Origin of the sequence: Rothia sp. HMSC036D11 (assembly GCF_001814205.1) — a bacterium.
Lineage (GTDB): Bacteria > Actinomycetota > Actinomycetes > Actinomycetales > Micrococcaceae > Rothia > Rothia dentocariosa.
On the sequence record NZ_KV815315.1, the window covers coordinates 137,860 to 236,387 of the forward strand.

83 protein-coding genes and 1 tRNA gene (1 of these 84 running past the window's edge) are annotated in these 98,528 nt (G+C 50.5%); 58 read left to right on the forward strand and 26 right to left on the reverse strand.

Annotation, left to right across the window (positions count from 1 at the left end):
• From carB to HMPREF2958_RS08825, 9 genes are all read left to right on the forward strand, one after another.
• Window positions 1-889, forward strand: partial view of a carbamoyl-phosphate synthase large subunit gene (carB, locus tag HMPREF2958_RS08785; protein WP_070697701.1) — the 3' end only. Its footprint begins 2,435 nt before the window's first position; the window shows 889 of its 3,324 coding nt (coding positions 2,436-3,324); the start codon falls outside the window, past its left edge; its stop codon occupies window positions 887-889.
• On the forward strand, window positions 886-1,743 hold the full coding sequence (gene pyrF / locus HMPREF2958_RS08790; RefSeq protein ID WP_070697703.1) for an orotidine-5'-phosphate decarboxylase: 858 nt from the start codon (window positions 886-888) through the stop codon (window positions 1,741-1,743). The genes carB and pyrF overlap by 4 nt, the downstream gene beginning before the upstream one ends.
• A gap of 178 nt (window positions 1,744-1,921) precedes the next feature.
• Window positions 1,922-2,269, forward strand: a complete 348-nt coding sequence (gene mihF, locus HMPREF2958_RS08795) for an integration host factor, actinobacterial type (protein ID WP_013399113.1) — start codon at window positions 1,922-1,924, stop codon at window positions 2,267-2,269.
• 54 nt (window positions 2,270-2,323) lie between these two features.
• Window positions 2,324-2,896, forward strand: coding sequence for a guanylate kinase (gene gmk / locus HMPREF2958_RS08800; RefSeq protein WP_070697704.1), 573 nt, complete (start codon window positions 2,324-2,326; stop codon window positions 2,894-2,896).
• A gap of 153 nt (window positions 2,897-3,049) precedes the next feature.
• Window positions 3,050-3,502, forward strand: a complete 453-nt coding sequence (gene rpoZ, locus HMPREF2958_RS08805) for a DNA-directed RNA polymerase subunit omega (RefSeq protein ID WP_004004717.1) — start codon at window positions 3,050-3,052, stop codon at window positions 3,500-3,502.
• A 19-nt stretch (window positions 3,503-3,521) separates the two neighbouring features.
• Window positions 3,522-4,850: a bifunctional phosphopantothenoylcysteine decarboxylase/phosphopantothenate synthase gene (locus tag HMPREF2958_RS08810; protein ID WP_070697706.1), complete on the forward strand. Its 1,329-nt coding sequence runs from the start codon at window positions 3,522-3,524 to the stop codon at window positions 4,848-4,850.
• 148 nt (window positions 4,851-4,998) lie between these two features.
• Window positions 4,999-6,204, forward strand: coding sequence for a methionine adenosyltransferase (gene metK / locus HMPREF2958_RS08815; protein WP_048754032.1), 1,206 nt, complete (start codon window positions 4,999-5,001; stop codon window positions 6,202-6,204).
• 17 nt (window positions 6,205-6,221) lie between these two features.
• The gene (locus tag HMPREF2958_RS08820) at window positions 6,222-8,666 is read left to right on the forward strand and encodes a primosomal protein N' (RefSeq protein ID WP_070697844.1); all 2,445 of its coding nucleotides are present in this window, start codon (window positions 6,222-6,224) and stop codon (window positions 8,664-8,666) included.
• Window positions 8,667-8,707: 41 nt separating this feature from the next.
• Window positions 8,708-9,808 carry a hypothetical protein gene (locus tag HMPREF2958_RS08825; protein ID WP_070697708.1) on the forward strand — a complete coding sequence of 367 codons (1,101 nt, stop codon included), beginning with the start codon at window positions 8,708-8,710 and terminating at the stop codon, window positions 9,806-9,808.
• A gap of 45 nt (window positions 9,809-9,853) precedes the next feature.
• Here the strand turns inward: HMPREF2958_RS08825 and HMPREF2958_RS08830 are convergent, their stop codons facing one another.
• Complete coding sequence (locus tag HMPREF2958_RS08830; protein ID WP_070697710.1) at window positions 9,854-10,999, reverse strand: glycosyltransferase family 4 protein; 1,146 nt, start codon at window positions 10,997-10,999, stop codon at window positions 9,854-9,856.
• Window positions 11,000-11,015: 16 nt separating this feature from the next.
• Window positions 11,016-11,987 carry an alpha/beta fold hydrolase gene (locus HMPREF2958_RS08835; protein WP_070697712.1) on the reverse strand — a complete coding sequence of 324 codons (972 nt, stop codon included), beginning with the start codon at window positions 11,985-11,987 and terminating at the stop codon, window positions 11,016-11,018.
• Between the two features lie 364 nt (window positions 11,988-12,351).
• On the opposite strand from HMPREF2958_RS08835, the gene leuS reads away from it, so the two are divergent.
• The 9 genes from leuS (at window position 12,352) to hemW (ending at window position 24,704) form a co-directional block, all read left to right on the forward strand.
• Entirely contained in the window at window positions 12,352-14,847 is a 2,496-nt protein-coding gene (leuS, locus tag HMPREF2958_RS08840) for a leucine--tRNA ligase (RefSeq protein ID WP_070697714.1), read from the forward strand.
• A gap of 137 nt (window positions 14,848-14,984) precedes the next feature.
• Window positions 14,985-15,932, forward strand: coding sequence for a DegV family protein (locus HMPREF2958_RS08845; protein WP_070697716.1), 948 nt, complete (start codon window positions 14,985-14,987; stop codon window positions 15,930-15,932).
• A gap of 177 nt (window positions 15,933-16,109) precedes the next feature.
• The gene (locus HMPREF2958_RS08850) at window positions 16,110-17,351 is read left to right on the forward strand and encodes a ComEA family DNA-binding protein (RefSeq protein ID WP_070697718.1); all 1,242 of its coding nucleotides are present in this window, start codon (window positions 16,110-16,112) and stop codon (window positions 17,349-17,351) included.
• Between the two features lie 39 nt (window positions 17,352-17,390).
• On the forward strand, window positions 17,391-19,166 hold the full coding sequence (locus tag HMPREF2958_RS08855) for a ComEC/Rec2 family competence protein (RefSeq protein ID WP_246828099.1): 1,776 nt from the start codon (window positions 17,391-17,393) through the stop codon (window positions 19,164-19,166).
• Window positions 19,114-20,142, forward strand: coding sequence for a DNA polymerase III subunit delta (gene holA, locus HMPREF2958_RS08860; protein WP_070697720.1), 1,029 nt, complete (start codon window positions 19,114-19,116; stop codon window positions 20,140-20,142). The genes HMPREF2958_RS08855 and holA overlap by 53 nt, the downstream gene beginning before the upstream one ends.
• Before the next feature lie 57 nt (window positions 20,143-20,199).
• Window positions 20,200-20,805 (forward strand): type II toxin-antitoxin system PemK/MazF family toxin, encoded by a 606-nt coding sequence (locus tag HMPREF2958_RS08865; RefSeq protein WP_083313733.1) that lies wholly within the window; start codon window positions 20,200-20,202, stop codon window positions 20,803-20,805.
• Between the two features lie 215 nt (window positions 20,806-21,020).
• Window positions 21,021-21,284 (forward strand): 30S ribosomal protein S20, encoded by a 264-nt coding sequence (gene rpsT / locus HMPREF2958_RS08870; protein WP_004004703.1) that lies wholly within the window; start codon window positions 21,021-21,023, stop codon window positions 21,282-21,284.
• Window positions 21,285-21,462: 178 nt separating this feature from the next.
• Window positions 21,463-23,322, forward strand: a complete 1,860-nt coding sequence (gene lepA / locus HMPREF2958_RS08875) for a translation elongation factor 4 (RefSeq protein WP_041321792.1) — start codon at window positions 21,463-21,465, stop codon at window positions 23,320-23,322.
• Window positions 23,323-23,432: 110 nt separating this feature from the next.
• On the forward strand, window positions 23,433-24,704 hold the full coding sequence (gene hemW, locus HMPREF2958_RS08880) for a radical SAM family heme chaperone HemW (RefSeq protein ID WP_070697721.1): 1,272 nt from the start codon (window positions 23,433-23,435) through the stop codon (window positions 24,702-24,704).
• 313 nt (window positions 24,705-25,017) lie between these two features.
• Here hemW and HMPREF2958_RS08885 read toward each other — a convergent pair whose 3' ends face one another.
• Both HMPREF2958_RS08885 and HMPREF2958_RS08890 read right to left on the reverse strand, forming a co-directional pair.
• Window positions 25,018-25,425 (reverse strand): DUF4870 domain-containing protein, encoded by a 408-nt coding sequence (locus tag HMPREF2958_RS08885; RefSeq protein ID WP_004004700.1) that lies wholly within the window; start codon window positions 25,423-25,425, stop codon window positions 25,018-25,020.
• Window positions 25,426-25,651: 226 nt separating this feature from the next.
• On the reverse strand, window positions 25,652-26,503 hold the full coding sequence (locus HMPREF2958_RS08890) for a DUF3097 family protein (RefSeq protein WP_246828100.1): 852 nt from the start codon (window positions 26,501-26,503) through the stop codon (window positions 25,652-25,654).
• Between the two features lie 230 nt (window positions 26,504-26,733).
• On the opposite strand from HMPREF2958_RS08890, the gene hrcA reads away from it, so the two are divergent.
• From hrcA to HMPREF2958_RS09010, 24 genes are all read left to right on the forward strand, one after another.
• On the forward strand, window positions 26,734-27,834 hold the full coding sequence (gene hrcA / locus HMPREF2958_RS08895; RefSeq protein ID WP_070697725.1) for a heat-inducible transcriptional repressor HrcA: 1,101 nt from the start codon (window positions 26,734-26,736) through the stop codon (window positions 27,832-27,834).
• 97 nt (window positions 27,835-27,931) lie between these two features.
• The gene (dnaJ, locus tag HMPREF2958_RS08900; protein ID WP_004004697.1) at window positions 27,932-29,068 is read left to right on the forward strand and encodes a molecular chaperone DnaJ; all 1,137 of its coding nucleotides are present in this window, start codon (window positions 27,932-27,934) and stop codon (window positions 29,066-29,068) included.
• An 84-nt stretch (window positions 29,069-29,152) separates the two neighbouring features.
• Window positions 29,153-29,920: a 16S rRNA (uracil(1498)-N(3))-methyltransferase gene (locus HMPREF2958_RS08905; protein WP_004004696.1), complete on the forward strand. Its 768-nt coding sequence runs from the start codon at window positions 29,153-29,155 to the stop codon at window positions 29,918-29,920.
• A gap of 46 nt (window positions 29,921-29,966) precedes the next feature.
• The gene (locus HMPREF2958_RS08910; RefSeq protein ID WP_004004695.1) at window positions 29,967-31,082 is read left to right on the forward strand and encodes a PhoH family protein; all 1,116 of its coding nucleotides are present in this window, start codon (window positions 29,967-29,969) and stop codon (window positions 31,080-31,082) included.
• Window positions 31,082-31,603: an rRNA maturation RNase YbeY gene (gene ybeY / locus HMPREF2958_RS08915; protein ID WP_070697727.1), complete on the forward strand. Its 522-nt coding sequence runs from the start codon at window positions 31,082-31,084 to the stop codon at window positions 31,601-31,603. The genes HMPREF2958_RS08910 and ybeY overlap by 1 nt, the downstream gene beginning before the upstream one ends.
• A gap of 8 nt (window positions 31,604-31,611) precedes the next feature.
• Window positions 31,612-32,979 carry a hemolysin family protein gene (locus HMPREF2958_RS08920; RefSeq protein ID WP_070697729.1) on the forward strand — a complete coding sequence of 456 codons (1,368 nt, stop codon included), beginning with the start codon at window positions 31,612-31,614 and terminating at the stop codon, window positions 32,977-32,979.
• A gap of 38 nt (window positions 32,980-33,017) precedes the next feature.
• Complete coding sequence (locus HMPREF2958_RS08925; RefSeq protein WP_070697731.1) at window positions 33,018-34,136, forward strand: GTPase Era; 1,119 nt, start codon at window positions 33,018-33,020, stop codon at window positions 34,134-34,136.
• Between the two features lie 30 nt (window positions 34,137-34,166).
• The gene (locus tag HMPREF2958_RS08930; RefSeq protein ID WP_070697734.1) at window positions 34,167-35,597 is read left to right on the forward strand and encodes an LCP family protein; all 1,431 of its coding nucleotides are present in this window, start codon (window positions 34,167-34,169) and stop codon (window positions 35,595-35,597) included.
• A 344-nt stretch (window positions 35,598-35,941) separates the two neighbouring features.
• Window positions 35,942-37,699, forward strand: coding sequence for a 2-isopropylmalate synthase (gene leuA / locus HMPREF2958_RS08935; protein WP_070697736.1), 1,758 nt, complete (start codon window positions 35,942-35,944; stop codon window positions 37,697-37,699).
• Between the two features lie 136 nt (window positions 37,700-37,835).
• Window positions 37,836-38,669 carry an undecaprenyl-diphosphate phosphatase gene (locus tag HMPREF2958_RS08940; RefSeq protein WP_172884759.1) on the forward strand — a complete coding sequence of 278 codons (834 nt, stop codon included), beginning with the start codon at window positions 37,836-37,838 and terminating at the stop codon, window positions 38,667-38,669.
• Window positions 38,670-38,764: 95 nt separating this feature from the next.
• Window positions 38,765-40,081 carry a cysteine--1-D-myo-inosityl 2-amino-2-deoxy-alpha-D-glucopyranoside ligase gene (gene mshC, locus HMPREF2958_RS08945; RefSeq protein WP_070697738.1) on the forward strand — a complete coding sequence of 439 codons (1,317 nt, stop codon included), beginning with the start codon at window positions 38,765-38,767 and terminating at the stop codon, window positions 40,079-40,081.
• A 123-nt stretch (window positions 40,082-40,204) separates the two neighbouring features.
• Complete coding sequence (locus HMPREF2958_RS08950) at window positions 40,205-41,260, forward strand: tRNA (adenine-N1)-methyltransferase (RefSeq protein ID WP_070697740.1); 1,056 nt, start codon at window positions 40,205-40,207, stop codon at window positions 41,258-41,260.
• 274 nt (window positions 41,261-41,534) lie between these two features.
• On the forward strand, window positions 41,535-43,193 hold the full coding sequence (arc, locus tag HMPREF2958_RS08955; RefSeq protein ID WP_141755808.1) for a proteasome ATPase: 1,659 nt from the start codon (window positions 41,535-41,537) through the stop codon (window positions 43,191-43,193).
• Window positions 43,194-43,214: 21 nt separating this feature from the next.
• A complete protein-coding gene (gene dop, locus HMPREF2958_RS08960) occupies window positions 43,215-44,933 on the forward strand; it encodes a depupylase/deamidase Dop (RefSeq protein ID WP_070697742.1) in 1,719 nt (572 codons plus the stop codon).
• A gap of 8 nt (window positions 44,934-44,941) precedes the next feature.
• Window positions 44,942-45,142, forward strand: a complete 201-nt coding sequence (locus HMPREF2958_RS08965) for a ubiquitin-like protein Pup (protein ID WP_070697744.1) — start codon at window positions 44,942-44,944, stop codon at window positions 45,140-45,142.
• A gap of 40 nt (window positions 45,143-45,182) precedes the next feature.
• Window positions 45,183-46,643 (forward strand): Pup--protein ligase, encoded by a 1,461-nt coding sequence (pafA, locus tag HMPREF2958_RS08970; RefSeq protein ID WP_070697746.1) that lies wholly within the window; start codon window positions 45,183-45,185, stop codon window positions 46,641-46,643.
• A gap of 204 nt (window positions 46,644-46,847) precedes the next feature.
• A complete protein-coding gene (locus HMPREF2958_RS08975) occupies window positions 46,848-47,966 on the forward strand; it encodes an FKBP-type peptidyl-prolyl cis-trans isomerase (RefSeq protein WP_070697747.1) in 1,119 nt (372 codons plus the stop codon).
• Window positions 47,967-48,042: 76 nt separating this feature from the next.
• Complete coding sequence (locus HMPREF2958_RS08980) at window positions 48,043-48,438, forward strand: FKBP-type peptidyl-prolyl cis-trans isomerase (protein WP_013399079.1); 396 nt, start codon at window positions 48,043-48,045, stop codon at window positions 48,436-48,438.
• Window positions 48,439-48,536: 98 nt separating this feature from the next.
• On the forward strand, window positions 48,537-50,633 hold the full coding sequence (locus tag HMPREF2958_RS08985) for a WYL domain-containing transcriptional regulator (protein WP_070697749.1): 2,097 nt from the start codon (window positions 48,537-48,539) through the stop codon (window positions 50,631-50,633).
• A 423-nt stretch (window positions 50,634-51,056) separates the two neighbouring features.
• Window positions 51,057-51,293, forward strand: coding sequence for a Sec-independent protein translocase subunit TatA (gene tatA, locus HMPREF2958_RS08990; RefSeq protein WP_004004679.1), 237 nt, complete (start codon window positions 51,057-51,059; stop codon window positions 51,291-51,293).
• A gap of 131 nt (window positions 51,294-51,424) precedes the next feature.
• Complete coding sequence (locus HMPREF2958_RS08995) at window positions 51,425-52,309, forward strand: twin-arginine translocase subunit TatC (RefSeq protein ID WP_048752158.1); 885 nt, start codon at window positions 51,425-51,427, stop codon at window positions 52,307-52,309.
• Window positions 52,310-52,370: 61 nt separating this feature from the next.
• A complete protein-coding gene (locus HMPREF2958_RS09000; protein WP_070697751.1) occupies window positions 52,371-55,292 on the forward strand; it encodes a DEAD/DEAH box helicase in 2,922 nt (973 codons plus the stop codon).
• Window positions 55,293-55,308: 16 nt separating this feature from the next.
• On the forward strand, window positions 55,309-56,412 hold the full coding sequence (locus HMPREF2958_RS09005; RefSeq protein WP_070697753.1) for an amidohydrolase: 1,104 nt from the start codon (window positions 55,309-55,311) through the stop codon (window positions 56,410-56,412).
• A 138-nt stretch (window positions 56,413-56,550) separates the two neighbouring features.
• Window positions 56,551-57,285 carry a polyprenol monophosphomannose synthase gene (locus HMPREF2958_RS09010; RefSeq protein WP_070697755.1) on the forward strand — a complete coding sequence of 245 codons (735 nt, stop codon included), beginning with the start codon at window positions 56,551-56,553 and terminating at the stop codon, window positions 57,283-57,285.
• 64 nt (window positions 57,286-57,349) lie between these two features.
• Here HMPREF2958_RS09010 and HMPREF2958_RS09015 read toward each other — a convergent pair whose 3' ends face one another.
• The gene (locus tag HMPREF2958_RS09015) at window positions 57,350-58,063 is read right to left on the reverse strand and encodes a TetR/AcrR family transcriptional regulator (protein ID WP_083313734.1); all 714 of its coding nucleotides are present in this window, start codon (window positions 58,061-58,063) and stop codon (window positions 57,350-57,352) included.
• Between the two features lie 185 nt (window positions 58,064-58,248).
• Between HMPREF2958_RS09015 and HMPREF2958_RS09020 the strand changes: the two genes are divergently transcribed.
• From HMPREF2958_RS09020 to HMPREF2958_RS09045, 6 genes are all read left to right on the forward strand, one after another.
• On the forward strand, window positions 58,249-59,691 hold the full coding sequence (locus tag HMPREF2958_RS09020) for a flavin monoamine oxidase family protein (RefSeq protein WP_070697758.1): 1,443 nt from the start codon (window positions 58,249-58,251) through the stop codon (window positions 59,689-59,691).
• 95 nt (window positions 59,692-59,786) lie between these two features.
• Window positions 59,787-60,680, forward strand: coding sequence for a universal stress protein (locus HMPREF2958_RS09025; RefSeq protein ID WP_238382326.1), 894 nt, complete (start codon window positions 59,787-59,789; stop codon window positions 60,678-60,680).
• A 56-nt stretch (window positions 60,681-60,736) separates the two neighbouring features.
• Window positions 60,737-62,209 (forward strand): NAD-dependent succinate-semialdehyde dehydrogenase, encoded by a 1,473-nt coding sequence (locus HMPREF2958_RS09030; RefSeq protein ID WP_070697766.1) that lies wholly within the window; start codon window positions 60,737-60,739, stop codon window positions 62,207-62,209.
• 133 nt (window positions 62,210-62,342) lie between these two features.
• A complete protein-coding gene (locus HMPREF2958_RS09035) occupies window positions 62,343-63,770 on the forward strand; it encodes a gamma-aminobutyraldehyde dehydrogenase (RefSeq protein WP_070697768.1) in 1,428 nt (475 codons plus the stop codon).
• A gap of 147 nt (window positions 63,771-63,917) precedes the next feature.
• A complete protein-coding gene (gene gabT / locus HMPREF2958_RS09040; protein ID WP_070697769.1) occupies window positions 63,918-65,288 on the forward strand; it encodes a 4-aminobutyrate--2-oxoglutarate transaminase in 1,371 nt (456 codons plus the stop codon).
• Window positions 65,289-65,529: 241 nt separating this feature from the next.
• Complete coding sequence (locus HMPREF2958_RS09045; protein WP_070697770.1) at window positions 65,530-67,116, forward strand: APC family permease; 1,587 nt, start codon at window positions 65,530-65,532, stop codon at window positions 67,114-67,116.
• 75 nt (window positions 67,117-67,191) lie between these two features.
• Here the strand turns inward: HMPREF2958_RS09045 and HMPREF2958_RS09050 are convergent, their stop codons facing one another.
• The 4 genes from HMPREF2958_RS09050 to trpD form a co-directional block, all read right to left on the reverse strand.
• Window positions 67,192-67,530, reverse strand: a complete 339-nt coding sequence (locus HMPREF2958_RS09050; protein WP_004004666.1) for an RNA polymerase-binding protein RbpA — start codon at window positions 67,528-67,530, stop codon at window positions 67,192-67,194.
• A gap of 166 nt (window positions 67,531-67,696) precedes the next feature.
• Entirely contained in the window at window positions 67,697-68,689 is a 993-nt protein-coding gene (locus HMPREF2958_RS09055) for an SPFH domain-containing protein (RefSeq protein WP_070697771.1), read from the reverse strand.
• A 65-nt stretch (window positions 68,690-68,754) separates the two neighbouring features.
• Complete coding sequence (locus HMPREF2958_RS09060) at window positions 68,755-69,240, reverse strand: NfeD family protein (protein WP_070523910.1); 486 nt, start codon at window positions 69,238-69,240, stop codon at window positions 68,755-68,757.
• Window positions 69,241-69,552: 312 nt separating this feature from the next.
• Entirely contained in the window at window positions 69,553-70,644 is a 1,092-nt protein-coding gene (gene trpD, locus HMPREF2958_RS09065; protein WP_204873970.1) for an anthranilate phosphoribosyltransferase, read from the reverse strand.
• A 232-nt stretch (window positions 70,645-70,876) separates the two neighbouring features.
• Between trpD and HMPREF2958_RS09070 the strand changes: the two genes are divergently transcribed.
• The 4 genes from HMPREF2958_RS09070 to HMPREF2958_RS09085 all read left to right on the forward strand — a co-directional run bounded on the left by HMPREF2958_RS09070 (window position 70,877) and on the right by HMPREF2958_RS09085 (window position 75,190).
• Window positions 70,877-71,515 carry an aa3-type cytochrome oxidase subunit III gene (locus tag HMPREF2958_RS09070; protein WP_004004662.1) on the forward strand — a complete coding sequence of 213 codons (639 nt, stop codon included), beginning with the start codon at window positions 70,877-70,879 and terminating at the stop codon, window positions 71,513-71,515.
• Between the two features lie 62 nt (window positions 71,516-71,577).
• Entirely contained in the window at window positions 71,578-72,372 is a 795-nt protein-coding gene (locus HMPREF2958_RS09075) for a cytochrome bc1 complex diheme cytochrome c subunit (RefSeq protein ID WP_070450227.1), read from the forward strand.
• Window positions 72,373-72,415: 43 nt separating this feature from the next.
• Complete coding sequence (locus HMPREF2958_RS09080; RefSeq protein WP_070697772.1) at window positions 72,416-73,522, forward strand: cytochrome bc1 complex Rieske iron-sulfur subunit; 1,107 nt, start codon at window positions 72,416-72,418, stop codon at window positions 73,520-73,522.
• A gap of 3 nt (window positions 73,523-73,525) precedes the next feature.
• On the forward strand, window positions 73,526-75,190 hold the full coding sequence (locus tag HMPREF2958_RS09085) for a cytochrome bc1 complex cytochrome b subunit (RefSeq protein WP_004004659.1): 1,665 nt from the start codon (window positions 73,526-73,528) through the stop codon (window positions 75,188-75,190).
• Between the two features lie 731 nt (window positions 75,191-75,921).
• Here HMPREF2958_RS09085 and HMPREF2958_RS09090 read toward each other — a convergent pair.
• The 5 genes from HMPREF2958_RS09090 to HMPREF2958_RS09110 all read right to left on the reverse strand — a co-directional run bounded on the left by HMPREF2958_RS09090 (window position 75,922) and on the right by HMPREF2958_RS09110 (window position 81,098).
• Window positions 75,922-76,323: a cytochrome c oxidase subunit 4 gene (locus tag HMPREF2958_RS09090; protein ID WP_004004658.1), complete on the reverse strand. Its 402-nt coding sequence runs from the start codon at window positions 76,321-76,323 to the stop codon at window positions 75,922-75,924.
• 3 nt (window positions 76,324-76,326) lie between these two features.
• Complete coding sequence (gene ctaD, locus HMPREF2958_RS09095; protein ID WP_004004657.1) at window positions 76,327-78,030, reverse strand: aa3-type cytochrome oxidase subunit I; 1,704 nt, start codon at window positions 78,028-78,030, stop codon at window positions 76,327-76,329.
• 15 nt (window positions 78,031-78,045) lie between these two features.
• Window positions 78,046-78,933, reverse strand: a complete 888-nt coding sequence (coxB, locus tag HMPREF2958_RS09100) for an aa3-type cytochrome oxidase subunit II (protein WP_013399060.1) — start codon at window positions 78,931-78,933, stop codon at window positions 78,046-78,048.
• A gap of 218 nt (window positions 78,934-79,151) precedes the next feature.
• The gene (locus HMPREF2958_RS09105; protein WP_004004655.1) at window positions 79,152-79,505 is read right to left on the reverse strand and encodes a HesB/IscA family protein; all 354 of its coding nucleotides are present in this window, start codon (window positions 79,503-79,505) and stop codon (window positions 79,152-79,154) included.
• 186 nt (window positions 79,506-79,691) lie between these two features.
• The gene (locus HMPREF2958_RS09110; RefSeq protein ID WP_070697773.1) at window positions 79,692-81,098 is read right to left on the reverse strand and encodes a dipeptidase; all 1,407 of its coding nucleotides are present in this window, start codon (window positions 81,096-81,098) and stop codon (window positions 79,692-79,694) included.
• A 96-nt stretch (window positions 81,099-81,194) separates the two neighbouring features.
• On the opposite strand from HMPREF2958_RS09110, the gene HMPREF2958_RS09115 reads away from it, so the two are divergent.
• Window positions 81,195-81,818, forward strand: coding sequence for a DUF3043 domain-containing protein (locus HMPREF2958_RS09115; protein WP_070697774.1), 624 nt, complete (start codon window positions 81,195-81,197; stop codon window positions 81,816-81,818).
• Window positions 81,819-81,884: 66 nt separating this feature from the next.
• On the opposite strand, the gene HMPREF2958_RS09120 is transcribed toward HMPREF2958_RS09115, so the two are convergent.
• The 5 genes from HMPREF2958_RS09120 to HMPREF2958_RS09140 all read right to left on the reverse strand — a co-directional run bounded on the left by HMPREF2958_RS09120 (window position 81,885) and on the right by HMPREF2958_RS09140 (window position 86,051).
• Window positions 81,885-82,976 (reverse strand): quinone-dependent dihydroorotate dehydrogenase, encoded by a 1,092-nt coding sequence (locus tag HMPREF2958_RS09120; protein WP_013399057.1) that lies wholly within the window; start codon window positions 82,974-82,976, stop codon window positions 81,885-81,887.
• Window positions 82,977-82,999: 23 nt separating this feature from the next.
• Complete coding sequence (locus tag HMPREF2958_RS09125; protein ID WP_070697775.1) at window positions 83,000-83,782, reverse strand: isoprenyl transferase; 783 nt, start codon at window positions 83,780-83,782, stop codon at window positions 83,000-83,002.
• Window positions 83,783-83,842: 60 nt separating this feature from the next.
• Window positions 83,843-84,610: a DNA repair protein RecO gene (recO, locus tag HMPREF2958_RS09130; protein ID WP_070523895.1), complete on the reverse strand. Its 768-nt coding sequence runs from the start codon at window positions 84,608-84,610 to the stop codon at window positions 83,843-83,845.
• Window positions 84,611-84,694: 84 nt separating this feature from the next.
• Window positions 84,695-84,970: a hypothetical protein gene (locus HMPREF2958_RS09135; protein WP_070697776.1), complete on the reverse strand. Its 276-nt coding sequence runs from the start codon at window positions 84,968-84,970 to the stop codon at window positions 84,695-84,697.
• Between the two features lie 121 nt (window positions 84,971-85,091).
• Window positions 85,092-86,051 (reverse strand): L-lactate dehydrogenase, encoded by a 960-nt coding sequence (locus tag HMPREF2958_RS09140; protein WP_070697777.1) that lies wholly within the window; start codon window positions 86,049-86,051, stop codon window positions 85,092-85,094.
• 587 nt (window positions 86,052-86,638) lie between these two features.
• On the opposite strand from HMPREF2958_RS09140, the gene HMPREF2958_RS09145 reads away from it, so the two are divergent.
• Window positions 86,639-87,721 (forward strand): 2,3-butanediol dehydrogenase, encoded by a 1,083-nt coding sequence (locus HMPREF2958_RS09145; RefSeq protein WP_070697778.1) that lies wholly within the window; start codon window positions 86,639-86,641, stop codon window positions 87,719-87,721.
• 135 nt (window positions 87,722-87,856) lie between these two features.
• Here HMPREF2958_RS09145 and HMPREF2958_RS09150 read toward each other — a convergent pair.
• Window positions 87,857-87,942: transfer RNA gene (locus HMPREF2958_RS09150), tRNA-Leu, on the reverse strand.
• Between the two features lie 203 nt (window positions 87,943-88,145).
• Here HMPREF2958_RS09150 and pepN point away from each other — a divergent pair.
• Together pepN and HMPREF2958_RS09160 are read left to right on the forward strand one after the other, a co-directional pair.
• A complete protein-coding gene (gene pepN / locus HMPREF2958_RS09155) occupies window positions 88,146-90,818 on the forward strand; it encodes an aminopeptidase N (protein WP_070697779.1) in 2,673 nt (890 codons plus the stop codon).
• Between the two features lie 218 nt (window positions 90,819-91,036).
• On the forward strand, window positions 91,037-92,266 hold the full coding sequence (locus HMPREF2958_RS09160) for an HIRAN domain-containing protein (protein ID WP_070450205.1): 1,230 nt from the start codon (window positions 91,037-91,039) through the stop codon (window positions 92,264-92,266).
• 102 nt (window positions 92,267-92,368) lie between these two features.
• On the opposite strand, the gene HMPREF2958_RS09165 is transcribed toward HMPREF2958_RS09160, so the two are convergent.
• From HMPREF2958_RS09165 to HMPREF2958_RS09190, 6 genes are all read right to left on the reverse strand, one after another.
• Window positions 92,369-93,502, reverse strand: a complete 1,134-nt coding sequence (locus tag HMPREF2958_RS09165) for an LCP family protein (RefSeq protein WP_070697780.1) — start codon at window positions 93,500-93,502, stop codon at window positions 92,369-92,371.
• Between the two features lie 161 nt (window positions 93,503-93,663).
• Window positions 93,664-93,921 (reverse strand): type B 50S ribosomal protein L31, encoded by a 258-nt coding sequence (locus HMPREF2958_RS09170; protein ID WP_004004643.1) that lies wholly within the window; start codon window positions 93,919-93,921, stop codon window positions 93,664-93,666.
• Window positions 93,922-94,087: 166 nt separating this feature from the next.
• Window positions 94,088-94,960 carry a TrmH family RNA methyltransferase gene (locus tag HMPREF2958_RS09175; RefSeq protein ID WP_083313735.1) on the reverse strand — a complete coding sequence of 291 codons (873 nt, stop codon included), beginning with the start codon at window positions 94,958-94,960 and terminating at the stop codon, window positions 94,088-94,090.
• Between the two features lie 65 nt (window positions 94,961-95,025).
• On the reverse strand, window positions 95,026-95,811 hold the full coding sequence (locus HMPREF2958_RS09180; protein WP_070697781.1) for an ABC transporter ATP-binding protein: 786 nt from the start codon (window positions 95,809-95,811) through the stop codon (window positions 95,026-95,028).
• An 86-nt stretch (window positions 95,812-95,897) separates the two neighbouring features.
• A complete protein-coding gene (locus HMPREF2958_RS09185) occupies window positions 95,898-96,641 on the reverse strand; it encodes an SDR family oxidoreductase (protein ID WP_070697782.1) in 744 nt (247 codons plus the stop codon).
• 66 nt (window positions 96,642-96,707) lie between these two features.
• Window positions 96,708-97,424 carry a beta-ketoacyl-ACP reductase gene (locus tag HMPREF2958_RS09190; protein ID WP_070697783.1) on the reverse strand — a complete coding sequence of 239 codons (717 nt, stop codon included), beginning with the start codon at window positions 97,422-97,424 and terminating at the stop codon, window positions 96,708-96,710.
• 208 nt (window positions 97,425-97,632) lie between these two features.
• Here HMPREF2958_RS09190 and HMPREF2958_RS09195 point away from each other — a divergent pair, with 208 nt between their 5' ends.
• Both HMPREF2958_RS09195 and HMPREF2958_RS11190 read left to right on the forward strand, forming a co-directional pair.
• Window positions 97,633-98,121: a DUF3099 domain-containing protein gene (locus tag HMPREF2958_RS09195; RefSeq protein ID WP_070697784.1), complete on the forward strand. Its 489-nt coding sequence runs from the start codon at window positions 97,633-97,635 to the stop codon at window positions 98,119-98,121.
• 59 nt (window positions 98,122-98,180) lie between these two features.
• Window positions 98,181-98,414, forward strand: a complete 234-nt coding sequence (locus tag HMPREF2958_RS11190) for an acetone carboxylase (RefSeq protein WP_083313736.1) — start codon at window positions 98,181-98,183, stop codon at window positions 98,412-98,414.
• Window positions 98,415-98,528 lie beyond the last annotated feature (114 nt).

Genomic DNA, 98,528 nt, shown 5'->3' on the forward strand with positions numbered 1-98,528 from the left:
AGCAACCGAGGCTATTGCGCGTGGTACCGGGGTGCGGGGTCTGATTAATATTCAATTTGCTTACGTCTCCGAGAATCTGTTCGTGATTGAAGCGAACCCACGCGCGTCTCGCACCGTACCGTTTGTCTCGAAGGCAACCGGCGTGCAGCTAGCAAAGGCTGCCGTGATGATCGGTTTGGGGAAAACCATTGCTGAACTGAAGGCAGAGGGATACTTGCCTAAGAACATGGATGGTGCATCCCTGCCGCAGAATACTGCAATTGCAGTTAAAGCAGCGGTTCTTCCGTTTAGCCGCTTCCGCACTCCTGAAGGTGTGGTGGTTGATTCCCTACTTAGTCCCGAAATGCGCTCGACCGGCGAAGTCATGGGTCTTGATACCCTCTACGACACTGCCTTTGCGAAAGCCCAGGCAGGTGCTGGGTCACCGCTACCGACCGAGGGCAAGGTCTTCGTTTCGGTGGCTAACCATGATAAGCGCAATGTGATTATCTATGCCAAGATGCTTGAACAGCTGGGCTTCGAGATTGTCTCCACCGGCGGCACTGCAGATGTGCTTCGTCGCAATGGTGTGAATTCCACGGTTGCCTCCAAGTTTGCGGAGGCAAACGGTCAGCATTCGATCGTTGATATGGTGCGCAATGGCGAAATTGATCTGATTTTGAATACACCTGCTGGCGGTGCAGCTCGTAGCGATGGCTACGAAATCCGTGCGGCCGCGGTCAGTGTTGGTTGCCCTGTGATGACCACGATTTCGGAGTTCGCGGCTGCTGTTCAAGCTATTACCGCGCTGCGCGAGCGTAGCTGGGAGATTATAAATCTGCAAGAGCATGGTGAGTTCTTGCGGACCGCCTGTACCGGCGAACAGGTGGGTGAGGGGGAACTTTCGTGATCCCCTTCGGTGATCGTCTTGCGGCTGCGATGGACGAATACGGTCCGTTGTGTGTGGGTATTGACCCGCATCCGAACCTGCTGCAGGCGTGGGGACTGGAAGATTCTGCCGAATCTCTGCGTACCTTCACCACAGCTGTCTACGAAGGATGCGCCCCCTATGCCGCAGCGCTTAAACCCCAGGTTGCCCTGTTTGAGCGCCACGGTTCCGCAGGTCTTGCCGTGTTGGAAGAGCTCTTTGCTCGCGCCGATGAAGACCGGGTTCTAATCGTGGCGGATGCAAAACGCGGTGATATTGGCTCGACTATGAAAGCCTATGCGGATGCTTGGCTCGGTACCTCTTCACCACTCGGCACGGATTCGGTCACGCTAAGCCCATATTTGGGCTTCGAGTCGCTTCGCCCAGCGCTGGATGCGGCAACTGCGAACCAGCGTGGAACTTTCGTGCTGGCGCTGACCTCAAACCCTGAGGGTAAGAGTGTGCAGCATGTGGGCAAAGCAGAAGATACCGGCGCGGTAGCGAAGCAGGTTATTGCCGCAGCTACCGCAGAGAACACTGCACAGACCTGGGAACGCATGGGTTCATGCGGTCTAGTTGTGGGCGCCACCGTAGGGGAGGTCCTCAAAGAATTGGCGATAGACCTGAGCACTTTCAACGGTCCCATTCTTTCGCCGGGATATGGTGCCCAGGGGGCTAGCGCTGAGGACCTATACCGAATTTTTGCAGGTGTTGAATCTCAGGTTTTGGTGAATTCCAGCCGTGGCGTGCTCTCTGCAGGTCCGCAGCTGACTGACCTGGCGCGGGCGGCGCGGAGTGCACGTGACGATTTAGTGCGTGCACGTGGCACATCGTAACTCGTTGTGATCGTGTGGTGGCGTACAGAGTTTATCTGCTCTGTGCGCCATTGCGCTGTGTTGAGTCTGAAAGGCTTTACGTTACGAACCTCAGTTCATCGTTTTACAGTGCAACATGCTAAGTTAGAAAACGTAAGAACGCTGATTTATATACATATATCGCTTGATGGGAGACCCCATGCCGATTACGCCGCTAACCGATGAGGTGCGTGCATCAGCACGTGAAAAGGCGTTGCTTGCCCGTACTCGCCGCCAGGAAGTTAAGCAGGCACTTTCTACCCGTGAGCTGTCGGTACGTCAGGTACTCGATCTGGTCGATGACGACCAAGCTCTTGCAAAGATGCCTGTTGATCAAATGCTCCGTGCCCTTCCGGGAATTGGTGCTGTTCGTGCCGAGAAAATTATGGAAGAGCTACAGATCGCGCCGACCCGTCGTTTGGGCGGTCTTGGCGTGCATCAACGCCGTAAAATGGTGGAGTATTTTAACCGCAATGTTCGGCATACACGCCGCCGCAACGGTCGGTAGTTCTCGCCGCCGAATAAAATACGCATTATTACATCACACCGCAGGGAGAACCCGATGACTGCTCAACCTAGACTTACCGTTCTGGCTGGTCCCACCGCCGTGGGTAAGGGAACCGTCTGCCAGTATATTCGTGAGCACTATCCGAACGTCTGGTTTTCCGTTTCGGCAACTACTCGTGACCCTCGCCCCGGCGAAGAAGAGGGTGTGCACTACTTTTTTGTCTCGCATGAGGAATTTGATCAGATGATCGCTGACGGACAGATGCTTGAGTATGCGGTGGTGCACGGTAAGAATAAATACGGTACTCCACGTGCTAAGGTTCAGGAAGCTCTAGATGCTGGCCGCCCAGTAATCCTTGAGATTGATCTTCAGGGGGCTCGGCAGATTCGGGAGTCTATGCCGGAGGCACAGCTGATTTTCTTGGCACCGCCCAGCTGGGATGAGCTCGTGTCTCGATTGGTGGGGCGCGGTACTGAATCAGAGCAGGAACAGCAGCGGCGTCTTGAGACCGCCAAAATCGAGCTTGAGGCCGAAAGCGAGTTCGACGTAACCGTGGTCAATGATTCGGTAGAGCGCGCGGCGCAGGAGATTGCGCACATCGTGGGCGCTGAATCTGCTGAAGCATAGGTACGTATTTGGGCGGCGTGCCGGGTATTACTGTGCTTTCTCGTTAGGGTACGTGATTTTTACCGAGTTTAGCGGTAGAATATTGCTTTAGTTTTGGCTGAGTTCGTGTACATGAATGTCAGCAGTGTACAAAGACAACATATTGGAGTTTCTGTGGTAAACGAAATCAAAGAGCACGAAGACTACAACTTCGTTGATGGCGTAGCTCCCGAGGGGATTGTGAACCCCAGCGCGGATGCGCTGATTCAGAAGGCTGAGTCTAAGTACGGGCTGGTGATTTTCGGTGCTCGTCGTGCTCGCCAGATTAACGCTTATTACGCGAATCTGCAGGAGAGCGCGGGCGACCACGTTGGTCCTCTGGTTGAGTCTGAGGCTAATGACAAGGCTCTTTCGGTTGCAATGCGTGAAATTATGGCAGATCAGATTGTTGCCGATCACGTGCCGGATGGGCACTTCAACGAAGACGGTTACCTGGTTCCTGAGGAATTCGCATCCTTAGGTCTGGGCGACGCCGATTTCGGTGCTATCGAGGAGGAGTACATTCCTGCCGGTACCGAAGAGGTTATTGCTCTTGAAGAGGTTGTTATTGACGACTCCGCTGAGTAAGGGACGTTTATAAATACCCATGCGCATTATCGTTGGTATTGGAGGGGGCATTGCCGCGTATAAAGCGGTAATGCTCCTTCGTCTTTTCGCAAAAGATGGGCATGAGGTTATTGCCATGCCCACCGAAGCTGCCCTGGAATTTGTGGGTAAAGCTACCTTTGAGGCCCTGAGCGGAAACCCGGTTTCCACGAGCGTTTTTGAGCGTGTTCCTGAGGTTAACCATGTTCGCCAGGCCGAACTAGCGGATGCGATTGTTGTAGCACCGGCGACCGCCGATTTGATGTCTCGGTTGGCGGCGGGGCGCTGCGATGATTTGCTCTCTGCTACGGTACTGACTACTCACGCGCCGGTGATTATGGCTCCAGCTATGCACACTCAGATGTGGGAGCATCCGGCAACGCAAACGAATGTGCAGGCTTTGCGCGAACTTGGGTATCACGTGATTGAACCGGCGGTTGGGCGTCTAACGGGTCCCGACTCGGGGGTGGGCCGCATGCCGGAGCCGGAAGATATTTTTGAGGCGGCGCAGCGCGTAATTGCCGAGTTCCCGAAGGGGGAGCAGCACCCTTCGCAGATTCCAGGATATACGCCCACACGTCCGGTTCACCCTGGCTCGGCGGAAGAGCCTAGCAGCTCATTTGTATTAGGTGTTGAGCCCGGGCCTGGAATTTTGGCGGGGAAACGCATTGTGATTACGGCGGGAGGCACCCGTGAGGCCTTGGATCCGGTACGTTTTTTGGGTAACCGCTCAACAGGTAAACAGGGTGTAGCTTTGGCACAGGCTGCGCGTGATCTGGGAGCATCGGTACATCTAATCGGCGCTAATCTTGAAGTCCCCGAGCCCGAGGGCGTACAGGTAACCCGAGTGGTGAGTGCCCGTGAACTACACGATGCCGTGCTGGAAGCTCAGAACAGCGCCGATATGCTTATTATGTCTGCAGCGGTTGCAGATTTTCGGCCTGCCGAATACGCCGAGTACAAGATTAAGAAGACCGCAGATTCTTCGGACGCTCCCACGATTCAGCTGGTACGCAACCCGGATATTCTGCGTGAAGTCGTGGATCTTCGACAGAAGACAGGTACCGGTGCGCACTTGATTGTAGGTTTTGCCGCAGAGACTGGGTCAGCTGAGCGAACCCCGCTTGAGCTTGGGCGCGAGAAACTGGCGCGTAAGGGGTGTGATTTTCTGGCTCTCAACACGGTGGGCGTAAATCAGGGTTTCGGAACCGATGATAATACGATTACGTTGCTCTCTTCGCTCACAGATCGGGAACCTGTTTTTTCAGGCTCTAAACAGGTAGTTTCCGATCAGATATTGCGCACTCTTGCACAGTATGTAAAGCCCTGAGAAAAGCACAAATACGCCTAAGGTGCAGCCGATTAAGTTTGTGACTTCCTCCCTCCGAGCCTGTGTAACGTTCTGTCATAATTGATACACGAGTTCACATCCTTGGGTACTGTATCCCGCGTGCCCCAAACCTAGTAGAGTAGAAACCGTGAGTAATAACCATCTACGCCTTTTCACCAGCGAGTCGGTGACTGAAGGGCATCCCGATAAAATTTGTGACCAGATTTCTGATGCGATTCTTGACGGCATTATCGCGCAGGACTCCACCGCGAACGTTGCTGTCGAAACAATGGTGACAACCGGCCAGGTTCATGTTGCTGGCGAGGTGACAACCTCAAGCTATGTTGAGATTCCATCGATCGTTCGTGAAACTATTCTAGGTATTGGCTACGATTCATCGACCCGCGGTTTCGATGGTGAATTCTGCGGCGTATCGGTATCAATTGGCGAGCAGTCACCCGATATTAATGCTGGTGTGTATGAGTCTTTAGAGGCTCGCAGCGGTATCGCGGTTGATGATTATGACCGCCAGGGCGCGGGCGACCAGGGCATTATGTTCGGGTACGCTTCGAACGAGACGAATGTATTGATGCCTGCACCGATTTGGCTGGCGCATCGTCTCTCGGAGCGTCTGACGAATGTTCGTAAAAACGGTACGCTGGTGAACCTGCGCCCGGACGGCAAAACTCAGGTTACTTTGGGGTATGACGCCGATAATAAGCCTGTTTCGGTTGATACCGTGGTGGTTTCTAGCCAGCACACCGCCGATTATGATTTAGCGGATTTGCGTGCGGATATTATCAAACACGTGATTACTCCGGTTCTGGACGCCGCCGAGTTTGATAGCTCGAACACGAAGTTTATTGTGAACCCTGCCGGTCGTTTTGTGCAGGGTGGTCCCGTGGGCGATGCCGGTTTGACCGGTCGCAAGATTATTGTTGATACCTATGGCGGTTCGGCTCGTCACGGCGGCGGTGCGTTCTCGGGCAAGGATCCTTCGAAGGTTGATCGTTCTGCGGCATACGCCATGCGTTGGGTCGCCAAGAATATTGTGGGCGCTGGTCTTGCCGACCGTGCTGAGGTTCAGGTCGCTTACGCTATTGGGCAGGCGGCACCTGTGGGCCTGTACGTTGAGACTTTCGGAACCGAAAAGGTTGATCCTCTCAAGATTGAGAAGGCCGTGCGTGAGGTCTTTGACCTGCGCCCGTTGGCTATTATCAATGACCTTGATTTGCGCCGACCCGTCTATAAAAAGACCGCGGCTCACGGTCACTTCGGCCGCAATGAACCCGAGTTCACGTGGGAGCGCTTGGACCGTGTTGAGGCTCTGCGTTCGGCGGTTTCAGCATCCTAATGCGTGAACCTGCGAGTATGCAGCCCAATGACGCGGATGCTCAGAACCCTACCGATACTTCGCCGATGAATGCTTCGGCTTCTGAGCCCGCTCAGCAGGAATCCCTGCAACAGCCTGATCTGTTGCAGGGATTTCCTGCTCTTCGCGACGCCCTGATTCCTCCCGAGCCTGAGCCGGTTGATGTGCATCGGCAGCTTGCTCAGAGCGGGGTTCCGTATCCGGTGGCGCGGGTTCGGTTGGATAATACCCTGCCGCATCTTGACCGTACCTTTGACTACCAGGTTCCCGCTGAGCTGAGCGAAGATGCAGTTCCCGGCGCTCGGGTGCGTGTGCGGTTCGGCTCGCAGCGGGTTACGGGTTTTATTGCGGAGCGCGCCGAAACAACCGATGTTGCTAAGGGACTGCAGCCGCTTTTATCGGTTCTGTCTCGGATCCCTGCGGTTTCTGCCGAAATCTTTGACCTTGCAGAGGCACTTGCCGATCGGTATGCCTCAACGGTAGCGAATGTTTTGCGGCTTGCGGTGACGCCGCGTGTGGCATCTCTTGATAAACAGTACGCGCAGTTTTTGCCCACATTCTCCGAGCTTATGGGTCTGCCGCAAGGATCTGATGAAACCTCCGATAAGGCGGAAGACAGCACTTCTGAATCGGTCGCCGAAGATGGCTTAGATACCGACCACGAGCCGCAGGAGGAAGTTTCCGAGGAATTACCGACCAGTGGTTCGCCCTCTTTAACCGATGATATTCGCGGTTTCCTCTTGGGCGGTTTCGCGCCCTACCAGCTTCACCCGCCTGCCGCTCAGGTTTCGGCGGAAGACTCCCGTGCCTTTAGCGATTATGAGAATGGCGCTGAGTTTTTAGAGGATCTGGCGGCTGGGTCTCCGGCGCGTGCGGTCATGAATGTGCTGCCCGCGCATCCTGAGTTTGATTGGGCTGAGCTACTGGCTATTGCCGTGGTAACGGCGGCTGCGAATGGCCGTGGTGCCTTGGCGGTTGCTCCCGATCAGAAGACTCTCGACAGGCTTGAGTCCGCGCTGAAACGTCGGGTGCCAGCGGGTGCTTATGTTCGGTTGAGTTCAAGCGATAAACCGCATAGCCGGTATCACGCCTATTTGAAGGCGCGTTTGGGGCTGGTGCCTATTGTGATTGGCACTCGTGCGGCAGCATACGCGCCTGTTGCCAATTTGGGGCTGGTGGTGTGCTGGGATGACGGCGATTCTTCGCTTGTGGAGCGCCGTTCGCCCTATTGTCACGCGCGCGATGTGCTGTTATTGCGCGCTCAGGCAACGGATGCGGCGGCGCTGTTCGCCGGGTACGCGATGAGCAGTGAGTCGGCACGATTGGTACGCACCCGGTGGGCTTCGCATGTGCGGGCACCTCGGGCGACGGTGCACGAGTTTTCGCCGCGCATTTTTTCGACGGGCAATGACTACCAGTTGGCGCGTGACCCGTTGGCGGCTGTGGCGCGTATTCCTCGGTTGGCGTTTGAGCGTGCGCGTGTGGCTCTGCAGCATGGCCCGGTGTTGGTGCAGGTTGCGCGCAGCGGCTATGTTCCGTCGTTTTCGTGTCAGCGGTGCCGTATGCCCGCGCGCTGTAATACATGCCGGGGGCCACTCTCGTTAGCGGTGGGTGCCTCGGTGCCGAGTTGTTCGTGGTGCGGGCGTTTGGCACAGCAGTGGCGGTGTGCGGAGTGCGGGTATGATCAGTGGCGTTCGGGTACCGTGGGGGCTTTGCGTACCGCGGAGGAGTTAGGGCGCGCCTTCCGGGGTGTCCCGGTGATTTCTTCGGCGGGGGATCATGTGCGTGCTTCGGTGGGTGCTGAACCTGTGCTGGTTGTGGCGACCCCGGGGGCTGAGCCTGTGGCGTTCGGCGGTTATGCGGCCGCGTTGCTTTTGGATGCCGATTCTATGCTTCGTTTTGATTCTTTGCGTGCCCCGGAGGCCGCGTTACGGCGCTGGTTTAACGCGGCCGCGCTGGTGCGTTCTGCGGCTCAGGGTGGGGTTGTAGTAACGACTGCCTCGCCATCGCCGGTGGAGCAGGCGTTGGTTCGGTGGGACCCCACATGGTTTGCGCTGTACGAGCTGGATGAGCGGTCGCAGATCGGTTTGCCCCCGGCGGTACGCACAGCGGCTATTACGGGTATTGAGGATGATGTTCAGGCGTTCCTGGCGGAGCTGAACCTGCCGGAAGGTGTTCGGGTGACCGGGCCTGTACCGCTGGATGAAGATTACTTTACACATCAATCTGCCGGTGTCGAGAGCGGGGGAGAGGGGGATATATCTGAGCTTTCACCCTCAGGAACCGAGGATGCGGTTCCCGGCGACTGGCGCGCTATTCTCTTCTTCTCCTACGCTCAAGCACCACAGGTTACCCACGAGTTACGCTCCGTGCGTGCGGCACTCTCAGCGCTAAAGCGTGTCGGAGCGGTGCAGGTCCGCTGTGATGGGCTGGATGTGTTATAAATCTAAATATCTGATAGGTTCTATATGGAAGGAGAATCAAATTGTCTTACTCTATCATAACCCCTTGGGAAGAAATGGAATATCCCAATAATGTTGGGGTAATATTTACTGACTCAAATTTCATGATTAATTTAGGGAAGGAATTCTTTGCGAAACCTGGTATACAAAATAGAAATAAAAGACGAGATGACTTATTAGATCTATTTAAAAGGATAAGGGACTATAATATACAATTAAATCCCTCATTGTCGATCACCGAAAGTTGCATTTCTCGTACTGGAGAATTTGATTTAAATCGATATAATAAATTTAACTATATATTTGATTCGGTATCAAACACTGGTTACTCTAAAATAATACGTCAACTTGAGGGTAATAGGCCATTAATAGAATATACCAATAGTGTTAAAAATTTAAGAGGTATGAATATGTATAATTTATCATCTAATGACTTCAAGTTTCCGCAATATCCATTCGATATTCTTAAGAGTAGTATTATTGTGCGAAACCATTACATGCCTGGATTATATGGGTCTATTCTTAAATTAGTAGATATATATAGACAAGGCGGGGACCCTGAAGTTATGTATGAAGAATTTATTGACTGGTCTATGGATGACCTTGGACGTCTTAGTGCTTATGTTACATGGATGGCTGCTACCTTACTTTTTGGAGATAATGCATCATCTGGGAAAGTTAAGAAGATTATAAAGTATAGAGGGAATAACGTTTCATCTCCTAAGGATCTAGCTCAAGATTGTTGGAATGGGGCTTGGGATAGCTATTTTATGAACATATTGGAAGGTGGTTTTTCGTTTTTACCGGTCAAGAAATATTTGAAAAATAAAAATTTAGCTTTAATTACAGAAAATAAAGACCCAGTAGTTTTCCGTAGAGGAATCAAGAATAAATATCTATTTATTGATAATAATAATGTAAGTAATTTTATGGCAGCAAATCTCCGATTGTCTAATAAATATAAAAATAAGGATTTACAATGTTTTGAATATAGAACGAGAGAATTTTTTGAACGTTCTAAACGAGATCAAGGATATCTGGATAAAAAAGCTATATTGACGGTCGATAAATTAGAAGATGAGCTAGGAATCAAAGAAAAAACAATCTGGGATATTTCGATTTAATAATCTTGTGTTGTGCTTCTTTATAGGTATATTGAGATATTCTGATTATTTGTCACCCCTCAAAACCCTCACCAGCTTCAACGCCGAGTCGCGCCACGAGTAGTGTGAAGCATCCTGCAAGCCTTCGAGGATGATGCGGTCGCGTACCGTTTCGTCTTCGAGGGAACGGATCGCCTCAACCCAGGCGGGTGCAGCTGCCTGCGGGTCTTCGGTTACAGGAGCGAAAACGGCGTGCGGGGCGATCTCGCGGAAAATATCGATATCGCTAATCACGGCGGGGCAGCCTGCAGCCTGCGCCTCTACCACGGGCAGGCCGTATCCCTCGGCTCGTGAAGCCGTCACCAGTGCATGCGCAGATTCTAACAGTTCCGCATACTCTTCATCGGAAACCCCGTTGTGCACCACCACGTTCGAGCTTGCCGCCAGGGAAGAGAGCAACCCCTGTTCCTCAAGTTCGGCGCGGCGCGCATCCGGCATCTTTGACAGTAAATGCAGCGTGTACTCCGGCAGCTCACGCATGGCGTACAGCAGTGTCTCCACATTCTTATACGGCATGAACGAGCCCATATACACCAGGTGCCTGCTCGCGCCCTCAGCCCGTGACTTCGCACGGCGCAGGGCCTCATCTTCGCTCACCACCGACCCCGGCTGCGGCGCGTTCGGTACCACGTGTAGCGGCTTCTCTGTCAACCGGTGCTCACGAATTAGCCGCGCCGTAGACTCCGAAACCGTCACCACGGCATCTGCCCGGTTCAGCAGCATGCGCTGCGGTGTATAGCTCTTATGGAACAGCCGCCACCCAGCACGCACCGGTGCAGGCAAAAACCCCGGAGGGGTTGGGTGCGCATAATAAATCAGGTCATGCAGGGTCAGCACCAGCTTGAACTTGCGCCCCACCGAACCGATCGTCTGCATAGGCGAGAACACCACATCCGGCTTGTACTTATTGAGCTGAAGAGCCGCAGTCGGTTCTAAGGGGCCGGTCGGCGAACAAATCTTCACATGCGGCAAATCCGGGAGCATCTGCAGCTGGCGTTCATCACTAATCACCATCACCAACTGCAGATCGGCGACCTCGGAGGCACCGGAATCCATCAAATCCTTCAACGCGCCCAACAGCGAAGCGGTATACCGGCTAATGCCGTCGTGAAAGCCAATGCGTGTATAACGGGCGTCAACCATAAGTTTCATAGGATTCTCCTTGGGATTACACCGTAAAATCTTCGTGCGTGAATTCTGCAATCAAACCTGCCGCCACTGTAGGCGTCTCATAATGAATCAAATGCCCAACCTCAGGAATCATCTCAAAACGTTCACCAGGGGGGTGCGGGCGCCCCTTAAGCGCGGCAAACATGGCGCGTGCCGTCTGTGGGGTACCCAAATCATCGTCTTCGGCAACAAGCATCTGCACGGGAACCTGAATCTGCGGGGCAAACTCGGCGGCAGTTGCCGAAATCGAAACCTCATAAGCCTGCAAAACACCCTTACGCGATCCGAAAGACCCAAAATAGGCGGCGTGCTGGTTATTGATAAAGCGGCGCATGTCCGGTTCGCGGGTGCGCATCATCAGCTCGCTCGTCACACGGGTAATCAGTTGTGAACGCAGCAATGGATAACCAATTTTTTCGGGAAGCGCCGCACCCACGCGATAATAAAACGATGCCGCCCGCGAAGCAATCTTCTGTGACCCTTCGAGTGCGGGCTCGCTAATGGGGTTAATGAGCGTTAGGCGGTCAAGTCCGTGCGGATATTCAGCGGCATAAGCAGCGGTTACGATAGATCCAAACGAGTGCCCTACCACGTGAATATCAGAGCCATCAGGGCATACAGGGTTTATCTGCCCAATAAGCGCGTGCAACCATGCGGTATAGCCCTGTAAAGAAACAGTCATGGGCAGGTCTTCTGAACGTCCGAAACCTGGCAGGTCGGGGCTGATAATACTAGCTTCGGGTAAGAGTTTCAGAAGCCTGTTCGCAATTATCTCAAGCCCGTGATGATCGCCGCGGAACCCGTGAATCAGCAGGATTTTTGGAGAGCATTCGGAGGGAAAAACGCCGGTGTTCATGCCCGCACCGTACTGCCAATACCGTGTAGTTGCCCCAAACAGCTCTATTTCAAATCTGGTGCCCGGGATGAGTGCCCCCGGCACACTTTCAAGAACGGTACTGGGTGATGCCACGGCGGGTGCCTTTCGTGTGTTGCGGGCTCGGTCACTGTAAATCCCTGAGAGAGATTCACGGAGGGCGTGCGTAAACCGGCTTACGCACACAATGAGTTCTCTCAGTGTACGTGGAATTTCTGTGTAGGTGCTGGAGATTTAGATGAAAAGTCAAACAATATTCAGAGTTTTTCATCGTATACGGCTGAAAATGGTTTATACGCGCAGGGTTACTCCTGGGGGAAACGAAAGCGAGGCTGGCGGGGCGGCGGGGCATCCACGATATGAAACGGGAACTCGTGAGTTTATGAATACATCAAGAAACCTTTGTGGGTACACGCTAGAATAGGTTGGTTAGCGAAAATCAAACGTCAAAGGAATCGTAGTGTCTGCTGAGGTAGAGACCGAACGCACCGAGAATGCATATGACTTCCGTGCACAGGAAGCGAAATGGCGCCCCTACTGGGAAGAAACGGGTGTCTTCAAACCAACCGGCAACGCCGCGAAAGGTCGCCGCTATGTGCTAGACATGTTTCCGTACCCCTCAGGTGACCTGCATATGGGCCACGCAGAAGCGTTTGCTATTGGAGACATGAATGCCCGCTACTACAAGCAGTGCGGCTACGATGTTCTGCACCCTATCGGTTGGGATTCCTTCGGTTTGCCCGCAGAAAACGCTGCTATCAAGAACGGTACCCACCCAAAAGAGTGGACCTACAAAAATATTGACACGCAGGCAGAATCTTTCAAACGCTACGCTATCGCCGTGGACTGGGATCGACGCCTGCACACCTCAGACCCCGAATACTATAAGTGGACCCAGTGGCTTTTCGAGCAGTTCTATAAGAAGGGCCTGGCCTACCGCAAAGACTCAATGGTGAACTGGTGCCCCAAAGATCAGACCGTGCTCGCGAACGAGCAGGTGGTTAACGGTGCCTGTGAACGATGCGGCACCACGGTTACCAAAAAATCGCTGAATCAGTGGTACTTCAAGATTACTGACTACGCTCAGCAGCTTCTTGACGATATGGAGCAGCTTGAGGGCAAATGGCCCGAACGTGTTCTGCTGATGCAGCGGAACTGGATTGGGCGTTCCGAAGGTGCTGAGGTTCGCTTCGAGATTGAGGCTACCGAGGCGCAGCCTGCCGAATCCTTCACGGTCTTCACCACCCGCCCAGATACCCTCTACGGTTCAACCTTTATTGTTGTTGCCGCTGACTCGACTTTTGCCGAGAAAATTGTGACACCCGATCAGGCACAGGCGCTAGAAGACTACCGCGAGCAGATTAAGGCGCTCAGCGATATTGACCGCCAGTCTTCCGAACGTGAGAAGACCGGTATGTTTACTGGGCGTTACGCAATCAACCCGCTGAACGGCGCAAAGCTGCCGGTGTGGGCTTCCGATTACGTACTTGCCGATTATGGTACCGGCGCTATTATGGCGGTGCCTGCACATGATCAGCGCGACCTTGACTTCGCCAAGAAATTCGACCTGCCGATCGTGACGGTACTCGATGTTGAGGGCGAGGAAGACCCTGCCGAGTCGGGTATCGCCACTGCGGGCGATGGGGTGCTCATTAACTCCGGTGAACTAACCGGACTTCCCAAGGCAGAGGCTATTGCGAAGGCTACCGAGCTGGTTGAGGCTGCCGGCACCGGCGAAGGTAAGGTTATTTACCGCCTGCGCGACTGGTTGCTCTCGCGCCAGCGTTTCTGGGGCACGCCTATTCCCGTGATTCACTGTGAGGACTGTGGCGAGGTGCTGGTTCCTGAAGAACAGCTGCCGGTTCTGTTGCCGGATAATCTGCGTGGCGAGCAGCTGGCGCCCAAGGGACAGTCGCCCCTTGCTGCCGCCGATGATTGGGCTATAGTTCCCTGCCCACAGTGCGGTAAGAGCGCCCGCCGCGATTCCGACACGATGGATACCTTCGTGGATTCTTCCTGGTACTTCCTGCGCTATGTTTCGCCCCGTTACGCCGAAGGCCCCTTCGACCCGCAGGCGATCAGGGAATGGGGCGCGGTCAATATGTACGTGGGCGGTGTGGAACATGCGATTCTGCACCTGCTGTATGCGCGTTTCTTCACGAAAGTTATTCGTGATTTGGGGCTGATTGAGCACGGCGAGCCGTTCAAAGCTCTCATGAATCAGGGGCAGGTTCTCAACGGCGGTAAGGCCATGTCGAAGTCGCTCGGCAACGGCGTAAACCTGGGTGAGCAACTTGATAAGTTCGGTGTGGATGCGGTGCGCACCACCATGATCTTCGCTTCGCCGCCCGAAGATGATGTGGACTGGGCGGACGTTTCACCCGCCGGTTCGCAGAAGTTCTTGGCGCGCGCATGGCGTATTGCTCAAGACGTTACCTCCGAACCTGGCGTGGATGCGGCATCCGGCGATGCGAACCTACACAAGCTGGTGGCGCGTACCATACACGATGTGAAACAGCTTCTTGACACTGGCAAGTTCAACGTGGTGGTCGCCAAGACTATGGAGCTGGTGAATGCTACCCGTAAGGCTATCGATTCGGGCCCTGGGGGAGCGGATCCTGCGGTGCGCGAAGCCGCCGAGACTATCGCAATCTTGTTGTCACTCTACGCGCCGTACACCGCCGAGGACATGTGGCACGCGCTGGGATACAATAACCCGGTGCTGACCGCAGGTTTCCCGCAGGTAGATGAATCCCTGCTCGTGGATGATACCGTCACCGCAATCGTGCAGATCAAGGGCAAAGTGAAGGCGCGCCTTGAGGTATCAAAGGATATTTCTGAAGCTGAGCTTGAAAAACAAGCCCTGGAGGATGAGACTATCGCGAAGCTGGTGGAAGGCTCGGAAATCCGTAAGGTGATTGTGCGAGCCCCCAAACTGGTGAATATCGTCATCTAGAGTTTTCAAAACGTTGATGCGGTGCCGCCGGAAGAAAACTTTTCGGGTTTTTCTTTCGGCGGCACCATTCTTTTTAGCTATGATAAGAAAGTCGGGTATAGCAAATCGCCATATTTTTAAGATTCAGGAGGTGCCTTATGGGACGCATCGCCGTCGTGACAGACTCAGCCGCTGCTATTACTCCTGAAATTCTTAAAGAGCGGCAAGAACGCGGTGGGTTTGCCGTGGTACCCATGCCGGTATCCGTTCAAGAGACGCCCGTACGTGCAGGAATCAGGGGCACCCGAGTCGATACGAAAACCCGCGATTTAACCGGTCTTAGTCCCGAGGAAATTGACGAAGCCATTTTGATGGCGCATGTCCTCGGAAATACGGTCCATACCTCCGGTCCAGCCCCCGGTGTCTTTGCCGATACCTACGATACCCTTGTTGATGAAGGGTACGAGCATATTCTGTCGATACATCTCTCCGGAGAGCTCTCTGGAACCGTTGAATCAGCGCGAGTGGGTGCGCAGCTTTCTAAAGCGCGAGTGACCGTACTTGATTCCCGCACCGTCGCCGGAGCCTATGGGCACGCGGCATTGCACGCCCATGATGTAGCCGATATTTGCGATAGTCCTGAGGAGCTTGCCGAAGTGGTTACCGGTATATGCGCCGAGACCGATATTTATTTCTACATTCCTACTCTCGATGCGCTTCGTCGCGGGGGCCGTGTCTCGCCCGCATTGGCAATGGTAGGGCAGATGTTCCAGATCAAGCCTATCGGCACGGTCGCGGATGGAAAACTGACCTATGTTGAGCGCCCCCGTACCGCAACGCGCGCGAAAGAACGCCTCACGCAGATTATTCGCGACGTTTGTACCAAGCACCAATCGGTAAAAAAGCATCCTGCAGCTGCGGCTGCGCAGCACGACGTACGACCAACCGGTCACGTGGTAGCGCTTCACCATATGGGTAACCTCGCGGAGGCTAAAGCCTTGCAAGATTCGTTGGGCGCCTTCGCTTCGGATGCGGTTCTCAGCTCTCTCCCGCCCGTATTAGCGGCACATTCCGGGCTGGGTGCACTTGCCGCTGTCATCTATTAGCCATGCGATGTGAGAATGTCATATTTCTTTGTGTGGCCACTAAAATAATTACCCGATTCACCCGCAAAAATTGGCGTAACCCTGTGGATAGCCGGTTTTTGTGTCCCGCTCGGATAGTTATCCACAGAATATAGGAACCGCCCGGCGGGGGCGTAAGCACGCGGCTAGGCTTGCACTATGACCCGCGATAACGCCCACCAAGCATTTCATCCACTAAGCTCTTCTATGCAGACGCTAACCGAAAGAGCTGAGACGTCGGTACCAGCACAGGAAGCTCAGACAGAGAAGCAAAGCCCCTATGAGATCTGGGATGACGAGCCCACAGAACGCCTTATGCCGCATGATGATTTTGCGGAAGGGTCTGCTTCTTCTGCCTCGGTGGGGAAGAGCCCTCGAAGACTCTACTCAGATTCTTACGAACAAACCGTGTATGAGCAGCATGAGTCGGCATCTGAACAGCTTTTAAGACGAGCTAGACAACGCGCCACTCATAGCACCGAACCAGACGATTTGGCGGAAAGCTACTACGAGGGCACACAGCAGCAGATCTCCGCGGTAAAACCTGCGCACAACCCTGCCAAGGAGCAGCGCGGCGAGCACACTACTCACGTTATTGCACAGCGCGAGAATATGCCCGAAGAGCTCATTCAGGATGAATGGGACGAATGGGAAACACCAGCGAAAACCCGTGCTTTTCGGTGGAAGGTTCCGCCCTATGCCGTCTTCGTTTTAGCCTTGGGCGTTCTAGGAATTATTCTCTGGGGGTTGCTAGGATTTACACCCACTCCGCAAGCAAACGAAGAGTCTACCAGTAGCGCCCAGGTGGCGGCGCCAGGGGCTAGCTCATCCGTAATTCCGAGTGCCACCCCTTCAGATTCATCTGCGCAGAATAAGGTTCCGAATAAGAATGGCACTATTCGAGTGCATATAGCTGGAGCAGTCAAAACTCCTGGCGTGCAAACGCTCCCTGCTGATGCCCGTGCCATTGATGCCCTTGAAGCCGCAGGAGGCGCAACCCCGGATGCCGACCTCAACCGGGTGAACCTCGCGGGCAGCCTTAGCGACGGCACACAGCTTTACATCCCCAAGACAGGGGAGACCGCTGCACCGGTACTTGCCGCACCAGCCGGGGGAAACAGTGCTTCACCCAACGGTTCTCCGGGAGCCGCGCAAAATCCTGCGGCACCGAAATCTTCTGCGGGCGCTGGGCAGCAGGGCGCACCGGGTTCTCCTATCAACCTGAATACTGCGACTGCTGAGCAGCTGCAGACTTTGCCGCGCATTGGTCCTTCTCTAGCCGCCCGCATTATTTCTTGGCGTGATGCTCACGGAGGCTTCAAAAGTGTTGATGAACTGGATGCGGTACCTGGCATCGGTCCCTCTCTCATGAGTTCGTTGCGCCCGCTCGTCACAGTCTAAATCCGTTAGCGTCAAACAATATAGGTAATGAGCCGCATCATGAGTTTTCTGCACATTCCGCCTAAGCTCAAACCATATCTCACCCGAAATTTCGCCCGTACTGAGTGGATGCGCTATCGCCGCGACCATAACCGCGAATGGTTTCGCGCTGTTAGTGCCATTATTCACCTTGATATACGGCTTATAGTCTCGGCGGTCGTACTCTGGATTTTCACGCTGGCCGCCATGTATCACGGTACTTTTCAGCCCTATAAATACTGCGTTTTAGTGGCTATTAGCCTGCTCGGAATAATCACCATAACGCTCAATACCTTCTATGGACGCAAAATCGCCCATATTCTTTGTCCTATCCTCGGGCAGTTCATGTTCATTATGCTCTTGGTGACTCTGCAAGCTGTCCTGCTCATGCTGACCGGAACGGATTCCAGCCGCACGACCTTAAGAGATGCCGAAGGAACCTCGTTACGTATAACCGGATTCATCAGGGAAATACGCCCTCTTGACTCGCATACGAATATGATCATTCTCAGCACCGAAACGGCTCAATACCGTAATCTTCGAGCACCAATTCATGAAGATATTCGTATTTACAGCAACACCCAAAAACAGCAGCTTAACCCCGGAACCCGGGTTAACGCGCTCGGAACCCTTGAAAATAAAGGCACTACCGCATTCCTCAAAGGTGCAAGCATATTCCCTCAACCGAACCAAAATCTTGAGCACACACGCGCCCTAAACACTAGGATGCGCGATTACGCCCGCCGACACCTCGATGCCGAAACCACGGCGTTACTTCTAGGTACCGCCTATGGCGATGACTCCGCGATGCCCAACACCAGTAAGGAAAACTATAAGCTTAGCGGGCTCAGTCACCTTACCGCAGTCTCTGGAGCAAATATCGCCATCATTTTCATGGCTGGCTACCGTTTTGGAATTCTCGTGCGCGTTCCACGCCGCCTCATGATCGGAATGGGTATTACCGCCGTCGTTCTCTACTCCATGATTCTCACTTTTGAGGGATCCGTAATCCGCTCTATTCTCATGGGGTCACTAGGAGCTTTGGCGATGCTCCGCGGCACCGGGAGAAATACTCTTAGCGCGCTCGCCACCACTATCGTGTTCTGCCTCATCGCTGCGCCGAAACTCGCTGGTGACCTCGGCTTTATGCTCTCCACCGTGGCTACGGCATCGCTGATAGCGCTCGGACCCTCACTCACGCGCCTCTTGATGCGCGTCCTACCGCACACCCTCGCCGAACTTATAGCAGCTTCCGCCAGCGCCTCGCTCTGGTGTACCCCTGTGATTTTAGGTATCAGCGGCAAAATACCGCTCTATACCATTCCCGCAAATATGCTCGCCGCTCCACTAACCGCGATCACAATGTTTGCTGGTCTTGCCGCGTTCCTGAGCTACAGCATCAACTTCACGGCCATCACGGATATTGCTCTTATTCTCGGTAGAATACCGGCACAGGGCATCGAATACATAGCGAAATATTTTGCACACGCACCCGCAAATCCACTCGATGTAGATGTTACTCTGGCATCTGTAGCTTTTGCTGGAGTTACTGTCTTTGTGGGTAGCCTGCTGATATGGCTCTGGGATTACCATATTTACAAGCGCGAGCTTCACCTCGATTATGTACGTATACCCAATACTCGGCATGTAACTAGTACGCACCGTCAATCACTAACGCACCAAATCGATCAAAGACACTTCGGTATGATAGAAACAGCAACACACCGACGAGCAATGAGGTACCGTGACTCCCAGGGGAAGCTCATCACGCGGCAACTACCACGGCCAACGCGCTAATAAAGCGCTTGATAACGCATGGCGCACCGTAAGTCCTGCACCGGTCATCATGCTCCACGGTTCCGAAGAGTATTTCGCCTCACGAGCACGTGAACGTCTGCGCACCGCTTTTTATAGCACCTATCCAAATGCAGACCTAGTCACCATCAACGCTTCCACCTACACTGCGGGGGAACTCACTCTCCTCGCGAGCCCGTCGCTCTTCGGGACTGCCAAAATAATAGATGCTGACAACGTCGCCACCATGAGTGAAGACTTCCTTAACGATGTTCTCAGCTACATTGCTGCCCCAGAATCCGACATTATGCTCATCATGCAGCATTCCGGCGGCAACCGCGGCAAAAAACTCATTGATGCCATACGTAAAAGCCACGTTCTTATTCCCTGTAAACCGCTCAAAGCCGAGCGCGAAAAAACGGAATTTGTCACCGGTGAATTCCGAGCGGCTAAACGCACTATCGATCCCGGCGCCCTACGCCTACTCGTAGCCGCCACCAACGACACCGCTGAACTTGCCTCCGCCTGTGCTCAACTTCAAGCAGATGTTGCGGGAAATATTACCGAAGAGATCGTGAACCGTTACTATGGCGGGCGAACCGAAGTTACCGCTTTTCGGGTGGGAGACGCCGCTGTTACGGGAAACGCAGCAGAAGCGCTTAGGCTTTTGCGACATGCTTTAGCAACGGGAACAGAACCTATCCCTCTGTTGGGGGCACTTGCCATGCGTATTCGCAATATTGCCCGCGTGCATCATGTGCGTGCCAGTGCCCAGGAACTTGCCGGTGAGGTAGGTATGGCTCCATGGCAGGTTGAACAGGCACAACGCGACGGAAGGCGTTTCACCAGTGAACAGATCGCCCGTATCGTGCAGCTACTTGCTGATGCCGACGCACAGCTCAAGGGGGAGGGCCTAGACCCGGTATATGCGGTTGAACGCGCGGTACTTGCCATTGCATTGCCTCATAACCGCTCATAAATGCATTTTTATTTTGCTCATATATGAGCTAGGGAAAGATTTACGTCATAAGGCATAATGGACCCCATGCTACAAACACTGAAAAAAGCATTCTTCGCCGTTTTGCCTTCGCTTCGGAAAGCAGCAGAAGATGCTCTGCGCGATAACGCACAACAGTCGCAAGCACAGACCAACTACGATTCTGAACAACCTCAGACGTCAAATGCGCCGAAACCAGGTCCTGGTGCTTCTAAGTCTGCGCCCTCTCAACAGCAGAGTTCGCAGGGACAGGGCTCAGACTATCCAGGAGACTATCGCGGGTCTATTGACTTTGAGTATTCTCCCTCATTGGACGGCGATCCAGATCCTGGTGAGATCGTGTGGACTTGGGTTCCTTACGAAGAAGACCATACTCAGGGGAAAGATCGCCCGGTCATCCTTGTAGGACGTGACGGAGAATACCTGCTTGCCTTCATGATGACCAGCAAAGACCACAACAACCGCGATCATGCAGATTCTAATTATCTAGATATTGGTTCAGGCTCTTGGGATTCCCAGGGTCGGGCCTCCGAGGTCAAACTCAATCGCGTCTTACGGGTGCGTCCTGAGAACATGCGCCGTGAGGGGGCAATTATGCCTCAAGAGACTTTCCGCCTTATCGAACAAGCCTACAACCGCCGTTAGTCCGATATTGTACCTATCTCAAAAGCGCGAAAATCATATATCATCCTTGAAATAACAGGTATTCTTACAGGCATTTATCTGCTATGATTTGTGGTTGAGTGTCTGGTGGTCATCAGGCACTGCTGTCCGGTTGCCATAGGCATCCCCACGCCGCTCAGTCGATGATCGGTCAGCATAGCCCTCACCGACCAATAAGACAAACAGAAAGTTTAATCGTGGCTAATATCAAGTCCCAGAAAAAGCGCATCCTCACTAACGAGAAGGCTCGTCTGCGTAACAACGCTATTAAATCTGAGCTGAAGACCGCAACCCGCCGGGTTAAGGAAGCTGTTGAGGCACAGAACAAGGAAGCTGCCGAAGAGGCACTGCGTTTTGTGAGCCGCAAGCTAGATAAGGCTGTTTCTAAGGGTGTTCTGCACAAGAAGAACGCTGCTAACAAGAAGTCCGGTCTAGCGCATCTGGTTAACAAACTTTCCTAATGTCAGCCTCTGTATGAGGCGCATTGCGAAGTGATAAGGTTTCCCCGTCGGTTCTCTCCCGGCGGGGAATTCTTTGTGCCCGCCAGCCGTGCCGGTTCGCGCTTCCAGCGTGCATTATGGGAAAATAAAAGATAATTGTGCCAGCTGCCTGATGAACCTCCATGAAAGGAATATGCGAGTGGCTCCTCTGTCGAAAAATCCGCCAATACCGGCGGCTACCGACCCCGCGATTATTCGCAACTTCTGCATCATTGCACATATCGATCATGGAAAATCCACGCTCGCTGACCGTATGCTTCAGGCAACTGGCGTTGTCGCGCCGCGCGATATGAAGGCACAATACCTTGACCGCATGGATATTGAGCGTGAACGAGGCATCACCATTAAATCCCAGGCAGTACGTATGCCATGGGAGATCGACGGTACTTCCTATGCACTCAATATGATTGATACTCCGGGACACGTTGACTTCACCTATGAGGTCTCTCGCTCACTTGCCGCATGCGAAGGCGCTCTGCTTCTTGTTGATGCAGCGCAGGGGATTGAAGCCCAAACTCTCGCCAATCTCTACTTGGCAATGGAGAACGATCTTACGATTATTCCTGTCTTGAATAAGATCGACTTGCCCGCCGCTATGCCCGATAAATACGCTGAAGAGCTGGCGAACCTTATTGGCTGCGAACCTGACGAGGTTCTGCGGGTTTCAGGCAAAACTGGTGAGGGTGTAGAAGCTCTGTTGGACCGTATTGTCGAAGGCATACCCGCGCCTGTGGGGCAGGCGGACACGCCGGCCCGCGCCATGATTTTTGACTCGGTTTATGATTCCTATCGCGGAGTGGTCACCTATGTGCGTGTCGTAGACGGAAAACTTGAACCGCGCCAGAAAATCAAGATGATGTCTACCGGCGCAGAACACGATCTGCTTGAGATTGGGGTAATTTCACCCGACCCCATTCCCTCCAAAGGGCTGAGCGTGGGTGAAGTGGGTTATTTGATCACTGGCGTGAAGGACGTTCGGCAATCCCGCGTGGGCGATACCGTAACCTCTGCTGTAAAGCCTGCCGCAGAATCCCTAGGCGGCTATGAAGACCCGAAACCTATGGTGTTCTCTGGGCTATTTCCTATTGATGGTTCAGATTATCCGGCGTTGCGAGATGCCCTAGACAAGCTCAAGCTCAACGATGCTGCGCTTGTCTACGAACCCGAAACTTCTGCAGCACTCGGGTTCGGTTTCCGGTGTGGCTTCTTAGGCCTGCTGCACCTTGAAATCGTGCGCGAACGCTTGGAACGCGAGTTCAATCTCGACCTTATTTCGACCGCCCCCAACGTTATCTACGATGTTGTGGACGAATCGGGTAATGCAAAGCGCGTGACTAATCCAAGCGAGTTCCCCGAGGGTAAAGTCGCAACCATTCGTGAACCAATGGTGGCATGTACGATTATTGCCCCCAGCGACTATATTGGGGCGATCATGGAGTTGTGCCAGTCGCGCCGCGGGCAAATGGGCGGCATGGACTACCTATCTGAGGATCGCGTTGAGATGCGGTACCGCCTGCCGCTGGCCGAGATTGTCTTTGATTTCTTCGATCAGCTCAAGTCCCGTACTCGTGGGTATGCATCCTTGGACTGGAAGTTCGATGGTGAGGAAGAGGCTGACCTGGTGAAGGTCGATATCCTGCTTCAGGGTGAGAAAGTGGATGCTTTCTCGGCTATTACCCATCGCGACAAGGCCTATTCGTACGGTTTGATGATGACGAGTAAGCTTCGTGAGCTAATACCTCGTCAGCAATTTGAGGTTCCTATTCAGGCTGCTATTGGTTCTCGCATCATTGCCCGCGAGAATATTCGCGCTATGCGCAAGGACGTGCTGTCAAAATGCTACGGTGGCGATATTTCGCGTAAGCGCAAGCTGCTGGAAAAGCAGAAGGAAGGCAAGAAGCGCATGAAGATGGTCGGCCGCGTCGAGGTACCGCAAGAGGCATTCATCGCCGCCCTATCTTCGGGCGAAGAGAAAGAGAAGAAAGACAAAAAGAAGTAAATCTTTACCGTCTTTCTTGCGGGTAGAGACATGACTCCAAGAAAAGAGCATCTCTACCCGTCATTTTTACGCACACGCACTCGGCTAGATTCTCATGAAGGAGGCATTGTATGGCACCCGCGCAACCGGTTGGCGCGCCCGCGCCGCGTGATGGACGCATCCCAGCCTCGTGTGCGCACGGGTGCCAAAACCGTGATTTTAGCCTCTACGTACATATTCCGTTCTGCTCGGTGCGATGTGGGTATTGTGATTTCAACACTTATGCCACCGAAGATTTTGGTGACGGGATAGGGCTGGGTACGTATGCGGACGATGCTACAGCTGAGATTTTCTTTGCCGCTCGCACTCTTGAAGCATCCGGGGTGGTAAAGCGGCCGTTGCATACGGTATTCTTCGGCGGGGGTACGCCCACGAAACTCCCTGCGTATGATTTGGTGCGCATCCTGAGAACTGCAATTGATATTTTCGGTATCGAAGATGATGCTGAGGTCACCACCGAGGCTAATCCTGACTCTGTCACCTATGAGGATCTGCAGACGTTAAAAGACGGCGGATTTACGCGTGTTTCTTTTGGTATGCAATCTGTTGTGCCCGAGGTTTTGAAAGTTCTTGACCGTACCCACACACCCGAAAATGTTCCTAAAGTTGTGGCGTGGGCGCGAGATATTGGTCTTCAAGTATCGATAGATTTAATTTATGGCTCTCCGTCAGAAACGCTGGAGCAGTGGGAGCAAAGTGTGCAAGCGGCGATTTCTTATCAGCCAGACCACATTTCTGCATATTCTTTGATTGTTGAAGACGGTACTAAACTTGCCGCACAAATTCGGCGCGGTGAATATACAATGCCTGATGATGACCTCATGGCAGATATGTATTTGCGTGCAGAAGATCTTCTCATGCAAGCCGGATATCGGTGGTATGAGGTCTCGAATTATTCTCGGTCTGAGCATACTCGAAGTGACCATAATATGGCGTATTGGCGTAATCAAGACTGGTGGGGAATAGGACCGGGAGCACATTCACATATAAACGGTACCCGGTGGTGGAATATTAAACATCCCGTTCCCTATGCGCATCGCGTTCGAGCTGGGCAGTCGCCGGCCGCAGCGCGAGAGATTTTAGACTCAGATTCTCGTTCTTTTGAGACGATTATGCTGTTGATTCGAGTACGTGAGGGGTTGCCTATGCACGAGCTTCTAGCCGTGCATTCTGCCGCTGACCTGGGGTCTTCTTTACGGTGGTTGCTCTCGCAAGGTCTCATTGAATCCGATGTTTTTACGGATACCGGTATGCCCAATCCTGATGCTTCGGTAAAACTCACGTTGCAGGGTCGACTTTTAGGTGATGCTGTTACTCGAGAATTACTTCCAGATATAAAATAAATGTCTCGTAAAATATGCGAGAATACTTACCCCAAAAATATAATTGCCTTAACTTTCAGGATAAAATAATTGAATTACTAGACATTAGGTTGAAACTAAGGTAGAGTCTATATTGGCAGGACGGTATATGTTACAGCGTGTTGTCGTCTTTGCTGAAGTTGAGTGAATACGGTTGAAGGTCCCTTGTGTATCAGGGGCCTTCAATCGTTAACAGGTGTTTTATGTGGTATGTAATATGCGCGTAAAAATAAAGGGCCACATATTCCATATCGAAATAGTGACCCGGGGTGCCTTATACGATGTATAAGTCTGTTTATACGCGGCGCTCGGCTGCCTGTTGTTGCTGTTGCCCTTCCATTTCTTCTCGGTGCTGCTTCTTCTTTTCTTTGAAGTCTTCAGCAGGCTTGAGGAAAAGGTCAAGGATACGCAGGTTGAGCTTGTACCTATGAGGTTCTCCTTGAGCGGCGTAGATGCCCGCAATTACGGAACTGATCGCCATATAAAGCCACAGAATAGCAGTAAAGAACATCATGAGGCTTGCCATGCCGGGCACGAAGCTCAAAATGAGAAGAACAAGAATCATAATTGAAGGCAGAAGCGTAAAGTTCATGGCTTCACGTGACTCTTGCTCAGTGAAGGGGGCGCGGTCACGATACAAATAGTAGATAGCAGCGGCAGGCAAAAACCCGATGATGCCGCTAAAGTGAGCAAAAGTCGCCATGCTCCGGTCCTGCGACACAGGCAAAGGTGTAATGTTTCGTTTATGCCCCTCCGGGCGAGTATCTTGAACCACAGAAATCCTGATTATTACTCGTCTATTTTGCTCTGCCGTACACATGCCTCAGTTGGTGCACCTGTACAACCTAAAATCCTTATTTATTGTAACGTGTTTTACCGAACGCCTCGCCAGAGGCGCGGCATAGACAACCTGAGCTACTCACATTACCTTATTCAGTCAGAAAATCAATGAGCGACTCAACAGGTCCTAGCAGCGTAGGATCAAGATCGGAATAAGAGTCAACTCGGGAAAGAATACGTTTCCAGGCGTTTGCCACGTCTTCCTGGTTTTGATGTGGCTGTCCCAACCGACGTAGAATTCCTTTCTTCCAGTCCTCACCTCGAGGCACCTGCGGCCATGCCGGAATTCCGAGAACCTGCGGCTTGACGGCCTGCCAAATATCAATGAAAGGGTGCCCCACAATCTTAATATTTCCAGCAGCGCCGGGAACAGCTAAAGCCTCCGCCACAACACGTTCTTCCTTGGTGCCTTTCAGAAGATGATCCACAAGAATTCCAAGTCGTCGCTCTGGACCGGGGGAGAACTCTTTAACGGCAGTTGCTAAATCATCAACACCATGAAGGGGCTCGACCACAATACCTTCAACCCGCAGATCATGGCCCCACACTTTCTCGACGAGTTCCGCATCATGAAGCCCCTCAACCCAGATTCTGGATGCGCGCGCCACCCGTGCTGGAGCGTTTTCAACTGCTACTGAACCAGAACGAGAAATTTTGCGCCCTGAGGTCTTTCGTGGTGTTGGGGCAACAATCTCAACCGGTTCGCCCTCAAGAAAGTACCCGATTCCTAAAGGAAAATTTTTGACCCGTCCGTGAGCGTCTTCAAGCCCGAAAAATATTTCTCCACCAATACGTTCGGCATGCACTACTTCGCCAACCCACCCGTTAAGATCCTCAAGGACCATCCCGCGTTTTAGCTCGACCCGACGAGGAGGAGTAGGCCTGTTATTTATTGAGGCACGTGATAGATCTTGTGCACCCCAAGCGTATCGTTCACTCATATCTTGCATCCTTCGTACAACGGCACCACGGATATTGCCTGGTTTCCGCAGGTTAGCTTTTGGCAGAACCCATCCAATTCTAAAGTATTGATAACTCGCTTCTGGCGAAAGACTAGTACCGCTAGGGGTTACCCGGCTATGATAAAAGTAGTTTTTAGCACTCTCTCAACAAGAGTGCCAGATTATGCTTTTCCAGATTATTAACCACCGATAGGGTCGCAAGGAGTACCATGTCACACGAACGCCGCATGCGCATATTGCAGGCAATCGTTGAAGACTACGTGCGCACAGGCGAACCCATAGGTTCAAAGACGCTGGCACAGCGCCACCATCTTCAAGTATCCAGTGCCACGATACGCAATGATATGGCAGCTTTAGAAGAACAGGGGCTTTTGAGTGCACCGCACGCCAGCGCTGGGCGTATTCCTACAGAGCAGGGATACAGGTTCTTCGTCGATGCTCTAGCCGCGCCGCGTGCTCTCTCTGCAACCCAAGTTTCGGCGTTACGGCAAATTCTTGAAAGCGCACACAGCGTAGAAGACATGATTGAAGCCGCCACCCGAACACTTGCCCATCTCACGCATCAGGTGGCGCTTATCCAGTACCCAACACGTAACGCTGGAACTCTCTTGCATCTTGAGTTCGTACCCCTAGATTCACGCACGCTCTTAGCATTGCTTATCAGTGATCTTGGCACAATCCACCGGGTCACTGTGATACTGCCAGAGACTACAGCCTTATCGCATGATGAAACTGTGTCAGCTCTTGCAGCGATTAAAGAAAACCTGCTTAAAATGCTTCAGGGTTTACCTTTCGAAAACATAAGTGCATTGTTGCCAGAAGCGCATCATCCAGCGTTGCGAGGCCGCTCTCCGGAGCTCACCGAAGTTATCGTGGATCATCTGCGAGCACAGCCTTATTTTGAACGAGATATTCGCTTCGCGATCTCTGGCACCTCAAACCTAGCACGAAGTCACGACGACTTCTCGGCGAGCATAGCTCCCATTTTGGATGCGCTCGAAGAACAAGTTACGCTGCTTCGCGTGCTGTCTCACGCATCGGTTCAAGAAGCCGGGTACAGTGTAAGGATCGGTCACGAGAATACGGAGCAAGCGCTTCAAGGAGCTTCTATTGTCACTGGTGAATACGATTCACCCGTTGTAGTTTCATACGGCAAACAACATTTACCAGACAATGAAGGCGCCTTGGGGAAGCATACGGCAAAACTTGGCGTGGTGGGTCCAGTCCGCATGGATTACCGTGGTAACATTGCGGCGGTGAACGCGGTAGCTCGCTATCTAGGTCATGTCTTAGGCACACGAGCATCATGACATCAAGCGGGTAACTCCTCAGAGCCCCACAAATTTACAGATTTTATATTGACACCATACCCGGAGCACTCCGGTACGAAAAGGATAGAAGAAACACGTGAGCGATCACTACTCAACTCTTGGAGTCTCAAAGGACGCAAGCCCCGAAGAGATTAAAAAAGCGTACCGTAAAAAGGCGCGTCAACTGCACCCCGATGTTAACCCATCCGAAGAGGCAGCCGAGGAGTTCAAACGTGTAACCCTCGCCTATGAAGTACTCTCAGATAACGAGAAACGCCGTAATTACGACGCTACCGGCGACGAACAGGGTCGTGCAGGATTCCCTGGAGGCGCAGGAGGATTTGGCGGCTTCGGCTCAGGAAGTTTCGGGTTTCAAGATCTTTTCGATATGTTTACCGGAGGCGGTGGACAAAGCGGTCCCGCGTCCCGCGTACGCCAGGGACAAGACGCACTTATCAACGTCTCAATATCCCTCAAAGACGCAGTTTTTGGCGTCGAAAAGACTGTAGAGCTTAACACGGCCGTCACTTGTAAATCCTGTGAAGGTGAAGGAACAGCTCCCGGAACCCACCCCGAAACCTGTGAGACCTGTCATGGCCAGGGATTCATGCAGCGCCGTGTTCAATCCATCCTAGGAACCGTCATGCAGCAGGTAGAGTGCCCCAGCTGTCAGGGATATGGCACCGTCATCAAACACCGCTGCCCAGAATGCCACGGACAGGGCCGTGTGGGCGAAAAACTCCCGCTGACCTTCACCGTTCCCGCCGGTGTTAATGACGGAGCCCGCATACGTCTGCGAGGTAAAGGCGAAGCTGGACTCAATGGTGGTCCCAATGGCGATCTTTATATTGATCTCAACGTTAAGCGCGATAAATACTTTGTTCGCGATGGTGATAATCTCACCACAACGGTGAATATTCCTATGGTCGCAGCCGTTTTAGGAACCACCGTACCCTTAGAAACCTTCGATGGGGTTCAAGAGATCACCATCCCTGAAGGCGCACAAAGCGGCGACATCGTAACTTTGAACGGCTTAGGTGTTACCCGCCTTCACTCCGATAAACGCGGAGACCTACAGGTACGTATTCAGGTCACAACACCGACCAATGTAAACTCCGAACAACGTGAGTTGCTCCAAAAATTCGCTGAACTTCGTGGAGAAGACTTGCACGAAGGCACCCACGTCAAACAAAAACATGGTCTTTTTTCGCGACTCAAAGACCAATTTAAATAGACAACATTCTTTGTATCCGAAGTGTTCTGAAAATCCTAGTACGGTAAGATGAAACACTTCGGATACAGCTTTATCAAGGATCTTATGAGCGCCCCCATTTTCTACATTACCGCCAAAGAGCTAGCCAGCTGCACGGCAGGGAGTACATTTACTCTAACTGGCCCGGAGGCGCATCACGCCAAGGTGAAACGCTTAGCTATAGGGGAGAACCTTGACCTTGCAGACGGCCAAGGGCATCGTATCCACGGTATTGTTTCAGCGATTTCCTCTAAAGGACTTGAAGTTACAGTCCAAAACCTAGATAAGGATGATAACAGCCTCTCAGTTTCCCTTGTGCAGGCACTCGCCAAAGATAACCGAGACATATTGGCAATTGAGACCGGCACCGAACTTGGAATTCGGAGCGTTATCCCGTGGAGTGCCGATCGCTCTATCGTGCGGTGGAAAGGGGAACGCGCTACTAAAGCTCACCAAAAGTGGCAAAATACTGTCTCTGCCGCCGCTAAGCAATCGCGTCGAGCGCTCATTCCTACCGTGGAAGAGCTGTATTCTTCGCAGGAACTCGCAGAACACATACGCGAGCTCACAGATCAGGGAGCGTATGTCTACATTCTGCATGAACAGGCCACTGAACCCTTAAGCGAATATCTGCGAAAGATTGGGTACAGCCCTGATAATCCCACCAGAATTTATATTCTTGTAGGACCTGAAGGAGGCATCACCGAGCGGGAAATCGAACTTTTCACGCGGGCGGGTGCGCACAAGGCACTGTTAGGAACTGAAATTCTGCGAGCCTCCACTGCTGGTGCCGCAGCACTGTGCACTATCAACGTAGTGTTGGGACGCTGGTAAGTAACGTTACACTTATTTAAGAACCAACAAGCCAAGGAGCTTACTTTTGACGACTACCTCACGACCCCTCTCAACGGCACGTACCGTATCTTTCAAAAGCGCCGCAGAGATGATAGCGGTTCTTGGCCCTCAAGACGCGCATCTCACTATTGTTGAGGACTATTTCGACAATATTTCAATTCGTCCCAAGGATCTTGATCTTCTTATTTCCGGTCCGTCCGTGTCTGTTACCACGGTTGCGAAGCTTCTCAATGAACTTCGTGTACTCGCTAGTCACGGTACACAGATTACAGTACAAGTTATCCATCGTCTGATGGGTATGCTCGGTGATGAACTTTCAAATCCAGCACATACGCTCTCAGCGAGTATTCTTTCAACACGCGGTACGACGATTCGCCCGAAGACGGTAAACCAGAAAAAATATGTGGATGCTATTGACGCAAATACTGTTGTCTTCGGCATTGGTCCCGCTGGTACCGGTAAAACATATTTAGCTATGGCAAAAGCAGTGCAAGCCCTACAAAGCCGCGAGGTTAACCGAATTGTCTTAACTCGCCCCGCAGTAGAAGCAGGCGAGCGTCTAGGCTTTTTACCGGGAACTCTCAACGATAAGATTGACCCTTACTTGCGTCCTCTCTATGATGCTCTACACGACATGCTTGAACCGGAGGCTATCCCTAAGCTTATGGAGGCAGGAACAATTGAGGTTGCACCCCTCGCATATATGCGCGGGCGTACATTGAATGACGCTTTCGTCATCCTTGATGAAGCACAGAACACGACGGCTGAACAGATGAAGATGTTCCTGACTCGTTTAGGTTTTGGCTCCAAGATGGTAATCACCGGCGATATTACACAGGTTGATCTGCCGGGTGGCCAAGCTTCGGGGCTTAAACAGGTACGTAATATTTTGACCGGAGTTGATGACATTGTTTTTAGCACCCTGGATTCCTCTGATGTCGTGCGCCATAGTCTAGTGTCTAACATTGTCTCCGCGTACGATCAGTGGGGCGAAGATCAAAAGGCTATGGAACGTAAACGTAATCGTAAAGTTAAGCGCGCCACGATTGAAGCTGCGGCTGAGAAACTTTTGGATCGAGCCGGAATTAACGGTGGTGAGTCTGGGGAGAACCAGTCACAGCAGAAGGGTGGACAACGCTAGTGGCTGTACTTGATTTTCATGTTGAGGACCCTAATGAGAAACCTGGTAACGTCACGACTCAGCTTGTTCATGATGCTTTTGCGTCAGTGGATACCGAAGTTCTCAGCAATCTGGTGGATTACATCTTCGCGAAGCTTTTCATAAGCAAAGATACTTATCTCTCTATCGCCATTGTTGGGGAGAAGCAGATGGAGAAGATTCATCTGGAATGGATGGACTTACCTGGGGCAACCGATGTCATGAGCTTTCCAATGGATGAGCTTGTTCCCGGCACTGAAGATGAGCTTGCCCAGGGTATGCTGGGCGATATTGTGCTCTGCCCGCCGGTTGCGGCTCGTCAGGGTGCTGACGCCGGGCATTCCACGCTTGATGAGCTATGTCTGCTGACAACGCACGGGATTCTCCATTGTTTGGGGTATGATCATGGGAGTGCACAGGAAGAAGCTGAAATGTTTGGGCTTCAACGCTCTTTGCTCGAAGGCTTCTTGGGACGTGCTGCCCCCGTCGAGACTCGACATTAGGGGTATTTATGGCCGGGCTATTACTCTTTATCCTTGCTCTTATCGCAACGGTTTTAGCGTTTACAATCACTGTTGCGGAAACCGCCTTTGTCTATTTACCACGCACTGAGGCAGAGGAAGTCGCGCAAGAACACCCACATAGTGTTTTTGCACGGGTTTTGACCGAAGCAAGTACCGGAAATGACGAGCGGTATACGCATCCCTTGCGGCTGGCGCGGGTTCTTACGACCGGGGTGGCTACTCTTGCCTTTATGGTCGCTATCCTTAGCATAGTCGAGCATCACTGGCTGGCTGGGCTTATTACTTTGGTATGTGTCGCGTTAGTGGGATATCCGCTGCTTACGGTGTTGGCCCGGGCTTTAGGCCGTAACCGCGCGGTCGTGATGTTAAGAGGTCTTGCTACTCCTGTGCATTTCACCGCGATTACTCTCGGGTGGTTATCGTCTTTTCTTGATGCACTTGTACATAAGGCAGCACCACAGCGTGTTTTAGATGGTCCTGCCGGTGTTTTTGCCGAAGATGAGCTTCGCGAGTTCCTGGATCGTGCCTCTGATGCTGAGACTATTGAAGATGATGAGGCACAGATTGTTCAGTCGGTTTTCGAGCTTGATGATACGCGCATCCGCTCTATTATGGTGCCGCGCACAGATATGTTGACTGTTGAGGCTAATGAGAGTATCGAGAACGCGCTTAGCCTTTTTCTGCGTTCGGGATATTCGCGTATGCCGGTGATTGGGGAATCAAACGACGATGTGCTTGGCATCCTATATCTCAAGGACTGCATGCAGGCTCATCTTGCCCATAGCCGCGGTGATGCGCCAGAGCCTAGCATTATCTCTCTTATGCGTGAGGCACGTTTTGAGCCTGAATCGAAGAAAGTTATGGATCTTTTGCGACAAATGCAACGGGAATCAACGCACGTTGCCGTCGTGGTTGATGAGTATGGCGGTACCGCCGGTATGGTCACGCTTGAGGATCTTATCGAAGAGCTCGTTGGCGATATTTCGGACGAATATGACAACGAGAAACCTGAGTATTCCCTTCAGGAAGATGGAAGCTTCAAAGTTTCGGCGCGCCTAAGCGTTGAAGATCTTGGAGAAATTTTTGGGATTGACCTTGACGACGAAGATGTAGATACCGTAGGCGGTTTGTTAGCGAAGCACCTAGGGAAAGTACCTATCGTGGGATCTGAAGTTACGGTTGAGGGTATTACCATTCGTGCCATTGGTAGCAGCGGGCGGCGCCATCAAGTCGATATGTTACGAGTGTACCGTCAAGAATCGCAGCCTCACTTAGGCGAAGAATCAAACTCACCGGAGGGCACAGGCTTCAACACGCCGCTAGATTCATCTTCTTCTCAGCAAACATTCAACTAATTTTTATACGCTTAGCATTTCATCAGAAACGAGGAATCATGGATATCGAACGTGGCGGCTCTACTCAGCCTGCTTTCCCTGAGCATTATCGTGCAGGGTTTGTATCTTTAGTGGGGCGTCCCAACGCTGGAAAATCAACCCTTACGAATGCTTTGGTAGGGCAGAAGGTGGCGATTACATCAAGTCGCCCCCAAACAACACGCCACACGATTCGCGGTATTGTGCATCGAGACGATTATCAGCTGATCCTTGTTGATACTCCAGGTATTCACCGCCCTCGTACCCTTTTGGGGGAGCGGCTTAATGATCTTGTTGCGGGCACTCTTTCTCAAGTGGATGTCCTGGGGTTTTGCATCCCGGCAAACGAGAAAATTGGTCCCGGTGATCGTTATATTGCTTCTCAGTTGGTGGCTTCAAGTAATAAACCTGTCGTGGCAATAGTCACAAAATCTGATACTGTCGGTAACGATCAGCTTTCTGAACAGCTTATAGCGGTGCAGGCTCTTGGCGAAGAGGTAATGAGCGCAGAACGCGCCGATCGAGCCCGCCGGGCTACGCATCGTGAGAATCGTGTATCGCTTAGCAAAAAAGACAATAAAAATATACCTTTTGCCAAAGGTTCAGGTCCCGCAGCTCAACGACGAACTGGCAAAAATTATGAGCCCACAGTCCATGACGGTCAGGGTGGTTGGGCTGATATTATCCCGGTTTCAGCGGTACAGCACTTTCAAGTCGATGCCGTTGCTGACGTTTTAGCAAGTTACATGCCGGTTTCACCTCCGCTCTATCCTGAGGGTGAACTTACAGACGAACCTGAAGCTACCATGATCGCAGAATTTGTGCGTGAGGCCGCCTTAGAAGGCGCACGTGAAGAACTGCCTCATTCTATTGCCGTCACTGTTGAGGAAATGAACTTTCGAGAAGGCCGTTCAAAAGATAACCCCTTGCTGGATGTACATGTTAACCTGTTTGTGGAACGCGAATCGCAAAAGTACATTATTATCGGCAAGGGTGGTTCTCATCTTCGGAAGATTGGTACACAAGCGCGTGAGCAGATTGAGGCTATGCTAGGCACTCGTGTATACCTCAATATTCATGTCAAGGTAGCTAAAGAGTGGCAATCTGATCCCCGAGCGTTGAATCGTCTAGGTTTTTAAGCGGTCCTGATACATAGAAAGAGAGTTGGTATGCCTCAGGCACCTTCTATGAAGAGTAGTGGTCGCCATATGCGCCACGGCATCATGAAGTCGGCGCGTAACAAGTGGATTGCGCTCTTGAGCGTCTGCATGTTGGTCGTCCTCATGGGCTTCGGCGGAGCTATTCTGCTGCGTCTGCGCGCAAATTTGCATACTGAGCCGCTGAATATTAGTGACTTTACGGGTGCGGTTGAGAATGGTGCGCTCGACATTCTGATTATCGGATCGGATACCCGTAAAGGTAATAATGGCGCCTACGGGAACGATGATGACCGCAACTCAGAAGCTCGTTCCGATGTGATGATGCTCCTGCAGATCAGCGCAGATCGTAAGAACGTAAATGTGCTGTCCTTTCCTCGTGACTTGGTGGTTTCGATCCCAAAATGTACCGATCCCAAGACCAATAAAGCCTATGAAGCTGAGGACGATATACAAATCAACGAATCATTGGCACGCGGCGGTCCCGGATGTACGGCAGCTACTATCAGCAAGCTCACGGGCGTACACATTGACCACTTCATGCTGGTAGATTTCAATGCGGTTAAAGAACTCTCTCGCGTAGTAGGCGGCGTCGAAGTCTGTGTAGATAACCCCGTCAACGACGAGTACAGCGGATTGAATCTACCCGCTGGCAACTCGAAGGTCGAGGGAGAGCAGGCGCTTGCGTTCCTGCGTTCACGCCACGGCTTTGGTGATGGCTCTGATATTGGTCGTATTCAAGCTCAACAGGGGTTCTTGTCAGCTCTGCTTCGTAAGGTCAAGGCAGAGGGAACACTCGATAATCCAAATAAACTTTTGAATATTGCGGAGGCTATCACCCAGAACGTCACGGTTGATGATGATCTGGGCAATCCCAACGAGATTGCCGGTATCGGTGCGACCATTGGCGGCATCGACCTGTCCGAGGTGGTTTTTGCAACTATCCCAACCGAGCCGTGGAACCAAGATCCCAACCGCCTGCGGCTTACCTCTGAGGCGCAGTCGGTGTTCCAGCGCCTTCGTGATGATAAGTCGTTGAAGGTTGAAGAAGCTAAGCAAGGCGATAATGCACCTGCACAGCTTGATAAGTCGATACCTATCACCGTGTATAACGCTACGGGCATTGACGGTCGTGCTGCAGCCCTTGCTCGTATCATCGGTAATCTTGGATACACAAGTGTAACCCCGGCAAGTACTGCCGAATCTGTTTCTACCACCACAATTTCTTATGGCGAGGGTTACGAAGCTGAGGCGCGCGAAATTGCTGCAAAGATGAATATCACGCGGGTAGAGCCGAACGCTCAGGTTACCGGCGTAACGCTTACCATCGGCACCGATTTCCCCAGTGGTGATGCGATGGAGAAACAAGATTCGCAGATCGCGGGTGGAGCTGCCGGTCAGACTGCTGATCAGGCCACCTGCCAGCATGCATTTGCTTATTAATGTAGTAAGGCTTTGACGCCTACTTTACGGGAGGTGCCGCCTAAGGTTTTAAACCTTAGGCGGCACCTCCCGCTTCTGCTTCAGCAGGTACGTTTTGGAAAATTTCTATTCCATATGATGGACGAGAGGAGTGTTGGGAAATAGCTCCTCTTCTGTCTCGTGGTAGCGTTGAGATATGAAGACTCTCGGCGACTGTGCAGTTTCGCATCTGCTTCTCCTTATTCGCCGGAACGGGGCTTAGTTATTTCCGCACCCGTTCCGGGTATTTTGTGCGGCGCATTTTCGCGATTTATCACACCCGTTTATGAGCCTAATTTCAAGGCACGATTCTCAAGGAATTTAGTATGCAAAACTTCCAGCAGCCTTCGTCCATGCCAGTACATAAATATCGTCCTTTTCACGAGCAGATTAAAGTTGATCTGCCGGATCGTACTTGGCCTTCACATGTAGCTACTCAAGCGCCACGTTGGTGTGCAGTTGATTTGCGTGACGGCAACCAAGCATTGGTTGATCCTATGGACACAAAACGCAAACTGGCGATGTTCGATTTACTCGTTCGTATGGGGTACAAAGAAATTGAGGTTGGTTTTCCCTCAGCGTCACAAACTGATTTTGATTTTGTGCGCACTCTGGTAGAAGACGGACATATTCCGGAAGATGTCACCATTCAGGTTTTGGTACAGGCGCGAGAGCATCTGATTGCTCGTACCTTTGAAGCCATCGAAGGCGCTCCTCAAGCCATTGTTCATTTTTATAATTCAACTTCTGTGCTGCAGCGCCGCGTAGTATTCCGTCAAGATGAAGACGGTATCTTGGATATTGCTCTGCAGGGTGCACGCCTGTGTAAGAAATACGAAGAGCAAATGATTACGGATACCAAGGTTCTGTATGAGTACTCGCCGGAATCTTTTACGGGGACCGAACTTGAGTATGCGGCGCGCGTATGTAATGCCGTCGCAGATGAGCTTGAGGTCGGCGTCAATGGTCGCGAGCTCATCGTAAACCTGCCTGCTACCGTTGAGATGGCAACGCCTAATGTTTACGCAGACTCTGTGGAATGGATGAACCGTCATCTCAATCACCGTGACCACATCGTTTTGTCCCTACACCCCCATAACGACCGTGGTACGGGTGTTGCCGCCGCCGAATTAGGATATTTGGCGGGTGCTGACCGCATTGAGGGGTGTCTTTTCGGCAACGGGGAGCGTACCGGTAACGTCGACCTGGTTACTCTGGGCTTGAATCTCTATACCCAGGGGATCGATCCTCAGATTGATTTCTCTAATATTGATGAAATCCGCAAAACCGTTGAATATTGTAACCAGATGCCGGTTCATGAGCGTTCCCCCTATGGCGGCGATCTGGTGTTTACCGCTTTCTCTGGCTCGCATCAAGACGCTATCAAGAAGGGTTTTGAAGCTCTTGAAACTAGTGCAGCCGAGCAGGGTAAGACTGTGGACGAGGTTTTCTGGGAAGTTCCGTACCTTCCTATCGATCCACGAGATTTGGGACGCACCTATGAAGCCATTATCCGCGTGAATTCGCAGTCTGGTAAGGGTGGTGTTGCATATCTGCTGAAGAAGGATTACGGCCTGGATTTGCCCAAGCGTGCCCAGGTTGAGTTCTCACAGATTGTGCAGGCTCGCACTGATGCTGACGGCGGCGAGATGACCTCGCAAAATCTGTGGAATATTTTCACGGATGAATACTTGCCTGCTCCTGATGATCAGCCTCGTTGGGGTAAGTATCGTATTGAGTCGATCAATATTGAGTCTGCTGACACGGGCTCGACATCCCTTCGCGTAGGGCTGAATATTGATGGTCATCTCTTTACCCGTACCGGTACGGGAACTGGTCCCGTGGATGCGCTTCAGAGTATTCTTCGTGACGAAGGCGTAGATCTGCGTGTGCTCGATTATTCCGAACACACCATGTCCTCCAGTTCAGCCGCAAACGCTGCCTGCTATATTGAGGTTGCTATTGATGCGCGTGTGCTTTGGGGCATCGGGGTGGATGACTCGACCACTCGTGCAGCGCTGAAGGCTATGGTTTCAGCTGTGAACCGTGCGTTGCGTGATGAAGCGCATTCATCATCCATCTAAAGGTAAATCCTGCCTGTAAACACGGGGTTCTAGCGGTACATGTGCTGCTAGAACCCTGCTGTTTGTTAGGGAACGCGTGAGGACGACGGTTCACAAACCCAGACATGCGTTATCAGGTACGGTATTCTTGATTATCGTGGAGTATATTCAAGCAATTATTCTAGGTTTCGTACAGGGCCTTACCGAGTTCCTTCCGATCTCGTCGTCTGCCCATTTGCGCATTGTCGGTCAACTGTTGCCCGAAAATGTTGATCCTGGTGCCGCTTTTACCGCTATTACCCAGTTGGGGACTGAGACGGCGGTCCTAGTCTTTTTCTGGCGTGATATTGTGCGTATTATTCGTGCCTGGTTCGGTTCGCTCACCGGTAAAGTCAAGCGAGATGATCCTGATGCACGTATGGGATGGCTCATTATTATTGGTTCAATCCCCATTGGTGTTCTGGGTTTCCTCTTGGAAGACTACATCGACACCTCGTTCAGGTCTTTGTGGATTGTCGGGGCGCTTCTGATCGTTTTTGCTGTCTTCCTTGCGGTAGCCGATCGTTTCGGTAAGGAACAACGAGAGCTTAAAGACCTCAATATGAATCATGGTCTAGTCTATGGTTTGGCACAATCCTTAGCTCTTATCCCAGGTGTTTCTCGCTCGGGCGGCACCATTATGGCTGGCTTGTTCATGGGATACACTCGTGAGGCTGCAGCCCGCTACTCATTCCTGCTGGCGATGCCTGCTGTGTATATGTCTGGGCTTTATAAGGCCAGTAAAGTGGTTATCGGTCAAGAACACCTAGAGTATTATGGTTTGCTCTCCACGCTCATCGCAACTGTGATTGCTTTTGTCGTTGGTTATTTGATCATCGGTTGGTTCCTCAAGTACGTATCGACTCGGTCATACAGTATTTTCGTGTGGTACCGCATCATTCTGGGCACGCTAATTTTCGTAGGCCTGGGTACAGGCTTTATTACGTCGTAGTACGCTTTGAGCGTTCACCATGTTATACCCGTCCGCTAGGTTGAGCTGGGCGGGTATGCTTGTAGGTAGATTTTTGGTCGTTGAAAGGAAGCCCTATGCGAGCTTGGGATACGCCCACAGTTCCGTCTCTGCCGGGGTCGGCACCACTACCGCAGATCTTTGATACTTCGACGGGCACTGTGGTTCAGCTTCAAGAGCCCCAACACGCAGGGTTATATGTCTGCGGGATAACCCCGTACGATGCAACGCATATGGGCCATGCTTCAACCTATGTTGCTTTTGATGTGCTCAATCGTGCCTGGCGTGATGCCGGGGTAAATGTCACTTATGTACAAAATGTGACTGATGTAGACGACCCACTATTAGAGCGTGCCACTGCTACTGGCGTTGATTGGCAAGAACTTGCCGAAGAGCAGACTGAACTTTTCAGGACCGATATGGAGGCGCTTAATGTGCTTCCGCCTGATCATTATGTGGGCGTAGTTGAATCCATTCAATGGCTTTTCCCGGTGATTGAGGATCTTGTTGAACGTTCCCTGGCGTATCGTGTGGCGGGGTATGTCGATGAAAAGGGTGTGCAGCACCCCGACGGTGATATCTATCTTGATCTAAAGGCGGTACAGGCACTTCCACAGAATAAGGACGGATATTCCTGGGCTCCTGGCGAAGTCAGCCACATGAGCCGCGATGAGATGCTCGATATTTTCTCTGAACGTGGGGGAGACCCTGAGCGTTCGGGCAAACGTGACCCGTTAGACCCGCTTTTGTGGCGTATTAAGCGTGAAGGTGAGCCTTCGTGGGATGCAGGCTCTCTAGGGGAGGGACGTCCCGGCTGGCATATTGAATGCACGATGATTGCTCGTAAATTTATAGATGGTCCGCTGACGGTTCAAGCAGGTGGTTCCGATCTAAAATTCCCGCACCATGATTTGGGTGCCGGACATTCATGGGCCGTCTCGAACCGTCCACATGCTTTGCACTATGCGCACACTGGGATGGTGGGACTTGATGGTCATAAGATGAGTAAATCACGCGGTAACCTCGTGCTAGTTTCTAAACTGCGTGCAGCGGGTGTTGATCCCAATACGATTCGACTCGCTATTATGGATCACCATTACCGTGAAGATTGGTTCTGGACTGATGAGTCTCTTGAGAAGGCTCAAGCTCGTCTAGATCTTTACCGTCAGGCGGTTGAAAGTGCTAACGGCACTGATTCATCTGCGGCTGAACAGACGCTAAAGAAGGTACGGGAGTATCTGGCGGATGATCTGAAAACATCAGGCGCGCTCATGGCACTTGACGCTTGGGCTATTTCGGCTCTTGAGCAGGTGCGCGATGGTAACGCTGAGCCTTGTGGCGGCGGAGAACTTATTCGAGATACGCTCTCAGCACGCCTAGGAGTTGTGCTCTAAAACAGGTTCTACTATGAACGACTGGTTCCCGTACTAAGCTTTGAGTCTTGATATGGGAACCTTTGTTTATCCATAGAACCGGTAGAATAGAAATAAACTACGTGACAAGGAGACACACAGCATATGACCACTCCCACCGGTGCCATTAACCGCCGTGGTTCATTCCGCCCCGGCGAGCGCGTGCAATTAACCGACGAGCGTGGTCGCATCACCACCATCACCCTGCAGCAAGGTGGGGAGTACCATTCACATCGAGGGTTCCTCGAACACGATGAACTCATCGGTGCGCCTGAAGGAACTGTTATTGAGAACACTCACGGTTTTCTTTATCAGGCGCTGCGCCCTCTGTACAAAGATTTTGTGTTGTCTATGCCGCGTGGTGCTGCCGTGGTGTACCCCAAAGATGCCGCTCAGATTATTGTGAAGGCCGATATTTTTCCGGGGGCTCGTGTTGTCGAAGCCGGTGTTGGTTCCGGTGCTCTTTCTATCGCTTTGTTGCGAGCTGTAGGCGATGATGGCTGTGTGCATTCTTTTGAACGTCGCGAAGAATTCGCTGAGGTCGCGCGTGCAAATATTGAGACTATGTTCGGGGGAGCGCATCCCGCGTGGAAGCTGAGCATTGGCGATCTCCAAGAGAGACTTCCCGAAATTGAGCAGCCCGGCAGTGTCGATCGTGTGGTACTTGATATGCTTGCGCCTTGGGAATGTTTGGATGCTGTTGCGCAGGCTCTTGCACCGGGCGGGGTGTTAATTTGTTATGTGGCAACGGTAACCCAAATGTCTCGTCTGGTGGAAGGGCTGCGTGCGGATGGTCGTTTTACAGAGCCTGAGTGCGATGAAACTATGGTGCGCGGTTGGCATGTTGAGGGGTTAGCGGTTCGTCCAGATCACCGGATGGTTGCGCATACAGCTTTTCTGATCGTAGCGCGGCGCCTTGCTGATGGGGCTGTTCGTCTTTCTCCGAAGCGTCGGGCTTCTAAAAACGACTTCACCGATGATGATATGAATGCCTGGATTCCGATGAATGTGGGGGAGCGAGAGGTTACTGATAAGAAGGTGCGCCGTGCTCTACGGGACGCTAAAAATCTTGCGGAGCATGCAGCGCACGCGCATCGGGTGGCTGTAGCTGAATCTCAGGAAGAAACTTCTATACCCAATGGTTTATATAAACCCGAGTAGGCTTGACCAATATTCCAAGCCCGCAGCGGTGGGCAAAAAACGCCGTCTATGACAAGTTTGCTGATGAGAGGAAAAGGATTTGACGCCTGAACATATAAATCCGTCTCGGGAATCGTCTTCAGATCCCAAGTCGTCGGCTCGTCAGTCAAGCCCTGCGCCGCATTATTCTGCAGCTCAGAGCCAGAATCCGATTCCTTCTTCTCGCGCTGTAAGCCCCCAAGAGTATGAGGCTTTACTGAGGCGTGTAAGTGCTGCTGAGTCGACTCGCACTAATATGAACCGGCAGTTACGAGCCGCTTCTGAGAAAAATCGTAAATTGGTTGAGGCGCTTACTCATTTCAAATATGAGATTGAGCGGCTGCGGGCTTCACTTGCGCAAGAGATCATGCCCCCGTTGAATTCAGGAATTATTCTTGCGGTCAGTACGGGACAGCGTATGACCTACGCGCAGGCTACTGACGATAAGAGTCCCGCTGAAACCGAGGACTACCTTGATGTCCAAATCGGGGGACGTTTTATGCGTATTCCTCTCTCCCCACTTTTGGATCGTAAAAACTTGGCACCGGGTATGACGGTTCTCCTCAATGAACAGTCTGAAGCTGTTCTATCCCTTGGATATGAATCCTATGGGGACGTTGTGACAATTCGTGAGGTTCTGAGCCCCCAAAAAGTGCTCATCGATACTGCTTCTGGTGCTCAGCAAGTTGCCCGTGTCTCAGGGGAGCTTGATGTCGATTCCCTGCGCACAGGTGATGCAGTTACCCTAGATAGCCGCATCCGGATGGTTACCGGGATAGTTCCGGCAAGCCGCTCTCAAGAACTCGTTCTCGAAGAGATTCCGGATATTTCTTACGAAGATATTGGTGGCCTCGGAGCGCAAATTGAGCAGATCCGCGATGCCGTTGAGCTGCCTTACCTGCACCCAGAGATTTTCGAGCGTTACCATTTGGCACCGCCCAAAGGTATATTGCTCTACGGACCGCCCGGAAACGGTAAGACCATGATCGCCAAAGCTGTGGCAAACTCACTAGCGGCGCGTGCTGCCGCGTTAAACCCAGGTATAAATACTCGCGGTTATTTCCTTAATATCAAAGGCCCAGAGCTCCTCGACAAATTCGTGGGAGAGACCGAACGGCAGATCCGTGATATTTTCGTGGCGGCGCGGGAAAAAGCCCAAGCTGGTCACCCAGTCGTTGTGTTCTTCGACGAAATGGAGTCACTATTCCGTACCCGTGGCACGGGGCGTTCTTCAGATATAGAAACCACCATCGTTCCACAGCTTCTTGCCGAAATCGACGGCGTTGAATCCTTACAGAACGTTATCGTCATCGGCGCCACAAACCGTGAAGACCTCATTGACGCTGCAGTTATGCGCCCAGGGCGCCTCGACCTGAAAATCCGTATTAACCGTCCAGATGCCTCTGGAGCTACCGAGATTTTCGGGCTATATCTCACGGACGATCTGCCTCTAGATCCCCACGAAGTCGCCAAGCACGGTTCGACAGAGGCGACGCTAGCAGCCATGATCTCTGCCGCCGTCGCGCAGCTTTACGCTCGTACTTCCGCTAACGCCTATGTAGCAGCAACTTTGGACCAGGGTATTAACACGGCAGATAATTCCCGCCTGCACGAAGAGACCCTATATCGCGGTGACTTTGTCTCTGGCGCCGTTATCCGCAACATTGTGGATCGCGCTAAAAAGTACGCCATCAAGGAGCACCTCAGCCACGCAAGTTCACCGCTCACTAATACTAGCCCTGAAATCCTGTCAGAAGGTATTACCACACGGCATCTTCTCGAAGCGGTTCGCGCAGAATTTGAAGATCAAGTTGAGCTGCCACCCCTACCTGATGTTGAAGATGCACTCACCGTACGCGGAATACGAGGCAGGATTCTTTCCATCACGCCGCCGCATACCGCCACTACACCTTAATTATTCCAAGAAAGTAACCTTATGTTCCAGCCCGTCTACGGTATTCACCGCATCATGGGAGCAGAAACCGAATACGGTGTCATATCCCCGGATGCCCTCGGCACAAACCCCACGATACTCTCCGCTATCGTGGTCAATACGTACGAAAAACTGGAAGCAAAGCGCACAGAATCTCTACGCCGGACCATCGAGGATAACGCGCAAGAAGCACAGCGCACGTACTGGTCTTCAGAATCTGAGTCTCCGCTCACTGATGCCTTCGGACACACCGTCAAAGAACAAGAGGCACACTCCTCACAACTCACACACACCCGTCGAGAACTCACAAGCGAAGATATAGCGCTTGAAGCCCTACGGGAAGCAGGAATTGACGGATCCCAAGAGCTCATCCACGGACGAGGAGGCTATCCGGAACGCCTCGACTGGGACCGAGTCACCATGAACGCCATGCTCGCCAACGGCGCCCGACTCTACGTCGACCACGCCCACCCCGAATACTCATCTCCCGAAGTGCTCACCCCGCTCCAAGCAGTACTCTACGACGCTGCAGGTGACAAAATAGCCTACGATTCCATCACAGAAGTAGCGCAGCACAGCAACGACAACCTACCCGCCATCAAGCTCTACAAAAACAACACCGATTCCAAGGGACAATCCTACGGTGCACACGAAAACTACCTCATCAGCCGCAATATCCCTTTCGAAGACGTTGCCAGCACGCTCCTAACCTTCTTTGCAACACGCATCATCTATACCGGAGCAGGCCGAGTAGGCATAGGCGTCAACGGCGAAATTCCAGGATTCCAAATCAGCTCCCGTGCCGACTTCTTTGAACGCCCTATCGGACTCGAAACAACTATTCGACGGCCCATCGTTAACACCCGCGATGAACCCCACGCCAACTCCGAACACTACCGTCGCCTGCACGTCATCCCTGCAGACGCCAACCTTTCCCACTATTCAAACCTCCTTAAATTCGGCACAGCCACTCTAGTACTAAACCTCATAGAATCCGGACGCGCCCCAAACCTACACCTCGCCGACCCAGTAACAGCGTTACACACCACCAGCCACGACCTATCACTCAGTGCTCAGCTCCCGCTCACAGAAGATTCTGACAGCACCACCAAATTCGCCACAGCTCTAGAAATTCAACGCGCATACCTCAACGCCTGCAAAATCCACGAACAAGAGAACCCCACCGGAGTCGACAGCGACACCCAACAAATACTCGCCCTCTGGGAAGAAACACTCGATGCCCTAGATACAAATCCTCTCGCACTTGCAGATCGTCTCGACTGGGTCGCTAAATATGCGCTCGTCAGCAGCTATGTGGCCAAAGGTGTTCCCTATACCGATGCAAAGCTCAAAGCCCTTGACATACACTATGCAGATATAGATCCTACACGGGGTCTTTACCACCGCCTCGTAGCGCGTGGTCGGATGCGCACCCTCTTCACATCTCAAGACATCGACGAGGCCGCCCACACCCCACCATCAGACACCCGTGCTTATCTCCGAGGAACCCTCATGAGCCGATGGCCCGATGAAGTCATTGGTATCAACTGGGATACCGTATCTTGCCGGGGGCGTTACTCCCACGAACTTACCCGACTCGCCATGCCTGAGCCCACACGCTACACTCAATCTGAAGTAGAACCGCTCTTACCACGAGTTACCCACTCCGACGAGCTGCTTCAACTCCTCCAGCAGAACACGACACCCCATAAAGACCTTTAGGAGAAAACATGTCACGTGAACGCATCCACGCTTCAGAGCCCCAGTACCACGAAGAACTCACTGAACAGGAGGAATCCCTCACCCAACAAGACACGACCGTTATACATGACGTAAGCGAAGTCGACGATATCCTCGACGAAATCGACGGGCTACTCGCCGAAAACGCCGAAGAATTCGTCACCGGATTCGTCCAAAAGGGCGGTCAGTAACTCAAAGCACTTTTGTCCCCTTACTAGAAACAAACACACCATGGAACAACGCATCTTTGGCATAGAAAGCGAATTCGGACTTAGTTACGTACCCCAGGGGCTAGGACGGCTCAGCGTCGAAGAAACAGCTGCGGCGCTCTTCAAGCCCGTCCTTGATGAATGGCGCTCTACTAACGTTTTCCTGCCCAACGGTGGACGGCTCTACCTCGATGTAGGTTCACACCCCGAATACGCCACCGCCGAATGCGCCACCATCGACGAACTCCTCGCCCAAGAACGCGCGGGCGAGCTCATCTTCGCTCAGCTAGCACAACAAGCCCACAGGCAACTGAGCACACACCACGGTCGTCCTCTCAACGGCACGATCTACCTTTTCAAAAACAATGTAGACTCCGCCGGAAACTCATACGGCAGCCACGAAAACTACCTTATTAGCCGCAAACTCGAATTCTCCACCCTCGTTAAACAACTCGTACCATTCCTCGTCACCCGCCAAATCCTTGTAGGCGCAGGAAAAACCCACCCCAACGGAGGGCCCTTACCAGGTTCAACAGATCCACAAGCTACTACAGGCATACCTTCATACTCGTTCTCACAGCGAGCAGACCATATCTGGGAAGCAGCAAGCACCTCAACCTCCCGCACGCGACCCCTCATTAACACCCGCGACGAACCCCACGCCGATGCCTCACGATACCGCCGTATGCATGTCATCAACGGCGACTCCAATATGGCGGAACCCACGGTACTGCTCAAAATAATCAGCACCGACCTTGTGCTACGCATGCTCGAAGACCGATTTCCTGTCACCAACTTAGAACTCGCATCGGTCCCGCAAGCTCTACGCACCATCAGCCACGACCTCACCGGAACCGCAGCTTTTGAAACCACAGACGGACAACGCTACACAGCTCTAAGCGTTCAAAGGCACTACCTCGACGCCGCCCGCCAATACATCACACAATACGGGGCCCACCACCATCGCGTCGATTACGCACTAGACCTCTGGCAGCGCACCCTCGACGCCATCGAAACCGGTGACTACAGCAGTATTGACACCGAAATCGACTGGGCTATCAAAAAGAAACTCCTAGACGCATACATCGCCCGTAGCAACGCGGCTGGAACTCCGACAGACTATGCGAGCGCTCGCATCCAACAGCTCGATCTTGCTTACCATGATATTGACCCCCACCGCGGGGTTTACCATGCTCTAGTCCGGCGTGGAGCCATCACAACGCTCCTCCCGTCTGATGCCGCACGGAACGCGATGCAAGAACCTCCGGCAACCCGCGCACGCCTACGTTCACAGTTTGTGGAGGCGGCTAAAAATGCGGGGGAGCAGTCTACCGTAGATTGGGTACACCTTAAACTCAATGCATACCCACAGCACACCCTAGTATTTAAAGATCCCTTTCAAACAGAGAGCTCCGAACTCACAAAGGTTCTTGAGATGCTTCGCCATAAGAACCCTCCTCAGTCTGTTCCGCCTTTGGTGTAATGTTCCACAATATGGTTCTACAACTAGCTTTTTATTCTAGGGTTTGATACTTTACGTATGTTTTATGTTCTTATTGATTTGCTCTACACCGTTGTATTTGTCGGGTTTTCGCCCGTTTAATATTAAGTTATAGAGCATCACATAATTTCGGTGTATCTTAAACGTTTAACTCCGAAATAAAGAAAACCTAGGGAAGGAACCTTTGTGTCGAAAAAAGCCTTGGCTGCTTCAGTACTCACTCTTTCGATGTTGCTAAGCGCTTGCGGCGCTGGTGACTCGGGTCAAAACGAATCTTCGCCGTCCGCTTCTACTAGTGAAAACACTGTGAGTAGCTCAGAAGCACTTGACAAAGTACAGGTAGATCTTAGGGGCGGAACTCAGGTTCCCGCTGTATCTTTTTCTACACCTTTTTCTACAGATCGGGAGGTTGCCAGGGTACTGGATGAAGGTACAGGTGACTCCCTTCAGGATAGCGATACTGTTCTCGTCAATGCTTCAATTTTTAATGGTGAAAATGGTTCGTTGGTAGGCAGTTCTTATAACGAAAATGAGCAATCTATACCCATTCAAGTTGGTCGATTAAAAACGATAGAACCCACTATTTACGAAGTTATGAAGAAGATGAAGGTTGGTGGTTCTTTTGTATATAGTACGAACGTGTCCCACGAGCAGCAGCAACAGCAGTCTGCTTCCTCAGTACGACCAACTGTCGAAGCTGGTTCACCAACCAATCTTGAGGTTTATACCGTAGCTCGGAAGCTTCCCACAGAAAAGGATCTTCCTAAATATGCTCAGGGTACTGAACAAGCTCCCAATCCGAAGCTTCCTGCCTTCTCTCTGAATGAGACTACGGGTAAGGCAGAGCTGAAGTTCGCAGATGATAGGGGAGAGGCTCCGCATGAGCTTGTTGCTCAAGATTTGATTACTGGTACCGGTGCCGAAGTCAATGAGAACGATGCAGTATATGTGCGTTATATTGGCGCTCAGTGGTCTGATGGTAAGGTCTTTGATGGGAACTACGATAAACAGGTCGCAAATTTCCAGCTTAACGGAGTTATTAAGGGTTGGAAACAGGGCTTAAAGGGTAAGAAAGTAGGTTCTCGAGTTGAGCTTGTTGTTCCTGCTGAACTTGCCTATGGGGAAGAGGGACAGAATGGTGGACCCAAGGGAACCCTAGTATTTGTTGTCGATATTTTAGCGACTGTTCCCATGAGCCCAGCCCACGCTTCAGCGCAGCCTTCTCAGCAGGCTAAGGAGCCTTCTTCAGCTTCCCCCACAGCTATCCCGTCTAGCTTGGCGCCTACGGCTGATCCTACCAAATAGTAAATTCTATTCGAGCTCTGCCGATAAGCGCTGTACCCGTTTTCGGCAGGGCACTTGAGAGAAAAGGAAACATATTATGTCTTTTGGCCAGCGTAAGCTTGATCGAGAAAAGCCGGAAATTGATTTTCCCGAGGGCGATGCCCCGACCGAACTTGTTATCCAAGATCTTATCGAAGGTAAGGGGGCTGAGGTTGTTCCCGGTTCTCGTGTCTTGGCGCACTATGTAGGTGTTGCTTTTTCCACTGGTGAGGAATTCGATGCTTCATGGAACCGCGGCGAGCCGCTTCCGTTCCAGGTTGGCGTGGGGCAGGTTATCCGCGGTTGGGATGAAGGGCTGTTAGGCATGAAGGTTGGCGGTCGGCGTCGCCTCGAAATTCCTGCAAGCATGGCCTACGGTGACCGCGGCGCAGGATCGGTCATTAAACCTGGTGAATCCCTGATCTTTGTAGTGGATTTGGTAGACGTTAGCTAAAAAATCTTAAACTTCGGGGCTGCTGCCGTAATTTACGGGTACGAATACAGCAGCCCCTGAGTTGTTTAAGGTTTTTTATATCCCCGTATGATGGTTATATGGCAACAAAAGCGCGAGATGTTTCGTCTAGTTCATCGTTGATCAGGATTTATCATCGGCTATGCAATAGCTCGCGGCGCGGTATTTCTCGCGCAGAGTTTTTAGAAGTATACGGTTTAGACGAATACACCATCTTTGGCTCGGGGAATAAACGAAAAGCTGAGACCATCGCTAAAAAGTTTGAGCGTGCAAAGGACTGTTTGCGTGATGCTGGTATCACGTTTAAGCATGTTGAACGTGATGGCAAAAGCTACTATGTGTACACTCCGGTCCCTAATCCGCTTCTTGATTGGGAACTTAAGCTAGAGGACGCACAATTTCTCATGAGCCTGTGCCGTGCCTGGGAAGGTACCGAGCTTGAAAGCTCTGCACATCGTATGATGCGTAAGATCATTCTTAGCGTTCCCACGCTATCAGCTTCTACACGTTTAGAGGAACTAGAGGAACCGCTCCAGCGTATACGTCTAAGTGATGATTCCCATCTAGAAGAGATTTTTAGTGCCTTTAGCGAGTATAAAACCATTGACATGGACTATGGGGACCTCGATACTCGCCATAGCGAGAATCTGTCCGTGTGGGGGATAGGGTACCGTTACGGCAATTGGTATTTTGCGGCGCACTATCCCTCTCGCGAGGGTTCTGAGGCTCCGAAGGAAGAACCGAATCGTGCGTATATTCACCGTTTTGAGCGCATTCAGAGTATGCGCATCAACGGTAGTCAACAGCAGCAAGAGAATTTTGTTCGGCCTGGTGAAACGTTTGATTTTCAAACCATGCTTTCTGAAAACCTTCAGGGCCATGCCCGTACCGTGCCCGCCTTATCTTTAGATTCACATGAGCAGCTGCTTCTTGACTCATATGGTGTTCGAGAAACTGCGGTGAAAGCCACCGCACGCGGATTGAAAATAATGGTCCCAAAATCGTCCGCAGATTTTTCGAGCAAAGACCTTCAACGGGCCCAGGAGGCATATCGAGCTCAGCACAACCTGGTGGAACGTTTGCTTTCTACCCATCAGCACAGAGCTGATTTGCCCGAAGCATGGCGTAAGAATTCTCGCCGCAAACGTGACGATGATACAGACCGTTTTATCGACATGCTCTTGGTACTACATCGTCTAAGCCAAGACGATGCGGCTTGGTTTGAAGGGGGCGTTCCTTTTAAACCAGCGACTTCACTTCTGCAAGTGGATAACGGCAGGTCTAAGAGCAACCTTGTCAGTGATTTTACCGATGTATGCGAGGACTATGGAGCTGCAGAGTTGGATCTTGCGACTCCTATAGTCTTCACGCCCCGTCAGGATCATGAACTATGCGCCGAGCTAACCTATTCATGTGACGATCCGATTTATCAGGGCGTTCCTCTGTCAGCTTTAGAGCGTGCCATGCTCTTCTTTTCGATGTCAGCTGCTGAGGTTCTCTACCCAGACGATGCACGCGTTTCCAAAATTCGTGAGCTGCTGTTGGTGAGCTACCCAAAGGATGCTGAGCGCTTGCGCGGAAGCCTAATTTTTACTCCTGAACACCATCTTATTCCCTTAATACATCGGGCAGTCTCTCAGAAACGAACCCTTATTTTTGACTATGCAGGGGTGCAGCGCACCGTTGATATTTGCTCACTGATCTTTGAAAATAATCGTTTTTATCTGCATGGGCTGTGGCGTGAAGCTGCCGATTCTAATGCCTGGCGAAATTTTGCTCTTGACCGCATTAGAAATTCGCGGCTTGGCGGTAAAAGCCATCAGGCCGTCGCCGCTAAGATTCCCAACACCCCGCATCTTTGGTCTCGGCAGCAACAGACAAATACAGAACACCCTTATGTTCGAGTCAAAATCCACATTGAAAGTCTCAGAACAGAGCGACGAGAGAGTACTATCCGTACTTTAAAACGGCGGAGTACTCACGTTTCACGATCCCAGCCTTCTAAACCTGAAACGCCCTTGATTTACCATGAGCTGCACTACTATCCTGGTGAAAGCGAGGCAGGTCTTGAGCAAATATTGCATTTCGTTGTAGCGTATGGAGGTGCTCTAGAGATTCTTGAGCCAGAACCTGTACGGTCTCTACTTAAAGATCGTCTGATGTCGCTTCTAGCGTAGATATCTGCGAAAGACACGCCCAGACATCTATAAGTAGAATAACAACCTTGTATAATAATTCCTATGCCGTGGTGGTTTTGGGTATTACTATGGGGCACCTTAACGATAGGTTCTCTAGCGTTTTTAGCGTGGTTCGTATATCGTGCACTCACACGGGGCTTCATGCTACTCGATCTTGTAGCAACATGGATGGAATCCATCGAAACTCGTTTCGATGAAGCGCAAGCGAATACCCGCCGAAAATTGCCTGCCGAGCAAAGCCTAGGGATTTTTACCCCGGTAACCACGGCGTACAATGAATACGAACAAGGAAAACAGACACGCAGGTCTGAGCGAATCAAGCGACGGGTCTCCCGACGAGATCGACTCGGCCAACCTCAAAATATCGGAGACCTGCTCTAAGCACAGAAAGGTTCATACCTTATGGGTCAGTTGTTCAGTCACCCGGCAACTATTATCGTAGTCATCCTCCTCATCGTTCTGCTCTTTGGTGCTCCCAAGCTCCCAGGTATGGCACGTAGTCTTGGTCAGTCGATGCGTATCTTCAAGTCCGAAGTCGAGGGTATGAAGAGCGATAGTAAGAAGGAAGACGATAAGGACGATGTTGTCACCGCTGAGGTTGTCGACAACAAAGCTAAGTCCGAAAAGTCTGAAAACTAATTTTCAGTACAACAACACAACCCGTGCAACCACCTCTCTGGTGGCACGGGTTGTCCAGTAGTTTATCTACCCATATCGATAATTTTGAATAACAGGTATGAGGCGGAGCTTAGAATAAAACGAGGAAAACGATGGCAAAACCGGATCAGGATGTACGCAACCGCAAACTAAATCCTGAAGCCCGTATGGAGCTGAAGGAACATCTGCGTGAGTTTCGTGACCGCTTCATTAAAGCGGCTATTGCAACTGCTATCGCCGCCGTACTTTCCGTTATTTTCTTGTACCAGCCCTTTATTGATGCAATCTCTGAGCCTCTCAAGCAAATCAACGCAGCAGATAACCGCTTTGCAACCTTAAACTACGGCTCAATTTCTTCACCCTTTGACCAGCTCATTCGCGTGGGTACGTACATTGGTCTTGGACTTGCTGCACCCGTTTGGCTCTATCAAGGACTGCGCTTCTTACTTCCCGCGTTGCACACCAAAGAGAAAAAATACCTCTTTGGTTTCCTCAGCGGCTCAATCTTTGCCTTTGCCTGCGGTGTCTTCATCTCTTGGTATAGTCTGCCCGGCGTTGTTCGTGCACTCACAATGTTCACCCCGCCCGGCGGCTCGAACGTCATTGACGCTCCAACCTATATTTCCTTCATCGTTAAATTTATTTTCTTCTTCTCACTAGCATTTATTATCCCCGTCATCCTCGTGGGGTTGAACATGCTGGGGGTTATCCGGGGTAAAACTATCCTCAAATCTTGGCGGTGGATCGTGGTTCTAGTAGCGCTCATCGCAGCCATGACAGCTCCCGGTACGGATATTATGATGATGTTCTACCTGATGATTCCGCTCCTAACTTTCTTCTTCCTCGCCATAGCAATATGCTTGCTCAACGATAAACGGCGTGACCGCCGCGAAGCTAAACTAGCAAAGGGTCTTACAGAGACCGAGCTCAATACGGCCACCAGCGCTGAAGACCTTGAAAAGCTAGGACAGCTTGAAGAGGAGCCCTCCCAAAAGTAAAACTCCAAAATCCTCCGTCTACTCAAGACGGAGGATTTTTAGGCGCAGGTACACTAGAACTATGGCTGAAAACCCCCAAGAAACCGCTCACGACTCGAACGACCGCCCGAGCTACTTTGCGCAGTATCAGGCCGCGCAAGAACGTAACGCTCACGCAAAAACAGCGCTTAGTAAGTTCGAAAAGAATCTCGGGTTTCCTCTTGACAGTTTCCAACGTCAGGCATGCCAATCCGTCGAAGCTGGACATTCAGTCCTTGTCGCTGCGCCTACTGGTTCTGGTAAAACAGTTGTCGGAGAATTCGGCATCTACCTTGCCCTCCAAACAGGAACAAAAGCGTTCTATACAACCCCTATCAAAGCACTCAGCAACCAGAAATACCATGACTTTGTGCGTGAATACGGCGAAGAAAACGTAGGTCTGCTCACCGGCGACACCAGCATCAATACCGAAGCCCCCATCGTCGTCATGACTACTGAAGTCCTTCGCAACATGCTCTACTCCGAATCTACGACCCTCATCGGTCTGGGATACGTCATCATGGACGAAGTACACTATCTCGCTGATCGGTTCCGTGGAGCAGTTTGGGAAGAAGCGATTATTCACCTTCCCGAACACGTCACCGTCATCTCGCTCTCTGCAACTGTATCCAACGTCGAAGAATTCGGAGCATGGCTAGATACCGTACGAGGTGATACCGATGTCATCGTCTCTGAACACCGCCCCGTCCCGCTCTGGCAGCATCTCATGGTAGGAAACCGCATCATTGACCTCTTTGTACCTGATGAAACTTCTCAGAAAGAGGCTTCACCTACAAAATGTCGTAAAAACCACACAAAATCACTCCAAAACGCTCCCACGGGGCTACGCATTAACCCGCTCCTCAAACAACTGCGGCCAGGCTTTCGCCGACACACCCCCCGGCACAATGCACCCAAACGCGAGCGCTTCCGACGCGGCCGCAACCGGCATGACAAACACACACATGCACTCGAACGATCCCGTCATAAAACCTTCACCCAAGACGCCAACGTTCTGAGTCCGCACCGCATATCTCGCCCTGAAATGGCCCGTATCCTAGACAAGCAAGGGCTATTGCCTGCCATATGCTTCATCTTTTCACGGGCAGCATGTGACGACGCCGTTACCCAATGCGTCAACGCGAATATCGTCCTCACCACCGAGGAACAGCAGCAAACCATCCGTGCCTATATTGCAGAAACCACTGCACACCTTGATAACCGAGACCTTCATGCCCTTGGATATTACGAATGGCGAGACGGACTCATCCGCGGGGTGGCAGCCCACCATGCAGGTCTGCTACCGCTCTTCAAAGAAGTTGTTGAGACACTTTTTGCACAGGGGCTCATCAAACTAGTCTTTGCCACCGAAACCCTCGCGCTCGGCATCAACATGCCAGCCCGCACCGTCATCCTCGAAAAACTCACCAAGTTCAACGGTGAAACCCACGTCGATATCACCCCCGGAGAATACACCCAACTTACCGGGCGGGCGGGGCGCCGCGGAATCGATCTTGAAGGACACGCCGTAGTCCTCTGGCGTCCAGGTCTTGTACCAGAACAGGTTGCCACCCTCGCATCCACTCGCACATACCCCCTTAACTCATCATTCCGCCCCACCTACAACATGGCTGCGAACCTCATCGCATCCTATGGCGCCGAACGAACCCGCAAAATCCTCGAATCATCCTTTGCCCAGTTCCAAGCAGATAAATCAGTTGTAGGAACAGCTGCACGAGTACGTAAAAACGAAAACGCGCTCGAAGGATACCGAGACTCCATGCAATGCCACCTTGGAGACTTCACAGAATACATGCGCCTGCGGCAAAACATCAAAGATCTAGAGAAAAAAACCCGCAAAGCCAACCAACAACATGCACGCGCCCAAGCTCACCAAAGCATCCAAGAACTTATGCCCGGAGACATCATTCACATACCTCATGGTCGCTCCCGCGGCTACGCTATCGTCATCACCCGTGCCGAATCCAATACAGACCCACGCATTGGTATCCTTACCGAAGACAATCAACAGCGCACCGCAAGCGCACGTGATTTCACGGGGCTCATTGAACCCGTCTCCTACATCAAGCTCCCCAAGAAAATAACCCTTAAAACACCCAAAGAACGCCGCGACGCCGTCTCACGGATGCGTCAAGCGCTCATCGATGAACGACCACCCCGCAAACGCGGAAATACCCCCATCGCCACACGTCATAACGATGCCCAAGAAAAACTCGACACACTACGCACCCAACTACGTAACCACCCCTGCCACGGGTGCTCTGACCGGGAAACCCATGCACGCTGGGCAGAACGATGGCGCAAACTCAACGCAGAAACAGAAGGACTACGCCGCCAAATTACCCGACGCACCAACACTATTGCCCAGGTCTTCAACCGCATCGCAAAGCTCCTCACTGAATACGGCTACGTTACTGCTGATTCCCATAACGGACTCAAGCTAACGACGAAGGGGGAAGCCCTGCGCAAACTCTACGGGGAAAAAGACCTTCTCACCTCTATTTGTCTCGAAAAAGGCTTCCTCACAGATCTGGATCCTGCGGCTATAGCAGCAACCATAGCCGCGCTCACATACCAGGGCAAAAAGGAAACCATCGAAATTCTCCCACGCTACCCACATCCCTCGTTACAAGCACCCATCGCGACCATCAACCGTGAACTAGCCCGGCTCAACGCCCACGAAGAACGTTACAAACTAGATCAAACCCCACCCTGCGATCTAGGCCTCGTCACCCCTATCTACCGCTGGGCTCGCGGTATGCACCTCGCAAAAGCACTCGAAGATACCGACCTCGCCGCCGGCGACTTCGTACGCTGGGCAAAACAAGTTATCGACGCCCTCGACCAGATCACCCATATCCCCACCATAAGCCCAAACCTACGAGCAAGCTGCGAAAAAGCTATAGCCCTCATCCGCCGCGGAGTCGTCGCACTAGACTCCTAAAACCGCTGGAAAGAACATGAGCATCTATATCTATACCAACGGGAGCATCTACAGCCCCGCCGACCCCTACGCCACAGCGCTCCTCACCGAAAACGGTACCGTAACCTGGATAGGCTCAGATGTGGGAGCTCGCTCCATCACAGACGAACGCATGCGAGCTATCGATCTAAACGGCAAACTCATCACGCCCACCTTCGCACGTGCCTTCGCACCCATAAACAACCACAGCGAAAAAACACTCTACGAGTACTTCCTCAGAACACATACCCAGGGATACCATACCCACACACTCGCAGGAACAATACGAGACGTCCCGACCCTACGCGCATCACTCGACACGTTTTATACAACACACGCAACAGCCCCAGACGTACGATTCTTCATAATCCCAGAGCCACAAGCGACCTCCACATCGTACGCTGAGCTCGTCACCACAGCCCAAGACCTGCTCAATAAATCATCTATAGCACTCACTGGATTTCACGCCACAAATCTAGACCACCTACCTACTCTGGCCTCCGAAGCAGCAGAACATGGTCTTGTACTCTCCATCAACACCCAAGATAGTTTCACTAATGCCTTTAGCTATGCGCTAGCCGTTAGGAAACAGCATCCTTGGCTTAACATCCGGCTTGATATGGTTCATAGAGTTGTCGATGATCGGTGCCTTCAAGATCTCACAGATGCACGGATTAGCCTTGGCATCCAAGCAGCCTTTGATGCTGAGACCGCAAAGTTAGCCCGCCGGGCGAATGCAGCTGGTACCGCGTTCGCGCTGGGGTCAGACTCGTCTCTTGTTGAAGTGCCTCTTGGATGGGAGCTCATCTCAGCCCTTATAAAACCGGCATATGGCATTTCAGCACGCAGTGGTTTCGCCGCACTTACGCGAGGAGTCTACCGTCTAGCCCACGACGATAACCCCTTTGCGGGCCAAATACTCCCTGATACACCAGCGAATATAGCACTCTGGAACGTCACTGAGCTTATGGTGCAAACCCCGGATTCTCGCGTAGCCTCGTGGAGTACTGATCCCCGTGCTCATATTCCACTTTTACCGGTTCTTGCTTCAGATGTGCCGTTGCCTGTATTAGATCGCATGTACACTAGGGGAGGGGAATAGTACGTTTCCTAGCTCGTAAAAGTTACCTGAAAATATGCCGTGCATCTGCAGAATACGCCCTTACGCCGTATTTCGCCGGTTATACTAGTAAACCTAGACCCTACCTTCACTCTAACAAAGGAAAACAAGGGAATTATTATGCGTGTACTGACCGTTATTCCGACGTATAACGAGAAGGAAAACTTACCCGTTGTTGTTGAACGTCTTCGTAAGGCAGCACCCGACGTCGATATTCTAGTTGTTGACGACAATAGCCCTGACGGTACAGGTCAGATTGCGGATGCTATGGCTGAGCAAGATTCACAGATTCACGTTCTTCACCGTACTGTGAAAGACGGTCTTGGTGGAGCTTACCTTGCTGGGTTTGATTGGGGTCTAAATGAGGGATATGAAGTCCTTATTGAGATGGACGCTGATTGTTCTCACCAGCCCGAGCAGTTGCCATCGCTAGTACACGCTGTTGAAGCTGGGGCAGATTTAGCTATTGGCTCCCGTTATGTACCCGGCGGAAAAACAGAAAACTGGCCCATTCAACGCCAAATTCTTTCTCGCGGAGCAAATATTTATACGCGGGTTGTTCTAGGGACTGCAATCAAAGACATCACAGCAGGTTTCCGCGCATATAGGCGTGAAGCGCTACAACGCTTGAATCTTGAAGGCATTGAATCTAAGGGCTATGTCTTTCAGGTAGACCTCGCTTGGCGTTCTGAGCAAGCAGGGCTCAAAATTGTTGAGGTTCCTATTACTTTTGTTGAGCGTGAGGTCGGAGCATCAAAGATGACCGGAAATATAATTTTTGATTCTATGCGTAAAGTGACGACTTGGGGCGTTTCCAACCGCATCAATAAGCTCAAACAGAAGCTAGGCAAATAACTAAACTTCACATAGAATAAGTGCCCGAACTACCCTTTGATAGTTCGGGCACTTTTGTATAATGTCACTCTGTATTCGTGTTGTATTCCTGTATAGCTGTACGCGCCAGACCATGAAGAATCGCCTCGAGTCCTAAGCTAAATGCGTTCTCTGCTGGCGTCTGCGAGCTACGCTGCAGCGCTGTATATGCGTCTTGTAAATATGGATACTCATCTGCTGAAGCTGCAGGGTTAAAGATAGATTCGGGGGCGTGGGCATCTACTGCGGATCCCAGCAGGAATGCCTCTAAAGATTCAATAACATTTAAAGTTTTATAATCTGGACACCCAAAAGCTCTTAACGTCTGAACGAGGACGTCATACATATGTAACGTCTGAGGGGCCCGATCAATTGGGGTCAATGCGAGCGCTGTTACCAAATCGGTGCTCTCACTGAACGCGTCTCGATAAGACTTCCCCCACAGACTCAAAGATTCAGTCCAGAGTTCTAGCTTTTCGGTGGGGGATAGGTGTTGCTCGTTAAGAATTTTAGTCGCTCGTATCAGGGGCTCCAGCGTAATGTCATTGATGACCGCATCGCTTATAGCTCCCAGTACTTCGTCACGAGACTGAAAATGATTGTATAAGGAAGAGGGTGCGACGCCTAGTTTCTGAGCAAGTGCGCTCATAGTGAAATTTCCTTGATCGGCCAAAAGTCTACGTGCTGACCGCACAATTTTGGATGTGCTTAACACTGTCGAAGAGGGGCGTCCAGCGCGTCGCACGGGGGAAGAGATCACGATAAATCCTTTACTATTTCTTTGCTTTCGGCGTGTACTGCCGTCCCGTCTGTGAGCAGTTATAAAACATGCCATCAGAAATTTTACGCTTCATAAATGCCCTTAGATTTGTAATTTCTGTGTTCTGGGATACACTAAAACGAACACAATTCGTTTTGTGATTCTTTGAGCGAAAGGGTTTAACCATGACGGCCAAGAACGAAACTACGAATGAACTGACCCGAGACGTCGTAATTATCGGCGCAGGTCCTTCCGGACTCACTGCAGCATACCGACTGCAGCAAGCAGGACATACCGTTGCAGTCCTTGAAGCGCGTGAACGTGTAGGCGGGCGCACATGGAACAACCATATTGACGGCGCATTCCTTGAAATCGGCGGACAATGGATTTCCCCCGATCAGACTGTTCTCACCGAACTCGTTGAAGAACTCGGGCTTCAGACCTTCTCTCGTTACCGTGAAGGTGAAAACCTTTACCGCGACCCTGACGGTACTATGCACCGTTACAGCGGAGACATGTTCCCCGCCAACGAGCACACCCAGCAAGAAATGAAACGACTCATCAAAGTCTTGGATGAGCTTGCAGCAGAGATCGGGGCCGAGAAGCCCTGGGCGCACCCTAAGGCACGCGAACTTGATACAATCAGCTTTCACCATTGGCTCCGCGAACAATCCAACGATGAAGAAGCATGTAACAATATTGGGCTCTTCATTGCTGGCGGCATGCTTACTAAGCCGGCTCATGCATTCTCAGCTTTACAGGCAGTACTTATGGCGGCATCCGCCGGATCTTTCTCCAACCTTGTCGATGAAGATTTTATTCTCGATAAACGCGTTTTGGGCGGTATGCAGTCCGTCTCCTTAGCTCTCGCAGACAAAGTAGGACAAGAGAACATAATTCTTGAACACCCAGTTCGCGTTTTGCGCTGGCAAGAAGACGGAGAATACCCCGTACTTGCTGAAGCCGAAGCCTTCTCTGAAGATGGAAAAGCTTCGCCCGAGAAAAACATCACTGTTCGTGCAAAATACGCTGTTGTTGCGGTTCCCCCGAACCTATACTCGCGTATCCATTTTGTGCCAGCCCTAGACCGCCGGCAGCATCAGATGCATCAGCACCAGTCCCTTGGTTTGGTTATCAAGGTGCACGCTGTTTACCCCACACCGTTCTGGCGGGACAAAGGTCTCTCAGGAACCTGTTTTGCCGCTAATAACCTGGTACAAGAGATTTACGACAACACTAACTACGACCCAGCAACTGGAGAAGAAGAAGCTCGCGGCACTCTAGTAGGGTTCGTCTCCGACGAAGCAGCGGATGAAATGTTCACCATCAGCGCCGAGGAACGCAAAGAACGCATCCTAGACTCCATGGCGCAAATGCTCGGAGAAGAAACAAAAAATCCTGTGGTGTACTACGAATCAGATTGGGGGGCCGAAGAATGGACTCGTGGTGCATACGCAGCTAGCTATGATCTTGGGGGACTGCATCGCTACGGCGCAGACCAAGAAACCCCAGTAGGACCAATCTACTGGTCTTGCTCAGACATTGCTGCCGAAGGCTACCAGCATGTCGATGGCGCTATACGCATGGGAGAAAAAACAGCAAAACTGCTAGCCGCGAAACTCAAATAAGATCATTCGCATCGTAACGCACACACGGGCAGCTTTACTGGGTGAACTAAAGAATGACATACCCAGTAAAGCTCCCCAAAATACGGATGGGAAACATGAAATACGTCGTAGGATATTCGCCTGATGCACGGGGCCGTTCAGCTCTCCAACTAGGAGTCGTACTAGCTCGCTCCCTAGGTGCAGAATTGGACGTAGTGTACGTCATTAAACCGCAAAGTCCTCGCCTTGCAGCGCCACGATCCAACTTCGAAGACTTACTCCAAAAGCAAGCCGTTCAATGGCTTGAAGAAGCACAACATTACGTGCCCGCCCAAGTAATCGCCCGCTTCCACCTGCGCCGCGCCGATTCCGCAGTCAGCGGTCTATTAGAGCTAGCTGACGCCATAGACGCCGGACTCATTATAGTGGGCGGCGGTAACACCGGAAATTGGCTTTGGCACTCACTAGGCGCGGTTGGGAACGCTCTTCTACACCGTTCACGCATTCCCGTCGCTCTAGCACCACGTAAATACAGCGCTTCACACACGATCAAACAGTTCGACTGCGCCGTATCCCCAGACATCGACTCCATAAACCTTGTCGAAGAAGCCATAGCCACCCAAAACCGAACAGGCATACCAGTACGCCTAGTCTCACTCTACGAAGAAGGAAAAGACCTAGACGATACAACCTATCGCAGCATCATCCAAGACCTCGTAGATCAATCCGCAGTCAAACCAATAAACCCGCAGCAGCTAAGCATCGCCGTAGGCGCAGGAACTACCATCGTAGAAGCGGTCGATTCTGTGCACTGGAATGAAGACTCCGTGCTAATGGCCGGATCCTCCAAACTAGCCCAACGCGGAGAACTCTTCCTAAGCTCAACAACCGCAAAAATCATGACCAAACTTCCTATTCCCCTCGTCGTAGTACCACGCGACTACCACCCTGGACGCAAAGGCTCCCAGCAGCAGCCGTGGACAGGCTCAATCCCCATCATCAAGCAATAGCACAGCTCCTCACGTGATATACACCGCCGTACTATCACCCCAAGGAAAGGAAAACAATGGAACAACATCTTCAAGAACTTATCAACAAAATACCCACTGGGCTACTCATCGGCGACACTTGGCGTGAAGGATCCGCAGGGGAGACGTTCGATGTCCTCAACCCAGCGACCGAAGAAAAGCTCACGACCTTAGCATCAGCAACACCTGAAGACGCCATAGCGGCCCTAGACGCAGCATGCCAGGTTCAAGACCAATGGGCACACACGCCGCCGCGTGAACGTGCAGAAATACTACGACGGGCATACGACCTCATCACCGATCGCTCCGAAGAGTTCGCCACCCTCATGACCCTCGAAATGGGAAAACCTCTCGTAGAATCACGAGGAGAAGTAGTCTACGGAGCCGAATTCTTACGATGGTTCTCCGAAGAAACCGTACGCGACTACGGACGCTACCAGCCCACGCCCGAAGGTAAAAACCAAATACTGGTAAAGCATAAACCCGTAGGACCATGCCTACTCATCACCCCATGGAACTTCCCACTAGCTATGGCAACACGCAAAGCCGGAGCTGCAATAGCAGCAGGATGCACAATGATTCTCAAACCTGCACGGCTCACACCCCTAACCGCACAATACTTCGCACAAACCATGCTCGATGCGGGGCTACCAGCAGGAGTACTCAACGTAGTTGCATCAGCAACTGCATCAGCCGTCTCAGATCCTCTCCTTGCAGACTCACGCCTGCGCAAACTCTCATTCACCGGCTCCACCCCCGTTGGCAAAGCCCTTCTAAAATCAGCAGCGCAAAATGTCCTACGCACCTCCATGGAGCTCGGCGGAAACGCCCCCTTCATCGTCTTCGAAGACGCAAATATCGACGAAGCCATTGAAGGCGCCATGGGAGCAAAAATGCGCAACATGGGCGAAGCCTGCACCGCCGCAAACCGATTCCTAGTCCACGAATCCCGTGCCGAAGAATTTTCCACCAAATTAGCGACGAAAATCGCAAATCTCAAAACCGGCAACGGTCTAAACCCGGACACCACCTGTGGCCCCCTCATAGAACAAAAAGCAGTAGATTCCATCCACGAACTTGTACAAGACGCTCTCGACCGAGGCGCCCAAGCTCTGGTCGGCGGTTATCCCCAAGACGGTCCCGGATACTTCTACCAACCCACAGTCCTCATCAACGTTCCTCACGATGCACGCGTCATCCAAGAAGAAATCTTTGGACCCGTAGCACCCATCATCACCTTTTCTACCGAAGAAGAAGCAATCCAACTCGCCAACAACACAGAATACGGACTAGCATCCTACGTCTACACAACAGATACATCCCGCGCTCTGCGAACACTAGACCGCCTAGAAGTCGGCATGACAGGCCTCAACATCGGCATCATGTCAAACGCTGCAGCCCCATTCGGAGGCGTTAAACATTCCGGACTAGGACGGGAAGGAGCCGCCGAAGGCATCGCCGAATACACCTACACACAATACATCGGCATCAAAGACCCATACGCCAGCTAAACCACCCAAAAACCATCCAAGATACGCACAACACAACAATTTCTCGAAGGGTTCGTTTTACCTTCCCACAAGGAAAAACGAGCACACACAAACTTACAAACCTACGTAAGTCCAAACCCCAAAGGAGAACGTTATGAAGCGCTTGAAGAATTTCATCAACGGCAAGTTCGTCGATTCCACCTCTGATGAGGTACTCGACATCGTATACCCCGTAACCGGCGAAGTCATAGCACAAGCACCAGTATCCACCGACGACGACGTCAACACCGCTATGCATGCGGCTCAAGACGCATTCAAAACGTGGAAACATACGACACCTTCAGATCGCCAGCTATTTCTCCTCAAGCTCGCAGATGCGCTCGAAGAAAACGTCGACGTACTCGTTGAAGCACAACACCGCAACACCGGACAGCCCCGAGAACTCATCCGTGACGAAGAAGTCCTCGTCGGCGCCAACCAGCTACGTTTCTTCGCAGGGGCAGCACGCACCCTAGAAGGAAAAGCAGCAACCGAATACATGGAAGGACACACCTCATACGTACGACGCGAACCCATCGGCGTCGTCGCCCAAGTAACCCCCTGGAACTATCCCCTCATGATGGCATTATGGAAGTTGGGACCCGCGCTCGCTGCCGGGAATACTGTAGTTCTCAAGCCATCTGACACCACACCAGAATCCACCCTCGAGTTGGCAAGGCTTATAGGGGAAATATACCCCGCAGGTGTTGTCAACGTTGTGCTGGGAACCGGTAAAACTGGTGAAGCTATGGTAGGGCACCCGGCCCCTGCCATGGTTTCTATTACCGGATCAGTACGCGCAGGTCAGGCAGTTGCTACCGGCGCTGCAGCTGGTCTGAAACGTTCTCATTTGGAGCTTGGCGGTAAAGCGCCAGCAGTTGTTTTTGCAGACGCGGATTTGCCTCGTACTGCGCGCATGCTCGCAGACTTCGGTTATTTCAATGCTGGCCAGGACTGTACAGCAGTCACTCGCGTACTCGTTCAAGACAGCGTTTACGACAAGTTCCGAGATCTGCTGGTATCTGCAGCAAAAGATACAGCTACTGGGCACGAAGACGATTCAAAGAACTTCTACGGTCCGTTGAACAACATCAACCACTTTAAGACCGTCATGAATAAGCTCAACAGCCTCCCTGAACATGTCACAGTTGAAACTGGCGGCAAACAGTGCGGCACTCGTGGCTTTTTTGTGGAGCCTACAGTGCTGAGCGGAGTCAATCAAGACGATTCCGTTGTCCAAGAAGAGACCTTCGGACCAGTTCTTACGCTCCAAAAATTTACTACAGAGGCAGAAGCCGTTGAGCTTGCTAACGATGTAAATTATGCGTTGGCGTCATCAGTTTGGACGTCAAATCATGGTACTGCTATGCGAGTTTCTCGCGATCTTGATTTCGGAGCGGTTTGGATTAATACGCACGTACTTCTGACTGCTGAAATGCCCCATGGTGGATTCAAATACTCGGGTTATGGTAAGGATCTTTCCATGTACTCCGTTGAAGAATACACACGCGTTAAGCACGTCATGAGTGATTTGAGCGCATAAAGAACAGCTTCTCCAGGCTCATTCGGCAATTCGGCAAAAAAGAGTCCTGCATCATCACACATTAGAGAAGAGCTTGTGGAGCAGTACAGCTCTGTTGTCTAGGTGCTGTACCGTCTCTTCACAATTCACATATTATCCATGTAGCTTATGCTACGTTTTCCTTTGAAAGGTAGTCTCATGGTAGAGATGTATCGTCTTCCTCAAGAGATAAAACTTATTGGCGAGTTTCCCGGCCCCTCATCACGTGCTCTTGCACATCGTCGCTCACAAGCTGTTCCTGCATCTGTCGCTTCGGGGCTCCCAGTTTACGCGGCTGATGCAGACGGTGGCGTCATTATTGATGTTGATGGTAACTCGTTGGCTGATTTGGGAGCGGGTATCGCAGTCACAACTGTTGGTGCATCAGCTCCCAAGGTGGTACAAGCAGTTCAAGAATCGGTCACGCACTTCACCCATACATGTTTTATGGTTACTCCTTATGAGGGGTATATAGCAGTTTCTGAAAAACTAAACGAGCTAATACCGGGACGCTTTGAGAAACGCTCAGTACTTTTCAACTCTGGTGCGGAGGCAGTTGAAAATGCTGTAAAAATTGCTCGTGCAGCTACCGGTCGCAATGCCGTAGTTGTTTTTGATCATGCCTACCATGGGCGAACCAATTTAACAATGGCGTTGACTGCAAAAGTAGCACCATATAAGAAAGGCTTCGGTCCTTTTGCTCCTGAAATCTATCGTGCTCCTATGAGCTACCCTTACCGGGACGATCAGAGCATGGATGGTAAAGAGGCAGCTCAACGCACCATCAACATGATTGAGAAGCAAATTGGTTCAGAATATGTAGCCGCAATTCTCATCGAGCCTATCCAGGGTGAAGGGGGGTTCATTGTTCCCGCCGATGGCTTCTTGCCAACGCTGGTTGCATGGGCACGTGAAAAAGGCATCGTCTTTATCGCTGATGAAGTACAAACTGGTTTCTGCCGCACTGGCAAATGGTTTGCGAGTGAGTACGAGGGGATTGAACCCGATTTGGTCACCACCGCTAAGGGTATTGCTGGTGGTATGCCGCTTTCAGCTGTCACCGGCCGAGCAGAGCTTTTTGATAAAGTTCAACCAGGAGGATTAGGCGGAACATACGGTGGTAATCCTGTATCCTGTGCGGCTGCTCTTGCGGCTATTGAAACTATGCAGGATCTTGATTTGAACGCACGAGCTCTGCATATTGAGAAACTGGTGACAGCAGCGTTAGCCCCGCTTGTTGATGAACTAGACATTGTAGGGGATTTCCGCGGACGCGGTGCTATGCTCGCACTGGAGTTCGTAGCAGACTCTATCTCTAAAGCCCCGCATCCCACGGCGGCCAAGGATATCGCTGCTTACTGTCAGCAACGAGGAGTACTTATTCTTACTTGTGGTACTTACGGCAACATTATTCGTCTGCTTCCTCCGCTTACTATCAGTGACGAGCTCCTAAAACAGTCAATGAATATTCTTATCGAAGGTATTCGAAGCGTTTCATAATTTTTTGGAGGCTTACAGGGCCCCGGTCATACCTCATATAACGATCGGGGCTCTTGTCACAGCTAATCCTATTCCACACATGCGCCAGTTATTTACCTATAGCTATTATGCGCACACCTTGTAGACAAAAATTCAGGTGATTTTACTACTGTTCTGGATCAATTAGACTAAATCGCATATTGAGCAGGTCGCTATAAGCACACACCGTCTGGCGACGACACTCCGATAGAGGGAGAGCACCTTGTCTCAGAATAATCAACCCCACAAGTTACATAAAGGTCAGAGTCTAGCCAAAGATTCTGCATCAAATAACCCCCACGGCGCTATTGATACAAGCGCCGCTAACAAAAAGGGATTATCTTCCGGATCTGTATCTCTTTTTGGCTCCATTATTATTGGTATCTCTGTGGTAGCACCCGCATACTCATTATCGGGGGCCCTGGGTCCTGTAGGAGCTGTAGCGGGGGAGCACATGCCCGCGATCTTTCTCATTGGGTTTATCCCTATGCTATTGGTAGCTATTGGCTACCGAGAGCTTAACGCTGCTATGCCGGATGCGGGAACAACATTCACTTGGACAACCAAAGCATTCGGTCCGTGGGTTGGTTGGCTCGGAGGCTGGGCACTATTAGCAGCTACCATCTTGGTTCTCTCAAACCTCGCAGGTATAGCTGTAGATTTCTTTTACCTGGCTTTGTCTCAGGTTTTTTCTAACCCAGATCTAGCGACGCTTTCAAGTAATACCTTTATCAATATCGGCACATTCTTAGCCTTGATGGGTTTCGGGTGTTACATCACATACCGCGGGCTGGATGCGACTCAGAAGATCCAAACTGTTTTCATTATTTTCCAGCTTGTCGTACTCGCTATTTTTGCGGGTGTCGCTCTCTATAAAGCGGTCACAAATACTGGGTTTGCTAACCTTGCTCCAACTCTTGAATGGTTTAACCCCTTCGGAATCGAGTCATTCTCAGCTTTCTCTTCCGGTATATCTCTTGTCTTTTTCATATATTGGGGTTGGGACGCTGTCCTCACTATGAATGAAGAAACAGAAGGCGAGCATACAACTAGCGGTCACGCAGCTGTTGGCACTATCTTCACAGTAGTTCTACTGTACTTGTTAATTTCTGTGGGGACTTTGGCATTTGCGGGTACGTCCTCAGAAGGTCTGGGTCTAGGAAACTCTGATAACCAGGAGAATATTTTTGCTGTTCTTTCGGGACCTGTACTAGGTTCTCTCGGAATTATTATGTCTTTCGCAGTTCTTATTTCGGCCTTAGCCTCTTTACAATCCACGGCAGTTTCACCAGCTCGAACATTGCTAGCCATGGGATATTACAAGGCACTCGGGCCTAAGTTTGCGAGTATTAGCCCAAAGTACCAATCACCTAGTTATGCGACCATCGCTTCCTGTCTGATTGCTACCTTGTTCTACGTTCTTATGCGTTTTATTTCAGCCTCTGTGCTTTGGGATACCATCTCCGCTTTGAGTTTGATGGTCTGTTTATACTACGGTGTGACGGCATTTGCTTGTGTATGGTATTTTCGAAAGGTGGCCTTCTCATCAGGCTTTAAATCATTTGTGAATAAGTTTTTGTTTCCCCTTTTGGGAGGCATTATGCTTCTTGTTTTCTTCATTCAGACGACCTATGATTCCATGGATCCCCATCATGGCTCGGGGTCTGAAATTGGGGGAGTCGGGCTAGTTTTCTGCTTAAGTGTCGCGATTCTTCTCTTAGGAATTTGCGTTATGGTGTATCAACGTTACCTCCGTCCTGCCTTCTTCAAAGGCGAGGTCCCGATGGAGGTAGAGCATATGATTGACTAGTTATTTCTCATGTGCACAAGAAGGGGAGAGGAGCCTCTAAAAGGGTTCCTCTCCCTTATGCATTATGAATGTATCCTACAGTGCATAATGAGAACGGTAGTATTCCAACCGATCTTCTAGAGTCTTCTCTAACTCTTCAACGCTACGTCGTTCCATCAGCATGTCCCAGTGTGTACGAGCTGGCTTATCATCGTCATTCTGGGCGTCACTCTCGCCGTTGACAAGATATGCTTCTTTGCCAGTTTTAGCAACCCAGACCTGTGGAATTTCAGCTTCAGCAGCAAAGGTCACAAATACGCGGTCACCATCAGTGGTTCGGTACTCTACACGTTGACGGGGTGCAGGCTGTACATTGGACTCGGTTTCCATAGATTGAGTTCCAAGACGCATACCACGCAGGCTACGATCGCTCACAATTCCTCCAGACTCCAGAAAGGGTTTCCGCAGATACTCAGCGGCTGCATAACGTTGGGCGGGGGAGAGCTATTCCCTCGAACGTCTAAAACATCCATTATATCGAGAATATTCTCCGCCGCCCAACTATTAGAGACAGTTATTCGCGAAGTCAAGCTAAACTATCTTAACTATTGAAGCCATATCCTTGAGATGGGGCCTCAAAAGTATCAGGCTTTGTATACGCTGCTTTTGTCGATCCATCGTTTATGTCCGATACCGGCAAATTGCCGAATGCGTTGCCAAGACCTCGCAAAGCATCGCCAAGTTCTGTGGGGATAAACCAGAGTTTATTAGCTTGGCCGTCAGCGAGTTTGGGCAAGGTTTGCAGGTACTGATAAGTGAGTAGCTGCTGGCTCGGGTTAGATTGATGGATGGCTTCGAATACCTTATGAACAGCTTCAGCTTCACCGTCAGCTCGAAGGATTGCAGATTGAGCGTCACCTTCAGCTCGAAGAATTTGAGCCTGTTTTTCAGCTTCCGCGCGAAGGATAGCAGCCCTAGATTCACCTTCAGCCGTCAGAATATCTGACTGCTTCTGACCTTCGGCCGTCAGAATGGCAGCACGACGATCACGCTCTGCACGCATCTGCTTCTCCATTGAGTCCTGGATAGAGTGTGGAGGCTGAATTTCTTTAATATCGACACGAGATACTCGTAGTCCCCAACGGCCGGTTGTAGCATCAAGAACTCCGCGCAATTCCGCGTTGATTTGATCGCGAGAGGTCAAGGTCTGCTCAAGGTTTAGACCACCGACTACGTTACGGAGGGTCGCACTGGTGAGCTCGTCAACAGCACGAATATAGTTCGTAATTTCATAGGTTGCGTCCTTGGGGCTTGTTACCTGAAAGTAAACAACGGTATCGATCCCAACCACAAGGTTATCTTCGGTAATCACGGACTGCGAGGGGAACGAGACAACCTGCTCACGGACATCAATTAGAGGTAGCACGCGGTCAATAATCGGTACCACCATATGTAAACCGGGTTCTAGCACGGTTCGGAACTTACCAAGACGCTCAACGATTCCTGCTCGACCTTGAGGAATCACCCGGATGGTTTTAGCCAACAAGATAAGAACAAAAATGAAGAGAATCACAAGAAGAATAATTGGGACCATATCTTCATTACCTACTTTCTTTTTCGGTGATTAATAACAAAATTTAGGGGCGTATATGGAACATTTTATTCAGCTTCAGGGGTAATAGCTGATCCTTCTGGCAAAGTTGATACATGCGGGTACACAAACGCTGTAGCGCCGTTAATAGTTTCGACCTGGGCGTAGGAACCGGAGGGGATAGGAGCTCCTGAAGTACGTGCTGTCCAAATTTCGCCTTCAAGACGCACTAAACCAGATTCAGCAGTGACATCCTCTGTCACAAGAACAGTTTTACCCCTAAGGGCTTTGGCATTTGTAACGGTATTTCCGGCAGAGCGATTGAGGCGTTTCAGAAGAGGCGGACGTAGAATAAGCACAAAAAGGATGCACAAAACCGCGAAAACTATTCCTCGAGCGAAGAAATGTTCGATCAATGGTGAAATAGCCGATGTGATGAGGGCAGATAGGGAAAGCATCAAGAAAAAGAGATCTAGAGACAGCATCTCAATTATCGCAAAGAGCAAAGCTAGCATCAGCCAAAATGTCCATGGGCTGTCAAAGAGCCAATCCATATTTTCCTCCTCATCGTAGGCACAATAATCCAACGCAATAGAGCGCCCAAGCTATACAAACATTATTCCATGAGGTGCATCACCAATCAAAGAGTTTACTCACACAAACTCACAACACTACAAATAGCCGATAATATACATTATGTAAAGTAGAGTCAGAAAACCACAGCCGCTCAATCTTCCATGTAATTGAACCGGATTAGCTTCCAGTGCGCCCTTGTAAAGACGGTTTCACCCCAGCAGCTTCTTTCTCCTCAATGTCCAGTAAAGCTGCAGATACACCAAACTCTTCTATTTACATGAATAGGCGCTTTACGGACTCGGCGTTTCTACCACCAGGTGGCTAAACTCTACCCAGGCGTTCAAAACTTGAGCTGCTGCCCCAGTATCAATAGATTGGCGTGCATCCGCCAAGGCTTCTGTGTACCGTTCCTCAAAACTCCTGCCGTCGTTTTTTCGGTAAGCTATCAGACCGGCCGCCGCATTAATAAGAACTGCATTACGAATTGCATGCAACGAGTCTTTTGCCGACTCGCCCTCCCCAGCTAATACTGCGCGAAACACACTGGCGTTATACTCAGCATCTCCCCCTCGCAGGCTATCTAATGAAGAACGCTCAATTCCATAGCCTTCGGGATTAAAGACATACTTCTGAAGAGTACCCCCACTTGCTTCCCAGATCTGGGAAGTTGTAGCAATTGTCAATTCATCAAGCCCATCATCCCCCCGGAATACAAGAGCATGGTCACCTCGATTCGCGAAAACCCAAGCCATCTTTTCTACCATCTGCGGATTAGCTACCCCAATTGCAGATGATGACACTCGCGCAGGGTTTGTCATGGGTCCTAGGTAGTTAAAAGCCGTTGGTATACCTAACATTTTTCGAGTCGGCCCTACGAACCGCATGGAGGGATGAAAAGTCATTGCAAATAGAAAGGTGATTCCTACTTGCCGAGCGCACGCGGCAACAGACTTAATCGGCATATCTAGCTGAATACCTAGCGCCTCCAAGACATCTGCCGACCCTGATTTAGAGGTTGACGCCCGGTTACCATGTTTAACAACTGTCGCACCTGTACCAGCAATAACCAAGGCTGCCATGGTGGATATATTGACGGTATTCTGCTGATCTCCGCCAGTGCCTACAATATCAACCGCGTGTACATCAAGATCAATAGTTTCAGCTTTTGCAAGCATTCCTCGCGCAAGGGCACCTAACTCTTCAGAGGTCTCCCCCTTCATGTGGAGCGATGTCAGGAAGGAAGCGAGTATAGGTTCAGGCGTTGAACCAGTCATAATTTCATCCATAGCCCAATCCACATGACGAGAACCGAGATCCTGCCCAGAGATGAGCTGATTCAAAATGTATTTCCAGGTTAATGACTCATGTGCAGTTATATCCATACTCCCGATTTTAACCTTCCTGCAGGATTCATCTGCTGCCAGCGCATAGGGTGCCACAGCTTTGAGGCTTCTCTCCCCCACGAACTTACCAAAACATTACACATAGAGCGTGTCGCACAAATCTCGTAAAAACCGCTAGTTTACAGGGAACTCTAAGGATTTTCCCAACACATCGCAAGATTTAAGAGGTTATGTATTCGCTCTTCGCAAGTTTTAGCGACATAATGTCTATGTGACAACTGTAACCAATAACCCCAGCAGGCCGGCACATCCGGCTCTTAACCGACCCAACACGGTCGCCATTGGTACCGTCGTGTGGTTGGCATCAGAGCTGATGTTCTTTGCCGGGCTTTTTGCTATGTACTTCACCCTTAAGGCATCACGTCCTGACATTTGGGCTGATAATGTACATATCCTTAACGTTCCCTTCGCTTTTATCAACACAATCGTTCTTGTGCTGAGTTCTGTGACATGCCAGATGGGCGTATTTGCCGCAGAACAGCTCAAACCACGCCGCTCCGGTTCTTTGCTGAATATTAAGGCATGGGGTATGGCTGAATGGTTTGTGTTGACTTTCATCATGGGCGCAATCTTCGTCTGTGGCCAGGCTTATGAGTACGCAACCTTGGTTTCAGAAGGCGTAACCATTGCATCTAGCGCTTACGGATCCGCTTTCTACATCACAACAGGGTTCCATGCGTTACACGTGACAGCTGGTCTAGTAGCTTTCCTCCTGATCATTGGTCGCGCATTTGTCGCTAAGCGATTTGGTCATTACGAAGCCACTAGTGCAATCGTTGTCTCGTACTACTGGCACTTTGTAGATGTCGTGTGGCTCGCTCTATTTGCCGTGGTGTACTTCGTCAAATAACAGTCCAACACTCTCGCCCCGTCCGTATCCATTTTTACTAGCACACACAAGGAACAAAAGACGTGAAGGCACTTTCACAGAAGCGGCGTCACCCGCTTGCAGCTATTGTGTTGCTTGCTTTGGCCCTCATCCTTACTGGTGGTCTCTACACAGTTGCCACTGCCACCAATCAGGCCAAGGCCGAGTCAAGCCATGCATACACTCAAGATGATGTAAACGCTGGTCAAAAACTCTTCCAAGCCAACTGTGCAACCTGCCATGGAATGAACGCTGAAGGCACCGCTGATGGTCCTTCGCTCATCGGTGTTGGTGCAGCTGCAGTTGATTTTCAGGTTGGTACCGGCCGCATGCCTATGCAGATGCAGGGTACACAGGCTCAAGTCAAACCTGGTCAGTTCAACGAGGAACAGACGAAGCAGCTCTCTGCATATGTTGCTTCGTTGGGCGCCGGTCCTGCAATACCTGAAGCAGAGAATCTAGATACCACCAAAGGCGATGCCGCAAATGGTGCCCGTGTCTTCCTAGCCAACTGCGCAATGTGTCATAACGCGGCTGGTGCGGGTGGTGCTCTTACCCGAGGGAAGTTTGCTCCTTCTCTCATGGGTGTTAGCGAACAACATATCTATGAAGCCATGGAAACTGGACCTCAAAATATGCCTGTTTTCAACGACGCAAACCTTACCCCGCAAGAGAAGCGTGATGTGATCACCTATTTGAAAGCACAGGAAAAAAACGTTTCCCCTGGTGGTCTTAAGCTAGGCTCTCTAGGTCCTGTCGCTGAAGGTCTGTTGATTTGGAGTGTCGGTCTAGGGATCGTGCTTATCTTTGTTATTTGGCTGACCTCTCGCTCAGCATAAATACGCACATACTATTCGTATCGGAAAAGATTTGAGGCAACACATGGGAAACCATCGTGACGGTCAAGACGCTCAGAGCGTTACCGTAGTTACCTCTTCAGAGGATTCAAAGGAGCAGTTTCAGAATCCTGGGCTGCCTCCACATCGTCCACGTCTGACAGATGTGGATTCGAAGCGTGCTAAAGGTGCTGAGCGCCAAGTTATTCTACTCTTTGTACTATCAATGCTCGGCTCTTTGTTATTCTGGGTCGCGTATTTCGGTATATCAGTTGAAGGTAACTTCTTTGATGTAAATAATACGGAGCCTACCAGTAGACTGCAGCTGCAGAACCTCTTGCTTGGTTTAGGTATAGCATTCGCTATGTTCGGCATTGGTATTGGAGTTGTCCATTGGGCACGTACGCTTATGCCTGACCATGAACTCGTTGAGGAGCGGCACGATTTGCGTCCTGAAGAGGATCGCGCCGAGGCAGAAGAAATCATCGAAACTATTATTGATGAGTCAGGTATTAAACGCCGTCCTCTCCTGCGCAATACTCTCATTGGCTCAGTTATTCTGGCTCCGTTAACTTTTATTACGTTTCTGCGCGATCTGGGGCCGAATGATCCTGCCGTTCTTAAACACACGATGTGGGATCAGGGTGTCCGTCTTGTACGCGACCCTTCTGGGACTCCGATTAAAGCTTCTGACGTTACGATCGGATCCGCTTATCACGTTCTGCCGGAGACCATCACGTCCCTCAGCCATGAAAATGGCTATCTAGAGGAAAAAGCTAAAGCAGTTGTCTTGTTGATGCGTCTTGACCCCAATGAGATGAAGATTTCGGAAGAACGCAAAAACTGGCACGTTGACGGTATAGTCGCTTATTCGAAGGTCTGTACACACGTTGGATGTCCCATCGCGCTGTACGAGCAGCGAACGCATCATCTGCTGTGCCCGTGCCATCAGTCTACTTTTGATGCGGCAGATGAATGCAAGGTTGTATTCGGTCCTGCAGGTCACGCACTCCCACAGTTGCCGATTACAGTCGATGATAATGGTTATCTTGTGGCTCAGAGCGACTTCCATGAGCCAGTTGGTCCCGCGTATTGGGAACGCGGTCAGCACGTCGAAGAAATGCGTGCAGAGCGTGAGAAGGAGGCGAAATAAGTAATGTCTACAACAACTGGCTACGAGTACAAACCTAAAAGCAACGCTGGGCGTATCGCGAATTTTGTTGATACGCGTGTTGGCATGTCTGGGGTTGTTAAAGAATTTGGCCGAAAAATCTTTCCAGATCACTGGTCCTTTATGTTCGGTGAGGTGGCTCTATACAGCTTTGTAGTGCTCCTTATTTCAGGAACTTTTTTAACATTCTGGTTTAACCCATCAACCGCTGCAGTTACCTATGACGGTTCATATGTACCCATGAAGGGTACAGAAATGTCTGTTGCGTTTGCGTCTACTTTAGATATCTCTTTTGATATTCGCGGGGGCCTGTTGATCCGTCAGATTCACCACTGGGCGGCTCTCATGTTTATGTTGGCCATCTGTATCCACATGCTCCGTGTCTTCTTTACAGGGGCTTTCCGCCGTCCACGTGAGCTGAACTGGGTTGTAGGTTGCGTCCTCTTTGTCACGGGCATTATGGCGGGCTTTACTGGGTACTCCCTCCCCGATGATGTGCTCTCTGGTAACGGTTTGCGAATTGTCGATGGCATTATGGTCGCAATTCCGCTTGTAGGTACATACCTCTCGCTTTTCTTCTTCGGAGGCGAGTTCCCAGGTGAACACATTATTAGCCGCCTATACAGCCTGCATATCATGATCATTCCGGCAGTTCTGTTGTTGTGCGTTGGACTGCATATGTTCATGGTTGTCCTGCATAAACACACCCAATATCCAGGGCCAGGTCGTACCAACAATAACGTTGTTGGTTTTCCTGTAGGCCCGGTTTATGCTGCAAAAGCAGGCGGTTTCTTCTTCATAGTTTTCGGTATCATCGCTTTCTTAGCTTCCACCTTCACTATTAACGCAATATGGAACTATGGCCCCTACGATCCATCTCCAGTTCAAGCAGGTACTCAGCCTGACTGGTACGTAGGCTTTGGTGACGGTGCATTACGTCTATGGCCTGGTGTTTGGCCATGGTCATGGGAATGGCAATTCGGTGGAACATGGGTTCTGAATGTCCTACTGCCTTTTGCACTCGCAGGTGTCTTGATGGGATTCTTATTCACGTGGCCTTGGATCGAACGTTGGGTCACCAAAGATAATCGGGTTCATAATATTCTTGATCGCCCGCGTAACGCTCCATTCCGTACAGGCGCCGGTGTTGCAGGTATCATCTACTACTCAGTTTTGATGATCGCAGCATCTTCTGATTTGATCGCAACGCATTTCCACGTCTCGCTAAATGATGTAGCTTATGTATTGCGTGCGCTCTTCTTCCTTGGACCCATCCTTGGTTTCGAGATTACCCGAAGGATTTGCCTCTCCTTACAGCGTAAAGATCGTGAGCTAGTGCTTCATGGCATCGAAACTGGTCAAGTGGTGCAACTCCCCCATGGTGAGTTTATTGAGGTGCACAAGCCTCTTGACGAGTATCGTCGGTACAAGCTAGTTAGTTTCGATTCACCAGATGTAATACCTGCACGCCCCAATGCTAAGGGGAAGGTTACAATGCTTGAGAAAGCACGAGGCACCTTATCGAAGTTGTTCTTTACTGATCGCGTTCTTCCTGTAACTCCTACTGAGCTAGAAGAAGCTCATCATGAACATAATGAAGCTCAAAGGATTGAGGGCGCCTCCTCTGATAGCCCCGAGATTAAGGGCTAAAGTTACAACTTCATAAGTTTACTTGAGGGTTGGTTCCACAAAACTGTGGGACCAACCCTCAACGTTTGTATCGTATGTATCTCTTCCAGCAATGTTGCTGCTGACCCAATATCATATCCATCTTCTAAGGCCAGGAGTCCAGACTTTCTCATGAAAAATTCTCATAAGCAGCATGGCCCTATTCCTGAAACTAAGAATTATAGCTTACTTATCAGCGATCGCTATATACCTGATGCCATAATGGAATAACTTCATGCGTACTAAGCACATACCCCGTCACAAACTATCATGCCGCTGGCTCTTAGAGGCAGGAAGGAGCCTCGCGGATTAACAGATAAAAGTAGCAACAACCTAGGTTTGAGGTTGAGACTCCAGAATTCTTGCAGAGAGAGCACTTCTGCGAGCATATTAATGCCGTCTTTTCTTTCGAGCCGAGCGTACTGATAAGCGAAGCTGCCTCTGCAAAAACTATTATCGTGCGATGGGCACGATTATATGGGCGGTTACTCTCCCAAGATTCATCCGATCAATATTGGTGCGTCTCTGCTGCTTTGATGATCCCCAGATAAGCTGCCAATACAGACAATTAATCCAACTAGCTTTTTCTTACCTCCCCTTTTTAGTACATATCTGGGGCAGATAGAACTTTATTCGAGAATCTCTGGAATATAGAAAAGGTGGGGTTACATCATCCATATGGATGATGTAACCCCACCTTTTACTGTATATGATTAGTGCGCGTGATCACCGCGGTTGTATTCATATACCCACCCGATAACGGCGACTGCTACGATAGGCAACGCAAGAATTAGTACCCACCAGGCAATCGCTGCCCCAAGAACAACAATCATGCACGTTAAACCGATCATAAACGGCCACCAAGACCATGGTGAGTAGAACCCATACTCACCAGCACTCTCAGCGATTTCACCCGTGTAGTTATCCATGGGCTGGCTTCCTAGCTTCTTATCAGTAAACATGAGGAAGAAAGCCAAGAAGAAGCACATAAGCGCCGTCACGAGGAGCGCGGGAAACCCGGCCCACTCATCAAAATTGGTCATAAACCCATAAATAATTCCAACAGGAATAAAGAATATACCAAGGTACAGGAAGACCTTCCCGAGAACTTTCACGGTTTACTCTCCCTTCTGTGCTGCAAGAGCTGCAGCGGCAACATCATGATTCGTTGAAAGCTCGGGATGATGTAGGTCTAGAGCCGGGCGTTCGGAACGGATACGAGGCAATGCAGTAAAGTTGTGGCGGGGCGGAGGACAAGAAGTTGCCCATTCGAGAGATCCACCGAATCCCCAGGGATCGTCTACCTCGACTTTCGGAGCATACCGAGCAGTAATGTAAACATTCCAGAACCAGGGAATCATTGAAACGGCAAGAATCATGGATCCAACAGTTGAGAACTGGTTCATCCAGGTGAAACCGTCCTCGGGCAGATAGTCAGCGTATCGACGAGGCATCCCATCAACGCCAACCCAGTGCTGAATCAAGAAGGTCGCGTGGAACCCGAAGAATACCAGCCAGAAGTGAATCTTACCGATCCGTTCGTTGAGCATCTTGCCAGTGAATTTTGGCCACCAGAAGTAGAATGCACCAAACATACCAAACACAATGGTTCCAAAAATCACGTAGTGGAAGTGTGCAACCACGAAGTAAGTATCCGAGATATGGAAGTCTAGAGGCGGAGTAGCCAAGATAATACCCGTCAGACCTCCAAAGAGGAAGGTTACTAAGAATCCATAGATCCACAATAACGGAGTTTCAAACGTAATGGACCCCTGCCACATAGTCCCAATCCAGTTGAAAAACTTCACGCCGGTTGGAACACCAATCATCATGGTCATGAACGAAAAGAACGGAAGCATAATCGCTCCAGTTACGTACATATGGTGCGCCCACACAGTTACAGACAGGCCCGCAATAGCAATAGTCGCTGTAACAAGACCTTTGTAACCAAAAATGGGTTTACGTGAGAATACAGGGATAATCTCCGAAGTCACGCCGAAGAAAGGTAGCGCAAGCACATACACCTCAGGGTGCCCGAAGAACCAGAACAAGTGCTGCCAGAGTACCGCTCCCCCATTTTCCGGATCAAAAATATGTCCTCCGAATCGGCGATCCATACCTAGAGCAAACAAAGCGGATGCCAGAGGCGGGAAGATCATAATAATCAAGATTGAAGTAATCAGAGTTGCCCACGTAAACACAGACATACGCCACATAGTCATGCCAGGGGCGCGCATTGCCACAATTGTAGTAATGAAGTTAACCGCACCCATAATTGTGCCGAATCCCTGCAAAGCAAGACCAAAGACCCATAAATCACCACCGACAGACGGACTATAAGTAGTGCTATTTAGTGGGACGTATGCAAACCAGCCGAAAGAGGCTGCACCTTGCGGGGTAATAAAACCTGCAATCGCTACTAGCGACCCAAAAAGGAAGAACCAAAAAGCCAATGCGTTTAAGCGCGGGAATGCCACATCGGGAGCACCAATTTGGAGCGGGATAAGCACGTTCGCCAAACCGGTGAACAAAGGGGTGCCGAACATGAGGAGCATAAGGGTACCGTGCATCGTAAAAAGCTGGTTAAATTGCTCTTTCGTCTGCAGGATCTGCATACCGGGCTCAAAAAGCTCGATACGCATCAGCAGAGCCATAGTTCCGCCCATACAGAAGAAAATGAAGGCAGAGATCAGGTACATGTACCCAATAGTTTTGTGGTCCGTGGAAGTAATCCAATTGACAAAGATGCGTCCCTTGGACTTAGGAACCACGCGCGGCGCAACAGCCGTTGCACTCTCAGTTGAATATTCGAGGGTAGTCACGTCTATTTCACCCCTTTATTGGTTAGCGGGACGCGGAGTCGCGTTCTGGTTGGGATTACGGTTGTATTCGTCCCCAGCGATACCCTGATTCTCGGGATTTTGCTTAAGGGAATTGATGTAGTTGTCGTAGTCTTCCTGTGAGACCACCTTGACATTAAACAACATCTCAGAGTGGTACTCACCGCAAAGTTCAGCGCATTTACCCTTATAATCACCAATTTCTTTGGTAGTGATATGAATATGGTTCGTCATACCAGGGATCGTATCCCGTTTCTCCAGGAAAGCCGGAACCCAGAACGAATGGATCACATCACGCGATTTGAGGACTACATCAACATTTGAGTTAACGGGCAAATAAAGCGTTGGAAGTTCTGCTTCTTTACCTGGTGAGCCATCAAGGTGAGCTTGTACACCAGTTACATGCACATTTTCATCTGTGTAGTTGAAATCCCAGGCCCATTGTTTGCCATATACTTCAACAGTGACCTGTCGATCGGCACCCGTTTTAGGACCAGTTACTTGACGCTCGACTCGGTCTGAAAACGTAAACATACTGACGATCAAAACGACTGGAACGAAAGTATAAAAAATTTCCAGAGGCAGGTGATAACTGAGCTGACGAGGATAGCCACTTTCGTTCTTACGCCTACGGTAGGCAATGATGCACCATAGCATCAAGCCCCAAGTAATAAGACCGACAACAAGAGCTGCACTCCAAGTACCTACCCAGAGATGCATGAGGTTCTCGGCATTATCAGTAGCCGGATGCCCAGCTTTTGTGGGTAACCAGCCTACAGCTGCCCTATCCATTGAACAACCAGTCATCAGCAGCGTCGCTGTAGTCCCGAGGCCAACAAGACTTGCACGCTTACGACGACTGCCGGTTCGATATTGCGAACTCACAGACGGCCCTTCCTGTTCTTGCAGTGTGTGCTAGTGCTCAGGTCTACAGGTAAACCTGAGGCAATTATAAAAAACTTATCCCTTAGAGCTTACCGCGAATTCTGCTCTTACGGTGACACTCTGTCACTGAAATTGTGAGTTTCCTGGAAAATTACTGAATTTTAACGTAACAGAACCCCTAAAGTTGGTTTTTTAGGGGTTCTGTTATATCGATGCTCCTAATGGAAGGAGTCGCCACAGGCACATGACCCTGCCGCGTTCGGATTATCAATTGAGAATCCTTGTTTCTCAATCGTGTCTTCAAAATCAATAGTTGAGCCATCTAGATAAGGGGCACTCATTTTATCTACGATAACCTGCACACCGTCATAATCACGTACTGCGTCACCATCAAGTACTCGCTCATCGAAATAGAGCTGATAGATTAGCCCGGAACAGCCACCGGGCTGTACAGCAATCCGGAGGCGCAAATCGGTACGTCCTTCTTGTTCGAGCAAAGTACGTACCTTATTCTGAGCAACTTCAGTAAGGTTAACCCCGTGTGTTGGTAGCTCAGTTACAGTCTCAGTCATGTTTGTCCTTTCCTGACAATATTCCCCTTCGTAAAGTCAGATTACGCTGTCCTACTTCTTCACGACAACAGCGGACTCACAAGTTCACTAGGGGCATCAAGGTCTCTTACGTCCAGAATACCAACTTTGTAGAATTCTGTACTTAGTGTGTGAGGTATATTCCTTGAGTTGCTTTCCTTTCCTAATCTACTTATTCCTGCTGAGAGCACTCAATATCAGTGCCTCCGCTAAAATTCCTCGTTTAAAATCAGGTACATACAGCGATTCGTTGGCGCTATGTGCCCGGGTATCTGGGTCTTCAACACCAGTTACTAGAATCTGGGCGTCGGGGAAGTTCTCCTTCAAATCCGCTATAAAAGGTATTGAGCCTCCCATGCCTGTCTGCACAGGAGATATACCCCAAGCTTGAGCCATTGCTGACAAGGTGATTTGAGCTCCATCCTGCTCAACATCTGTGGCAAAGGGTAACCCTGAGTCGACAGGAGTATAGCTAACTTGCGCGTTATAAGGTGCATGCTTCTTTATATGGTCTGCCAGAACTTTGTGCGCATTCTCGGGAGAATCACCAGGAGCCAAACGGACACTAATACGTGCCCGCGAAGTAACAGCAAGGGTATTTGAAGAATGGGCAATTGACGGAATATCCATACCTATAATGGAAAGTGCAGGTTGCTGCCAGAGCCGAGATGTAATTGATCCATATCCTGCTAGAGACATCTGGTCTAAGATTCCAGAATCTGCGCGGAATTCATGTTCAGGGTATTCGACTTTAGGGTCTTCACCACGGTACAGACCTTCTACAACAACTGCACCTTCGTCATCATGAAGAGTACCCAGCAAACGGGCTAATACCGTATGTGCGTCCAGAAAAGGACCTCCAAAGATACCAGAGTGCACTGCGTGATTACCAGTTCGAACTTCAATATCCCCGCTAGCTACGCCACGTAATGAGGTAGTTAATGCCGGAACTCCGGCTCGCCAGTTGGCAGAATCTGCTACCACAATATAATCAGCGGCTAGGTCCTTCTGGTAGGCAGCTAGGAATTCGCGGAAAGAGGGTGACCCTGCTTCTTCTTCCCCTTCGATAAAGATCTTTACGCCAACATTGAAATCATTGCCTAATACTTCCGATACTAAACGGAAAGCCGCCATATGGGTGATAACCCCTGCTTTATCGTCTGCAGCACCGCGGCCATAGAGGCGAGCGCCTTTCTGAACTGCGGTAAACGGGTCAGTTTCCCACTGCGTGTTATCGCCAGGAGGCTGTACATCATGGTGAGCGTATAACAGGATTGTGGGATACCCTGAAACAGCTGGTTTAGTGGCAATTACCGCTGGCATACCTTGATGTGTCTCCCCCGTTTCATCGTGGTACGACGCAGAAAGGATTTTTATCTCTTGAAAGCCTGACCGTTTCGCAAGCTCGTACACAGCTTCAGCGCTTCGTTGGACCTGAGCTAGATCAAAAGCTTCCCATGCGATAGATGGGATAGAGACTAGATCCTTCAGCTCAGTAAGATATTCATCAAAATGGGCTTCAAGCGCCTCTGCGAGCGCATCATGTTCTGGGAATTTATGAGGAAAATTGGCCATGCGTCTAACAATACGCTTTATACAGGGGTGGCGCATACATTTTATTTTTGGTCTTGGTATTCGGCGTAGGCAATTATTTTTGGTTATTCTAGTAGGGTGTTTGGTCGTAAAAAAGGTAAGGCTCCGCAGGAGGCTGCTGTCGAGCCTGAAGAAGAGAAACAGCATGAGGTTCCTGAGAACTCTAAGTTCACGCCGAAGAAAGGGCGTCCTACACCGTCTCGTAAAGAGCAGGTTGCGGCGCGAAGGAGGCCTATAATCGGTGCTGATCGTGGCGCGGCGAAGACTGCTGATCGTGAGGCTGCTGCTGAGCTTAGGGCACGGCAACGGGAGGCTATGCGTACTGGCGATGAGAAGTATCTGCCGATAGTGGATAAGGGGCCTCAGCGGCGGTACATTCGCGACTATATTGATGCTCGCCGGAATTTGGGCGATATAATGCTTATTTTGCTCATTGTTTTTCTTGTTGCGTCGTGGGTCGTGAGCGGTTTTGGCGTAGCTGCTGCTCCTGTCTACTACGGGACTATGTATGGCATGTATGCTCTGATGCTGTTGTGGGTTATTGATTACTGGTTGATGTGGCGCAAGCTTAAACAGATGGTTATTGCTAAGTTTGGCGAGGTGCAGCGTGGTAGTGGTATGTATGCGTTCAACCGTGTGATGATGATTCGTCGGATGCGGCGACCTTATCCTCTTGTTAAGTATGGGGAGTATCCAAAGTAGATACTGTGTCTTTAATGATTTCTGGGGTGGGAAACCGTGTTTGGTTTCTCACCCTTTTTGTGAGGTTTATTTTTGGCGCGAGCGACGGATTTTGTAGAGTCCTCGGTTGATGTGGGCGGCCCATAAGGGGCCTTCGTAGAGGAAGGCGGTATATCCTTGGACGAGGTCTGCGCCTGCGTCTAGTCGTTCTTGTACGTCTTGGGCGTTGGTTACTCCTCCGACGGAGATGAGGGCTAGTTTGTTGCCTATTTCTTTCTTGAGGAGGTGTAGGACTTCGAGTGATCGGGTTTTAAGTGGTTCTCCTGAGAGTCCTCCTGCGCCTATAGCGTTAATTTTTTCTTTGGTGGTGTGGAGTCCTAAGCCTTCGCGTGCGATTGTGGTGTTAGTTGCGATGATCCCGTCAAGCTTTAGTTCTTGGGCTAGGCGAGCGACAGCTGTTATGTCTTCGTCTACAAGGTCTGGAGCAATTTTAACGGTGAGAGGCACATGGCGGTGGGGTGAGACTCGGTTTGCTTCTTCTCGTACGGCTTGTAGGAGTGGGCGGAGTGTTGCGATGGATTGCAGTGTACGTAGTCCTGGGGTGTTGGGGGAGCTTACGTTGACGACGAGGTAGTCTGCTTGTGGGGCTAGGGTACGTGTTGAGATTAGGTAGTCTTCTATGGCGTTTTCTAGTTCTACAATCTTTGTTTTTCCGATGTTGACGCCGATGATGGGGCGCTTCTCGGGACGGTATTCGGTTTCTAGATCGGCACGTGCTGATGCGACTCGGGGTCCTGCGGCTGCGGCACCGTCGTTGTTGAATCCCATACGATTAATGACTGCTTTATCTTCGATGAGGCGGAATAAACGTGGTTGTGGGTTACCAGGTTGTGCTTGTCCGGTGATGGTGCCGATTTCGACGTGTCCGAATCCTAGTCCTGCAAGGGCTGCGATACCTTTCCCGCCTTTGTCGAAGCCTGCGGCTAGTCCGAAGGGTGAAGGGAAGGTGAGTCCCATGGCTGTGGTGCGGAGGCTGGGATTGGGTTGAAGGTAGCTTTTGAGGATGCGAGTAATGCCTAGGTTTTTAAGGGTTTGTACTCCCCAGAAGCCGATGTGGTGTGCTTTTTCGGGATCCATGCCTGCGAAGAAGATTTTGAAGAAGGTTGGGTATAGTCGCATCGTTTGCTCCTTGTGGTGTGGTGTTAGTTTTTGGGGCTGGGGATTTTGTCGGTGGCGCCTCCGTAGCGGCGGTCGCGGCTGGCGTATTCTTCGACGGCTTTATAGAGGGTTAGGCGGTCTACATCTGGCCAGAGTACGTTCATGAAGACGAATTCGGCGTAGGCGCTTTGCCAGAGGAGGAAGTTGGATATTCGTTGTTCGCCTGATGATCGGAGGAAAAGGTCAACGTCTGGTAGGTCTGGTTCGTCGAGGTATTTTTGGAAAGTTTTTTCTGTGATAGAGGAGGGTTTGAGGATGCCTGCTTGTACGTCTTGTGCAATAGTTGCGGCTGCGTCTGCGATTTCTGCGCGTCCTCCATAGTTGACGCACATAGTGAGGGTGCAGGTGGTGTTATTGATAGTTTCGCGTTCGCATTGTTCGAGTTGTGAGATGACGTTTTTCCAGAGTTTGGGGCGGCGTCCTGCCCAGCGGATACGTACTCCCCAGGATTTGAGGGTTTCGAGTTGCCGGTTGAAGACTTCGGTGGAGAAACGCATGATGAAGGATACTTCGCTGGGTGAGCGTTTCCAGTTTTCTGTGGAGAAGGCATAGGCGCTGATATAGGGTATGCCCATTTCTATGGCTCCTGCAACGATGTCGAGGAGGGCTGCTTCGCCTGCTCGATGTCCTTCGTTGCGTGGGAGTCCGCGTTCGTTGGCCCAGCGTCCATTGCCATCCATGACAACGGCAACGTGTTGAGGGATGAATTTTTTGGGTATGGGGGGTGGGGTTGTTCCGGAGGGGTGTGCCGGTGGTTTTTGTGGCATGAGATTCTTTCCGGGTTGATGGTGTGTTACTACAGTATTTTACCGTGTTTGATGGTGTTTTTAGGTTTCTAGTTCGAGGTAGGTGAGGGTCTTGAGGGGGGTTTCGAGGTAGTTTTGGGTGGTGTGTAGGGTGAGGTTGAGTATTTTGCGTGCCGCGAGAGGTGAAGCGTTGTCTATGGTGTCCCAGTTCCCTTTATAGAGGGCTTGTATATAGTTATATTCGGTGGGAGTTATGGGTGTTGTAGGGGTGTCATTTTGGTGGGCGCAAGTTTTGCAGAGGGTTCCTGTTATGCCATGTGTACCTGCTGGGTGGTACCCAGTGGTGATGGGTTGATTGCAGTATGTGCAGGTGTCAGTGAAGATGAGCCAGCCTGCGAGTTTCATGGCACGTAAGATATAGCTTGTGAGGATGCGCTGTGGTGTGTGTTTGTTATGAGCTAGTGTGGCGATTGCCCCGTGAGTGAGGTGGTAGTGTGGGTTGGTGTCGTGGGGGGTACTGTTGGTGTTGAGTGTCTCTGCGATTTCAGCGATGGTGTTTGCGGCGGTGTAGGCGTTGTAGTTACCCATGAGAGTCGCTGTATAGGCATGTATGGTTGCGGTTTGGGATATGGTGTGGAGGTTTGTTTTGCCTCGGGTGAGGGATATGTCGGTGTGCATATAGGGTTCTAGCCGAGCACCGAATTTTGAGTTTGGTTTGCGGATTGATTTGGCAACGGCGTGGATGACTCCGTTGTTTTGGGTGAGCATGATGATGATGCGGTCTGCTTCGCCTAGGTTTTGGGTGCGGAGGATGAGAGCGTGGTCTCGGAAGTGTTTTGGGGTGCTCATGGTTTTATGTTTGTGGTGTGTGAAGAGAAACCCCGCATTCTGGCGGGTGGCTAGGATGCGGGGCCTGAGGGTTTGGTTGTGTGGTTAGTTTTTTTCGTATTCGATATCGTCGTCTTCGTCGTCGGTGTCGGTGAGGAATTCGTCGAAGTTTTCGTCGTCATCTCCGTAGACGCTAAGGGGTGTTACTTCGTTATGTACCTCGAAGAGGGCGTTTTCGTAGGCTTCGAAAGCGTTTGCAATTTCGACATAGGCTTCGTCGATTACGGGGTCGTGTTCGCGGGTGCGGTGGGCGACGGCGTCAAGGTGTGTTTCGAAGGCGTCGAGTAGACGAGTGAGTTCGGTGCGGGGGTCAGTGCTCATGTGTCTAGTCTACTATCTTTTATGGCTATTGTGGTTGGAGAGCGTCATATTGTGAAGGTATGACAAACGCGTACCCAGTGTGTTTGGGCACGCGTTTAGAAGGGTGTTTTAGGAATGTTCTTTAGAATCCTAGGGTTTCCAGGGATGCGCGGATTGCTTCTGCGGAGGTGCGTAGCTTATTGTGTTCTTCGTCGTTCATGGGAACGCTGAGGACTCGCTGTACGCCTTCATAGTTTACGACGGAGGGTAGGGACAGTGCTACGTCTTTGAAGCCGTAGAGTTCGCCTGCTGCAATGGTGGAGATTGGCAGTACGGCGTTCTGACCTCGGAGGAAGCCTTCTGCAATTCGTGCCGCGGAAACACCGATGGCGTAGTTGGTGGATCCTTTACCTTCAATGACTTTATAGGCTGCGCGCATCGCTTCATGCGCTAGTTCTGCACGTACTTCTTCAGTAAATACTTTGGTGCCGTTGTATTCCCAGTCAATGAGGGGTACCATGCCGATGTTAGCTGCCGACCAGACAGGGAACTCCGAGTCCCCGTGTTCGCCAATGATATTTGCGTGAACGCTCTTGATGGAGACTCCAGCTTTGCTGGCGACGAGCCAGCGCAGTCGAGAAGAATCGAGTACGGTACCGGAAGATAGTACTCGGTGTGAGGGTAGCCCGGTGATCTTCTGGGCGACAACAGTGAGTACGTCGCAGGGGTTGGTAACCAGCATGTAAATTGCGTTAGGTGACATTTCCATGAGGTTTGGCAGTAATTTTTCGAGAATGCGTACGTTTGCTCCTGCGAGTTCGAGGCGGGGCTGCCCGGGCTCTTGACGGGCACCTGCGGTAATGATGATCATGTCGCAGTCACGCAGGATTTCGAGGTCGTCTCCGCCGGTGAGCTGGGCTTCATGGGCGAACATAGAACCGTGGGCGATATCGAGGGCTTCAGCGTGTGCTCGTTTGCCGTCAATGTCGTAAAGGACGATTTCATTTGCAGAGCCACGTAGGGTTGCTGCGTATGCGGTTGCAGATCCAACACCGCCTGCGCCGATGATGCCGAGTTTAGTGGTAGATTTTACGTTGTTCATTGGGTCGCCGCCCTGTCTTGGGGTTGTTGATTTGTCTGATATGTGGGCAGAAGCACGGAGTGTCTTCTGAAGTTCCCATTATCTATTATGCCTTGTTCTTTGGGGTTTATGTTGGTTTAGTTGCTCTTTTCACGATTTTTTATGTGAGTTTTTACTAGAAGACCATATTTTTCTCCCAAGAAGCCATATAAGGGCTTTATGACTTTTTGATTAATATCACATAATTTAACCCTTATTTCTGGGGGGGGGCAGGGAACCTCCCAAGCCTAAACACATCTAGAGGAACTCACAGCTAGAATACTATTGCGATGAGTAGTTTTCGTACATTGTCTGGTAGTGGGCTACAGTTTGGTAATTTTGGTGGGTTTATACGATATTTGGGCTGAAACTACACGTTTATGTCATATAAAGTATTTTTTCTATGTTTCCTAGTAAACATTGGCATGGAAGAGTAGCGTTATAGATGTAGGCTATTGAGCCTGCGCTTAACTAATCTAGTGCTGTAACAGGTCGGTTTGCGTGATAACAACAGAGCATTCAGCACTAGGCGCATCATATAGAGCCTCAAAGGTAAAGGAGTCTATCCCATGAAGGCAGCTCGTTTTTACGACCGTAATGACATTCGCATTGAGGACATACCCGCCCCCGAAGTACAACCCGGTGAAGTGTTGGTCAAAGTAGCATGGTGTGGTATCTGTGGCACTGATTTGCACGAGTATCTTGATGGACCTATTTTCTGCCCTAAACATGGGCATCCGCATCCAATCTCAGGAGAAGATTCTCCTGTAACCCTTGGTCACGAATTCTCAGGCATCATAGAAGCTTTAGGCGAAGGCATTTCCGATCTTGAAGTCGGAGATCATGTTGTGGTTGAGCCATACATTATTGCAGACTCTGTAGATGTCGGCCCAGATTCAAAGACCTATCATCTTTCTAAGAACATGAACTTTATTGGTCTTGCTGGTCGTGGAGGCGGACTATCAGAGAAGGTATCTGTAAAACGCCGTTGGGTTCACAAGATCTCTAAAGACCTTCCGCTAGATGAAGCTGCACTAATTGAGCCTTTGAGCGTCGGTTATCATGCAGTTGAGCGCGCCGGAGAAATCAAAGACGGTGACTTTGCGCTAGTTACTGGTGCTGGTCCCATTGGCCTGCTTACCTCCGCCGTACTTAAAGCTAAGGGGGCGAAGGTCATTATCTCTGAGCTGTCCTCGCTACGCCGTCAGAAAGCATTGGATTCTGGAGTTGCAGACTATGCCTTCTCCCCTGCTGAGGTTGATGTCCTAGCAGAAATTCATAAGCTGACCGATGATAAGGGTGTAGACGTAGCCTTTGAATGCACCTCTGTACAGCCTGCACTAGACCTCATTCTGGATGCACTCAAGCCTACCGGTAAAGCCGTGATCGTATCAATTTGGGGTAAACCAGCATCGTTAGATGTTCAGAAGGTCGTACTTAAGGAGCTTGATATTCGAGGAACCATTGCATACGTGAACAGCCACCCGGAAACTATCAAGCTTGTAGAGTCAGGCAAGATTAACCTCAAGCCGTTCATTACTGGCAGGATTCCTCTTGAAGACCTCATTGACAAGGGATTTGATACATTGATTAACCACAACGAGACTGCCGTAAAGATCCTCGTCACTACCGATCCGCAGCTTTTGCCCTAGGTAACTTTCTTGTAGCCTTACAGGCAAGTCGCGAGCGCCTTATATTCTGTCTGTCAGAGTATAGGGCGCTCAATTATTTGCGGAAAAGTGAAATAGAAAAGGGCCTCTGATGTTTATCAGAGACCCTTTATAATGTGCGCGAGGGGGGACTTGAACCCCCACCCTCTAATACGAGGACTAGCACCTCAAGCTAGCGCGTCTGCCTATTCCGCCACCCGCGCAGGTTACCTTTGAGAGGGCTTTGCCTGCTCAAAGCAACAAGTAATACTATACGGTTGGCAAGTACAAGCAGGCAAATCTATATAACGTGTTATCCGTCACTTTTAAACATTTAGTACTCCCCATGTTCCTTTCTAGTAACATACAGTACAGTGTTCGGGTCACGTCCATGAAGTACTGCATGTGAGAGTTTAGAATAGAAACTATGAATAACGAGAACCTCTCACGCGAAGAAGCTGCAGAACGGTCAGCGCTCATTACCGTAGACTCATATCATGTTCACCTTGATTGGACCCATGCCAAGGATGAAAATTTCGAGACATACCCTACAGTTACAACCGTTAAGTTTAAATCCCATAAGCCTGGTGCCCAGACTTTCATTGATTATATTCACCACTCTATCGATTCTGTTAGGCTTAATGGCGCGCAGCTTGACCTCAACAAGGTTGTTGATGGCTCACGCATCATGCTGCCCGAGCTTGCCGAGGAAAACGAACTTACTGTTCACGGGCGTTCATACTATTCACGGTCGGGAGAAGGTCTGCACCGCTATATTGATCCTTCGGATGGGCGTGTATATCTTTACACCCAATATGAGCCCGCCGATTGCCGTCGTGTATTCCCCAACTTTGAGCAACCCGATCTGAAAGCTGTTTTTAATTTCCGAATCACAGCCCCACGAGACTGGGTTGTCAGCTCGAACGGGGTTCTAGAATCTGAGGTGTCCGACCCGACTGACTCAAATATCGTTAAGCGCGTTTTTGCTCCTACCGAGCGAATTTCTACCTACATTACCGCAGTGTTAGCAGGTGAATACTTCACAGTCACCGATACCTATAAACCCCAGAGTATTACTAACAGCGGCGATATTCCTTTAGTGGCGTACTGCCGCCATTCTCTAAAGCCCCATTTTGACTACGATAATATCTTCCGAGTCACTAAGAACGGCTTAGATTTCTTCCAGGATCTCTTTGACTATCCCTACCCTTACCCGAAGTACGAACAGGCGTTCGTCCCCGAATATAACATCGGCGCGATGGAGAACCCCGGTCTCGTAACATTCACTGAGGATTTCATTTTTGTCTCTGGTGCTACCGAAGATGATCTTGAAGGTCGCGCAAACACTATCTGCCATGAGATGGCACATATGTGGTTTGGAGATCTTGTCACTATGAAATGGTGGGATGATCTCTGGCTTAAAGAGTCATTTGCTGATTTCATGGGTGCTCTAGGTGCTATCGAAGCTAATGGTTTTAACGATGCTTGGGTAACATTCGCGAATCACCGTAAATCTTGGGCATATCTGCAAGATCAGCTTCCTACGACGCATCCCATTGTCGCGGATATACCTCATTTGGAAGCTGCAGCCCAAAATTTCGATGGCATAACTTACGCCAAGGGTGCCTCCACCTTGAAGCAGCTTGTTTCCTATGTAGGCTTTGATACCTTTATCGAAGCGGCACGCGTCTATTTCAAACGTTTTGCTTGGGGGAACACCTCACTTCAAGACTTCCTTGATGTACTTAATGAGGTTTCAGGTCGCGATATGCAGACCTGGTCTCAAGCGTGGTTACAGACTTCTGGTCTATCTACCCTCGGTACTCGACGTGTCTACCGCGAAGATGGTAAGCTCCAGGATTTGTACCTCACTCAGCAGCTACCCGACACTCAGCCAGCCGGTATCGGTCGCCCGCATGTGGTAAAGCTTGAAACTTTTATCCTTCAAGAAGGAAAACTTGTCTCAACAGGCACTCTCTCCCTTGAATACCCTGCCGATCCTATCGCAGAGTATCGTGTCTCTTTGCCCCAAGAGCATAAGAAGACTGTAGGTGAAGCTGACTTACTTATGCTCAATGCAGAAGACCACACCTACGCAAAAATCATGCTCACCGATGAGGATGGTCTTCAAGCGGCAATTGCAGGAGTATCCACTCTTGAATCATCTCTTTCTCGCGGTCTTATCTGGGGGTCTCTCTGGGAAAGCGTGCGCGATGCCAGACTTCCCGTTGCCACTTTCGTAGACGCGGTAGTACGGAACGTATCCCGTGAGAGCAGTGCATCTCTTTTGGGAAGTATGGTGTCGAACAGCCAAAACGCTATTACTAATTTTGGTGCCCCCAAGTCTCGACAGCCTTTGTATGATGCTCTCTATGAGTCTTTCTCGAAAGCGCTCGCTGCCGCCAAACCTGGCTCCGATACGCAGCTCATATTGCTTCGGGGGCTTATCTCTATTTCTTCCTACTCAACTCAAGGTGAAGATCTCTGCCGCGATATCGCCCGAGGAGCTTTTGAAGATACTGTGGGAGATATTGCCGATGCGACTGGTATCCCCTACGATCAGAATCTTGGGTGGAGTGCTTTGGGTACCCTGGCGGGGCGTAACCTTGTTACTGTTGCTGATTTAGACCGAGCTGCACAGTATAACCCGTCATCAATCTCAAAGAATGGCTACGCATATGCGATAGCGGCTATTCCTGATGCCGACCACAAAGCAGCCGCTTATAAACGCATCATGGAAGATTCTTCATTATCCAACGACGCCTTGACCTCAACAGCAAATGGTTTCTTGCGAGGGGATGTTGGGCTGCGAACTCCTTACTATAAGCCTTTCTTCGATTCGCTCCTATCAATGTGGGACACCCGTTCCATTGGTATGGCCACTCGTATAGTTCGCGGTTTATACCCTCGTTCGCTCTACAATTACGGATCCGCTGAAGGAACCGGGGTTAGCGATAATCCTTCAGTTGCTCTAGCCCAAGATTGGTTACGCAAGAATCCATCAGCCCCCTCCGCACTACGTCGGCTCATTTTGGAGGCACAAGATAATGCGCATCGGAATATGATCGGTCAGCAATTCAATAGTTCTTTATCCGACTAGCACTTTCTAGGCATTACAGCCTGGTACAGTATCTCTTCTTCACGCCGCTGTACTGGGCTGTAGCCTATCTATAGGTTTCATTAACGTGAAGCAAGATTTTGACCACATTCATCAATTCCTTAAACGTCACCCAAAAGTTACTTTACGTGTAGGGTACTAGTTATTCCCAAAAACGTGAGAGAATTAGAACATATTCATCACCACCTAAGGAGTTTGCTTTGGTCGATTATGCTCTCGGCGACCGTGGAACCCTCACAATTGTCACCGACAACTACTATGAGGCTGAGACTCTACAAGTCTTTCAAGAGCTCCATGTCAACCGTGAACAGTCCTGGCAAGGCAAGGCTCGCCTTGTTCCAGAACCTGATAACCCCTACGAGGCAAACAGCATTGCTGTATACGTTGGGGATCATAAAGTGGGACGTTTAAGTCGTGACGATTCTGCAAACTATTGGAACGCGATTACCCGCGTTGTTGCTTCCGGTTTCTCTCCTACAGCACAGCTGCAACTCAATGCTATTGCTCTACGAGCTGATAGCGGACCGCACATTAAAAGTGTAGGAAAACTCTTTCTGTCGTCACCGACCTTGCTGTTTCCTCTCAACCATGCCTCAGCGCGAGCAGCTATTCTTCCTCAAGGTCCTTCAATCAAGGTGCTTGACGAGAGTGGACACGCTGAATATCTTCACAGTATTTTGCCGCCGACAGGTGAAGGACGGGTAATTTTAAGACTTGAAGTACAACAGGTTAAAAACCCAGATGGGCATATGGTCAGTTCGGTAGAAGTTTTCCATGAGGATACCCATGTAGGACGTTTAAGCTCCCAAATATCAGAACAGTTTATTCCTGTCATTGAACATGCTGCGAAACATGACAAACTCACCAATGTCTGGGGCACGATACGCGGTAACAGGCTCGAGCTTTCATTAACTATTCAGGCGGTGCGGTCAGAGAATATCCCAGAACAGTGGTACAAAGATTTACCCAACGATGTACCTGAACTCCTACCTGAGGCCAAGAAGTATGAGGTTCCTGATGCTTTTGTCCCAGCTGAAGCGGAAAACACTCAAGGGAAGCATATTCTTCCTCAGAAGATTCGCGGATTTATCACCTCTGTTGCAGGAAAAAACGGAGTCAGCGAGGCGATCACGGCACACGAAGTTATCCCAGAGAAAGCAGCTAAACCCGTATCTTTCGATGATCTTCCTGAAGAACACACGCGCCTGCTTACCCTCGTCAAAATTATAGGTATAACCCTTCTTATAGTTGGCTTAGCAATTGCAATTTGGCGTGTTCTTCTTGGAGTCCTCATAGCAATTATGGGCGGAGCTCTCTACTCGGTCGCTCTGTATTTTGGTCGTCGGTTACTCAGACTGGCTGCTGAAGAACATGCATCCCAGACTGTTACCGTAACTCCTATACCAGCTAGAACACACGTGCAACATTAATAGCGTTATACGGATAAAATTTGGGGTAGTCAGCACGTCAGATACTGTGCTGACTACCCCAAATTTTATCTGCAGGATCTATAGACCCGTATATAGACATACCTAGTCAGACCCATAAGTATTCATAAAATCCTGCATACGATCAGCTTTCAAAGCCTCCGTTAACGAATCAACAGCAGGCTGATTAATAATAATGATTGACTGACCATCATAAGACCAGCCAGGGCCTGCGTTAGGAAGCGTCGTCATATGTAAAGCAGCCGAGCCACCATTAATGACAGGTGCCGCAATTCGAAGAATCTCACCAGAACCTAAACCACTATCAACCTTGACGTAGCCGCTAAAGGCATCCACCATATTCTTAAAATTAGTGATGTTACCCAAAAACCCCTGTTTTTGGATGGTCGTATAGAGTCCACGTAAATATGCACGTTGATTACGTACACGCTGATAATCACCCGATGCAAAAGAATACCGCTCACGCACAAACGCTAAAGCAGTGCTGCCATCCATATGCATGGTACCCGGTGTAAAGTTCCAGACGCCTGTTTGGAAAGCAAAAGGAACTTGAACATCAACGCCACCTAGAGCGTTAGTAAGTCCTTTAAACCCATCAAAGTCTATTTCTGCTACATGGTCAATCTTGACACCAATTAGTTGTTCAATGGTCTCAATTTGTAAGCTAATGCCTCCATAGTTGAGAGCTGCATTCACCTTCGCATTTCCATACCCGGGGATGCTTACCCACGAATCACGCATGATAGAAACTAAATAAACACCTTCCCCGTTTTTAGGAATGTGCATCAGCATAATAGTATCTGCCCGAGCCCCACTAACTGTTGCAGCTTCTTGCCCTGAACGTTGATCGCTACCAAGAAGAAGAATATTAGTTCCTTCGCCTTTTACGACCTGACGCGTCTTACCACCCTCTAAGGAGTCAAGAATTCCGTTACCATTCTTGTCAAGGTCATTAGCAAGAGAATCTGCCGTTTTACCATCGGGACCCACAATATTTGGATCATTATTCGGGTCTCCCAGGTTTTTTCTTAAAGAGTCTAAATCTCCTTGTGAATTCGTAATGGAATCAAATTTTTGAGTCTTGGAGTCCCAGGTATGCCCAATGCTCCACAGGTAAATCCCCACTCCGATGATAAGAGTAAGAATAAGGATAGCAAGAATAATTAGCACCCGTTTAAAAGTCTTTCGACGGGGTTTTTCAGCGAGCGCTTCGCTCATGGGTTTGTTTCCTTCGAGTGATGTGATAACGGCATAACCCACATAAGAATACCGCTACAAAGTGAGTTACCTTCACATTGTAACGGTAGAAAATAAAAACACACCCCGTATCAGATTTTTAATCTATATTACGGGGTGTGTTCTTTATTGCATTCTACGTTTTACGCTTTCTTACCAAAGTTTGCAAAACGTGCGTTGAAGCGTTCGACGCGACCTGCGGAGTCCATGATACGCTGCTTACCGGTGTAGAACGGATGCGACTCAGAGGAGATCTCGACCTCAACGATGGGGTATTCGTTACCGTCTTCCCACTTCTCGGTTTTATCCGAAGTCATCGTGGAACGAGTCAAGAAAACTTTACCGGATGCAAGGTCACGGAATAGTACCGGACGGTACTCCGGGTGGATATCTGCCTTCATGCTTAATTACCTTCTTCTGTCACTGGATTTTGCCAGTAACCCTAAATAGATGGAGTAGGTTTTACGATGCACGCAGAGCGCACCATAGACCGGCTTAAAATGCACAGCCAACCACCAAGGATACCACCTTTAAAGAGGTAACGCTAGGTTCTTAGAGGGCTTGTTGTTACGAACGCAGCCTCGTTTCCCAAAACGCAACAGCTGACGCAGCTGCCACGTTCAAAGAATCGACGCCGTGGGTCATGGGAATCATAACCGTGTGTTTTGTCTGCGCCAATGTATGCGGTGAGAGTCCGTGTCCTTCTGTTCCTAGGATTAAAGCTAACTTCTTATCCTGACGTGCTGAAAGTTGCCCCAAGGTAAGAGAGTCCTCATCTAGTGCAAGTGCGGCACTTTCAAATCCGTGCTCGTGTAGAATTTCCAGGTCTTTTGGCCAGCGGGTAATTCTGGCCCAAGGTACTTGAAATACAGTTCCCATAGAAACGCGGATAGAGCGCCTATACAGCGGGTCAGCGCATCGTGGAGTAACTAGCACTGCGTCTACGCCTAGAGCCGCTGCGGAACGAAATATAGCCCCAACATTCGTGTGGTCAACAATATCTTCTAAGATTGCGACGCGGTGAGCCCCGTAAATAATATCTTCTACGGTTTGAGGAACAGGGCGCGCCATTGCCGCTAAAGCTCCGCGATGTAGATGAAAGCCAGTTATTCGTTCAAGTTCCTCTTCCGATCCTACAAAGGCAGGAATATTACTATACTTCATCAGTACATCGGAAAGATCATCTGCCCATTTCTCGCTCATAAGGAATGAGAGGGGACGGTGTCCTGCATGTAAAGCACGCCGTACCACTTTTGATGACTCCGCAATATAAATACCCCAGTCAGGTTCGAGGGCAGAACGTAATCTCACATCAGTTAGGTGGGTATAATAACGAAGTGTTTGTTCAGGCGCTTGAGCTAATGGCACCACAGACGATATTGCGTACACTCGTTCTGCCCGCGCTTGCAGTTCTTGGGGTGATAATTGTTTCTTCTTCATAAAGACACTACTGGGTCAAAACTTACTCCCACCACGTACGTATGTATGGTAGGAGCAAGAAAAGCTTAGCGTTTAAAAGCGCTGTAGCGCCCTGTAGAAGTGGCTGTTAAAGCTAGATCCATCGCATATGTTAATGCAAGATTATTTTCTGTGATGGTCTGAGCAATAGGTCCAGATGCTACCACACGACCGTCGCGGAGCATGAGAGCGTGTGTAAAGCCTGCAGGAATTTCTTCAAGATGGTGCGTGATGAGTACAGTAGCCGGTGCGTAAGGATCAACGGCGAGTGTTGTAAGCCTCTCTACCAAATCTTCGCGTCCAGCGATATCCATACCGGCCCCAGGTTCATCAAGTAATAGGAGTTCGGGGTCGGTCATGAGAGCGCGTGCGATAAGAGTACGTTTTCGCTCGCCATCGGAAAGTGAACCGAATTGACGCTCTGCCAAAGCATCTACGCCCCAGTCTTGAAGAAGTTCCTGGGCACGGTCATCGTCAAGAACATCGTACTCCTCTTTCCAACGCCCCGAAACGGCATACGCTGCCGTCATAACTGCATCAGAAACTTTCTCTCGGTCAGGGATCTGGGCGGCGGTTGCTCCCGAGGACAACCCGATGCGCGGGCGAAGCTCAAAGACATCAACGGAGCCAAGAGTCTCGTCTAAGATCTCTACTTGTCCGACTGTGGGGTGCAAACGCGCTGCTGCGACCGATAAAAGTGTTGATTTTCCGGCACCATTTGGACCCAATACAACCCAACGTTCGCCTTCATTGACAATCCAGGAAACGTTATCGAGAATATTGCGACCGCCGCGCATGACGCTCACGTTTTGAAGATTAAGTACAGTGCTCATGGTTATTCTCTTCTACGATATGATCTCTACCTATGTGGGAAGGAGCAAACCCTTTGGGGTCCTACTTCTTCGCTCTATACGTACTTCTAGTCGATGAACCCGCGGGCTCCACCGACCAGCTCAACGTGTCCAGTCTGAACATCTGCGGTAACCATGGCTGCTACCTCGTGGGCAAACTCGTTGACAGTGTAGAGCCTACCTGCTGCCTCTCGACGATATTCGAGAGCCCCAGGATGCAGGCGGTTAAGCAAAGTTGCAGTTACAGTCCCTTCAATCATGTCAGCTGATACGACGACAAGTGAAATTCCTTTCTCAGTGAGCGCAGGTATTTCGGCGATGAGCGCATCTTCCCCTGCTCGTTTGGACTCTGCAACCGACTGGTATTCTGCCAGGGTTTCAACTTCGCGGATAAAGTGTGCCTGGTGACTGGTGACGAAGACGATGCGTCCTCCGTTGGGCATTTTTTCAGCTGCAAGTCGTGCAAGGTTAAGCTGTGCATCTCGGTTGAGACGCATTGCGTAGTCTTCACCCATACCAGTTTCCATACCGCCCGATGCATTCAAGATGAGATAGTCCAAGGAGCCGTAGGTTTCGATAGCAACATTCACAAGGTTTGTGAGGTCTTCAGACTTAGTTACGTCTGCTTGTACGGCGGTCGCGTGTCCGCCAGCTTCTTCGATAGCTTTGACGACCTTATTGGCTCGAGGGGCTTTGGAGCGATAGTTAACTATGATGTTTGCCCCTTGAGCCGCTAAGATTTGGGCAGTATCTGCACCTACACCTCGTGAAGACCCTGTGATAATAACGGTTTTACCGGCGAGCTGTGACATACATTTTCCTTTGTTGGTTCTGTGCTTTCTGAAAGTAAGACGTTTATAGCATGTGATAGGAAAAACCTAGTGTCCCATACCTAGACCGCCGTCTACAGGGATAACGGCGCCTGAGATGTAATCTGCCTCTGACGAAGCTAACCAGCGAATAACCCGTGCTACCTCAGCAGGGTCGGCAAAACGTCCTGCCGGGATAGTTTTCAGGTAACTCTCTTTAGTTTCCTCAGGCAAACTATCGGTCATATCGGTGTTAATAAATCCAGGTGCTACAACATTTGCCGTAATATTTCGACCTCCGAGCTCACGGGTGATAGAACGAGCCATACCAACAAGAGCAGCTTTAGACGATGAGTAGTTAACCTGTCCTGGAGAACCATATAGCCCTACAACAGAGGAGACGAGGATAATACGACCTCGTTTGAGTTTGATCATACCTTTGATCGCACGCTGTGCTACACGAAAAGAACCAGTGAGGTTGGTATCGATAACATCCATGAAATCCGTTTCCTTCATGCGCATAAGCAGCATGTCACGAGTAATACCCGCATTCGCCACAAGGATTTCTACAGGACCGTATTCCGCTTCAATAGTTTTAAAAGCTTCATTAATGCTGTCTGCGTCTCGGACGTCAGCTTTAACAGCAAAGAACTCTGTGGGCGCTTCCCCGCTACGGTAGGTCACACAAACATTGTGCCCTGATGCCTTAAACTCCTGCGCGATCTTGTAGCCGATACCACGATTACCACCGGTAACAAGAACGGTCTTGGGGGTGTTATCACTCATTATTTTCCCTATAAATTTGGGGTTACTGGTCATACCTATTCTAGCCCGTTATCTATATGATGTGGTGAGCATCTGTTCTTGCAACACTTAACACCATAAGGAATAGAAGGTTTAGACTAATCAGTACAGGTAATTACCACCATGTGAATCGAAGCTAAAACGTCTATCATAGAGAGTTCATTACTGTAATTCTGAGGGAGGTGTGTCAATGACTGCTGAAAAGCACTGGACAGCCGAAGACCTCGCGGCCCATGGTTACTACTTATCTACAGTTGATGTCGCAGAACGATTTGAAGACTCTTTAGTGACATACGAAATCAGTAATGCTTCTGCTCCGTTATCGGAGCGTGTAGATAAACGTGCTCGAGACTACATCCTCAAAATGGCGATTCGTGTAGTTTGTATTGTAGGCGCTGTATTTACAGATGGTACCCTGCGCTGGATATGCGTCGCAGGTGCAGTACTGTTGCCTTGGGTGGCCGTAGTACTTGCGAATGGTGAGTCAAAACAGGAATCGAGTGGATTTACTGCCTATTTGCCTGAGCATCATCGGCGAGCTTTAGAAACAGGAGCAGCGTCTAATACATCTACTGCAGATAATGAGTCCGACGCCTCTGAGAACTCTCATTGCTACGCACAAGATGCGGATTCTTCGTCGCCTTATAATCGGACCGATGTCATAGATATTTCAATATAGTTTCAACAGGCTTAAATACCGTTACGCGCAATATAGTAGTAAAAGATGGAGAGGTGTCAGTGGATCTTCTGGGTTCTTTAGCGGGGAGCTCCTCCCCTAGCTTAGATATTTGTTCACGTAAAGGCTGCCACAACGAGGCAAAGTACCAGATTCTCTGGAATAACCCGAAGGTTCACACTCCTGAGCGCCGCAAGATCTGGTTGGCTTGTCATGAGCACGTTCAATGGCTTGAGAATTATTTACGGGAGAGGGAGCTTTGGAAACAAACCCTACCGTTTCCCCAAAAGTCCTAGCTTCATAAACTCTATTTCAGCCATAGTTAGAGATAGGGACGTAAGCGCCATATCACTGTATTGTCCGAGCGTTCTCCCCTACCATAAGTAATACAGGTACACCACCGTCTCTAT

Excerpts from the sequence above, each read along its gene's own strand:
- mihF (WP_013399113.1), top strand. The coding sequence starts at position 1,922 with ATGCCGATTACGCCGCTAACCGATGAGGTGCGTGCATCAGCACGTGAA.
- gmk (WP_070697704.1), top strand. The coding sequence starts at position 2,324 with ATGACTGCTCAACCTAGACTTACCGTTCTGGCTGGTCCCACCGCCGTG.
- HMPREF2958_RS08810 (WP_070697706.1), top strand. The coding sequence starts at position 3,522 with ATGCGCATTATCGTTGGTATTGGAGGGGGCATTGCCGCGTATAAAGCG.
- HMPREF2958_RS08820 (WP_070697844.1), top strand. The coding sequence starts at position 6,222 with ATGCAGCCCAATGACGCGGATGCTCAGAACCCTACCGATACTTCGCCG.
- HMPREF2958_RS08830 (WP_070697710.1), bottom strand. The coding sequence starts at position 10,999 with ATGAAACTTATGGTTGACGCCCGTTATACACGCATTGGCTTTCACGAC.
- HMPREF2958_RS08845 (WP_070697716.1), top strand. The coding sequence starts at position 14,985 with ATGGGACGCATCGCCGTCGTGACAGACTCAGCCGCTGCTATTACTCCT.
- HMPREF2958_RS08850 (WP_070697718.1), top strand. The coding sequence starts at position 16,110 with ATGACCCGCGATAACGCCCACCAAGCATTTCATCCACTAAGCTCTTCT.
- HMPREF2958_RS08855 (WP_246828099.1), top strand. The coding sequence starts at position 17,391 with ATGAGTTTTCTGCACATTCCGCCTAAGCTCAAACCATATCTCACCCGA.
- HMPREF2958_RS08865 (WP_083313733.1), top strand. The coding sequence starts at position 20,200 with ATGGACCCCATGCTACAAACACTGAAAAAAGCATTCTTCGCCGTTTTG.
- hemW (WP_070697721.1), top strand. The coding sequence starts at position 23,433 with ATGGCACCCGCGCAACCGGTTGGCGCGCCCGCGCCGCGTGATGGACGC.
- HMPREF2958_RS08885 (WP_004004700.1), bottom strand. The coding sequence starts at position 25,425 with ATGGCGACTTTTGCTCACTTTAGCGGCATCATCGGGTTTTTGCCTGCC.
- HMPREF2958_RS08890 (WP_246828100.1), bottom strand. The coding sequence starts at position 26,503 with ATGAGTGAACGATACGCTTGGGGTGCACAAGATCTATCACGTGCCTCA.
- hrcA (WP_070697725.1), top strand. The coding sequence starts at position 26,734 with ATGTCACACGAACGCCGCATGCGCATATTGCAGGCAATCGTTGAAGAC.
- HMPREF2958_RS08905 (WP_004004696.1), top strand. The coding sequence starts at position 29,153 with ATGAGCGCCCCCATTTTCTACATTACCGCCAAAGAGCTAGCCAGCTGC.
- HMPREF2958_RS08920 (WP_070697729.1), top strand. The coding sequence starts at position 31,612 with ATGGCCGGGCTATTACTCTTTATCCTTGCTCTTATCGCAACGGTTTTA.
- HMPREF2958_RS08925 (WP_070697731.1), top strand. The coding sequence starts at position 33,018 with ATGGATATCGAACGTGGCGGCTCTACTCAGCCTGCTTTCCCTGAGCAT.
- HMPREF2958_RS08930 (WP_070697734.1), top strand. The coding sequence starts at position 34,167 with ATGCCTCAGGCACCTTCTATGAAGAGTAGTGGTCGCCATATGCGCCAC.
- leuA (WP_070697736.1), top strand. The coding sequence starts at position 35,942 with ATGCAAAACTTCCAGCAGCCTTCGTCCATGCCAGTACATAAATATCGT.
- mshC (WP_070697738.1), top strand. The coding sequence starts at position 38,765 with ATGCGAGCTTGGGATACGCCCACAGTTCCGTCTCTGCCGGGGTCGGCA.
- HMPREF2958_RS08950 (WP_070697740.1), top strand. The coding sequence starts at position 40,205 with ATGACCACTCCCACCGGTGCCATTAACCGCCGTGGTTCATTCCGCCCC.
- arc (WP_141755808.1), top strand. The coding sequence starts at position 41,535 with ATGAACCGGCAGTTACGAGCCGCTTCTGAGAAAAATCGTAAATTGGTT.
- dop (WP_070697742.1), top strand. The coding sequence starts at position 43,215 with ATGTTCCAGCCCGTCTACGGTATTCACCGCATCATGGGAGCAGAAACC.
- HMPREF2958_RS08965 (WP_070697744.1), top strand. The coding sequence starts at position 44,942 with ATGTCACGTGAACGCATCCACGCTTCAGAGCCCCAGTACCACGAAGAA.
- pafA (WP_070697746.1), top strand. The coding sequence starts at position 45,183 with ATGGAACAACGCATCTTTGGCATAGAAAGCGAATTCGGACTTAGTTAC.
- HMPREF2958_RS08980 (WP_013399079.1), top strand. The coding sequence starts at position 48,043 with ATGTCTTTTGGCCAGCGTAAGCTTGATCGAGAAAAGCCGGAAATTGAT.
- HMPREF2958_RS08985 (WP_070697749.1), top strand. The coding sequence starts at position 48,537 with ATGGCAACAAAAGCGCGAGATGTTTCGTCTAGTTCATCGTTGATCAGG.
- tatA (WP_004004679.1), top strand. The coding sequence starts at position 51,057 with ATGGGTCAGTTGTTCAGTCACCCGGCAACTATTATCGTAGTCATCCTC.
- HMPREF2958_RS08995 (WP_048752158.1), top strand. The coding sequence starts at position 51,425 with ATGGCAAAACCGGATCAGGATGTACGCAACCGCAAACTAAATCCTGAA.
- HMPREF2958_RS09000 (WP_070697751.1), top strand. The coding sequence starts at position 52,371 with ATGGCTGAAAACCCCCAAGAAACCGCTCACGACTCGAACGACCGCCCG.
- HMPREF2958_RS09005 (WP_070697753.1), top strand. The coding sequence starts at position 55,309 with ATGAGCATCTATATCTATACCAACGGGAGCATCTACAGCCCCGCCGAC.
- HMPREF2958_RS09010 (WP_070697755.1), top strand. The coding sequence starts at position 56,551 with ATGCGTGTACTGACCGTTATTCCGACGTATAACGAGAAGGAAAACTTA.
- HMPREF2958_RS09020 (WP_070697758.1), top strand. The coding sequence starts at position 58,249 with ATGACGGCCAAGAACGAAACTACGAATGAACTGACCCGAGACGTCGTA.
- HMPREF2958_RS09025 (WP_238382326.1), top strand. The coding sequence starts at position 59,787 with ATGAAATACGTCGTAGGATATTCGCCTGATGCACGGGGCCGTTCAGCT.
- HMPREF2958_RS09030 (WP_070697766.1), top strand. The coding sequence starts at position 60,737 with ATGGAACAACATCTTCAAGAACTTATCAACAAAATACCCACTGGGCTA.
- HMPREF2958_RS09035 (WP_070697768.1), top strand. The coding sequence starts at position 62,343 with ATGAAGCGCTTGAAGAATTTCATCAACGGCAAGTTCGTCGATTCCACC.
- gabT (WP_070697769.1), top strand. The coding sequence starts at position 63,918 with ATGCTACGTTTTCCTTTGAAAGGTAGTCTCATGGTAGAGATGTATCGT.
- HMPREF2958_RS09055 (WP_070697771.1), bottom strand. The coding sequence starts at position 68,689 with ATGGTCCCAATTATTCTTCTTGTGATTCTCTTCATTTTTGTTCTTATC.
- HMPREF2958_RS09060 (WP_070523910.1), bottom strand. The coding sequence starts at position 69,240 with ATGGATTGGCTCTTTGACAGCCCATGGACATTTTGGCTGATGCTAGCT.
- trpD (WP_204873970.1), bottom strand. The coding sequence starts at position 70,644 with ATGGATATAACTGCACATGAGTCATTAACCTGGAAATACATTTTGAAT.
- HMPREF2958_RS09080 (WP_070697772.1), top strand. The coding sequence starts at position 72,416 with ATGGGAAACCATCGTGACGGTCAAGACGCTCAGAGCGTTACCGTAGTT.
- HMPREF2958_RS09085 (WP_004004659.1), top strand. The coding sequence starts at position 73,526 with ATGTCTACAACAACTGGCTACGAGTACAAACCTAAAAGCAACGCTGGG.
- HMPREF2958_RS09105 (WP_004004655.1), bottom strand. The coding sequence starts at position 79,505 with ATGACTGAGACTGTAACTGAGCTACCAACACACGGGGTTAACCTTACT.
- HMPREF2958_RS09110 (WP_070697773.1), bottom strand. The coding sequence starts at position 81,098 with ATGGCCAATTTTCCTCATAAATTCCCAGAACATGATGCGCTCGCAGAG.
- HMPREF2958_RS09120 (WP_013399057.1), bottom strand. The coding sequence starts at position 82,976 with ATGCGACTATACCCAACCTTCTTCAAAATCTTCTTCGCAGGCATGGAT.
- HMPREF2958_RS09125 (WP_070697775.1), bottom strand. The coding sequence starts at position 83,782 with ATGCCACAAAAACCACCGGCACACCCCTCCGGAACAACCCCACCCCCC.
- recO (WP_070523895.1), bottom strand. The coding sequence starts at position 84,610 with ATGAGCACCCCAAAACACTTCCGAGACCACGCTCTCATCCTCCGCACC.
- HMPREF2958_RS09135 (WP_070697776.1), bottom strand. The coding sequence starts at position 84,970 with ATGAGCACTGACCCCCGCACCGAACTCACTCGTCTACTCGACGCCTTC.
- HMPREF2958_RS09140 (WP_070697777.1), bottom strand. The coding sequence starts at position 86,051 with ATGAACAACGTAAAATCTACCACTAAACTCGGCATCATCGGCGCAGGC.
- HMPREF2958_RS09145 (WP_070697778.1), top strand. The coding sequence starts at position 86,639 with ATGAAGGCAGCTCGTTTTTACGACCGTAATGACATTCGCATTGAGGAC.
- pepN (WP_070697779.1), top strand. The coding sequence starts at position 88,146 with ATGAATAACGAGAACCTCTCACGCGAAGAAGCTGCAGAACGGTCAGCG.
- HMPREF2958_RS09165 (WP_070697780.1), bottom strand. The coding sequence starts at position 93,502 with ATGAGCGAAGCGCTCGCTGAAAAACCCCGTCGAAAGACTTTTAAACGG.
- HMPREF2958_RS09170 (WP_004004643.1), bottom strand. The coding sequence starts at position 93,921 with ATGAAGGCAGATATCCACCCGGAGTACCGTCCGGTACTATTCCGTGAC.
- HMPREF2958_RS09175 (WP_083313735.1), bottom strand. The coding sequence starts at position 94,960 with ATGAAGAAGAAACAATTATCACCCCAAGAACTGCAAGCGCGGGCAGAA.
- HMPREF2958_RS09180 (WP_070697781.1), bottom strand. The coding sequence starts at position 95,811 with ATGAGCACTGTACTTAATCTTCAAAACGTGAGCGTCATGCGCGGCGGT.
- HMPREF2958_RS09185 (WP_070697782.1), bottom strand. The coding sequence starts at position 96,641 with ATGTCACAGCTCGCCGGTAAAACCGTTATTATCACAGGGTCTTCACGA.
- HMPREF2958_RS09190 (WP_070697783.1), bottom strand. The coding sequence starts at position 97,424 with ATGAGTGATAACACCCCCAAGACCGTTCTTGTTACCGGTGGTAATCGT.
- HMPREF2958_RS09195 (WP_070697784.1), top strand. The coding sequence starts at position 97,633 with ATGACTGCTGAAAAGCACTGGACAGCCGAAGACCTCGCGGCCCATGGT.